Source organism: Flavobacterium sp. I3-2 (assembly GCF_013389595.1).
Taxonomy (GTDB): Bacteria; Bacteroidota; Bacteroidia; order Flavobacteriales; family Flavobacteriaceae; genus Flavobacterium.
Genome location: NZ_CP058306.1, coordinates 1,326,148 through 1,441,490, shown reverse-complemented (window position 1 = coordinate 1,441,490; position 115,343 = coordinate 1,326,148). Strand labels below are relative to the sequence as shown.

The following is a 115,343-nucleotide window of genomic DNA, read 5'->3' as shown; positions in this document are numbered from 1 at the left end:
AATTTCAAATCAGAAACTGCTGTAGCATTTTCCATAAATTTCTCATTGCTAATATTCCAACGAGCCGAAATAGAATAGAAAGTCCCCCAACGATTAGAATCAGCAAAACGGAAAGAAGCATCACGTCTAACTGTTACACCAATACCATATCGAGTATCATAATCATAATCAACATTTCCAAAGTAAGAAAACAAACCTGAAGTTGCTTTACTACCTGAAATTGAAGGAACGTAGAATTCATTATCTTCAGAATAAGGAATCCATCCTGTCCCCGCACCTGGTTGAGAAAAATAAGGATCTAAACCATTTTGAGTTAATGAATTTGATTTATAATGAGCTTTCAAATATTCAATATAAACACCAGCATTAATATTATGTAAACCATAAGATTCAGCCCATTTCAAATAAGAAGTAGAATTAAATGAAAAAGTTTGAGCATATGTTTCACTAGTAAATCCATCAAATTCTTGACCTGTTATATCAGATCCAAAATAAATCGAATTAAATGAATTTGGGTCATCGTAATTAAAAGCATTATTAACTGTATAATCAATACCTATACTTGTACCAGCAGTAAAATTATCTGTTAATTTATAACTAATATTACCTTGAGCAATCATTTTAAATTCATCTTGTTGATATTTAAAATACTGTAATTTATCCATCAACATTAAAGGTGATAATTCTAACCCTCCTCTACCAGAATTAAACATATCAACTAAAGCTTTTCCTGAACCAGGATAATCTCCTGGAGTAATATAAGGTATACCTTGCAAACCTCCCAATACAAAATTAGTATTAACTCCACCAGTTCCTAAACCTGAAGCAACTCTAGACTTAGAATAGTTAGCCGTTACATTTGTTCCATAGTTTATTCTACCATCTTTACTCTTACCATTTAAATTATTTCTAAAATTGAAACGTTTTAAATCTGTATTTTTCAAGATACCTTCTTGATCAGTATATCCCACCGATGTAAACGCGCTCATAGTTTTCGAACCAGAGTTAAAAGACAATGTATGACTTTGGGTAATAGCAGTTCTAAAGAAATAATCTAACCAATCTTGATTTGGTGAATTTTTAATTTCATTTGCTGACCAACTTCTACCTTTAGCTTGATTAGTTTGCTGATAAACACTATTTTCGAAAGCTCTTAATTCAGAACCATTCATTGCGTTGTAATGATTCTTTTGAAGAGTACTCACCCCCGTATTCCCAACATACTTAATAGTTAAATCCTGATCAAAAGCACCTCCTTTGGTCGTAACTACAATCACACCGTTAGCACCTCTGTTTCCATAGATAGAAGTAGCACCTGCGTCTTTCAACACAGTAATATTTTCAATATCATTAGGATTGATACTTCTAAAATTAGCAGACCCCATCGGTACACCATCAATTACAAATAAAGGCTCTACATTTCCGTTGATAGACCCGATTCCTCGCAAAATCACAGTTGTATTACTAGAACCAGGTTGCCCAGAACCAGTACTAATATTTAAACCTGGAACTTGCGCCTGTAAAGTCTGAACAAAAGAAGCATTAGGTCTTCCTTCAATTGTTTTAGAACTTACAGTTGAAGCTGCAATATTTGATTTTGGCTTAGATGTAGTTCTGTAAGCATCAATTACGACACCTGTCAACTCAGTATCTTCATCAGCAACCAATGAAAAATTTAAAACATTAGAAACCCCAACTGTTGCTTTTTGTGTTTTAAATCCTAAAAAATGCACAATTATTTTCTCTCCTTGCGCAGCATTAATAGAGTATTTCCCATTTTCGTCTGTATCAACACCACGTGTTGTACCTTCTACCAAAATGGTAGCCCCTGGAATTGGATCCCCATAGTCTTTTGAAGTTACTACTCCAGTAACAACTTTAGTTTGCGCGAACGAAAACTGGAAAGTCAAAACTGATAACAGTAACAAAATCCAAGTAAACTTTGACTTCATATAAAATTATTTTGAATTAGTTATTCAACAAAACTAACATTTTTTTATAAGATAACAAATTTTTAACACATAAAATATACACATTCAAAAAACTATTATTCAAAAAAAAACTGTCAAAAATTGACAGTCTTTCATTAATCAAGCACATTTACTATTTAATCACAACTTTTCTTGTATCAACATTGCCATTTTTTGTAATTTTAACAACATAAACACCTGCGCTAAATCCAGAGACATTAACACTTGCATCACCATCAAAATTAAACAATGTATCATTTTGAAACACTTTCTTACCTAGCATATCGTAAATTGTAACTTTTGCATTTTCAATAGTATTAAAATCAGCAGAAAAACTCAACACATCAGTAGCAGGATTTGGGTAAATACTTAAATTTTCAAATCTAAACTGCTCTGAAGAGACATTAGGCTCAGCAAACGAAACTATTCCACCCGACACAATCAAAGAAAACTTCTGGTTACCACCTGTCAAACTCCCTTTATGAGTAATCTTAATTCTATACGTTCCTGCTTCTGCTAATTCATCAAAACCTCCAAAATAAACAATTTTTTCAATTGGATCAACATCATTATCTCCTTTAGCCGCGTACAATTGACTAGGAAGCCAAGATTTATTTAATTTATAAGGCAAACCAACAGGTGTAACTAAATTATTATCATTAGGCCCATATATCCTCATATCTAAATCATTAATCAAAACTGGAACGCTTGAATCTGTCGCACTAACCACATTTCCTGGCAAATCAGTCCAAGCCATAGTAGCATATAACTTCTGAGTTCCATCTAAAACTACATCTAAATCATAACTTTGTCCATTTTCAAGTTGCAACTCCTTAAAAACCGCAGTTCCAGCACCTTCAAAAGCGTCCTTCATTATCTTAGCGCCACCTTCTGCATTAATCACACCCCATCCAAAAATTGGACTTGGACCACCTGGAGTTGTATTTAGCACATTTGAATCCCTTAATTCATAAACTCCTGCCTCACTAGCAGTATGAGCCATTAAAGCTTTTAAAGAAGCTGCCCTCATATTTTCTTTTCCTAAAAAAGCATGCAATTCTTTAAAATACTGTTGCCACAAAGCAAAAACACCCGTAACTGAAGGAGCTGCCATCGAAGTTCCATCCATAATTTCATAAGTATTTGTCGATCCAGCACTCGGCATACTTGAAGAATACACATCTACACCTTTAGCAGAAATATCTGGTTTAATTCTAAAATCATCTGTAGGCCCCCATTGGCTAAAACTTGACATTACAGCTGAACTTGTATTTACATATGAGGTAAACCCTTCAATCGCAGCAACAACAACAGCATTTTTAGAAACAGCCGCATGCGTTAATAAGTCATAACCATTTCTACTTGAATTTAAATAAAGACCAGAAAACTTTCTCTCTCGATCATTTCCCGCAGCAATAACCGGTAAATAATTAGGCGCTTCACTAGTCACAACATCAATTTGTCTCGATTCATTAGTATAACGTCCAAAAACACCAGGATTATTAACAAAATTATCATTTCGAGTTCCGTAAGAATGATTAGAAACTAATAAACTAAGAGCTGCCTGAGTTGCCATTTCAGATATATCATTTTGCCAAGTATTAGACCATAAAAAACCTTGAAACGCCAAACCTCTAGCTGAAGATTGACTAGAACCATTTCCAATCATAGTTCCCGAAACATGTGTAGCATGATTTCTACCTTCTTGCAATTCAGTAGCATCTAAACCAGGAATTGTAGTCTGACCATCTTTATTAGTCACTCGAGCAATACCTAAATTAGGATGTGAAGCCTGCGGCTGTCCTCCATCCCAAATACCTAAAGTCATTAACTGCCCTTCAATAGTAATACCTAATGATCCTCCTCCGTATAGATGTTGAGCTCTAGCAGTCTGAACTGAACTTTTTGTTGGAGTATTATTATATGATTTGTAATACAACACTTCTCCCGTTTCTTCATCAACCCCTTTTAAAGAAAACAAACCTCCATCAACATCAATTCCACCGATAGGTAAGTTCATTTCTTTAGCAACCTCTAAGCCTTTAACATAACTTGCCTCAGATTTTTGTTTTAACTCAACAGCTAATTGTTCTAGTTTTTTTAAATCATAATCTTTAACAATTTTTTTTCTCCCTTCTGCAGTTTGAGAATACCCATTAAAAGTCAAAGATCCTGCAAGAACAAGAAAAAATAATTTAGATAATTTACATTTCATTGTATAGATTTTTATTGTTGTTAGAATTATTTTTAATTTACATAAGTTACCAAAGTTATAAAAAAAAAAATTATCTGTTATATTTGTTCAAATTTTTTAACAATGTTGGAATTAAATAAATCGAACTTTAAATTTGAAGCAGGTACCGATGAAGCTGGAAGAGGCTGTTTAGCTGGCCCTGTGACTGCCGCAGCTGTAATAATCAAAGATTCTACTTTTCTTCAAAATGTTAACGATTCAAAACAATTAAACCTTAAAAACAGAACAATCCTTAAAAAACTAATCGAATCAGAAGCAACATTTCATGCTTTTTCACATATTTTTGAAAATGAAATAGATGAGATTAATATTTTAAACGCATCTATAAAAGCAATGCAAGATTCTATTTCGAAACTGGAAATCGAACCTGAATTTATAATAGTTGACGGCAATCGTTTTAAACCATATAAAGAAATTCCTTACGAATGTATAATAAAAGGCGACGCTAAATACCTTAGTATTGCCGCAGCTTCGATTATTGCAAAAACAAAAAGAGACGAATACATGGATTTAATTCATGAAGAATTTCCGATGTATAACTGGAAACAAAACAAAGGTTATCCAACTAAAGAACATAGAAAAGCTATTCTCGAATACGGTCCATGCAAATACCACAGAATGTCATTTCGATTATTACCCAAACAACTAAAATTAGACTTATAAAAAGGTACTATAACATAAACTGTGTAAATAGAAAAAATAATGGGGTTTTAAAACCCCATTATTTTTTTGTTTAAATTTAAATACTACATAGTCTTATGAGAAAAGAAGTTTTATTATCGGATGAATTTTTAAAGCAATTCAAAACAAGCGAAAGACCTAAATGGTTTCCTTGCCCAATTACAAAAACGTGGTTTAAAAGCAATTTAAACGGTGAACTAAATGCACACCTAGGATATGATAAACATGAGAAATCAAGTGTGTCAAATTCTAGAAACGGATATTCTAACTAGAAAGTAAAAATTTCTTTTTGCGAATCTCAAATTCAAGTTCCTAGAGATAGACAAGCTACTTTCAATCCAATGATTGTTCCTAAAAGACAAAACATGGTAGACGGATTAGAGAACGTAATTGTATCTTTATACGCTAAAGGAATGAGTGTTAACGATATTGAAGGACAAATTAGAGAAATGTACAATTTTGATATTTCTACGTCAACTATATCCCGATAACAGAGTCGGTCTCAAATGATATTATAGCTTGGTAAAATCGACCATTAGATCTCGTTTATTTGATCGTTTGGATGGATGATATCGTCTTTAAAGTTCGTGAAGGTTCAAAGGTTACAAATAAGACAATTTATCTTGCTGTAGGATTGATCAGAGATGGTAAAAAAGAGGTTTTAGGTATGTGGTTAGAAAAAAATGAAAGTGCAAGTTTTTGGTTAGGTGTACTAACAGATTTAAAAGCACGCGGTGTGGAAGACATCTTAATTACAGCCACTGACAATTTAAATGGCTTTACTCAAACGATTAAAAATGTATTTCCTCAATCACAAACACAGATCTGTGTGGTTCATCAACTGCGAAGTAATCATGAATTCCGTAATTAAACAATAAAAAAATGAATAAATCATAAATTCAGCACGTTACGTGGTATGGAAAGATAAGAAGGAATTTTCAAAAGATATGAAACAAATTTATGATGCTACAACCAAACAAGCTGCTAAAAGTGCTTTAGAAGATTTTGCAAACAAATGGAGTCATAAATATCCATATGCGATAAAATCTTGGGAAGAAAACTGAGAAGAACTTACGGCATTCTTCGATTTTCCTATAGAAATCAGAAGGTTAATTTACACCATTAATCTAATCAAAAATCTAAATGGTAAGATCAGAAAATACACCAAAAATAAATTATCATTCCCCACGGACGATGCTGTTTAAAATCCGTATATATGGCATTAAGAGAAGCTACCAAAAAATGGTCAATACCAATCCAAAATTAGGGATTAATCCTCAATCAGTTCTTAACTATATTTGAAAAAAGGGTTCAACTTTAATTAAAAGTCAAACCCCATTATTTTAAAACTTACACACTTTTTAGGATAGTGTCTATAAAAAATGAGGTGTAATTAACACCTCATTTTCATTTTAACTAATTCAAAATAATCAATATCCCTCGTTCTGAGTCATTGCACTTGCATTTATTTCTGTCAATGGAATCGGAAAAGCTATCCTAAAATGACCATAAGGATATATTTCTGTCATTCTTGGATTTGAAGGCACAGTCATTCTCAGTCTCATTAAATCATCAAATCTAAATCCTTCAAACATTAATTCTTTTCTTCTTTCTAACAAAACATCATTTAGCGTAGCTGTTGTCAAAGGCGAAACCCCTCTTTCTGCGCGTATCTGATTCAAATAACCAAGTACATTAGCAGGACTAATATGAGCAGAAGCCTCAGCTGCATTTAAAATTATTTCCTCTAAACGCATAACCACAACATTATCGGAATAAGTTGTATACTTACCAACATTTCGCAAATTCGCACCTTCTTGAGCTACAATAGTTAATCTTATATCAGTTGGATCAAATAAACTGGTAACTTGAGATTGTGCAACAATATCTCCATAAGCATTTCCGTTATAAATTTCAAATAAACTTTCATTACCTAAATTATCATTAGAAGGCATTGATAACTCAAAAACAGAATTTACATTGATAATATTCCCTGTAAATTGAGAAGCAAAACTTGCTTCAGGAATAACCAAACCTCCTTCTGCAATAGCGTCATTTGCAGCATCCAAAGCTACTTGATAATCCTCAGGATAAAATGTAGCAAAATATAATGCCACTCGAGATTTTAACCCTAAAGCCATTTGTTTAGTTATCTTAACTTTATTTGTATTAAGCGTTATTAAATCAATAGCTTCATCTAAATCTTGATAAATTAAATTTCTAACCTCGGCAAAAGTTTTTCTAGTAGTATTTACTCCTAAAGCTTCTTCAGAATTCGCAACAGCATATGTTACATAAGGTATAGCCAATGCATTAACACCACCTTGTCCATCTATATGTTGTTGCCCATATAGTTTTAACAAATCAAAATGTCCCATAGAACGAGCTACAAGTGCCTGTCCTTTATAATCATTAATTCTATCCTGATCCCCTACAACTTCATTAGCATTAATAATTAAATTTGCATTTAATATCGTTTTATATATAGCTATCCATGTATCGGCAGAGTAAGCATCTCCTATATTTACGCGCATTTCAGAAACAGTAACAAAACGATTTGAAGAACCTATCGAATAAGCATCATCAGTTCTTGCTTCATTAAAAATGATATAATCTCTACCATAATAAGCTACGTCTCTCATTTTTTTATACATCCCATTCGCTACAAAATCCAAATCAGACTCACTTTTTAATGGTTCAGTATTTAAATCTCTATCTACTGACAATTCAGGCTCTAAACTATCTTTAGAGCACGAAAAAAGAGCCAAAGCTACCATAGAGAATAAACTAATTTTTATTATTATCTTTTTCATACAATTTAAAATTTAACGTTAACTGAAAAAATAATTGATTTTACGGGAGGTGACACAAAGCTTACATATCCGTAAGATCCATCTCCTGCATTTGAACCGACTTCTGGGTCATATTTTAAAGATTTATCTTTTGTCCATGTATATAAATTTGTACCTCTTACAGAAAGAGTCAAACCAGAAATATTAAGTTGTTTTAAATCATTTGAATCAAAATTATATCCAAAAGAAACATCTCTAAGTCTTATATAATCACCATCTTTTAAGAAGCGTGTTGATGGACGATGTGCATCATTACCTCCGAAAGTTAATTTTGGAACATCTGTTACATCACCTGGCTGTTGCCAACGATCGCTAATATAATCTGTTGAATTATAATTCAACAAAGAAGTAGCTGTAGTACCTTGAACATAAAGTCCCCAATCTTCATACACTTTATTTCCTCCTGAAAACACAAAACTTGCACCTGCAAAGAAATTATTAAACTCAACCTGAGTACCAAAACCTCCAGTATAAGTTGGCAAAGCACTTTCACCTATCCAAGCTACTTTTGCATCATTGTAAACATTAGTAGTAGCTCCACCTTTTCCATCTACATACCAAAGTGGGTCTCCTGTTTGAGAATCTACTCCTGCATATTCTCTCATACGCCATTCTCTAAGCATATGTCCTTCTTCAATACCATTAAACGATCCGTAGATAGTCATTTTCTTACCTAATGGATCCAATGGCATCGATATCACTTTATTCTTAACTGTACCTACATTTCCAAAAAGCGTCCATGAAAACTTATCTGTATCGATTACTTTAGCACTAAATTCGAATTCAAGTCCAGTATTTTTCATATCTCCTGTATTCTTAAGAATACTTGTATATCCAGTTGTTTTAGAAATAGGAAAATTCAACAACAAATCTGTCGTTAAAGATTGGTAATATGCAATAGAACCAGTAATTCTATCATTTAAAAACCCGAAATTTAAACCTATATCTGTTTTTGCTACTTTCTCCCAAGTAATTTTATCTCCTAATTGTTTAGGAACAAAGCCAGTTTGTCCATCATATCGATCTGTTTCTAATAAATTTTGATACAAGTTTCTTCCGATACCAGAGTTACCTGAAGTTCCATAAGAACCTCTTAACCGCAAAGTTGAAATTGTTTGATTTTCGATTAAGAAATCTTCATTCATAATATTCCATCCTAAACCAACAGACCAAAAAGTCCCCCAACGATCATCAGGATTAAACTTAGAATTACCCTCTCTTCTAATCGAAGCATCTAACAAATATTTATTTTGAAACGAATAGTTTAACAAACCTAAGAATGATAAATTAGCTTCGTCGTCGAAACGTGCAAAAGCGTTATAATTTGCAGAGGCATTACCCAACATATTAAATCCGACTGGTATATTTTGTCCGTAACCGTATAAATAGTTTATTTTAAGCTTTTCATATTCCATTAAAACTTTCGTGTCGAATTTATGATCATCACCCAAATAAAATCTATAATCAAAACTATTCTGAGTATTATATCTATAAAACGTTTGTGTTGAATTTGATGCTTGACCATCTATACCTTGTCCATCTCCATGAATTGGATTTGCATAATTTCTATAGAAAGCATAAGTAAAATCATTGGAAAATTGAGTAGTGAATTTAAAATTTTCAGTTATTTTATATGAAAGCCTATTATTATTAATAATTCTTATTACATCATTTACATTTATATTATTAGGTAAAGTATATAATGGATTGTGAAGACCCGAAAGATAATCGCTATCTATATTCAATGAACCATCAGAATTATATGCAGGATTCCAAGGACTCATAAAATATCTAATTAAATTAGGATTAGAAAAAAAGGCTCCTTGCTCAAAAATACCTTCCTGCTTAACATTTGAAACATTTGCACTAAAAGCAAAATCAATTCTATCAGACAATTTCCTATCAAAAGTAAACATTCCAGTTACACGTCTAAAATCTGATCCAATAACCGTTCCTTCGGTTTTATTATATCCAAGTGATGCATAAAAATTTGATTTTTCATCTCCACCAGTTGCCGAAAGATTGATAATACTAACTAATGCATTTTTATTTTGCATCATTTTATTCCAATCATTTACAGGCTTTCCTGAATTAATCCAATTTTGAAGAGGCGCCGTTTCAACTGGATAATCAGCTATTAACTGTTGATACACTAAATTAGGATCAAAAGCCCCACCTCCGTTAAAAGTATTATTATAAGCCTCTAAAAGGTAATTGTATTTTTCTTCACCAGACAAACTTCTAGGCCCTTTAACAGCTAAGTTTTGAATACCTACTGAAGAAGAAAACTCATATCTAGTTTGACCAACTTTTCCTCTTTTAGTCGTAATTAAAATTACTCCATTTGCACCTCTAGCTCCGTAAACAGAAGTTGCACCTGCATCTTTTAAAACGGTCATAGATTCTATATCATTACTATTGATAGTTGACAAAGCAGAAAAAGAAGAAGACTCTTTACTATTTCCAGAAAGATTAAAATTATTGACTGGTACTCCATCAATAACAATTAACAGATCATTACTAGATGAAATAGAATTCATACCACGAATACGAATCTGCTGAGACGAACCTGGCGTTCCTGAATCACCTGCAATTTGTAAACCAGCTACTTTACCTTGAAGTGCTTGATCTGCCGAAACCATAGGAGCTTTACTAATTTCTTCTCCTGAAATTTTAACTACATTTCCAGTAACTTCATTTTTATTTTTTTTCTGACCATAACCCAAAATCACAATTTCCTCGAGCATCCCTTCTTCTTCAACTAGATTTACATTTATAATTTTAGAAGTCCCAACTGTTCTTGTCTCGGTTTTCATTCCAATAAAACTAAAAGTAAGAACATCCCCTTTAGTTACTTTTATCGAATAAGCTCCATTTTCATCCGTATTTACACCTTCTTGTGTACTTGAGATAACCACATCAACTCCAAAAACAGGCACTCCTCCAGAAGTTACTTTACCAGAAACAATTTCCTTTTCTTGGGCTAATGAAAACTGAAAACTAAATATTGAACAAATCAACATAAGTTTAAAAATTACATTTTGTTTCATAAACCACTTTTTTATTATTAACAAATTTTAACAAAAAAAATAATAAAAAAAAATTATTTTATTAATTTTTATATATTTAAAAAAATAAAAACCAAAAAAAAACAATAAAAACACATAAATCATATAAAATATAATCAAAAAAACACATCTTTTTTAGATGTGTTTTTTATAAAAAATCATTTTTCTAGTTAATTACACTTTAAACAAATTCATTAAATGCTTTGTGATTTTTTCTTTTACTTCTTGTTCATCGACAAATTTTACACCCAATTCATTATTTAAAGTCGCAACTGCTTTACCACGAATTCCACACGGAATAATATGGTCAAAATAACCTAAATCGGAATTTACATTTAGAGCGAAGCCGTGCATCGTAACCCAACGAGAAGCTCGCACTCCCATGGCGCATATTTTTCTAGCAAATGGTGTTCCTACATCAATCCAAACTCCAGTCTCTCCTTCACTCCTTGTCCCTTTCACACCATATTCTGCAAGCGTTAAAATAATAGCCTCTTCTAAAAAACGCAAATATTTATGAATATCAGTAAAGAAATTTTCCAAATCAAAAATCGGGTAACCTACAACTTGTCCAGGTCCATGATAAGTAATATCACCTCCGCGATTAATTTTATAAAAAGTCGCACCTTTTTCTGCCAATTGCGATTCACTTAATAACATATTCGACATATCTCCACTCTTTCCTAACGTATAAACATGTGGATGTTCGACATAAAGTAAATAATTCGGTGTTTCAATTGTTGTATTGTTTTTTCGGTTTTCAGACTTTATGGACAAAATATCTTGAAATAAAGCTTCTTGAAAATCCCAAGTTTCTTTATAATCTTTTAAACCAAGCTCTTTAACTATAATCTTTTTATTCATTTTATTTAGAAATATCAATTGTATTTGGGATTATTTAAAATAATTAATGCAGCAATTACTCCAGGAATCCATCCTGCTAAAGTCAATAAAAAAACGATAACTATAGAACCACATCCTTTATCTAAAATAGACAAAGGAGGAAAAATAATCGCTAACAAAACGCGCCAAATACTCATTTTAAAAAATTTAACAAAACAAATTTACAATAATTCCTTTGTAAAAGGAGATTTTTAAGCGATTACAATTCCAAAAAATTATATCTTTGCATGTTAAATAATTTTATATTAAAATAATCATGCAACTTTCAGAACAAGAAATCATCAGAAGAGAGAAATTGAGCAAGTTAAAAGAACTTGGCATCAATCCATATCCAGCTAATTTGTTTCCAGTAAATCATACTTCGAAGCAAGTCAAGGAAACTTTTGAAGAAGGTAAGAAGGTTATTGTTGCAGGTCGTTTAATGAGTGTTCGCGACCAAGGAAAAGCTTCTTTTGCAGAATTACAAGATGCTGAAGGTCGAATTCAGTTATATTTAAACAGAGACGTAATTTGTCTTGACGAAGACAAAACATTATACAACCAAGTTTTCAAAAAATTAATCGATTTAGGAGATTTTATTGGAATCGAAGGTGAATTATTCACAACACAAGTTGGTGCAAAATGTATTCGTGTATCAAATATTACGCTATTAAGCAAAACATTAAGACCGCTTCCGCTTCCAAAAGTGGATGAAGAAGGCCATGTTTTTGATGCTTTTACAGACCCAGAATTACGTTACCGTATGCGTTACGTCGATTTAGTTGTAAATCCTCAAGTAAAAGACGTTTTTGTTAAAAGAACAAAGCTTTTCACTGCTATGCGCGACTTTTTTAACCGTGCTGGATATATGGAAGTTGAAACTCCGGTTTTACAATCAATTCCTGGAGGAGCAGCTGCACGACCATTCATCACACATCACAACGCATTAGACATTCCATTATACATGCGTATCGCAAATGAGTTATATCTAAAAAGATTAATTGTTGGTGGATTTGACGGTGTTTACGAATTTGCTAAAAACTTCCGCAACGAAGGAATGGACCGTACACACAATCCAGAATTTACTGTTATGGAAATCTATGTAGCTTACAAAGACTACAACTGGATGATGGAGTTCACAGAGAATCTTTTAGAATACTGTGCGCTACAAGTTAACGGAACTACAGAATCTAATTTTGGAGAACATAATATTAATTTTAAAGCACCATACGCGCGTGTAACGATGACCGATGCGATTAAGCAATTCACTGGTTTTGATATTACGGGTAAATCTGAGCAAGAAATTTTCAAAGCTGCAAAAGCAATGGGAATTGATGTGAACGAAACCATGGGTAAAGGAAAATTAATCGATGAGATTTTTGGTGAGAAATGCGAAGGAAACTTCATTCAACCAACTTTTATTACTGATTATCCAAAGGACATGTCACCTTTAACAAAAGAACATAGAGATAATCCTGAATTGACAGAACGTTTTGAGTTAATGGTTTGTGGAAAAGAAATTGCAAATGCATATTCTGAGCTTAACGACCCAATTGACCAACGCGAACGTTTCGAAGCGCAAATGGCACTTTCAGAACGTGGAGATGACGAAGCCATGTTTATTGACCAAGATTTCTTAAGAGCTCTAGAATATGGAATGCCTCCAACTTCTGGATTAGGAATTGGAATGGACCGATTAATTATGTTCTTAACAAACAATCCATCAATCCAAGAAGTATTATTTTTCCCTCAAATGCGACCAGAAAAACCTGCTCCTACATTTGAGTTATCTGCTGAAGAAAAAATTATCGTTGGCATTCTTGAGAAAAACGAAAACCGTTTTGATTTAGTACAACTTAAATTAGAAGCTGGCTTAAGCGGAAAGAAATGGGATGCTTCAATGAAAAATTTAGCAAAACATGGTTTAACTTCGGTTGAAGTTAACGGAGACAACAAAACAGTTGTTTTAAAATAAATAAAAGCGGACTTCGGTTCGCTTTTTACTTTTAAATATAATCAATATTCCTTGTTATTTTATGTTATAATAACAAAATAAAACAACATATCACACAAAGAAAACAACGTTATCAAAAAAAAATTAAATTTTTAATAAACAATAACACTAATATTCTTTTTTTATTTACAGAAATTGTTTAGTTTTGAAAGTATTAAATTGATTTTAGTCATGAAAAAAATAATATTATCCTTTTTATTTGTTACTTGTTGCGTTACAATGAATGCACAAAACATTATTGACAGAGCTACAATTAAAAGTTCTCCTAATCAAGTAGTAGAATTTTCGGTAGAAGATGTAAAATTATTAAAAGAAAACTTTAATCAAATTTCAGAAAGTCAAGCAAAATTTTTATTTCAGTTATTTGAAATTAAATACTCTGCTTTATCAAGAGATTTAACTGAACAAGAATTAATTGAATTAACCGATTCAATGAAAGCAAGAACCAGAGCTGTTTTAGGAGATGATTTATATCTAGAAATATCACAAAATCAAGAACTTTTTTACAGAATGACTGGTTTAGCCTATTTAGCAAAACAATAAAATTTGTTATTATAGAAGCAGATAGATTTCTTATTAACACGCAATTTAAACTTCAATATCAACAACAATCCTTCAAATATCATTTTATAATCTAAAATAAATTATTGAACGAAATTAAATAGATAATAATGAAAAAAATATTACTATCCCTTGCATTTATTGCTATCAGCATTTCAGCGAACGCACAAACTGCGGTTGACAGACAAACTATAAAAGATAATTCTAACGTTTTGACTCCATTTATTGATGGAGACATTAACTTAATTTCTACGAATTTTAGTACAATTTCAGAAATCCAACTAAAACAGTTACAAAGATTATCATACTACAAATATGTTACTTTATCTTCTGAAATGGCTGGCGAAGAATTAGAAACTTACATTAATGAAGTTAAAACACAAATGGAAGAAATTCTTGGTACTGCCTTATATACACAAGTTTCACAGAACGAAGCTGTATTTAATATTATTTCTGGCGAAGTATATTTAAATACACCTCACGTAGAAGAACAATCTTAGACATAAAACAAAAAAAACGCTTTTACAAGCGTTTTTTTTTGTCATATTTCTTTAGTTACTTTATCTATAACTCGAATAGTTTCATCTAAATCTGCATAAGACAAAGCATCGGTTATAAACCAAGTTTCATATGAAGATGGCGCAATATAAACTCCATTTTCAACTAATTTATGAAAGAAGTCTTTGAAATAAGGTGTATCTCCTTTTCCGGCAGTTTCAAAATCGGTAACTTCTCCTCCACAAAAGAAAATCGAAATCATAGAACCTACTCTATTAATTACGTGTTCGACATTATTTTTAGTTAAAACTTGACGAATACCTTTTTCTAAATAAGCTGTTTTCTCATCTAAACGATTGAATAACTCAGTATCTTTATTAATCTCTTGCAACATAGCTAGACCAGCAGCCATTGCCAATGGATTTCCTGATAATGTTCCTGCTTGATAAACTGGACCAACTGGAGATAAATAATCCATAATTTCATTACGAGCAGCAAAAGCACCAACTGGTAATCCTCCACCAATTACTTTCCCAAAAGTTACGATATCAGCATTAATTCCAAAAAGTTCTTGAGCGCCACCTTTTGCAAGTCTAAAACCTGTCATCACTTCATCAAAAATCAATAATGCACCGTTGGCATCACAAAGAGAACGAAGTCCTTCTAAAAAACCATTAATTGCAGGTACGCAACCCATATTTCCAGCAACTGGCTCAATGATGATACAAGCAATTTCATTTTTATTTAAATCGAATAATTCTTTTACTGAATCTAAATTATTGTAATCTGCCAATAAAGTATCCTGTGCTGTTCCTTTGGTAACTCCAGGACTATTAGGCACACCAAAAGTACTTAATCCACTTCCTGCTGAAATCAAAAACGAATCTGAATGTCCGTGGTAACAACCTCTAAATTTAATAATCTTTTCACGTCCTGTAAATCCTCTTGCTAAACGAACCGCGCTCATACAAGCTTCTGTCCCTGAATTTACAAAACGAATTTTATCAATATTTGGAACCATCGAAACAGCTAATGCTGCGATTTCAGTTTCAATTTCAGTTGGCATACCAAACGAAGTTCCTTTTTTAGCTTTTTCAACAACCGCATTAACTACAGGTTCATAAGCATGACCTAGTAACATCGGCCCCCAAGAATTGATGTAATCAATCAATCTATTTCCATCCTCATCATACAAATAAGCACCTTTAGCTTCTTTAACAAAGATTGGAGTGCCTCCAACAGATTTAAAAGCTCTAACTGGCGAATTCACTCCTCCAGGAATTACTTTTTGTGCTTCTAAAAATAATTGACTACTTCTTTGATACAACATATTATTTAACTTTTAATGTTTGTCCTATTTTGATATTATTATCTGATATATTATTTATTTCTTTCAACTCATCAACTGACATATTAAATCTTCTTGAAATGGAGTATAAAGTGTCACCTTGAGTTATTTTATATTCATTTGAATAATCTATTTTTTGTTTTTTTGGAACTTCATATTTATAATCATTACCCAAAACTAAATTATCATATTTATATAATTCATGACGTTCGATGATATCGATTAATTTCTGAGCATATTTTGGGTCAGTAGCATATCCAGCATTTTTTAATCCGTTAGCCCAAGCCACATAATCTTTTTTATCTAACGAAAAAAGTTGTTGATATCTAGACCTATTAACCAAAAAATTGGAATGGTCAGAAAACGATTCTAATGGAGATTTATATTTTCGAAAACATTCATCAGGCGCATCGTCAGTGAATGCGACCGATTCACCTTCCCAATTACTGGCACATTTAATTCCGAAATGATTATTCGCTTCACGCGACAATGTTCCAGTTCCTGAACCTGATTCTAAAATTCCTTGAGCTAACTTAATACTTGCAGGAATCCCGAACATCTTCATATTTTCCATCGCTACAAATTTATACGTATCAATATATTCTTGAACCATTATATTTGTAACCGAAACTTTTGAAGTTGCTTCAAGCCTTTCTGTTTTTCCTTTTGTTGATTTAGCATTAGATTTTGAAACCGACTTTGATTTCTTATCCTTTTTATCTTTTTTAGAATATTCAGAACGAATCTTTTCGCGAGTTGCATTATCTCTAGCAGAACTACAACCGACACAACAAAGAGCAACCAAAACTAAAAGTAATTTTTGCATATTTATTTTTGTAATATTTTAGCGTTTAAACCCTGTAAACCACCTGTATGAATCGCTAATATTTTTGAACCTGGTTTGAAACAATTATTTTTTATCATATCAAATAAACCAAAAAACATTTTACCCGTATAAATAGGTTCAATTTTAAAATTTTGATTTTGATTAAAATATTCGACAAAATCTACCAATTCAGATGTTGTTTTCGCATAACCTCCAAAATGATAATCGCGAATCAATTTCCAATTTTCTTTAGTTGTAAACTGAGAAATTTCATCTTGTAAAAAATTCTCTTTCAAAGCCGGAAATCCTAAAACCTTTTGATTTTCAGAAGAACTATTTATAATACCAGAAATGGTTCCACCAGTTCCAATAGCGCTACAAAGATAATTGAAATTAACATCATCTTCAACCAAAATTTCTTCGCAACCTTTCACCGCCAAAGCATTTGTTCCACCTTCAGGAATCATATAAAAATCACCAAATTGTAAACGCAATTTCTCAATAAAATTTTCGGACATCTTATCTCGATAATCGGTTCGCGTAACAAAATCAAAACGCATCCCATTTTCGAAAGCCAACTTTAAAGTTTCGTTATCCATGAATTTATTTGCCAATTCATCACCACGAATAATTCCAAGAGTTTCAAAACCAAAAATACGACCGGCAGCAGCAACAGCCGCAATATGATTGGAATATGCACCGCCAAAAGTCAACAACTTAGAAAAACCCAAACGTTGCGCTTCGTATAAATTGTATTTTAATTTTCTGAATTTATTTCCCGAAATTTCAGCATGCAAAACATCTTCACGCTTCACAAACAATTCAATCGAAGTTTTGAACGGTAAAAAAACACGTTCATTAAAACTTGCATTTCCGGGACTTATTTCAAATATTTCAGGAAGCTGAACCATTTTCTTTTTTCTAAATAATGTAAATTTCTTTCGTTTTCGTAAGCTTCTTTTTCAAAACTAATCTCACGGTAAGCTTTCATCCTATCTTTCAGAATTAAAAAACGAATAAAAAACTCAATTCCATACCAAATAAAAAAGAAAATAACTAACATTTCTAATTGTTGTCTCAGATGAATTCTTTCATGAAAAAGCAAAATAGTATTTGCTTTTAATTTCTGATTTCTTAGAAAAACAAAAGGAAAAATGGTAATTCCAACAAAACCACTCGGAACCAAATACTTACTAACAACAATTAACATAAACACAAAGTTAATACAAAAGCTTAAAACCTAAATAAACAAACACGAAATATTACAAATAAACCGATTTTCCGAATACATTTTTATTATTTTTGTAAAAAGTAGCGAAATATGAAAGAAGAACTTGTTTTGGGAGTCGATTATTATGTTGCCGATGCAGGATATCGTATTTTCACCGCTCACTACTTATCAAAACGCGGTTACTGCTGTAAAAGCGGATGCAAACACTGTCCGTACGGATTTGATAAAAAAACAGGATTAATCAATAAATAAGGGCGTGCCCCAAGGGTCGGGCTTTTTGTTTTATCTTTTCTATTTGGCTTTAGCTTCGCTCAGTCAACTAAAAAAGGATATCACTTCAATCCCTCACGCAACAACTATTACAAAACCATTAAATTATGACATTTAAAGAAGCCTTTCAACAAGGAATTCCTGCAGTTTTACCTGCTCCAAAACCTTATGAATCTGATATAAATCACGCACCTAAGCGAAAAGAAATTCTTACAAACGAAGAAAAAAAGTTAGCCCTAAGAAATGCTTTACGTTATTTTGAACCGCAACATCACGAAGTTCTTCTTCAAGAATTCAAAGAAGAATTAGAAAAATACGGACGTATTTACATGTATCGTTTCCGTCCAGATTACAAAATGTACGCACGCGACATTAACGAATACCCAGGAAATTCGTTACAAGGAAAAGCCATCATGATGATGATTCAAAACAATTTGGATTATGCCGTTGCGCAACATCCACATGAATTAATCACTTACGGTGGAAACGGAGCTGTTTTCAGCAACTGGGCGCAATACTTATTAACCATGAAATACTTGTCTGAAATGACAGACGAACAAACCTTGGTTATGTATTCTGGTCATCCGATGGGATTATTTCCATCCCATAAAAACGCTCCAAGAGTTGTAGTTACCAACGGAATGATGATTCCGAATTATTCAAAACCAGACGATTGGGAAAAATTCAATGCGCTTGGTGTAACTCAATACGGACAAATGACCGCTGGTTCTTACATGTACATTGGTCCACAAGGAATTGTTCACGGAACTACCATTACTGTTTTAAACGGATTTAGAAAAATAGGCAAAGAACCTAAAGGAAATTTATTTGTAACTTCTGGTTTAGGCGGAATGAGCGGTGCGCAACCAAAAGCCGGAACTATCGCAGGTTGCATTACGGTTTGTGCAGAAGTTAATCCAAAAATTACCAAGATTCGTCACGAACAAGGCTGGATTCACGAAGTTTTTTCAAACTTAGACGAATTGGTAGCACGTGTTAAAAAAGCACAAGAAAATAAAGAAGTAGTTTCGATTGCTTATTTAGGAAATGTGGTTGATGTTTGGGAGAAATTCGATGCAGAAAACCTTCATATCGATTTAGGTTCAGACCAAACTTCATTACATAATCCTTGGGCGGGCGGTTATTATCCAGTCGGCATTTCATTTGAAGATGCGAATGAAATGATGGCAAATCAACCCGAATTATTTAAAGAAAAAGTTCAAGAAACATTACGTCGTCATGCAGCTGCAATCAATAAACACACAGCAAAAGGAACTTATTTCTTTGATTACGGAAACGCCTTCTTATTAGAAGCTTCAAGAGCTGGTGCAGATGTTATGAATCCGAATCCTGCTTTAGGGCGTGAATTCAAATATCCATCTTATATTCAAGATATCATGGGACCAATGTGTTTCGATTATGGATTTGGACCATTCCGTTGGGTTTGTGCTTCAAATAATCCAGAAGATTTACAAAAAACAGACGAAATTGCTTGTCAAGTTTTAGAAGAAATGATTAAAACATCACCTTCTGAAATTCAACAACAAATGAAAGATAACATTCAATGGATTCGTGGAGCTCAAGAAAACAAATTAGTTGTAGGTTCACAAGCTCGTATTTTATATGCCGATGCAGAAGGTAGAACAAACATTGCCAAAGCGTTTAACGATGCTATTAAAGCTGGGAAAATCGGACCTGTAGTTTTAGGTCGTGACCATCATGATGTTTCGGGAACAGATTCCCCATATCGTGAAACTTCTAACATTTATGACGGCTCTCGCTTTACAGCAGATATGGCAATTCATAATGTAATTGGAGATAGTTTTAGAGGTGCCACTTGGGTTTCTATTCACAACGGCGGCGGCGTTGGATGGGGCGAAGTTATAAACGGTGGTTTTGGTATGCTTCTTGATGGAACTCCTGAGGCAGAACAACGTCTTAAATCAATGCTTTTCTGGGATGTTAACAACGGGATTTCTAGAAGAAGTTGGGCACGAAACGAAGGCGCAATGTTCGCTATTCAACGAGCTATGGAAGCCGAACCTCTTTTAAAAGTTACCCTTCCTAATATCGTTTCAGATGATTTATTAACGTAAAACTTAAAAGTTATGAAGTTATTAAAGTTTTTTCCAATTCTAGGATTACTAGCACTTACAGCTTGTAGTTCAATTCAAGTTAGCACAGATTACGACTCAAGTGTAAATTTTAGTCAATTTAAAACCTATGCTTTTATGAAAAGCGGTATAGACAATTCTCAAATATCAGATTTAGATAAAAAGAGAATTTTAAAAGCTATTGAAGCAGAGTTAAACGCAAAAGGTTACACAAAAAGCGAAAATCCGCAATTATTAGTTAATATATTTACTGAATCACAACAAAATGTAAATGTAAATACGTATTATGGCGGTTGGGGTTATCGTCCTTGGGGTTGGAATCCGTGGATGTATGGACCTGGATACAGTTCGGTTTCAGTTAATACAGAAGGTGTTTTGTATATCGATATTTTAGAAGCAAGTAATAAAGAGTTAATTTGGCAAGGAAAAGGAACCGGATATTTAACTTCGAACAAAAACAAAAAAGAAGAAAAAATAACCGAATTCGCCCAAAAAATACTAAGCGAATTACCACAATAATTTTTTTTTCACGAAATATAACATTCGTAAAAAAGTTTAAATTTGCATTAAATTAAAATAATAAATTCAAAGATTATGAAAAAAGGTATTTTATCATTAGCAGTAGTTGCTGCAATCGTATTTACATCATGTAAAAAAGATGCTGCTCAAGAAACAGCAGACCAAAAAGGAGACTCAATTGAAAATGTAGTTGAAGAAACCACAGCTGTAGTAGAAGAAACAGTAGAGTCTTTAGAAGCAAAAATTAAAGAAGCAACAGAAGAATTATCTAAAGCTGTTACAGTTGAAGAGAAACAAGCTGCAACTAAAAAATTAAACGAAGCTAAAGCTGCTTTACAAACTTTAAAAGGTGAAGTTGTATCAACTTCTGAAGAATTAGCTAAAGAAACTGAAGACGCTGCTAACAAAGCGAAACAAGAGGTTAAAAAAGCTACAAATAACGCAACTCAGAAAGTTGAGAAAAAAGTAGAAGCAAAAGTAGCTCAAACTAAAGAAGAAATAGATTCAGCTTTAGAAAAAGCAAGTACCAATCTTAAAAAAGATACTAAAGAAAAAAATATAAGTGACAAAAATCTAGAACGAATTAAAAATCAATAAATCAAGAAGGTTAATAAAAAACACTTCTAAATACAATGCCCTCAAAAAGTTAGACATTACTTGAGGGCATTTTTATGGAAAGAAAAATAAAATACGATTTAGCATTTAAGATGAGTTGAGTAGAAGATGAATTAGACAATCTTTAATCATTGAATCTTATTTCATCTCGAGAAGAATTTAATGAAAGTATATTGCGTAAATGGATTCATGATTATCAATCAAAAAGAGTTAATGGTTTAGTTCCTAAACATAATAACAATAAGTATTCGCAAAGTTTTAAGCATAAATTTTTTTGGCTATAGTCCACTAGAATTTATGTTTATGAGAAGCTCGACTGAAATTTAATATATTCAGTGGCTCAACTATTTTAAAATTGCGAAAAGATTTTACTAACTTTTGTCTTGACGGATTATTACCTAAAGGACGTGCTAAAAGTATGGATACACCAAAACGAAAACCAACAAAACCTAAACAGCCATTAACTAGAGAAGAAGAACTTTTGTTTGAGAACGAACGCTTGCGTTGTGAGAATGCTCTGCAAAAAAAGTTCAATGCCTTAATTCAAACCAAGGAAGAAACACTAAAAAACTTGAACGTAAGCCATAAACAAATTAAGACCAACATTCGATCTAAATCTACTTTTAGATTGTACGCAAATGGCTAGAAGCAGTTTTTATTATCATTATTTAGCTAGTAAAACCGAAAAATATCAAGAAATAAAACTTCAAATTAAAGCCATTTGTCATAAACTAAAATGCAGATATAGCTATAGAAGAATTACTGATGAGCTAAGAAAATTAGGAATATTAATTAATCACAAAACTGTTCTTAAATTGATGCAGAATTTAGGATTGAAAAGTTTGATTCGAAGAAAAAAATATACATCGTACAATGGAGAATTGCTTCAAATATATTACAAAGGGCATTTAAGGCTGATAAACCCAACCAAAAATGGGTAACAGATATTACCGAATTTAAAGTAAAAGATAAAAAATTATATTTATCACAAGTAATGGATTTGTATAATCAAGAAATAATCAGCTATGAATTAAGCGAGTACCCTGTCTTTAACCAAGTAATTCAAATGCAAAAAGCATTTAAAATAACTAAAGATACTAAAGATTTGATATTTCATTCCGACCAAGGACGGCAATATCAAATGAAGCAATAACAAGTTTTAATAAAATAGAGAGGAATCATACAAAGCATGTCACGCAAAGGAAATTGTTTAGATAATGCCATTATTAAAAATTTCTTTAGCATATTGAAATTTGAAATGTTTTATATACAAAAATTCAATACTATTTAAGACTTGAATAACGAAAGAATAAAATCAAACTTAAACAAAACGAGTCCGATACAATATCGAACTCGTTTTTATAACATTTAATTTTTAGATACAATCTAAAAAATTATAATTATTTTATTATTTTACTCTATTGATATCAAAAGATTTAATAGCTCTTTCAAATCTATCCTCTTTCGAATTTGATTTAGAAGCTGTCTTAGTTTCAACATACAACAAAGAACCTGTACCATTAAATGTACCTGGTGCTGCAGTACCTGAATAACCAAAAGCTGAAGTGAAAGCATAATTCGTTACTTGATGAGCTGCATCTCCGTTTTCAGTTTGTCCAAATTGACCTAAAGCAAAAGTAGAGAACGAAGTATTAGCCGTTTGATTATTAGCAGTTGAAACTAAAGAAGGAGTAGCTCCTTGACTAGCAACATAATATAATTTTTGTCCGTAAGAAAGAACTCCTTGAAACTGATTTGGTAACCCTGCTTGATTTTCATCAATCATTGGAACATCAAAACTTGTTAGCAAGATGTAATATGACCCAGCATCAGTTCTATTCAAAATTTCAAATGAAGACCATTCTGAAACTAAAAGACTTTCGGTTGCACCTCCACCTAATTCTTCAGGTGTCCATGTATAAGTACCTTCAATAGCACCAGTTGTTTCATTTCCATAAACAGTAAAATACCCAAAACTTGACTTATATTCTGTACCACCAATTACAATATTAGCCGTTCCTGGCGTTGTATCATCCGGTGTAGTATCATCAACTGGATCAACAATAACTGGAGAAGAAGAATCGTCACCACCACAAGATACTGTTCCTACTGCTAACAATGCGATAGCAGAAAGAGATAAAAAGATTTTTTTCATAATAGATTTATATTATTTTATTGTTAAATATAAGTGCTAATTTATAAAAAAAATATTAGATACAAAATTTTTATAACTTTTTTAATATGTTAATTCAAACATCGAAGTAAAAAATTGCACTAATTGAAAATTTCAACCCTAAAAATTATTAAATACAAAATGAAATACTAATATTTGTAATAGATTAATACAACTCTATACATTATGGAAACTCATTTTGAAAGCAACCCTCTTTTAGACCGTTTACCAAAGCACTTAAAACAATTCATTAAACCACAAGTTTACGAAGATTACACCCCTATAAACCAAGCTGTTTGGAGATACGTAATGCGTAAAAACGTTAACTATTTATCTAAAGTTGCGCATAATTCTTATGTAGACGGACTTCGTCAAACCGGAATCGATATTGAAAACATACCTAATATGTACGGTATGAATCGTATTTTAAAAGAGATTGGTTGGGCTGCAGTTGCGGTTGATGGATTTATTCCACCAAATGCTTTCATGGAATTTCAAGCTTATAATGTATTGGTTATCGCTTCTGACATCAGACAATTAGAAAATATCGAATATACGCCTGCTCCAGATATCATTCACGAAGGTGCTGGTCATGCTCCTATTATTGCAAATCCAGAATATGCTGAATATTTACGTCGTTTTGGTGAAATTGGATGTAAAGCTATTTCATCTGCTAAAGATTACGAAATCTACGAAGCTATCCGATTGTTATCGATTTTAAAAGAAGCTGAAGATGCCGATGCAGAAGAAATCGTTCGTGTTGAAAAATTAGTTGATGATTTACAAAAAGATACAGGAGAACCATCTGAAATGGCTCAAATCAGAAACCTTCATTGGTGGACGGTTGAGTACGGTTTAATAGGAACACTTGAAGACCCAAAAATTTACGGCGCCGGTTTACTTTCTTCTATTGGAGAAAGCGCTTGGTGCATGACAGACAATGTTAAAAAACTTCCATACACAATCGAATCTGTCAATCAAAGTTTTGACATCACAAAACCACAACCGCAACTTTTTGTTACTCCAGATTTTGCTCATTTAAGTTTGGTACTTGAACAATTTGCAAATACAATGGCTTTACGTACAGGCGGATTAAGCGGAATTAAAAAACTGATTGATTCAAAAGCTTTAGGCACGATTGAATTAAGCACAGGATTACAAATTTCGGGGATTTTCACCAACGTAATTGAAAACGAAGGAAAACCAGTTTACATTCAAACTACGGGACAAACTGCGTTATCTTACAGAGAAAAAGAATTAGTAAATCACGGAGTTGAATATCACGCAGAAGGTTTCGGTAGTCCGATTGGAAAACTTAAAGGAATCAACTTAGCAATTGAAGACATGAGCCCGCGTGATTTACGTGCTTACGATATTTACGAAGGCGAAGAAGTAACGCTAGAATTTGAAGGCAACATCGTTGTAAAAGGTGAAATCATAACAGGTTCTCGTAACTTACAAGGCGAAATCATTTTAATTAGTTTTAAAAATTGTACGGTAACTCACGGAGAAACAGTTTTATTCCGTCCAGAATGGGGAACTTACGATATGGCTGTTGGTAAAAAAGTAGTTTCAGCTTTTTCAGGTCCGGCAGATATGCACAGCTTTAATATGATTTCTCACGTTCCGTCTTCGCAAACCATCAAAGCAAAGAAAACTCCAGAACGTGAAGCTCTTGAAAAAATGTATCAAACGGTTCGTGATTTCAGAGAAAATAAAAATACAAATGCAGATTTAAATCAAATCTTAGAAACTTTAAAATCAAACTATCCAACTGATTGGTTATTATCTGTTGAAATTTTAGAAGTTGCAGAAAAAAATCAACTTTCAGAATTAAAAGACAAAACATTAGCGCATTTAGAGAATTTAAAAACCAAACGTACTGATGTAAAACATTTAATCGAATTTGGAATAGAATTGATTCTTGAATCTGTAAATGCATAAAACAAAAAAATCCTGCTCATATATATAAAGAGCAGGATTTTTTTTATCCTTGAATCGGTATCGCAAAATCAGTTTGACTATTTATTACTTGGTCTTGATATTTCAACGTCCAACCTAAAGATTTAGTAACTACCAAAAATTTCGCCAACTCACTAATCAAACGGTTTTGTGCGTTACTTTGGATATTTGAATTCTCGATTTTCTTAGCAAATTCTGCCTTAATCGTTTCTGAAATTTTATTGTAATCTTCGCCTTTAAAGGTATTAAAAGTCGAATCTTCGATGTTGTAAATTTTAATATCCGGACTAATCTTAATTTCTTCTTTCGGAATTGAAGTAATCTTTAGTACTTTATTCGTTTCATCAATCTGATATTCCAATTTCGATAAATCGTACATTACTTGAACATCAGCATTGATTAAAACCATTGCTTTTTTATCAAACGTAAACAAATTCATCAAATACGACTTTTGGTCTTTGTAGTTGTAAATTTGCGAAAGCTTCGCTTCGTTAACTACCAATTTACTTACATTTTTTAATTGTTGTGTGATGATTTCTGAATCGGGTTGCACATTGCTTTCTTTACTAAATGGCGTACCGATTATATGATAAAAAAATGCTCCAACTAGCATTATCAATATCACACCAACCAATCTGAATATATTTTTTTTTTTATTTGTCATCTTATCTAAAATTCATGTAAGGATATTTTTCTAAAAGGATGTCCAATTTCTGCGCCAATTTATCCATAAATAGATTATGACTTTCAGCATACGGATTAAAAGGTCGATGCGCCAATCCTTTCTGAACCTCATCAACCAATTTCATGGTTGGAAACGATTCATCTGAAATGCAGTTTGAAACAAATTTCTCCCAAATATAATGGATTGCCATTTCATTCGGATGCAATAAATCGGCTGCATAAAAACGGTAATCACGTAATTCATCCATCATAATTTCAAACGCAGGAAAATAATAATGTTGCTTATTTTCTTGTAAGAAACCTTGAAGTGCGGTAATTAAATGTGCTTTACTTTGCTGATTTTCTACAAAACCATCTTTGATATGACGAACCGGCGAAACCGAAAATATGATTTTTAGATTTGGATTGATTTCATTCGCAATTTCAACCATTCGTTTGATGTTTTCTTGAATGTAATTGACCGATAAAATTTCTTTCGTAAACTCTTTTTGTGGAATTTTATGGCAATTCGCGACTAATTGATTAGAAGCTACATTTCTATAAACCCAAGAAGTTCCCAAAGTCAAAATCAAATGCGAAGCCGATTCTAAATCTGAACGGAAAGTTCTAATTTTTGAATTCAAATGAAACAAAACTTCATCTGCTTCCAATTCATTCAAATCAGAATGTGCATCAAAAGAACTCCATATTTCGTTATGTAAAAAAACATCCGTTTCTGTGAATAATTTGTCTTCCAAAGCAAATTGAAATAAATTCTCAATCGCTTGCGTATGAAACAAAATTCCAAACGGATTAACTGCATATTGAAACTGAAATTGCTTGAATTTTTCTGCCATATTCACAGCAAAACAACTTCCGACAGAAACAATTTTAGATTCGTAAGAAATTTTTTCTTCTAATGGTTTTATAGGAATTTCGGTAAGAAACTTCATAATCATATTTTTTGTAAAGATACAAACTAAGAACGGTTACGAATAAAAGTTAACTTATTTTAAAGATTTTTATCGATTAAGAAAACAATAAAATTGATTAACTTGCAGTATCAAAATTCTGTTTTATGAAACATATTGAAAAGTTGGCTGCTATTCGCCAATTAATGACAAAAAATAACATTGACGCTTATATCATTCCATCGTCAGACCCACATATCAGTGAATATTTACCTGAACATTACCGTTGTATTTCTTGGACTTCTGGTTTTACAGGTTCTGCCGGAACGTTAGTAATTACACAAGATTTTGCAGGTTTATGGACAGATTCTCGTTACTTTGTTCAAGCAAATCAACAATTAGCAGGTTCTGGTTTCGAATTAGTAAAATTAAAAGTACAGCACGCAGCAGAATACGTTTCTTGGTTAGCTGAAGAATTCACAGCTGAAAGCACTATTGCTTTCGACGGAAATTTAGCTTCTTTGTTAGTAGCAAATACCGTAAAACAAACTTTAGAACCACTTGGTTTAAAAGTTAACGGACATGTAGATTTATTAGGTTCGATTTGGGAAAACCGCCCAAGTTTACCGACTAATCCTGCCTATTTATTACCAATTGAAATCACAGGAAAATCTACAGCAGATAAATTAGCTGAAGTTCGTGCTGAATTAAAAAAAGCGCACGTAGCTTCACATTTAATTTCGTCTTTAGATGATATTGCTTGGTTATTTAATATCCGTGGAACAGATGTAAATTGCAATCCGGTTGTATTATCTTTTGCTTATGTAACGCAAACAGCAGCGTTTTTATTTATTGCTGATGGTAAATTAAACGAAGAATCAATTACAACATTAAAAACTGCTGGTGTTGAGGTTAAATCATACAACAAAGTTTATCAATTAATTGAAAATTTAGAAGTAAATAGTATTTTATTAGATCCAAAACGCACATGTTTTGCGGTTTATGATTCTATTCCTAATAACATAAAAATTACCGAAGCATTAAATCCTTCGAACTTATTAAAAGCGGTTAAAAACGAAGTGGAATTAGCGCATACTCGTGAAGCTATGATTAACGATGGCGTTGCTTTAACTAAGTTTTTTAAATGGTTAGAAGAAAACGTTGCAACTGGAACTTTATCTGAAATTTCTATTGCTGAAAAACTACAAGGTTTCCGTGAAGAACAACCTGGTTTTAAAGATATTTCTTTTGATACGATTGCCGGTTACAAAGACCACGGAGCGCTTCCTCATTACAAAGCAGAACCAGAATTTGAATATCAATTAGAACCAAAAGGTTTATTATTGGTAGATTCTGGAGGACAATATTTAACAGGAACAACTGATATTACACGTGTGGTTTCGTTAGGTGAAATGACGGCAGAAGAAAAAGAAGATTACACCTTGGTTTTAAAAGGTACGATTGACGGTTCGAGAGCCGTTTTCACAACTGGAACGCGCGGATATCAAATCGATGCCATTACGCGTCAACCTTTATTAGCAACGAAACGTAATTACGGTCACGGAACAGGTCACGGAGTTGGTTTCTTTTTAAATGTACACGAAGGTCCGCATGTATTTAACGGAACTGCAACGGACATTCCAATTTTAGTAGGAATGATTACTTCTATCGAGCCTGGTTTATATCGTGAAGGAAAACACGGAATTCGTATTGAAAACTTAGTGGCTGCCAAAAATTTAGAAAGTAATCAGTTTGGTGATTTCATGGATTTTGAAACTTTAACGGTTTGTTATATCGATACGGATTTAGTTGAAAAATCAATCCTTCATACAGAACATATCGATTGGTTAAACAACTACAACGAATGGGTTTTTGAGAAGCTTGCTCCAAGATTAAATGAAGACGAAAAAATTTGGTTACGTAAAAAAACCAAAGCAATCTAATAAAAAAATCTCGTGATAATCTCACGAGATTTTTTGTTTTGTCCCAATTTTACAATTTTTATTAATTGTTGATTATTATGTTTGTATTGAATTAATCAATAATCAACATCATGAAAAACAATTGGCAAACGCATCCGACAACAAAACAATATTTACTATTTTTATTTTTCATCATTACATCAGTTGTAAACAGTATCGTTTTTATGACCGATTCGTTTACAAAAACTTTGTTTAGCAACGATTTAATTGGTTTTAAATTGTTGTTATTTGTTCCTGTTATTTGGACTTTTATGATGACAAAAAATTACATAAAAACATTCAAACAAGTTTAACTATGGATTTTATATCAGAATACATCTTTTGGATTATTTTTTTTGGAACTATCCTTTCTATTTTGTTATATAAACGAATCTCGAATAACCCAAATGCTGTTACCGCAAAATATATAGGAACTTTAGACTTAGAGAATAAAGAAATCAGTCGTGAAGATATTCTACAAGCGATGAAAGCTTCTAAATTCAAAAATGTTTATTATGATGAAGGAAATGAGGTTTTTAAAGGAAGTGTAAGCTTTTCGATGTCGTCTTATTTTGAAAACATTGAGATTCGTTTGATTGATTCTGAAAACAAACCAAGATTAACTTTTTTATCAATTTGTGGATTTCCATTTCAGATTTACGATTGGGGAAAAAACAAAAGGAATTACAACAGTTTCATTAAGAATTTATACAAAAAAAGCAACCCATAGTGAGTTGCTTTTTGGTTTATGATTTATTTTTGATTATTTTTTAATTGAACAAGAAAAGCTTCTTTTGTAGCTTCTTGAACATCATTATAAAAAACGTCTCTGAATTCAACTTCACCATATTTATCGCTCAAATCACCATATTTATCAAAAAGCTTTAAAATTTGAGGCTCATAAATTGCAGTTAAATCAATAAGCTCTTTGTGTAAAGCTAAGGCCTCATCTAAATCTTTAAATTTAGACTTAGATAAATTCTGTTCTATCCAAGATTCATAATTATCTTGATTTTCAAGATAATCATCAGGTCTCTTTTTTAAAAACTCATCTTGTACATCCATATATCTGAAATAACCATCAGAAATATGAAGCTCTATACTCGCTTCCTTGAATTGAATATATTCCGTGTCTTTTAGAATATCCTCTTGAGAATATCCAATAAAAGACAAAATAAAAAAAACAAATAAAAATATTTTTTTCATAATTACATACACATTTATACAAGAACGATTGAAAATGGTAAATATTGTACTTTAAACAAAAACTTAAAAACATACGTTTTAAACTTTTTGTTTAATATTTTATCCATTCTTAGCTTCACTTCTTATTTTAACAAGAAAAGCTTCGGTAATAGCATCTTGAACCTCTCTATAATATATTTCTCTAAACTCTTCTTCCCCATGTTTTTGGCTTAATTTATAATTCATTTCAAATTGTTTTAGAATTTGAGGTTCATAAATTGCAGTTAAATCAGAAAGCTCTTTGTGTAAAGCCAAGGCTTCATCTAAATTTTTAAATTTAGATTTAGATAGATTCTGTTTTATCCAAGATTCATAATTATCTTGATTTTCAAGATAATCATCAGGTCTTTTTTTTAAAAATTCATCTTGCACGTCCAAATATCTAATAAATCCATCTGACAAATATAGATTAATGTAATCTTCTTTGAATTTTAAAAAATCTGGATCTTTTAGCACATCTTCTTGAGAATATCCGCTAATCGATAAAAGCAAAACAACAAATAAAAATACTTTTTTCATAAAAACAATAATTAATCCCAATAACATAGCAAATTAATTTAAATAATATTGCCTTTATTAAATAAAAAATCCCCGAAAATCAATTCGAGGATTTATATAAATATTAAAAGATAAAATAATTTATTTCACAAATTCAGCAGCTTGCTTAAGAGCAGCTTCGATTCCTGAGACATCTTTACCACCCGCAGTAGCTAAAAACGGTTGGCCACCTCCACCACCATTAATATGCTTCGCAATTTCTTTGACAATATTACCCGCGTGTAAACCATTTTCTGCAACTAAATTTTTAGAAATAGAAACCGTAATTGATGGTTTTTCTGCATCCGAAGTAGCAACAACAACAAAGGCATTTTCCATTTCATTAGTTAAATCAATCGCATTTTGTTTTGCGGAGTTAACATCTAAATCAGTAACAACTGCTAAAAAGTTAACACCATTAATTTCTTTAAAAGCCGCTAACCAGTTCGATTTTAAAGCTTTTGCTTGTTGTGCAACAAATTTTTCTACTTGCTTTTTTAATTTCGCATTTTCATCTTGAAGAGAATGCACAGCTTTTAATGTATCTTGTGGGTTTTTAAGCGTTTCTTTAATCTCCTTTAAGGTATTTTCTTGACCGATATAGAAATCGCGAACCGCATCTCCTGTAATCGCTTCAATACGACGAATTCCTGCTGCAACAGCTCCTTCAGAAATAATTTTGAAAGACCAAATGTCCGCTGTGTTTTGTACGTGAATTCCTCCACATAATTCCATCGAATTTCCAAACTTAATCGCACGAACTAAATCACCGTATTTTTCTCCGAATAAAGCCATCGCACCTTCTTCAACTGCTTGGTTAAACGGAATAGCTCTGCGCTCGATTAATGGTAATTGCTCTGCAATACGAGCGTTTACAAATGCTTCAACTTCTTTTAATTCTTCGTCTGTTACTTTAGCGAAGTGCGAAAAGTCAAAACGTAAATAGTTTGGTGCTACTAGTGATCCTTTTTGCTCTACGTGAGTTCCTAAAATAGTACGTAACGCTTGGTGTAATAAGTGCGTTGCCGAGTGGTTTTTAGAAGAAGCTGAGCGTAAATCAGTATTTACTTTTGCTACAAACGTAGCTTCGATATTTTCTGGTAATTGTTTAGTGAAATGTAATATTAAGTTGTTTTCTTTTTTCGTATCAATTACTTCGATTGTTTCGTTAGCAGAAACTAAAATACCTTTATCACCTACTTGACCTCCACCTTCAGCATAGAATGGTGTATGATCTAAAACAATTTGGTATAAAGTTCCGTCTTTTTTAGATTCAACTTTACGAATACGAGTAATTTTCACTTCGTTTTCAACTTGATCATAACCTTCAAAAGTTTCAACATTTCCTTCAATTAACACATTCCAATCGTCTTTAGAAATTTCAGAAGCTGCACGCGAACGATCTTTTTGTGCTTTCATAGCTGCTTCAAAACCAGCTTCGTCTAATTCATATCCTTTTTCACGTAAAATTAAAGCTGTTAAATCAATTGGGAAACCAAACGTATCATACAATTCAAAAGCTTTAGCTCCATCAACAAATTTACCTTCAGTACCAGCAATTACGGTATCTAATAAATGTAAACCTTGATCTAAAGTACGTAAGAAAGAAGCTTCTTCTTCTTTAATTACATTCTTCACTAAATCTTTTTGAGATACGATTTCTGGGAAAAATTCACCCATTTGCGCTGCTAAAACATCAACTAATTGGTAAATAAAAGGTTCTTTAGTTCCTAAGAAGGTAAATCCGTAACGAATGGCACGACGTAAAATACGACGAATTACATATCCAGCTCCATTGTTAGAAGGCAATTGACCGTCTGCAATTGCAAAAGCAACTGCACGAACGTGATCTACAATTACACGAATAGCAATGTTAGTTTTATTTTGTTCTTCTGAAATATTTTTAATTTCGTTAGAAGTATATTTTAATCCAGTAATTTCTTCCACTTTAGCGATAAGCGGTGTAAACACATCGGTATCGTAGTTTGAAGTTACGTTTTGCATAGCCATACACAAACGCTCAAATCCCATTCCGGTATCCACGTGTTGTGCTGGTAATTTTTCTAAAGATCCGTCTGCTTTACGGTTGAATTCCATAAATACGTTATTCCAGATTTCAACAACTTGCGGATGATCTGCATTAACTAACGAACGACCAGAAACTTCAGCTCTTTCAGCATCTGTACGTAAATCGATATGAATTTCAGAACAAGGTCCGCATGGTCCTTGATCACCCATTTCCCAGAAGTTATCTTTTTTGTTACCTAAAATGATACGATCTTCAGAAACAAATTGCTTCCATAAATCCCACGCTTCTTGATCAAAAGGAACGTTTTCATCAGTATTTCCTTCAAAAACAGAAACATATAAACGGTCTTTATCTAACTTTAAAACTTCGGTTAAAAACTCCCAAGCCCAAGCAATCGCTTCTTTTTTAAAGTAATCACCAAAAGACCAGTTTCCTAACATTTCGAACATCGTATGATGATAGGTATCAAAACCAACATCTTCTAAATCGTTATGTTTTCCAGAAACACGAAGACATTTTTGCGTATCGGCAATTCTGTTACTTTTTGGCGTGGCGTTTCCTAAAAAATATTCTTTAAACTGAGCCATTCCTGAGTTGTTGAACATTAAAGTTGGATCGTCTTTTAAAACGATTGGAGCCGAAGGAACGATTAAATGCCCTTTGCTTTCAAAAAATTGTAGAAATTGTTTTCTAATGTCTTGTGATTTCATTCTATATTTTGATTTCTTATAGTAATTTCAGTTACAGAAGTTTGTTTCTGCTTTAACGTGCAAAATTAAGCTTTTTTTTAGTGTGATTTTATTTTTTTATTTAACTCAATTGTAACTTTTTCAGATTTTAAATACTAATAAGAAAATTGTATATTAGCGAATAGCAATTCTATTAAAATATGCAAGTAGATTTACCTGAGAAAAGATATTACAGCATTGGCGAAATTGCAAAAGCTTTTTCGGTTAATACATCGCTGATTCGGTTTTGGGAAAAGGAATTTGACATTCTAAAACCCAAAAAGAACGCGAAAGGAAATCGTATGTTTACTCCTGAAGATTTGAAAAATTTAAAGCTGATTTTTCATTTAGTAAAAGAGCGTGGTTTTACTTTAGAAGGAGCTAAAGAACATTTAAAAAACGATTCTAAAAAACCAATGGATACGCTTGAAATTATAAGTAAACTCGAAAACATCAAAAACGAATTGCTTAAACTAAAAAACGAACTTTAAAAACTTAATTCAAAACAACAAAAATGAAAAAAATCCTTCCTATTATTATCGTAGTCGTAGTACTTATTGGTGGTTACTTTTTACTATCTATGAACTATCAAAACACGGCTCTTACATTTAAACAAAGTGCAGACAAAACTTGGGCAGATGTTGAAGGTGCTTACCAAAGAAGAAATGATTTAATCGGGAATTTAGTTAACACGGTTAAAGGTGCTGCGGATTTTGAGAAATCAACTTTAGAAGCAGTTGTAAATGCAAGAGCAAAAGCAACTTCAATGAACATTGACCCATCAAATATGACACCTCAACAATTAGAACAATTCCAACAAGCACAAACAGGAGTAAGTTCTGCTCTAGGAAGATTATTAGTAACTGTTGAGAAATATCCTGATTTAAAAACTAATCAAAATTTCTTGAAATTACAAGACGAATTAGCTTCGACTGAAAATCAAATTTTAACTGCAAGAACACGTTTCAACGCAAGTATCGAATCTTACAATGGTTATGTTTTAAAAGTGCCAAACAAGTTTTTCTTATCTGGATATCCAGAAAGACCTTTCTTCAAATCAGAAGCAGGTGCAGAAAAAGCTCCTGAGGTAAAATTCTAAAAAATAATATATGTCAATAACTGAAGACTTTATTTCAAAACACGAAGAACAAGCGATCATTGAAGCGATAAATACAGCAGAAAATAAAACTTTTGGTGAGATTCGTGTTCATATCGAAGAACATTCAGATGCTGAAGTTTTAGATCGTGCAAGAGAAGTTTTTGTTACCTTAGAAATGCATAAAACAAACGCCAGAAATGGTGTTTTGTTTTATATAGGCGTTCGAGACAAAAGCTTTGCCATATTTGGAGACAACGGCATTAACAATGTAGTACCCGATGATTTTTGGGTTTGCACCAAAGATGTTGTTATCGAACATTTTAAACAACAAAAATTTAAAGAAGGTTTAGTTGCAGGTATTTTAAGAGCAGGCGAACAGTTAAAAAAATATTTTCCGATTCAGGAAGATGATAAAAACGAACTTTCTAACGAAATATCAAGAGGATAAATGAAAAACATTTTAAATATAAAAAGCTTTTTCTTAAGCAGTTTGTTCCTTTTGTTTACGATTGGTGTTTTTGCGCAATTTAATATTCCACCAAAACCTTCAAAAGCTTCAGAACAGACAAGCGTTTTTGATTATGCTAACTTGTTAAAACCTGATCAAAAAAGAGCTTTAGAAACGAAACTGATTAATTATGCAGATACAACTTCTACACAAATTGTCGTTGCAATTATACCAAGTTTAGAAGGCGAATACGAAGGTACTTTAGCACCAAAATGGCTACACGAATGGGGAATTGGTCAAAAAGGTAAAGACAATGGTGTTTTTATTCTTTTGGCAGAAAAGGAACGTAAAATTTGGATTGCACCTGGTTACGGTTTAGAACATATTTTAACCGCAGGAATTAATGGTGAAATCATCAGAAATTACATCATTCCAGAATTTAAAAAAGGAGATTATTACGAAGGTTTAAACATAGGAACCACACAATTAATGAAACTTTTTTCGGGAACTTATAAAGGCGAACGAAAAAAGAATGTGGATAGTTCTGACGGAATTCCGGCTATTTTGATCATCATTGGCGTGATTATTTTTGTCGTCATTTTAAGTAAGATTAAAAACAAAAATGGCGGCAACGGAAATAACAGAGGAAGCGGTGGCTTTAACGGCCCAGATTTATTTGATATTATTGTTCTAAGCCGAATGGGTCGTGGCGGAGGCGGTAGCTTTGGCGGAGGATTCGGAGGTGGCTTCGGTGACGGAGGCGGCTTTGGCGGTGGCTTCGGTGGCGGAAGTTCCTCTGGTGGTGGAGCTGGCGGAAGTTGGTAAATCTAAAAAAATCAACTGCTTTGTAAAAATTTACAAGGCAGTTTTTTTATTCTATTTTTTTAATTTTTGCAATTAATGTTATTTAAAAAAACGCCCCGTGCAAAAGGGATGGAAGCTTTGTTTGAGCTCTTTTGCAAATTTATAATTTGTGAAAAGCGAGTGCGGACAGCCCGACCTGAAGCGAAGCGGAAGGATTTGACATAAAAAAACTCCTACCGAAGTAGAAGTTTAATTGTAGTTTTTTAGGGCTTCAAATATCAAGTTGGTTTCGTAGCCTTTGCGAATCAAATAATCGATCCATTTCTTTTTTTTCTTTTCGAAGGAACTATCTGTAATAGTCTCCCACTTTCGGTCAGCTAACGTGTAAAAGTTGCTCAAATAATCTGTTTCGATTTCCTTTAAAGCTGTTTTGATGTTGTACGATGAAACATCTCGAAACTTCAATTCTTGTTCAATTCTACGTTTTCCCCAATATTTGAATTTGTGTTTTCCGCGAGCAAAAGCTTTAGCAAACCGTTCTTCGTTCAAAAAATTATTTTCTAACAAATGATTTATTATATGATTTATTGCGGTTTCGTATATGCCTAAAGTTTTGAGTTTTTCAACAACTTCTTTATGACATCGTTCTTGATACGCACAATAAAATTCGATTTTTTTTGTGGCTTGTTCTACGGTTAAACCTTGTGGATTCATTTATTCTTTTTCTTCGTCGTTTTCAACAGTTAATTTACCTGCTTCAAATTGTTCCATCAATTCGTTCAATTCTTCTTCAGATAATTCAACTTCTTCCTCTTCTTCGATTAAGTAATTTTCGAATTTCTTTAAACTTTTTTTGAATTTCTTTGTAACGTCTTCGTATTCTTTTAATAATTTTTTATACGATTTTATAACATCTTTATGTTTTTTAATCGTTTTATCTTGACGTTTGATTTCTTTTTTAAGTTCTGATTTATTTTTTTTCTTGCTCATAATACCTTTGATTTTAGTTTTCTTAAAGTTATTACTTTTTTTTTATTTTTGTGAATTACGAGCTTATTTCTTCGAAGAAGAAAGTGTTTTGAATTTTATAGGTGTAAATCCATAATGTTTTTTGAATGCTAAAATAAAATGTGAACTACTTTTATATCCAAGTGTTGTTGCAATCTCGTTTATCGGAATATCTTTCTTGATGAGTTTGGCAGATTTAGTCATTCTAATTTTAGTCACATAATTATGTATCGTAGTTTTATGAAGTTGTTTAAATCCAGTTTTTAATTTTAACTCATTTAAAAAAACTATTTTAGACAATTCTTTGATTGATGGGGGATTATTACTATGTTGTTCTAGATAATGTTTTGCTTCATTTAATTTAATTAATTCGTCTGCTTTTAATGCTGATTTTAGTTTTGTTTTTGAAGAATAAATATGAATTAATAAAAAAAGTTCTACTAGTTTTGTTTGAATGTAGTAATAGTTTTTTTCGGCAAAAATATTTTCATCAAAGATTCGGTCCATTATTTCTTTAATTTCAAAATTTGGTGTGATTTGAAATTGACCATATTCAACATAATTGTTTTTTTGAACTTGTTGATAAAACACATCTTCTTTGGTCCATTTTTCATTTTTCAAAAGGTCTAGAAAAAACTGCTTAGAAAAAAATAATAGCGCATATCTTGCAGGTTCATCGCTTCGTAATATTTTAAATGTTGATTTTGTACTTTGTTTAAATGATAAATTTAAAGTACCGTTTTTTAAGTCAATTTTGTTAGCACTCTGAAATTGATATTTTCCTGAAATATTAATTGTCAATTGAATAAAATCTGAATCTACATTTAACTCACTAAAATGAGTTTCAGACAATCTAATTTTTTTAGTTACGCCAAAAAAACCATTGGATATTACTGTTTTAAAAACAGCGCAGAAAACGTCATCTTTATATTCTTTTACCTCTTTTAAGACCAATTTATTATCATCTAAATTATTATTAAACTCAAGGTCTAATAACGTTTGAGAGGTAGATTTTATACTCGATTTTACTACAAACATTAATACTTATTTTGATATTTTTAATACTAAATCTATAATTAATCTAAATTAACATAGCTTAATTTCGCACAAAATTATTTGTAATAAGTCTAAATAAAAAACTTTTTAATGAAAAATTTCTACCTAAGCTTCTTTTTTTATTTGTTAACAATATCTGCAATTGCGCAAAATTCTTATAAAATTGAAGGAATCGTAAAAACAAAAGATAACATCGCGTTGTCACCTGTAGTTGTTTACGCTAAGGAAAGTGGTATAGGAACTCAAACGGACGAAAATGGGAATTTTACTATTTTAATCAACGTAGAATCTGAAACGTTATATTTTAGTTTACTTGGTTTTAAAGATAAAGCAATCAACGTTTCAAGAAATACACAAGGCAATAAACTTGAAATTCAATTAGAACAAAGTGCTGATGAAATGTTGGATGAAATTGTAATTCATTCAAAATCGCCGATGCAACAAGTCAAAGAATCTGCCTATAACGTTATTGCGTTAGACGCTAAAGCTTATCATAATACAACCTTAGATTTGGCTCACGTTTTAAATAAAGCTTCTGGTGTACGATTAAGAGAAACAGGTGGTGTGGGTTCTGACATGCAATTAATGATGGACGGATTTAATGGAAAACATGTAAAAGTTTTTATTGATGGTGTTCCACAAGAAGGTGTTGGTAGTTCGTTTGGTTTAAACAATATTCCGATAAACTTTGCTGAAAGAATTGAAGTTTACAAAGGGGTTGTTCCTGTTGGTTTTGGAACCGATGCTATGGGCGGAATTATTAACATTGTTACAAAGAAAAATAGAGAAAGTTGGTTTTTAGATGCTTCATATTCTTACGGTTCATTTAACACACATAAATCGTACTTAAACTTTGGACAAACCCTTAAAAACGGTTTTAGTTACGAGATTAATGCTTTTCAAAATTATTCTGACAACAGTTATTATATAAATACGCCAGTCAAAATTTTTGACGGTAATACAAGTTCAATAAATAACAAATTAATAGAACGAGTTAAACGTTTTCATGATACTTACCATAACGAAGCTGTTGTTGCAAAAGTTGGTTTTGTAAATAAAAGTTGGGCAGATCGTTTTATGGTCGGATTTACTTATTCTGAAATGTATAAAGAAATTCAAAATGGAGTGAAACAACAAATTGTTTTTGGAGGTAAATACACTGAGGGTCATTCTGTAATGCCATCTTTAGAATATCGAAAAAAGAATATATTACGCGGTTTAGATGTTGTTTTGACTGCAAACTACAACAAAAATATTACGACAAATGTTGATACTTCGAGATATGAATTTAATTGGTATGGAGATAAAAGATTGATGAATTCTCCAGGGGAACAATCTTATCAAATTACTCGAATGGACAACAATAATATCAATAGTACATTCACTGCCAATTATAGATTAAACGAAAAACATTCCTTTACATTCAATCATGTTTTCAATTCGTTTGACAGACGAAATCGTTCTTTATTAGATAAAGTTGTACCGTCTCATAAATACAGCAAAACTACGACTAAAAACATCAGTGGATTATCATATTTGTTTAACCCAAATGAAAAATGGAACGCAACTATTTTTGCAAAATATTATGCGCAAAAAGTTTCAGGACCAATGGCGATCAATACCAATGGCGATCAAGTCGAACGTTTTTCGAGTAAAGATGGTCATCCAGGATATGGAATTGCTGCGACATACTTTATTTTAAAACCAATTCAATTAAAAGCTTCTTATGAAAAAGTATATAGATTACCGACTAATAACGAAATTTTTGGTGATGAAGATTTAGAATCTGGTGACTTAACTTTAAAACCTGAGAGTAGTAGTAATTTCAATTTCAATCTAAGTTATAATCAAAATTTCGGACAACATTCTGTTTATTTTGAAGGTGGTTTAATTTACAGAGATATCAAAGATTATATTCAAAGAAAATTACAAAATTTAAGCGGTGGAAAAACCGGCGCAACTTTTTTTAATCACGGAAAAGTCGAAACTAAAGGTTATAATTTAACCTTAAGATATGGTTTTTCTGATTGGTTAAGTTTAGGTGGTAGTTTTACACAAATGGATATTCGCGATAAAGTTAAAACTGCTGCAAACGGTACAGGACAAGCTAGTGTAACTTACGGTGCAAGAATTCCAAATATTCCATATCAATTCGCTAGTTCAGATGTAAATTTCTATTTACGCGATTTAGGTAAAAATGGAAATATGTTAACTGTTGCTTACGACAATATTTACATGGATGCATTCCCATTGTATTCTGAAGTTTTAGGTGAAGAATCAAAATTTGTTGTTCCAAAACAATTCTCACATAACATCGCTCTGACTTATAGCATTCAAAATGGTAAATATAATTTCACGGTTGAATGTGCCAATTTTAGTGATGAAAAATTATACGACAACTTCAGTTTACAAAAAGCTGGAAGGGCATTTTACGGAAAGATTCGCATAAACTTAGGAAAAAGATAATTCAAAACAATTTATAATAAATAAACCATACATAATGAAAAAGTTTTTACTTAAAGGATTTTTATCTGCATTTGTATTAGGAAGTGTTTTAGCTTCTTGTAGTTCAGATGATTCTTCAACAGTTACAGAAGGTGGTGTTGATAACAATACACCAGAACTTTCTAAATACATAATTTCAGGAGCGGTTGGCGATGCTAATTATGTAATGACAACAGATAGTTTTACAGAAGGTGAAATTTCTCCAGTGAATAACGGATTAACAACTGAAAGCGGAACGTATTGGATTTATTGGAATAACCAATATTTATATCGTTTAGCATACAATCAAGGAAACGCAGGTATTAGTTCATCTTACGCATTAAATGCAAACGGAAAAGTTTTTGAAAGAGATTTTACTTACGAAATCAAACGTTTTACTTCTTACGGTGTATATAAAAATTACATCATTACAACTTCAACAGGTGATTTATCTACTGATTTAGCAGATTCTAACGGGTATCTTCCTAAAGGATTTAATTTCTCTTATTTAAATGTTGAAACAGAGACGATGAGTACAAACTCTAATGTTATCAAATCTGAAAACTATTTAGGAAACGGAGAATATGTTACTTTATCTGGATTAACAGAAAGTAATAACAAAATTTTCTCGGGTGTTGTACCTATGGGATTAAGTCAATTTGGTGTAAAAGCTAATAACGGTTCTTATGTAATTTATCCAGAATTAGTAAAAACTGAAGATGGTGGTTCAAATAGTAGTTCATACAAAAAAGGTGAATTACAATGGACTCAGTATCCTAACGAAGCTTGGGTAGCTATTTATAACGACCAAACTTTAACGAATCCAAAATTAATCAAAACAGATAAAATTAGTTATCCAGCAGGTCGTTTTAAATCTCAATATTACCAAACAACTTGGGCTACGGCAAACGGTGATGTATATGTATTTTCTCCAAGTTTTGCAAAAACAATGTCTGCTGATGTTCAAAAAACGACCTTACCTGCAGGGGTTGTACGTATTAAATCAGGAACTGAAACTTTCGATGCTTCTTACTACGCTAACTTAGAAGCTTTATCAGGCGGAAAATCATTCTTACGTTGTTGGCCAATTGGTGATGATTATTTCTTAATGTTAATGTATGACCGTCCTTTAACTGAAACTGGTTATACAGCTAACAAATTGGCAATTTTTAAAGCTGGAGACAAAACTTTTAACTATGTAACAGGTATTCCTGCAGCTGATTTAATTGCTGGTTTTGGTAATACTCCACATGTAGAAGGTACAAATGCTTACATTGCAATTAGTACAACTGATGGTAATATTCCAGCCGTTTACAAAATTGATGCTAAAACAGCAGTTGCAACTAAAGGCGTTTCTGTAAATACTGAATCTGTAAGCGGAATTGGTAAATTAATTTACAAGAAATAATATTTTTTTCACTTTTTTCAATAAGTCCTTCTGTTTAGAAAGAGCAGAAGGATTTTTTTATCAATCTTATTCAATGTTCATATCATGAAAAATTTAAAAATAAAATGGGTTAAAATTTTAGGAGTATCACTTATTTTAATTTCGAGCTTTTCTACAAACGCTCAAGACAATAATAATGTAAGTCTTAAACGTGGAGATGTAGAAGTTCAAGTAAAAAAGTACCCTAAAAAAGTGTTGGTTTTTGACTTAAGTGTTTTAGAAACCTTTCAAGAATTGGATATTCCTGTAGCGGCAGTTCCAAATTCATTACCTAAACATTTAGATAAATACAATAGCAATCAGTATGTAAAACTTGGCTCACTTACTAAGCCAGATATCAAAGCGATTCAAGAATTTCAACCCGATTTAATTATTACAGCTGGTCGTCAAGGTTCTTATTACGATTCGTTAGCAATGATTGCTCCAACGGTTACTTTTAACGTAAACAATGATGATTTTTGGGTAAGTTTTCAAGAAAACGTAATGGATGTTGCTCGTTTATATGATAAAGAAGATTTAGCAAAACAAAAATTAGATGCTTTAAAAAAGAAAGCAGAACGCATTCAGAAAGAAAGCGCAAAAGATTCTAAAAAAGCAGTGACAACTTTGTATGTTAAAGGAAAGTTTATGCCAAACGGATCAGGTTCTCGTTTCGGGTTTGTAAATGATGCATTGGGTGTTAAAGCTGCTTATGTAGAATCTCCTGAATCAAAAAACGCCAAAAAAGGTGAAAAACCTACAGCTCCTTCAATGTCAGAAATCAATCCAGATTATTTATTTATAATTGATAGAGAAACTGCCATAAATGGTGAAGTAAAAGAATTAAGTGCAATTTTAAATGACGATGTACGTAATACAAATGCATTTAAAAATAATAAAATTTTTATCGTTCCTGGGCAAATTTGGTATCTAGCTGGCTCTGGACTACTTTCAGTTGATATGAAAATGACTGATATCGGTGAAAAATTATACTGTATTAAATTTTAATTAAAATTAATTTATAAAGGATAATATTTTGTAATTTTGGCTTTCTTTTTATTAAGTCTAAATTGTAAGAAGAAAAAAATTAAATCAATAATCATGAAAAGAATATTTATAATCGCACTTTTATTATCGTCTTATTTTTCTAATGCTCAAAATACGATGTTAAATGCAGATTTTTGGAAAAAAAGTCCAGACGTTTCAGTTATTAAAGCAGAAATAGCAAAGGGAAATAGCCCTTCTGAAGCGAATCGTGGAAATCACGACGTTACAAGTATGGCAATAAATAGTGGTGCTCCAATGGAAACTATTATTTATTTGTTAAACCAAGAAGGGAATGCCGTTGATAAAACAACGCATGATGGACGTTTATATATTCACTGGGCAGCAAATAAAGGAAATGTTGAATTGGTTGAATACTTAATTGGTAAAGGTTCAGAAATTAATCGTACAGACGATAAAGGTGCAACTCCATTAGCTTTTGCGGCATCAAATGGTCAAGTAAATAAAGATGTTTACGAAGCTTTTTTTAATAATGGTTTAGACGTAAATTATAAAAATGCTAATGGAGCTACTTTTATGCACATGGCAATTGGTTATGATAAAGATTTAGCTTTAACAGATTATTTAATTTCTAAAGGTTTAAAGTTATCTGATGTCGATGCAAACGGAAATACAGTTTTTGATTACGCAGCGCGTACCGGAAATGTTGATATTTTAAAACAATTACAAAAACGAGGTATTAAACCAACAGATAAAGCTTTGATTTTTGCATCTGAAGGAACGCGTTCAAATGCTAATAATTTAGAATTCTATAAATATTTGGTTGAGGATTTAAAATTAAAACCTAAAACTACCGGTGATAATGGCGAAAATGTTCTTCATAATTTAGTTAAAAAACAAGACCAACAAGAAATTGTCGCTTATTTTTTAGCAAAAGGTGTAGATGTAAATCAAACAAATAAAGAAGGAAATACCGTTTTAATGGAAGCTGCTAAAGGAACAGATGTTGAAATGCTAAAAACGGTTTTAGGTAAAACAAAAAATATCAATCAAAGAAATAACAACGGAATGTCAGCTTTGTCATTCGCAGTAAATAATGGTTCTGCTGATGTTGTTTCGACTTTAATAACAGAAAAAGCAGATATTCAAGTGCGTGATAATGCTGGTAATATCATTACCTATTATTTAATTCAATCATACCGTCCGTTACGTCCAAATCAAAAAGATGAATTTTCGGATAAGATTTCTGTTTTAGAAAAATCAGGTGTTGATTTTAAAGAATTACAAAAAGATGGAAATTCAATCTTACATTTAGCTGTCGCTAAGAACGATTTGAAATTGCTAAATAAATTAGAGAAGTATGATATTAATGTAAATGCGGTTAACGAAGAAATGATGACACCATTACACAAAGCTGCTTTAATCGCAAAAGACGATGTAATTCTAAAATATTTAGTTGATAAAGGAGCAGACGTAACCATCAAAACAGAGTTTGACGAAACAGCTTATGATTTAGCTTCTGAGAATGAAGTGCTTCAGAAAAACGCAATTAATATCGATTTTTTAAAATAATAGAAATATCATAAATCAAATAATAAAATGAAACCATTTATAAAACAATCATTAATCGTAGTTTGTTTATGTTTCTTTGCTTTTCAAGCATCGGCACAAGCGACTAAATATAAAGGTATGTTACAAATGTCCAACTACAACGGTTTAGAAGCTTATGTTGTTGTTTCGTTAATCGATGCAAAAGGAAATGCTGAGAAAACGCTTTATATGATGGGACCAGACGAAAAATGGTACAACGGATTTAAAGATTGGTTTGCTAAACTTTCTAAGAAGAAAGAAAAATTGAATGCTATTACAGGAGCATCGGTTGCAGGTGGTGACCGCGCGACTTTTACTTTTACGATTGATGAAGCTAAAATAAATAAAGGTTATAAAATTCGATTTGAATCGGCTGTAGAAGACCAAAAGAATTACACAAACGATTTAGAAATTCCTTTCACAACCGAAGCTGTTACTAAGAAAACAGACGGAACAGGTTATATTCGTTACGTAAAACTTTCTAAAGTTCAATAAACTTATTTTTTTCTAATGACTAGATCAGTTTGGCGATTAGCCCATTTAGTTTTAGCCATTTTTTCTTTTCTGTTTTTGTTAATCGCTTCTGTCACCGGAACCATTTTAGCAGTCGATGCAGCTTACGAAAAAACTTCGGCTCCAAGCATAGAAAATTTCAATCAAATAACTGTAGCGCAATCCGTAACTGGGTTGCGCAAGGTTTTTCCTGAAATATTAGAATTGAATATCGATGCTACAAATTCCGTAATCGCAGAAGGTTTTAATGACGAAGGTGAAGATTTTAAAGCCATTGTACATCCTGTAACTGGAGAAATTTTAGCTGAACCAAAACCAAAATCCGATTTTATCGAATGGAATATTTCTTTACATCGTTCGTTATTTTTACACGAAACTGGAAGATTCATTGTTGGATTTGTTTCCTTTTTATTATTATTAATCACCATTTCTGGAACCGTTTTAATCATAAAAAGACAATTAGGAATTCGTAATTTCTTTTCAAAAGTAATCAGCGATTTCTCTGCACAATATTTTCACGTAGTTACCGGAAGATTACTTTTAATTCCTATTTTAATTATTTCAGTAACGGGAAGTTATTTATTTATGTTGCGATTTGATGTGATTTCTAAACCTGAATTGGTTGAAATTGCACACGAATCAAAAGTAACTGAAGAATTCACTTTAGAAGAAATTCCTCTTTTTAAAGAAACGCTTTTAAGCGAAGTAACTAAAATTGAATTTCCGTTTAGCGATGACCCAGAAGAATTTTTCCGAATTAAATTAAAAGATAGAGAAATTCAAGTCAATCAAGTTACGGGTGAAATTGTTTCGGAAATTATTTATCCGAAAGAAACCGTTTTGGAAACCTTGAGTTTAGATTTACATACCGGAAGAACCAATGCCATTTGGGCCATTATTTTAGGAATCGCTTCCCTAAATATTTTGGCTTTTATTTACACTGGTTTTGTGATTACCTTCAAACGTAAATCGGTAAAAATTAAAAATAAATTTAAACCAACCGATACTGAAATTGTTATTTTAGTTGGTTCAGAAGGCGGAACTACTACGTATTTTGCAAACCGAATTCATCAACAATTTTTGAATTCAGGTAAGAAATCGTTTTTCGCAACTTTAAATGAATACCAGCAATTCCCAAAAGCTTCGGAATTGATTGTTTTAACATCTACGTACGGATTGGGTGAAGCGCCTTCGAACGCGAGCCAATTTAAAAAGTTGGTAGAAAAACATCCACAATCTCAAAATATTCATTTTTCTGTTTTAGGATTTGGTTCAACCAAATATGCCGATTTCTGCGCGTTTGCTTTTGAAGCTGATGCGTTGTTAGTACAACAAAATAACTTCCAACGAAAATTACAAATTCATACAGTAGATAAAAAATCGGTTGCAGAATTCGTGAATTGGGTAAATGCGTATAACGAAATTTCAACGATTAAAATCGAAAACGTTTCGGCAAATTACCAAATGAAACTTCCTAAATTGAGTAAGTTTACCGTTCTTGAAAATAAAAAGAACACGAATGATTCGGTTTTTCAAATTTCGTTACAAACCAAAAAGAAATTCCAATCGGGTGATTTGCTAGCTATTTATCCGGCGAACGATGCACAAGAACGTTTGTATTCCATTGCCAAAGTAGATGGAAATTTACAATTGGTGGTTAAGTTACACGAGTTTGGTTTGGGTTCGCAATTTTTGCATGGTTTACAAAACAACGAACAACTAAAAGCGCGCATCATTACAAACGAACATTTTCATGTGCCTACAGAAGCGAAATCGGTTATTATGATTGGAAACGGAACCGGAATTGCTCCGTTTTTAGGAATGATTGACGAAAATATTTCTCGTAAAGAAATGCATTTGTTTGTTGGTTTCCGTCATAGAAATGAAACCGTTTTAGCTTATGAAAGTTTCGCAAAAATGCATCAAGAAAATAAACAATTAATTGATTTTACATTTGCTTTTTCTCGTGAAGAAAATCCAAAATACGTAATGCAAATTATTGAAGAACAAGCACAGTTAATTGCAGATAAATTAGCAGCCGGAGCCGTTGTTATGATTTGTGGTTCGTTGGCAATGCAAAAAGATGTAGAAGTTGTTTTAGATAAAATTGTTGCAACGCATCATAATAAATCACTAACTTTCTACAAAGAACAAAATCAAATTAAAACCGATTGTTATTAGTTATGAATAAAAAAAGTTTCCTTTTCGGATGTTTGTTTTTATTAGTTCAAAGTGCATTTGCTCAAGTAATGATAAAACGAGATACGGTTTTAATGGGCAGTTCATTTGATGTTTCTGTTGTGGCAGAAACCGAAGTGTTGGCCGAAAGTTACATTCAACAAGTTTTTGATGAAGTCATTCGAATTGATTTATTGATTTCAGATTGGAAACCCAATTCTCAAATTTCTGAAATCAATAGAAATGCGGGTATTAAACCCGTGAAAGTAGATAAAGAAGTTTTTGAGCTAACCAAACGCGCGTTACATTTTTCTAAAATCACAAACGGCGCATTTGATATTACAGTTGCTTCGATGGATAAAATTTGGAGTTTTGATGGTTTGATGGATGAACTTCCTACAAAAGAAGCGATTCAAAAAAGCATTGAAAATGTAGGTTATAAAAATGTGATTTTAAACGAAACTGATTCCACGATTTTCTTATCAAAAAAAGGAATGAAAATTGGTTTCGGTGCAACCGGAAAAGGATATGCCGCAGATAAAGGTCGTGAACTGATGTTGAAATTAGGAATAAAAGGTGGTATTGTAAATGCTTCTGGCGATTTAGCTTCTTGGGGACGTCAAGTTGACAGAAAAAGTTGGCTGATTGGTTTACGCAATCCGTTTAAACAAGGTGAAATTCTAAGGAAATTCCCTGTTCGAAATGCGGCGATGTGTACCTCTGGCGATTATCAGAAGTTTGCTTTAATTGACAGCGTTCGATACTCGCATATTATCAATCCCAAAACGGGAATTCCCGCATCAGGTTTAACCAGTGTTACGGTTTTAGGTCCTGAAGCAGAAACCGCAAACGGATTTAGCACATCGATTATGGTTTTAGGAGCTGAAGCTGGTTTACAGTTGTTAGAAAGTCACCCAAATTATGCTTGTTTGATAATTACAGAAGAAGGCGATATTATTACTTCCAAAAATTATAAGAAAGTTTTGAAGCAATTAAATACAGATAATTAATACAAACGCACAGCCTCATAAGTTGTGCGTTTTTTTGTAACTTTAAAAAAACAACAAAAAAATTAAAATATGAAAGTAAGTATTATAGGAGCTGGTAATGTAGGGGCAACTTGTGCGCAGTTTATTGCGATGAAGGGCATTGTTTCAGAAATTGTTTTATTGGATATCGCCGAAGGTTTGGCTGCCGGTAAAGCCATGGATTTGGCGCAATCAATGCCCGCTTTAGGTTTTGATACCATAATCCATCCAGAAGTTTCGGATTATTCTAAAGTTGCCAATAGTGAAGTGGTTGTGGTAACTTCAGGTCAACCTAGAAAACCTGGAATGAGTCGTGAAGAATTGGTTGCGGTTAATGTTTCTATTGTAGAATCGGTTGTGAAAAACGCTATGAAACATGCTCCAAATGCAGTTTTTGTAATTGTGACCAATCCGTTAGACACAATGACTTTAGTTGCTTTAAAAGCTTCGGGTTTGCCTAAAAATAAAATCATTGGAATGGGTGCGATGTTAGATTCGAATCGTTTTCGTTATTTCTTAAGTCAGAAATTGCAAAAACCAATTAACGAAATTGAAGCCATGGTTATTGGTGGTCATGGAGACACTACAATGATTCCTGTAAAAGAACTAGCAACTTATAAAGGAATTCCGATTTCAGAGCTTTTAACTGACGAAGTTTTTGATGAAGTGATAAAAGAAACGATGGTTGGCGGAGCTACATTAACCAAGCATTTAGGAACTTCGGCTTGGTACGGACCTGGTGCTGCTGTTGCCGAATTGGTTGATGCTATTGTAAATGATAAAAAGAAATTATTACCAAATTCAGTTTATTTAGAAGGCGAATTTGGAATTGAAGGTATTTGTATTGGTGTTCCGTGTATTATAGGAAAAAACGGAGTAGAAAAAATCATTCAAATCAAATTAACCGATGCTGATTTAGTTAAACTAAATGCAAGTGCAAAAGCGATAAATGAAGTAAACGGATTAATATAAAACGTTATTAAATTCAATTAAAAAAGATGAAGCTGAAACGTAAAAATTACGAAACAGCTTCATTTTTTTGTGTAATCAGATTACATATTAATTATAAAAGAATTTCCTTCTTTTTTCTTTTTACCTGCAAACTTATCAAGTTTATAGCTCAAAGAGAACATGAAATAACGTTTTAAAATCAATTGGTCTGAATCTTGAATCGAAGTTGGACTTATATATCGGTTTGTACTCAAATTCTGATTTAACAAATCGTAAGCTTTAACTTTTGCTGTTAATTGATCCTTTAAGAATTTATATCCAACACTTGCGTTTAACAACGTAAAATCCTTTTTAAATCCGTCGGCTAACATCGAATTATAATTGTAACCAACGTCCGCTCCTATTATAAATTGCTTTGGTAAATATGATGTAATCTGAAGATTTAATTTATGTGTAAAATTGTTTGTTTTATCAACAGAGAAATCTTTATAATCTACAAAATTATAATTATACGAATAAGAAGGCGAAATAATAAACACCTTATTATAATCCCAAGTTAATTTCACTTTTGGTGTCACACCTTGAGAATTGGCGCTGTATAATAAACCGTTTGTTTTTCCTTTAAATTTATCTAAATTGAAGTTCAATCCGATTTCATAACTTAACGTATTAACTCCTAATTTATAAGATTTATTAAATGAACCTCCTAAATAAAAATAACCCGTTCCTGAAGCATTTTCATAAGTTCTAAAACTTTTGAAACCTTCATCATAAGAAACCACATCGATTATTCCACGCGATTCTAATGATCCTCCGGCATAAATATAATATCCTGATCTCGTCAAATAATCATAATTAGAAAAGTTTAAATTTACTCCATGAGATAACTTTGGTTTTAAATTTCCGTTACCTTGAGAAACACTTAAAGTTGAAGATAAATCTTGATATTCTAATAGTTGATTCATATAAGGCAGCGAACCTGTGTAACGATAAGATAAATACAAACGTGTTGATTTACCCATTTTAAAACTATTTGAAATTCGAATATTAGGCAAAACATCGGTTTTCTTATTTAAGAAAATGTTGTTGTTGTAAAAAGATTTCATATCATAATTCATCCAACGGCTTCCTAAATCTAATTGAAAATAACCTTTTTCGTATTGATACTCATAACCAACTCCAGCTTTGACTTCATTCGTTTGAAAACGATTTCTGTAAGATTGTAAATCATTAAAATCTGAATATTGATTTGTGGTTGAATCAAAATCAAAAGTTTCTTGACTATCAACTTCCGTCGTATTTATATAACCCGCTTCAACAGCTAAAGTTTGTTTTTTTGTTATCGGAATACGATATTCAAGTTCTACCTGATAATAATCTCTGTGCGAATTACCAAACGCATTTTGATTTCGTATATCATCGGGATTCGATCCTTCGTAAAAAAGTGTACTTATTTGATTGTTTGCAAATGATTTATTTTTTGAATTATTATTTTCAAAATTTAAACTAAACGATGTTTTGTTTTTAAAACGTTTGTTATAGATCAACTGATTTTCAAAACGATCCATATCGGTTTCAGTAAACTGACTTCCTTGTGATTTATTAATCAAATCATTCAAAATTGAAACTGTTTCTGAGCTTGACACATTATGTCTTCTATTATTATTTTTTTCATAAATTGGAACAAATGCTAATGACGAAGTCGAATCGATTTGAATTTCAAAATCAAATGTAAATTTGTGATTGTTTTTATGAGAAGTTCCTTCATTTTCATTAAAAGAAATCACCCTATTTTCGGGTAAAAGATTTTCTATTCGAGATGTTGATTTTGATTTATTTTCTTGATTATCTAAAACATAACTTGCTGCAACATCAACTTTCTTTTTAAAAGAATCGTTGTAATTTAATCCAACTAAATTAGAAGTTGTAATTCCAGAGTTTCCAGAATATTCATCAATAAATGAAGAGTTAAATGACCATGAATTTCGGCCACCTCGCATATTATCAAAAACTTCGTTTTGAGAAAAACCTGTGGAATTGATATTATTTGAAGAAGCCAAAACGCTAAACTTGGTTTCTCCTTGAAAATAATTAGCTAACAACGACGATTCATATCGATCATCTGTTCCGTAACCACCATTAATTCTACCAAAGAAACCTTTGTTTTTATCTTCGTCGATAGTTAAGTTAATCGAAACTGATTCGCCATCACTTTTCTTACCTGCCAGTTTTTCTTCTTTGGTTTTAAAATCAGAAACTTGTACTTTATTGATAATTTCGGCTGGTAGATTTTCGATGGCAATTTTACCATCAGCTCCAAAAAATGGTTTTCCATTAACAAGAATATTTGGAACTTCTTTTCCGTTATATTTTATTTTTCCATCAGCATCAACGGTAACTCCAGGTAATTGTTCTAACAAACTTTTTACGTTTGCATCTGGACGAACTTTAAACGAAGCTGCATTAAATTCGATGGTGTCTTGTTTAACACGAATCGGCGCAACATCTGCTTTAATAACCATTTCGTCTAACATATTAGAATCTTCTGTAAGTATGATTTCTTCTAAATTAATGTGATCAACAATCGATGTAAATTGTTTGGAATAATCTGTGTATCCAAGCATACTTGCGACAATAAAACTTGGAACTTCTATTTTATTAGTTTGCAAATCAAATTCTCCTTTAGAGTCGGTAATTGTATAATTAATCAAAGTAGAATCCTTTGCAGTTGAAAGATAAACAGTAACCGCTTCGATAGGTTTTTTATTTTCATCTGAAATTTTTCCTTTTATAGAAAAATTTTTTTGTGCAAATGAAAAAGCCGTTCCAATGAAGAACAGCATAATTAAATAAAATATTTTATTCATAATATAAATTTGGCAATCACAAATAAAACATAAAATATTAACAAAAACAAAAAGTATCTGAAAACTCCAGATACTTTTTAATAAATTACATCATTCGCATATCACGAGGAGGACGATTTCCGGGTGGGCGATCTCCACGTGGACCTCTTTCTCCTGGACCACGTTCGTTTGATTGTTTACCTGTTCCGAATTTATCGAACTTAAAAGTTAACGAAAACATAGCGTAACGTTTTAGAACGGTATTTTCTTGATCGGATATTGCCGTTGGACTTACCGTTCTTCTGGTTCCTATATTTTGATTTAAGATATCGTAAACTTTAACTTTAGCTGTTAAAGCACCATTTAAGAAATCATATCCCAAACTCGTGTTCCATAAAAAGAAATCTTTTTTGAAACCAGCAGCAATATTAGTATTGTACGTATATCCAAAATCATTACCCCAAGTTACATTTTTAGGCCAATAAGTTGTTGTTTGTAAATTGATATTATGCACAACATATGACGTTTTCTCTAAAGCAATATTCGAATAAGTATTATTAGTATATCCTAAACTATATGACGGCGCAATGGTTAAAAATTCGCCATAATCCCAAGATCCATAGATTCGAGGTGTAAAAGTAAGTGAATTATTTTCGTACAATTGGTTATCGGTAAAACCTTTAGAAAGTCCGTAATTTACACGCATTCCAATTCCATATCTTAAAGTATGTGCGTCAATTTTTTTAGACTTATTAAAATTCCCAAACAATCCAAGTGAGTAAGCTCCTGAAATATTATCGTAAGTTGTTGTACGTTTTCTATTTTCATCAAAAACAGTTGTAGAAACAATTTGAGAATCATAGAAATTACCAGAAACTCCAATCGTCCAACCGCTTCGCATTTGAAAGTTAAAATCTCTAAAACTTAAATTAATCGAATGGCTTTTAGCTTGATCTAAATCGGCATTTCCGATGTAGGTATTTAACGGATCATTAAAACGTTCGTAAGGTAAAATTTGTGTAGCACTTGGATCAGTTACTGAATAATTATAATTTACATTAAACGTTTTTGAGTCTGTAAATTTATAACGAAATCGGGTTGAGATATTTGGCGATACAAATTTACGATTTACAACATATTCTTGATTTAGATATGAAGCGCTTGCTTTAAAATCATCAATCTGAACTCCGTATTTAAAATCAAAAAATAATTTTTTAGTATTGTAATTTACTCCAACAAAAGGCGTAGACGAAACACTTTTGTTATTTGTACTACTCGAATACAAATCACTTATTTGAGAAAACTCATTGGTTAACGGATCAAAATCATAAGTTGTAAGTACATCCGTATCTTGATTATAATTAAAGGTATAACCTAAATTTAATTCGGTATTTTTAGCAACAGGTTGCGTATAAGTTGCAGTTATTGTATAATTATCGTTTGTACTTCTAGTATCATTTTTTTGATTTCTTAAATCATCCGTTTCTGTACCTTGATAGAAAATAGTTTCTGAATTTGTTCGTCCAAAACCAGTAGTTTTTGAATTTGCATTATCAAAACTCATGCTTAAATTTTTACCGTTCGTATCTAAAACTTTATTGAATTGAACTGAATTACTAAAATTAAACGTGTCGGTTTCTGAATGTCCTACAGCATTATTTGTATTAAACAAATCACCATTTGCATCCATTGATTCAGATTTACTTTGCGAATCAATTACATTCTTAGAACTTGAAATTTTTGGTTCGATAAAGATTTTAGTTGTTGGATTTATTTTGTATTCAACATTAAAATTTGCATTGTGATTTAAATTATCTGTCGTTCTGTTTGATTCAGATTCTGTAATAAAATCGCCATCAGGAAGTAAGTTTACCACACGCGAACGGTTGGCATTTTCATTTCGATTATCATTCAAATAGTAACTTGCATTAACTTCAAGATCTTTAAAAAACTGATCCGAATAATTAACACCTAACATGTTCGTTCTTGTGATTCCTGATCCAGTACCAGAACCCAATCCACCACTAGAACGTCCACCGAAACTATTGAATTGACTACGTCCGCCGCCCATATTATCAAAAACGCCGTCCATTGAAAATCCTGAAGAGTTTATATTGTTTGAAGAAGCAAGTACCGAAATTTTTCTATTTCCTTTAAAATAATTAACCAATCCACTCGTTTCATAACGTTCATCAGTTCCATAACCCGCCATAACTTTTCCGAATAACCCTTGGTTGTTTTTTTCGTCAATAGTAAGGTTGATACTCGCATTTTCACTTTTGGCACGTTTACCAGAAAATTCTTCTGTTTTGGTTTTAGCATCTGTAACTTGAATTTTCTTAATAATATCTGCCGGAAGATTTTGTAACACCACACTTCCATCTTTATCAAAAAATGGTTTTCCATTAACTAAAATCTGACTCACAGATTGACCGTTTACCGTGATTTTTTTGTCAGCATCAATTTCAACACCAGGTAATTCTTTCAATAGCGCCTCAACATTCGCATCTGGTCGCACCTTAAAAGACGAAGCATTGAATTCTAAGGTGTCTTGTTTTACTCGAATTGGAACGTCGGTTACAATCACCAATTCTGCTAACATATCTGACAATTCTTTCATTGTAATTTCACCAAGATCTTTTGACTCGGTAATTTTTTCGAATTCAATATTTTTATCTTCATTTCCCAAATAAGTTAATGATAAAAACGAAGGTTGATCCATTGGTTTAATCTTCATCGAAAAATTTCCAATAACATCAGTTATTGCATATTGAATAACCGTTGAATCTTTTTTCTGAAGCAATAAAACTGAAACCGCCTCTATGGGTTGTTTCGATTCTGTAATTACTTTTCCTTTTAGCTCTATATTTTGAGCATTTGAAACAAAAGCAACTAAAAACGTAAATAGGAATATAAACTTTTTCATATATCAAAAGTACAAAAAGCGACTTACAAGTTGGCACTCATAAGTCGCAATTATTAAAGGGTTTACCGCTTTTTACAATTATTTCACGATAATTTTATGTGAATACATTTTTTGATTTGACAATTGTATCTGTAAAATATAAATTCCTCTTGAGTAATTAGAAACATCAATTACTTTAGAAGTTGTTTTTGTGATTTTTTTTCCATCAATTGAGAAAATAGTAGCGTTTAAAAAATCAAATTGTTCTGTTTCTATATAAACCAAATCGCTTGCTGGATTAGGAAATATTTTGATGTACTTTTCATAATCTAAATCGTCAATTCCTAAAGCTTTCGTTTCAAATTCATAAGCACCCATATCTACAGTTGTATAAATAAATCTTGGATTTCCATCTAAATCTAAAGTCAATTCAGAAATATTTGGTGTTGCATTTGGTCCAAATATTGTATTTGTTCCTGCATTGATAGCAAGACTTCCTTCGTCAAGTCTAAAATTTTTATTAACAACATCTATAAACATTGGATTCACATCTAAATTACCGCCTAAATTGGTACTTAACGGTGCGATATTAAAATTATTGTAAACACCTGAATTCCAATTTGAACTTCCGCCAGAACCCGGTAAAATAGAGTTTTTAAACGAAACTGGTTGATAGGTAAAAATTTGTGTACCGTAAACATAAGGTCCAGTATTGTTATAAATAATTGAGTTTCTTACTTCATTTACACCTTCTCCTTCGTTAAAAAACAAAGCGCCTGCAAACTGACCTGTCGCTTGATTTTCTGTAAACGTTGAATTGTTTATGTATAAATTAATATTTGTATCTTTTCTCAACGCACCACCAGAATATGCTTTATTACCATAAAATAACGAATTATTAATTACCAAAGTATCGGTTTGCATTCCTCGAGCATGAATAGCTCTTGTTAGATTATTTTTAAAGATACATCTATCAAAATTGACTGTTAACGGATGCGTCCACGAAGGTTCATTATTAAAAACATCACCATAAATACCAACAACTCCACCATCATATAAGGTAGCTCCATTAGATTCAAAAATGGTATTGATAAAATTAGCAGAACTATTATCGATATAAGCGACGTATGATGAACCTAAAGCTGCATTTTGAGTAAACATACAATCAATTACATTGGCCGCACAATTGTTTCTTAACATAAAAGTATTTCCTGATGTTGGATTATTCCCTTCAAAATGACAGTTTATAAAATTTGCTTTAGCGTCTGAATGAAGATAAACAGTTGAAGCAGAAAAATCTGTTGTTGAATTATTTAGTATTTTACAAGCTGTAAATGTTGGATTTGATTTTCTGCGAATTTCGATTGTTGCATAACCTAAATGATTCTCTTCAAAAGTCATGTTTGAATACATAACTTCAGAATTACTATCGAAAATTCCGTAAGTTAATTCAGAATCTGAAGTAACCACAAAACCATCAATTGTAGTTTGTGGGCTTAAAATACGAGTTTCGTGATGAAAATTCCCTAAAATAATTCCAGTTGAAGCTGTTAAAATACTTTGATAATTTTCATAATCTCTATCCTCAAAAGTTGGATTTCCGGTTGCAGGAAAACCTCCAAAAACTTTAACTCCTTCACGTAATTTAAAATAAACGCCATTGTTATCATAAGTTCCAGCTGCAACCCAAACTTGTTTTCCTGCAACTTGTCTATCCATCATTAATTGCAAATTTCCAGACGCGTTTTCCCAAGAAGTTCCGTTACCAGTTCCGTTTTCTTTTACATATAAAACATCTGGAATTGAAGTTTGAAATTCATTCAATCCAATGTCAATTACATCAACAATTCTATTAGCCTTGAAAAAATCTAAATCTGTTAGCAATGGATTTTCTAAAACAATTTGACTATCACCTTCGTTAATTCCTGGACTACTTTGTTGCAAAGAATAATCACTATTAAACATTGGATTAACATCTAAATTTCCGCCAAGGTCATTTCCAAAATAATAAAATATTGGTGTTTCGTAATAATAATCACTTCCTGTACTATTTTGCAAAATCGAATTTTTAGCATAAGTTACATTGTAATTACTTCCTCTATAATTATCGTTAGCGTCGGACGTTGTAAAACTTAACTCAGCCGTATTTCCATAAACAATACTGTTATATAAATGTACAATCGATGCTGCAGCCCAAATTCCACCAACATAACCTTGTGCATGATTGTCTGCAACAACACAATTAATCAATTTAACTTCTCCTCCGTTAATTCTCATTCCGGCTGAATCACCATCGCTACCTGGATTCAAGATTGATGTATTATTAGCAATTAAAACTTGATATAAAGTACTGTTTGTATAATACAAATTAACACCTGCGCCAAGTCCCATCGTACTTGTGTTATTAACAATCTTCAAATTTCGATAAGTTGCGCTACTTTGAGTTGCATACAAACCTGCACCTGATGTCGAATTACCTTCGGTTATCGTAAAACCATCAATAAATGTAGATGACGAAATTGGATTTGAATTACCTAAAACTTCTAAAACTCTGGATTGATTTCCTTTTAAAATAGTTTCGTAAAGATTGGGATTTCGATCTTCAAAAGTTGGATTTAACTCTCTAGGAAAACCTCCAAAAAGAGAAACATTTTTATTTAAAAGAAAAGACAGACCAACACCTCGCTGATAAATACCTTGTTTTACCCAAATCTGATCTCCATCAGATGCAGTATTAATAATAAGTTGCAAATCGTTTGAAGCGGTCGCCCAAGACAAACCGTCTCCAGATCCAATTGCATCAACATAATAAATAGTCTGCGCTTGAAGTTTCGAAAACAAAACTAATAAAAATAAAAAAAGTAAAGTTTTTTTCATAAAAAAAAGAATTTATTAAATATAATAAATTCTTTTTAACAAAAAACCTTTCCGAATTCAGAAAGGTTTTTAAAATTATTTTTGTCTAAAATAAATATCGATTGGCACCCCTTCGAAATCATAAATTTCTCGAAGCTTATTTTCAATAAATCTTTTATACGGATCTTTTACATATTGTGGTAAATTAGCAAAGAACACAAACTGCGGAATTGCTGTTGGTAACTGCATACAATATTTAATTTTAACGTATTTACCTTTAATTGCTGGTGGTGGATTACGTTCAATAATCGGTAACATCACTTCGTTGAACTTAGAAGTTGGAATACGATTTTTTCTGCTTTCGTAAACGTGTACCGCAGTTTCTAAAGCTTTTAATAAACGTTGTTTTGTTAAAGCCGAAACAAAAAGAATTGGTACATCTGTAAATGGTGCAATTTCTTCACGTATTCTACGTTCATACTCCACCGTTGTCATGGAATCTTTTTCAACTAAATCCCATTTGTTAACTAAGATTACAATTCCTTTACGGTTTTTCTCAGCCAACCAGAAAATACTTTGATCTTGACCTTCGAATCCACGAGTTGCATCGATTACTAAAATACAAACATCAGCATGCTCAATGGCACGAACTGAACGCATTACCGAATAGAATTCTAAATCTTCTTTAACCTTTGCTTTACGACGAATTCCTGCCGTATCAACTAAATTAAATTCAAATCCAAAACGGTTGTATTTTGTGTCAATTGCATCACGAGTAGTTCCCGCAATATCAGTAACCACAAAACGATCTTCACCAATTAAGGCATTGATAAAACTAGATTTTCCAGCGTTTGGACGACCAACAACTGCAAAACGAGGTAACTCTTCAGGATTTTCCTCAACTTCAGGTAATTCAGGTAAAACTTCAACAATTTTGTCCAACAACTCCCCTGTTCCACTTCCAGACATTCCAGAAATAGTAAAATATTCACCCAATCCTAAGTTATAAAATTCAAACGCATCCGTTTCACGCTTTGCATTATCTACTTTATTAACCGCTAAGATTACAGGCTTTGTAACTTTTCTTAACAACTTAGCAACTTCGTCATCCATTGGAGTAATTCCCTCTTCAACGTCAACAACGAATACAATAGCATCTGCTTCGTCAATTGCTAATTCAACCTGACGACGGATTTCTCCTTCAAAAATATCATCAGAACCTTTTACGTAACCTCCGGTATCAATTACCGAAAATTCTTTTCCATTCCATTCACTTTTACCGTAATTACGGTCACGTGTTACTCCAGAAACCGAGTCAACAATCGCCTCACGACGTTGTACTAATCGGTTAAAGAAAGTAGATTTACCTACATTAGGTCTTCCAACTATGGCTACAATATTACTCATACGTATTCACTTATATATAAAAGTGTATTTTTTATTTTTGATTATATCCGAATCGTTTTAATTGATACGAATTATTTCTCCAGTCTTTATTAACCTTAACAAACATTTCGATATGAACTTGTTTATCAAAGAATTTTTCTAATTCTTCCCGAGCTTGCATGCCAATTTTTTTAATTGCCGCACCTTTATGCCCAATGATGATTCCTTTTTGGCTATCGCGTTCAACCATGATAACCGCTTTAATTCTGATGATTTTTTCGTCTTCTTTAAATTCTTCTGTTTCGATTTCAACAGCGTATGGAATCTCTTTATCGTAATTCAAAAGAATTTTTTCACGAATGATTTCATTAACAAAGAAACGTTCTGGTTTATCTGTTAATGAATCCTTAGGATAATACGCAGGTGATTCTGGTAAAATCTCAACAATTCTATCAAAAACTTCCTTCACATTAAATCCTTGTAAAGCAGAAATAGGATAAATCTCAGCATTCGGAACTTGCTCTTTCCAAAGTGCTACTTGTTCTTCTAACTGCTCTTGATTCGATTTATCGATTTTATTCAATAGAAGAAGAACCGGAACCTTAGCATTTCGAATTTTATTAAAGAACGCTTCGTCTTTCAACTCACGCTCTCCTATTTCTACCATATAAATTAACACATCAGCATCTTCAAAAGCAGATTTCACAAAATCCATCATTGAAGTTTGAAGTTCATAAGCTGGTTTAATGATTCCAGGAGTGTCCGAGAAAAGAATTTGAAAATCTTCTCCGTTTACAATTCCTAAAATACGATGTCTGGTTGTTTGTGCTTTAGAAGTAATAATAGAAAGACGCTCTCCGATGAACGCATTCATCAAAGTTGATTTTCCTACGTTTGGATTACCAATAATATTAACAAATCCTGCTTTATGTGTCATTTTACCTAATTTAAACTTTGCAAAGGTAGTTATAATCTGTGAAATACACGAAATAAAAATTTTATTACATTAAACTTGCCAGTTCTGAAATGTTGTATTACATTTGCACTCGAAACATCGCGGGATAGAGCAGTAGGTAGCTCGTCGGGCTCATAACCCGAAGGTCACTGGTTCGAGTCCAGTTCCCGCTACTAAGTTGGTAACTCCTACCCTTTCAAAAAATTAATGAATTTATATTTGAAAGTAACCAAAATTCATAAAAACGCACAGCGCGGGATAGAGCAGTAGGTAGCTCGTCGGGCTCATAACCCGAAGGTCACTGGTTCGAGTCCAGTTCCCGCTACTAAGTTGGTAACTCCTACCCTTTCAAAAAATTAATGAATTTATATTTGAAAGTAACCAAAATTCATAAAAACGCACAGCGCGGGATAGAGCAGTAGGTAGCTCGTCGGGCTCATAACCCGAAGGTCACTGGTTCGAGTCCAGTTCCCGCTACTAAGTTGGTAACTCCTACCCTTTCAAAAAATTAATGAATTTATATTTGAAAGTAACCAAAATTCATAAATCGCACAGCGCGGGATAGAGCAGTAGGTAGCTCGTCGGGCTCATAACCCGAAGGTCACTGGTTCGAGTCCAGTTCCCGCTACTAAGAAAAGCTATTTGTATATTTTTACAAATGGCTTTTTTAATTTATAAAAATAAAGAAATTATCGATTCTTCAAATTTCAGATTAAAGATTCATAACCTACCAAGGTTTAAAATTGGATTTTACTGATTTTGACAAATCAAACTTCACAGAAAAAAGTCTATCTGAACCGATTCTACGTAGATTGTAAGTATATGTAGTTCCGTCCATGGTAATCCACCAAACATTTTGACATGCATAATCTATCATTTGACATGTTTCGTTATCTGCTGGAAAGACTTGAATTGTTTCACTCCCTTGGTTGGTTGAAGTTCCACCATAAAAAGTAACATCATCTGCCGAACCATCTTGATGACGGTGATCATGTTTTAAAGTTAAAACGTTATTTGAATAGGACAAAATCCAAGTTCTTGATTTATCATCTCCAACATAAAACGGAATTTTAACTTCGCGTTCATCATAACTCAAAACCTCCATTAACAAACGTTTACCAGTAAATCCATCACCTTCTTTGGCGCCTTCAATAATTTCACCTTCGAAATATTGTCCAACCAAAGGTTTGAATTGTTCTAAAAATATTTTTGACTGTGTTTGCGTTTGCGCAAATGAATTACTGAAGACCAAAAAGAACATCAACACTAATAAATATCGAAATGTAACCATTTTATAAAAAATTAAATTTAATAATCCTGAATACGTAAATTACAATAAAAATATTCAAAACTTCATAAAATATAGTATACAAAAAAAATAGACCATCTCAAATTCGAGATAGTCTATTTTAGAATCAATTAACTTATAATATTTAAAATTTATTTATACAATTTCAAATCTTTTCCTGACGCAAAATAGATATTGTCGGTAACTCCATCAATTTCATAAATAGGTTTGTTAGAATCTAAACTAATCTTCACCACTTCAACTCCATCTTTTTTTCTAACTTTTACCAACTCTGGTCCTTTTGTACCTTTAGCTAAAACTACGGCATAATTATTACTTTGCTTTAGTCCATTGAAACGCTTATCAACACTTGCTAATAAATTTTTGTCAATCATATCAGAAATATCCGAATTTTGATTTCCTTTTTGTATTTTTTTATTTTTTGCATCTTGAGAAAATAAGTCTTGAGATATTTCGTTTCCATTACTATCTACATAAGTAATTTGTGTATTTGCAATTGCTTTTTGAACACTTCCTTTTATTCCAAAGAAAGACGAACCAATTATTCCTCCAGTTTTCATCAATCTCCTCGCAGCTTCTCCTGGTTCTGAGTATGATTTTTGATAAATTACATTGCCATCATTATCTAAACCAATTACATCATTTTGCCCAACGATACAAACTCCCCAATCAAAGGATTCTAACGTTTGAATTGTTTTGTCGTTTTCAACATCAATTTTCCCTTTAGGTTTTGGACTATCTTCATTATTTGAATTAAAAGTATAAATACGCTTATTGTTATAAACTAAGAATTTTCCATCTTTAAAATCATAAGTTAATGGGCGTTTTTTATCGAATTCAACATTCTTTTTCCATATTTTCTTACCTGTCGAATACTCAACCATATTTCCATATGTATCAGTCAAATAAAAAACACGATCATTCCCCACTTTTCCCAAATAATAAACTTGATCTTCTGAATCATCAGCAATTTCAACAAATTTTTTCCACTTATTTTTACCTTCCTTATCAATTAAATTCATTTCGTTATCAGCAATATATAAATAATCACCGTCAATTGGAATTACGCGTTTAATGTCAGAACCTTTTGGATCTTTTTTCCAAAGCTTTTGACCCGTTGCATAATCATAAAAATTAAATCCCTTTTGATGAGCAATTAAAACCTTATCTCCATGGTCTTCTAAATAAGAAATATAAGCAGTTGTTATATCATCCTTCCAAACTTTTTCACCTGTAAAAGCATCCAACATATTCAATTTTTGTTTCGATGACAGCAAGCCTCCAGAATTCAAAATGGTAATCATTTTATCACCATTTCCGCTAATAAAAAAATTATTTACTGGATAATCAGTTTTCCATTTTACATTTCCATTATCTTGATCCAAAGCAAAAAGTAGATTTTTAACTCCAGCGTAAATTACATTTTTTCCAACAACAATTTTATTTTCAGAAACTGAAATATCATTTTTAATCAAACTTTTAAAGTAATTACCTAAAGATTTTCCAAGTCCATCAACATCTCCAACTTCACTTTCCCAATTGATTTTCTTGCCAACCAAATCATAATTAACAAACATAACTTTATTATCTTTTTGCCCCAAAATCAATAGTTGGTTATTTGACTGAATAAACGACGATGAATAAATTACATATCCTAAATCAGCAGAATTAAAAAGAATTTCACCGTTTGTACTATTTATCAATACATTATTATTATCGAATTTAACCTGAGCAAATGGAGAATTAGATATAAAACTAATTTCAGAATCAGATTTAAAAGCGTTTGAAAAATCATTATTTGATAACGAAGAATAAATCTTTGACATTTTTGCAATTGAATTCTGACTATTGATTTTATCAATTGAGATAGTCCAATCTACAACATTTGATTGTGGATTTACACTTGACAAAACGTCTTTGGTTTTAACAAAAACATTTCCAGTTAATGGTTCTACTTTCACTTCTTGAATTTCATTTGAAAACGAAACTACATCTTGTGAAAAAGCATTTATCGAAAAGACACTTGACAAAGCTGCCATTCCAATTACATAAGCGTATTTTTTCATTTTATAAAGTATTTGGTAATTTAAATTAAAAATACGCATTTAAATAAAACAAAACAAGCCTAAAATTAACAATATTAAAATATTTTAACACAAAAGAATAAAACAAATAAAATAATAGTAATCATAAAAAAAACGACTAAAAAAAGTCGTTTTAGTAGAATTAAATTAATTCATAAATCGTATCTGGCGTATAATTAGTTTCGGAACCATAAATTATCCAATCCGTCAAAAAATCCAACGAATAGGTTTTGACATCATTTTGTTTTAAAGCTTCAATCCAATACGGCTGATTCAATAAAAGTCCTGTAATATTATCCAATTCGTCAATATGAGAAACTTCAAACCATAGATGTTCTCGACTATCACCACTGTCAACTTGAATCCCTAATTTCACTAAGAAAGACCAAGCATCTTTTTCATCTTGATTGGCGTTGAAATTTTCTAGAAACACTTTTTTAAACGAATGAAATCTATCATAAGCAAGCGCTGCCATTCGTTCTGTTTCAGCATCACTTATAAAATACATTGGGTTATCAGCTAATGTTTTTGCATAAATTTCTGGAGAGACTATTTCATCTTCTTGAACTGCAAACAACACACCTGACGGCCCATAATTCTCTTCTTCTGGATTTCGTTCATTCAAACCACCTAAAATATTTGGAGGAAATTGCATGACAGATTTCTCCCAACGTTGCCAACAAAAACTCAAACCTAAACCATCATAACCAACATCAAAAATTTCATCTTCTTGCTTTTTTGTATCAGAAGTTAGAAATGAAGTTGCTACAATATTTAACACATCATAAAATTGTTGCGCGCCACTTTTGATATTTAGAAACTCCAATTCAACAGCATTACAACGATGCAAACCATGTGTGTGCAACCAATAGCTTCTGTTATCTTCTTCGCCTTCATAAACCGAATGAATCACATATAAATACGACGGCGCTGGAGGAATGTGAGATTTAGATGTAATTTCCACCCATTTTCCAGAAAGAATTCGCATGGGCATATAATCAAAAACCACCGAAGGTTTTTCGACAATTGCCTGCATAACTTTTAATTGCAAATGATAACTATCTAAATAATCGTCAGAGAAATACTGACTGGTTTCTAAGAAATATTTCTGTTTTAAATACGCTTCTCTTTCTTCGTCAGAAATTCTATTTCCCAATTGAAACTCATCTAAATCGCGATCGTAATTCACAAAAACCATCAAATCCAAATGAAAATCAACTTCTTGATATTCGACTTCTATTTGATATTTCTGAAGAATAAACTCTCGGTCTTCTTCATCGATTTCGGCAGTTTCAAACTTAACCAACTTAAAATCTTTGCGATTTTCCAACGCCGTTTTCATTGCATTTTCTTCAAACACAAAATTTTCATCCGAAGGAAAGATAGCCATCTCTGAAGCTAATCTTATACCTTCTGTTTCAATTAATTCGTACAAATCTTTTTCTTCTTCCATTTTAATTTTTTCTTAAATATACAAAAAAAAGCAGCTAAAAAATAGCTGCTTAAATTTATGATTTTGAGTCAATTTCTTCTTGAACTTGCTCCCAATCCAACATCAATTGTTCTAAATCCTTTTTCTTTTTTTCGTATTGAGAAAAGAAATTTTTATCGTTAATTAATTTTTCATAATTAGCAGCCAAATCGGCATCTTCTTTTTTAACTTTCTTTTCTAAATCAGCAATCTGACTTTCGATTTTACTTAATTTATTCTGAAGTGTTTTAAGTTTCTTTTGATCTTCGTAACTCAATGTTTTAGCAACATTTTTAACGTCTTCTTTTTTAGAAACTTTTACTTCATCTACTTTCTCGAATTCACGCATATTTTCAACATTGCGTTGCTCTAAGAAATAGTTGATATCACCTAAATATTCTTTGATTTTTTCGTCTTTGAATTCATACACTTTTTCAGACATTCCTTGCAAGAAATCACGATCGTGAGACACTAACAACAAAGTTCCTTCAAAGTTCTTTAAAGCAGCTTTTAAAACGTTTTTAGATTTAATATCCAAGTGATTTGTCGGCTCATCCATCAAAAGCACATTAATCGGTTTTAAAAGCAGTACGCAAAGCGCCAAACGATTTCGTTCACCTCCCGAAAGTACTTTAACTTTTTTCTCTACATCATCGCCACGGAAAAGAAAAGCACCTAACATATCGCGAACTTTAGAACGGTTTGAATCTGTTGCCGCATCAATCATCGTATCTAAAAGTGTTTTCTCACCATCTAAATATTCAGCTTGATTTTGCGCGAAATATCCCAACTGAACATTATGTCCCAACTTGATATCGCCAGTATATTCAAACTCTTTCATCACAGCTTTAATGAACGTTGATTTCCCTTGTCCGTTTTGACCAACAAAAGCAATTTTAGAACCGCGTTCAACCAATAAATCAATATCAGTTAAAATACGTTTTTCTCCATAAGCTTTTGAGAACTTTTCTGTTTCAAGAACTACACGTCCTGGTGTAATCGAAACTGGAAAACTAATATTCATAACCGAATTATCATCTTCATCCACTTCGATACGTTCTACGCGGTCTAATTTTTTAATCAACGATTGCGCCATCGAAGCTTTAGAAGCTTTTGCACGGAATTTAGAAATCAATTTTTCGGTTTCTTCTATTTTCTTCGCTTGATTTTTCTGAGCTGCTAATTGAATTTCACGAAGCTCTTCGCGTTGAATTAAATATTCGGAATATGGTTTATTGAAATCGTAAATCTTACCTAACGAAATTTCGATGGTTCGATTGGTCACATTATCTAAAAACATTTTATCGTGCGAAACAATTACCACAGCTCCTGGAAACGTTTTTAAATACGACTCCAACCAAATAATACTTTCGATATCCAAGTGGTTCGTTGGCTCATCCAAAAGCAGTAAATCGTTATTCTGAAGTAATAATTTTGCTAATTCGATACGCATTCTCCATCCACCAGAAAAAGTTTCGGTAAGTTTATCAAAATCGGCACGTTTGAATCCTAAACCTAAAAGTACACGCTCGGTATTTCCAACGTAATTGTAACCACCGATTATATCGAAATGATGCGTTAAATCACTTAATTTTTCAATGATTTCAGAATACGCGTCACTTTCATAATCAGTACGCGTCACCAATTGCTCGTTAACTTCAGCTATTTCACGTTCTGTTTTTTTGATTTCAACGAATGCCTGATAAGCTTCTTCAAGAACGGTGCGTCCTAAATCGAAATCAACATCCTGACGAAGAAAACCAATTTGCAATGATTTCTCGGTTGCGATACTTCCAGAATCTGGCTCCACATCGCGAGAAAGAATTTTTAACATCGTTGATTTTCCAGCTCCATTTTTTCCAACCAAACCAACGCGGTCTCCGGCTCCTAAACGAAAAGTAACATTTTCAAACAAATATTCTCCCGAAAAAGAAACCGATAAATTATGTATGTTTAACATTTTATATATGAATTGAACAACTATTTTAGTTGCATTTTTTTGTAATAACGATTGATATCTACGTTTTGATCTAAAGGAATTTCGAATTCAATTTTCAAAAATAACAAATCAGATAAATAAGGTCCAAGCAAAACACCACGCGTTCCCAATCCATTTAACAAATGAAGTTGTTTGTGCTTGTAATGTGTTCCGATTAATGGACGACGATCTTTTACCGTTGGACGAATTCCAGCCAAATGTTCAACCACTTCAAAATCGCAATCGATTAAATCACTTAAACCTTCTAACAATTCGTTTTTTGCTTCTTGAGTTTGAACGTCAGATTTGTCTTGCCAATTATATGTTGCGCCAACTTTATACAAATCGTCTTTGAACGGAATGATAAAAATTCCAGATTTTACAATTTTATCTAAATTTAAATCAGGAATTCGAACAATTAAAAGTTCTCCTTTTGTACCATCTAACGGTAAGTTATTGAAATACGGATTATTTAGCATCGAAAAACCTTCGGCAAAAATAATATTCTTATATGAATTTCCATTATAAATCACAGAATCATTTTCGAATTCAATCGCATCATAATGAAAAGTTTCAAATGACAAAAGATTCAAATTAAACAGAAAATTTTGATATGAAGTAACAAAATGATTTACATCTAAAAAACCCGTTTGATAAACCTCTCCAAATCCAAAGTCCGAAGAGATGTGATTGATTTTCACTTTTGAAATTTTATCTTTCAGAAAATGACTTAACGAAGGTTGATCACATGAATGAAACCAATTATTTTGTTCTTCGACAGATGCAAACTTTCTAAATATTGGAATTTCGTAAAGAAATTTAGTTTTTAAATCCGATTCAATATTTTTATAAAAAGGCATCGCAAGTGCTAATTGCTCATCGGATTTCCAGATAGAAGTAAATCGTTTTAACACCACCGGATTAAACATTCCGCCAGCAACTTTAGAAGATGTTCTGGTTTTGTCATCAATCATAGCAAATGATTTGTTGTGTTTTAAACAAAAATCCGCAAAACACAAACCTGCAATTCCACCACCAACAATTAAATAATCTGTCATATTATTCATATAAAAAAACTCTTACCTTACGATAAGAGTTTTATATTAAGATTTTACAAAATTAGTAATTCCATAAATCATCTTCAAAGTTTCTGATAGATTCTTTGATACGTTCAGCTTCTAACAACTGCTCCATAGCATTTTCTCTAACGTAATCTTCGATAGCGGCATCACCGTATTGATTATCAGTTTTATAAATTACACTATTGAATTTTCTTGCATTAAATAAATAATCGAAACTTACTTTTTGAGCAGGATTTCTTTCGTTATATGCATAGTTTTCGTACAATACTTGACGAGCACCAGGGAAGAAAACCCAGAATAATGGAATTTCACTTTCGTAATCTGTACCAACCGTATTGATATCTACAACAATTGGAGCTAATCCAAGCAAACGATATTTCATCTCACCTGCATTTCTATCGAAATACCAAGTTCCCATGATGCGATATTCTTTTACATCGCTAGGTTTCAACTGAGTTCTAACAATATATTCATCAGGCACTTTATTTCCATACATTAAGTATTCTTTACCTGTATCAGTAGTATCAGTTCTATAGAATTTACTATCTAAATCTTTTATATCTAATTTAGATCTGAAATTTTCGTCAGAATAAACTTCTGTAATTTCTTTATTCATGATAGCCTCTTTCAAAATATCAAACAAAGGCTTTCTATCTACAGTAGCACGTTCAGGGTAGTAATAAACAAAATTAGAACGCTCATTTAAAGGAATTCTTTCCCAAACTTTCTTTTCAAAAAGAATGTCGTTGTCATTCACTTTTTGGTAAGCAATAGGCCCTTCAGATTTAGCAATAATCTCTTCCATTGGTTTTAAACCAATTTCACTTGCAGATTGTGCATTCAATAAACCTGACTGAGCAAACATAGTTACACTTGAAAAAAGTGATACTGCAATTAATGATATTTTATTAAATGTCATAATATTAAATTTTAAATATTATTGTATTGTATAAGTTGCGTCAGAAGCTGTTTTCATTGGAATATCTGCACCCGTTAACTTAGTTTTTATTCCAGTAAAACGAACTACATCACCAGGCTTTAAACGTTCAGCCATTCTTCTAGCTTCATCGTTCCATCTACCACCTGATAATTTAGTAGAACCTATTCTTGGGAATACTGCGATACATTCTGTAACAGAAATATTCACTTCGAAATCGAAATCTTCCATTTTAGCACCAATAGTAGAAATCAACATGTTTTCAACTGGGCCTTTAGCTGCGTATTCACCGCGAATTGTACCTCTTGCTGCAGGAATTGTTTTCACACGGAAAACTTGTTTATCAGAAACTACTTTACCGTCTGGTAATGTTCCACTAGCAGTAATTGTTACTTCACGACCAGCAGTTGGTTTTAAAATATACTTTCCTTCTCCAACTTTTCTTAAACCACCAATAGAAGATGTAACGTTTACTTTATCATTAGAAACCCCAGCAAATGAAACTGAAATTGGGTTATCTAATCCAATATAAACAACATTCATTTTTTCAGCTGCAATTGTTGCTGAATTTGGACGAGGAACAACAACATAGTTCGAGTTTTGAACATCAACTACTACTGGCTTTCCATCTTCCATGAAAGTAAACTTACCATTGAATTTGTGTTCTCCAACAGAACCAGCAGTCATGTTTAAAACAACTTGACCATCAACGATGTTTTTAGTATTGACAGCACTTCCGTTTACAACAACTGATGTTGGAACTGTTGATTTATCGAAACGACCTAAAACAACTTTACCTTTAATTGGTTCTCCTGCAAAATATACCGATTTATCTGTAATAACAAATGCTTGGTAATTTTTCATAGAAGCTGCTTGTTTTAATGTATTTCCTAAGAACATATTAAAAGCCTCAGCTTCGATTTCTCTAACATCGTTTTGTAAAGCAGATAATTTAGCTAAAGATGCAATAGAAGGAAAACCTTTATAGTGATAATCTAAAAATGGTTTTGTAATACCTTGAGAATCTTTGATATCTTCTGTACTAAATTTAGCATCAATATTTTCAACTAAAAATTTATACGAAACATCATTACCTAATACTTTCTTTACATCTTCGCGATATTGTGCAAATTTTTTGATGATTTCATTTCCTTTATCAGAATATCCTTCACCGGCAAACCAACCATAATCAATTGCTTCACCTTTATCCATTTGCTCATAAGGCATTTTTCCTGTTTTTTCGTCTAAAACAACTTTTTCAGTCAAAGAAGTTTTAAGTGTACCTATATAATTGTAAAAATCATTTGAAATTTTACTGATTTGTTGCGCCTTTTCATAATCGCCTAAATAACGAGCTGGATCATCTTCAGCACGATTAGCCATTGCATTAAGTAAATTCTCATTTACTAATTGAGCCGTTTGATTTGATGCTTCAAACTTTTCATTCATCAATCCAAAAGCCGTCAAAACTTCTTTCGACATATTAAGAGCCATCATCGCGATGAACACCAAATACATCAGGTTAATCATCTTCTGTCTTGGGGTTTGTTTTCCTCCTGCCATTTCTAATTAGATTTTTTTAAAGATTAATACTAATTAGATGCTTTACCCATTGCAGATAACATTCCACCATAAACTGCATTTAAAGTTGACAAGTTCGAAGTCAACGACTGCATTTGTTCTTTTAACTTTAAGTTATTTTCTGCAACCTCACGGTTAATATCAGCATTTTTAGTTGCGCTGTCTAATTGAACTTTATACATAGCATTTAAAGATTCTAACTGCGTAGCAGCTAAAGTCATTTCTTCAGCATATCTATTAGAAGAAGCCACAGCATCAACAGTTGGAGCAATACCTTTAGCAGCAGCTTCAAAGTTTTTGATACTATTACTTAAACTAGCCATCAATTGACCATCAATTTTAGCGTCTCTTAAAATTTTATCTAATTTTTCAGATAACATACCACTTTCTTCTCCTGAAGAAGCAACACTTCCTGAATAAACTGGAGCAGTCGTTTGAAAAGAAGAAGCAGGAACAGCTTTTTGATTAGAAACTGGTGCAGTTTGTTGAACTGAAATTGGTGTTGTTCCAGCAACAGAAGAAGTTTGAACTACTCCACCTACTTGCATTTTACGAGGCTCACCACCTTTTAATTCAGGATAAACACGAGACCAATCCAAATCTTCATCTACTGGTTCGAAAGCTGAAATAGCAAAGATTAACGCTTCTACCAATAAACCAACTGTTAACATGTTATTACCATTCAAAGGTCCTAACTCAATATGAGTAATTTTAAATAAAGCTCCAACGATTACAACCGCCGCACCCATACCATAGCAGAAGTTCATTAATTTTTTAGGTATTGCCATAATTCTAATTTATTTAATATTTTTTTATATAGTTTATAGAGATTTAATTTATTAACGTTTATTTCTTCCGCTTGCAGCTGAAGAAGCTTCACCACTATTTGGCCCAGGTGCAGATACTACGTTTCTGAATCCAATGTAGCTACGAGATGAATCAGCGTTTTCTTTATCACGAGTTGAAACTCTTAAGAAATAAGAAACATCTCTCCAAGAACCACCACGAACCACTTTGAATGGATTTGCAATAGTTGCTTTATCTTTAGGTTTTAAAGCCGAATTTAATAAATAAGCAGATTCATCGTAAGGTGTGTTCGTCCACTCTGCAACGTTACCAGCCATATTATATAAATTATAACCATTAGGTTTATATGATCTTGCTTCAGCTGTAAACAACGCTCCATCTTCAGCATAATCACCACGGTCTGGTTTAAAGTTTGCTAAGAAACAAGCTTTCTCATCTGTTGTATATGGACCACCCCAAGGATACATTCCTTTTTCGATTCCACCACGAGCTGCATATTCCCATTCTGTTTCAGATGGCAAACGATATTCGTTTAAGGTAACGTTTGCTTTACGAGATTTTAAATGTGAGTTTTTATATAAAGTTCTCCATGCAGCAAAAGCTTTTGCTTGATACCAGTTAACACCAACTACAGGATATTCTCCGTAAGCTTCGTGCCAAAAATATTCGTCATGCATTGGCTCATTATAAGAATAATTAAATTCTTTTACCCAACGAGTTGTATCAGGATACACGTTTACAATCTCTGTTTTTAAATATTTAGATCTTCTATCTCTAGCACTTGTATTGTTATCTCTAATAGCAGATTCTTTATCCATCCAAGAATACTTGAATTTTAATTTTGAAACATCAAAAGATGGAACACCAAAAAATGAATCAGCAGATGGAATTGTTAATGAATCCATAACCTCAGTATAATATTCATCAGGATATCTTTGAGGATTATCGATTAATCTTGCATTCTTATTTAATCTTCGCCCTGCATATTCATCTTGATCCATAGCCATGCTATAGTAGTTATCATACATATAACGATCGTAAGCAGATTGATTCTGATTTAAAGAAGGATCTTGAACCTCTTGAAAAGCATATAATCCAATTCCTCCAGCACTTGCGTCCATTCCCATTTCGTCAGCCATGATAGCTAATCGTGTACGGACAATAGAATCTCTAACAAAATCAACAAATTTTCGGTACTGATTATTTGTAATTTCAGTTTCGTCCATGTAGAAAGAACCAACAGTTACTGTTCTAACAGGAGCATCTTGAGCGCCTAATAAATCTTCATGAGTACTTCCCATTGTAAAAGTCCCACCTGGAATGTAAGCCATCCCTTGTGGCTTTTCAGTAATCCATCTTTTACCTTGAGCACCGTTTAGTAGCTCACCTCTGTCTCCAGAACCACAACTGAATAACAATGAAACAACTGCTGAAAGTGTAATGAACTTCTTCATATATTTCTTGGGGTTTATAATTTTAATTATTTCGAAAGCGTAAACCTATTTATTTATTTTCAATTATACAACGAAAACAAAAAAAAAATTAATTTTTATTTAACAATTAATGTTTTATATTAAGTTACATCAATTGTTTTTTAACTGCGCGCCACCATCTTTCAGGAATAACTTGACTTAAAGCCATCTCATAATCGGAGTAGGAACATGGAAACAAAACCTTACGTTCAGAAGACAAATCATCTCCAAACACCTCTGTTTCAATCCACCAACGATCTGAACGATCACTTTTGTAGAAAATTAATTCTTGTTCTTCTAGCGGAACTATATATTTAAAATAAGATATTTTGCTAATATAGGGATATTCATTCATTCTGAAATTAAATCCCTCACAAAAATACCATAAAATCTGAGCAATCAACAAACTTTCTTTAAAATCGTTGTTAATATTAAAAATCCCAAACGAACTCACACGGTCACTTATACCAGAATATCGTGCTAAAGCGCAAATTTCACGTCCATCAAAGCCATTTGGATTGTACTTTGTAAAACTTCCTAAATCAGAAGATTTAATAGCATTCAAATCCAAACTCACAACATCAGCATCTCTTAATATCGGCTCAGTGATTTGTATGTTATTTACAACTTCGCCTAAACGATAAGCTTCAAAATACATTTTATCAATCAAATCTATTTCTTCTTGCGAATTATAATACGTTTGGTATCCAATATTACAAAAATTATATAAATTATTTGGCTCTTCCATAATAATTCTTGAAATAAAAGATTCCGATGGATTTACCATATCCGAAACGACATCAATTTTACTATCGATTGACACAAAATTAACCATCTGTTCAAGAGCGTCATAACCACGATAAATCGCATAAGTTAAATCTTGAGAACCTCCTAAAACCAAAGGAATTATTTTATTTCTCAACAAATCTGCAATTACATTTTTTAGTAAAAAATAAGTATCTTCTACAGAATTTCCAGCTTCAATTTGTCCTAAATCGACTAATTTAGAATTCCAATTTCCAGGAAACAAACTATAAAATTGTTGCCTAATAAATGTAAAATCCAACTCTATTTTTGATGGATTATTCCCTCGTGTTTCATTTACAGTTAGTAATGCAAACGAAAAACCTTCTAATTCTGGAAAAGAATCTTCTGTATGAAAAACCGTATTCTTACCAATTGAATGATTTGGTAATGTATTTACAAATTCAATTATATCATTTGAAACAGGTTTTAAAAAATCATAAATCATTTCCTATTTCTTTTTGGTTGTTGTTTTTTTAGCTGTTGTTGTTTTTTTCGCTGGAGCTTTTTTTGCTGTCGTTGTCTTTTTAGCAGCTGTTTTTTTAGCAGGAGCTTTTTCCTCGATAAGTTTCTTAACCTCATCCAAAGTCATTGCTGCTGCATCTACATCTTTAGACAATTCGATTTTTATTTTTCCTTGTAAAATAACCGAACGTCCCCAACGTGCTTTTTCAACTCGAATTCCTTCCTCTTCCCAATTGTGAATAACCTTATCAATTTCTTTTTGAAGTTTTTCTTCAATTAATGTATTGATATCACTCTGAGAAAGATTATCAAAATCGTATTTTTTATTTACGTTAATAAACATTCCATTCCATTTGATGAATGGTCCGAAACGACCTACTCCTTTTTGAACAGGTAAAGTATCGTAAGTTGCAATTGGCGCATCTGCTTTTTGTTTTTCTTTAATTAAAACAACCGCACGTTCCATATTTACATCTAACGGCTCTTCTCCTCTTGGAAGTGAAATAAACACAGAACCATGACGCACATAAGGACCAAAACGTCCATTATTCACCTCAACTTCTTCACCTTCAAATTCACCTAACATTTTAGGTAATAAAAACAACGTCAATGCTTCGTCTAAAGTAATCGTTCCAATATTTTGATCGGGACGTAAACTTGCAAATTGTTTTTCTTCGTCTTCAGCATTACCAATTTGAGCCATTGGTCCAAATTTCCCTAAACGAACTAAAATAGGTTTACCTGATTTTGGATCCGTTCCTAATATACGTTCTCCTGATTCACGATCAGCATTTTGTTCTACATCTTTTACAATCGGATGAAAATGACTATAAAAATCATTCATCATCTTAGTCCAATCTTCGTTACCTGCAGCAATTTCATCAAAATCTTCTTCGACCTTTGCTGTAAAATTGTAATCCAAAATAGATTCAAAATTCTTAACTAAGAAATCAGTAACAATAATCCCGATATCTGTTGGAATCAACTTTCCTTTATCAGCACCTACTTTTTCAATCTGAACCGAAGCTTGTACTTCATTCCCTACCAATCTCAGAACTTCATATTTACGTTCGGTTCCTTCAGCAGTTCCTTTTTCGATATAATTTCGTGCAACAATCGTAGAAATTGTCGGTGCATAAGTTGAAGGACGACCAATCCCTAACTCTTCTAATTTTTTAACCAAGGCAGCTTCTGTATAACGAGCAGGCGGACGAGAAAAACGTTCTGTTGCAATAATTCCGTTATTTTGCAAAGGTTCGTTTACTTTTAAAGCAGGTAACATTCCCTCTTGTTCTTCTTCGTCATCATCATGACCTTCAAGATATACTTTTAAGAAACCTTCAAAAAGTAGCACTTCTCCAGTTGCATGAAAATGCTCTTTATGTTTATCAGCAACGATATTTACATTGGTACGTTCTAAAGCTGCATCACTCATTTGAGAAGCCAAAGTACGTTTCCAAATCAAATCATACAATCGTGCTTGATCACGATCAATATTTACCGAATGACGCGACATATCCGTAGGACGAATCGCCTCATGCGCTTCTTGAGCTCCTTTAGCTTTTGTAGCATAAACTCGAGGTTTGCTAAATTCAGCGCCGTATGATTTTATAATCTCTGCTTCAGCCGCAGCCATCGCATCTTGAGAAAGATTCACACTATCTGTTCTCATATAAGTAATCAATCCACTTTCGTATAAACGTTGTGCCAACATCATCGTCTGACCAACCGAATAATATAATTTACGAGAAGCTTCTTGTTGTAATGTTGAAGTTGTAAAAGGTGCAGCAGGAGATTTTTTTGTCGGTTTTGTTTCTAAATCCGAAACTTTAAATTGCGCACCGATATTTTGTTGTAAGAAGTTTTGCGCCTCTTCTTTTGTTTTAAAATTTTTAGGAAGTTTCGCTTTAAAAGACTTTCCTTTTTCTGTAAAAAAATCAGCAGTTACACTAAATGAACCTTGTGGCTTAAATGCATCAATTTCTTTTTCACGCTCAACAATCAAACGAACTGAAACAGATTGCACACGACCAGCAGATAATCCGCTACGAACTTTTTTCCATAAAACTGGAGACAATTCATAACCAACTAAACGATCCAATACACGACGTGCTTGTTGCGCATTAACCAAATTATAATCAATTTGACGAGGATTATCAATCGCTTTTAGAATTGCAGTTTTAGTGATTTCATGAAAAACAATACGTTTTGTATTTTCCTCTTTCAATTTTAATTCTTCCGCCAAGTGCCACGCAATCGCCTCACCCTCGCGGTCTTCATCGGATGCTAACCAAACCGTTTCTGCTTTTTTAGAAAGATCTTTTAATTTTTTTACAACCGCTTTTTTATCAGGCGAAACTTCATATTTTGGTTTGAAATTATTTTCGATATCAATACCCATTTCCTTAGCAGGAATATCGGCTATATGACCGAAACTAGATTCAACTTGATAATCTGGTCCTAAAAATTTCTCTATTGTTTTTGCCTTAGCAGGCGACTCCACTATCACTAAATTCTTTGCCATTCTTCATTTTTTTGTGAGACAAAAATATAGGATTTTTTTAATATAAAAGATTTTTCAATTTTAAAATTGCGATTTTTCTCATACCTTAATATATATACCGAGTTAAATCATTTAAAAAAATCAAGAATACTGCTCTAAATTTTCAAGTAATTTCGCCTTTATTTCAATAACCAAATCCTTAGGTTCTAAAACTTTAACTTCTTTTCCCATAGCCAAAATTTCCATTATAAAATCATACGTCGGAATTAATTCTAACGAAATGATAAAATTTTGATTTTCTTGACGAATTAATTTTTGAGATTGATGTAAAGGAAGCGTTTCTAAATATCGATATTGACTTTCGGAACATAATATTTGAATTTTTTCTATTTCTAAATCTGATTTCAAAATTCCAAAAACATGTTGATATTCTTTCTCAACATCAAAATTTATTTTGGTAAAAAAAGCGTCTTTCAAAACATCTAATTTAGAAATTCGATCCAAACTAAAGGACTTCACAATTTCATCTTTTAAATCTTTTGCTAACAAATACCATCGATTTTTAGATTCTTTAATTGCAATCGGACAAACCTTTCGAATTGAACTTTTTCCACTTTGATTTAAAAAATTTAAATAGGTAATTTCAACCACATTTAAGTTTTTTATCGCCTTAAAAATTTCCGAGAAATATTCTGTCCCATTTGCTTTTCTTTTTTCAAGAAAAACAATTCCTTCAGTTTCGTTAGAGCTTTTAATTAAACTGGTAATTTCAATCGCTTCTAGTAGGCGAATTTTCCCATCCTCGCTGTAAATTTCTTTAATGTAATATTCGTTCGTTGAACGATTACAAGCAATCTCAATTCCAAACAACGAATCAATTTCTTTGATATCGCGTTGAAATGTTCGTTTCGAAATCACAAAATCTTCGTCTGCATCACTCCTATTCTCTAGTTTTTGCAAAACTTCATCAAAAGTCAATCGAGCACCATTTCGAAACATATCAACAATCAAAGCCAATCGGCTAAAAAAAATATTTTTAGACATTATAAATTCTTTAGATAATTAAATAATTCATTTTTAAAAACAGAAATTGGTACACCGTGCGCCATTTCTTGATTTATTAAAATCGTAATTTGAGAATCGGTTTTATAATTTTCTAAAAAGCTGAATGTTTTTTCGTTCGGAACCACATCATCTTTCGCTCCTAACAAAATCGTAATTTTAGTTTTATGAAAATTTCCGTTCGGAATTTCCTGAAAAACCGAACGTTCTTTCAAAGCCGGATTAAACAAAAACGCAGGTTTATTCATCATTTGTGAAAGATAAAATCCAGCAAAACCACCCATACTACTTCCGATGATTACATCGAATTTTTCATTTTTATATTTTTCGTAAACTAACGAAATGCAATTTTCATCAGCGAAATAATCTAAATCTGGCGCAATCACTTCACCAAAATCTTCAAGAATCAATCTTTTTTCGGCACTTAATTTACTTTCTAATCCGTGTAAATATAAAATTCTCATATTCGTATTTTTGAATGTATTTTGATATAAATTTTCGATTGCCTGAATCCCAAACATATTGATTTTTCGAGTTCCAATTCCCGCAAAATTATTTGAAGATATTCGAGGTTCTTGTTCATAAACTAAAAATTCTTTTCTAGTAAAATTCCAGTAATACCAACGAGTTTCATTCTGGTCAAAAACATAAACCGGTTTATTTGAATCAATAGCCATCTGAACCGCCCAACCTGTTCCGCCTTTTACAAACTGTAAATCATTGGTTCGTTTTATAGTTCCGACGGCAAATATCTCATTGGCATGTTTAACTTGAAACCAATTGCGAGCAAGTAAATTTATCATACGATGGTAACGAAATCGCTGTAAAGTAACATTAGCTCTTTCAACCATTTGGCAACCTTCGTGAAATTCAGCCTGATTTAATTCTTTTTTATTTTCGGCATAATGATGTTTCGTTTTGTAAGAATACGCTATCGTTTTCACATTAAAATCTTTCCCAAAAATCTCAAAATAATAATCAGCTCCAGCAGCACCTCCAGAATGACAAACAAACTCTTTCATCTACAAATAATTTGGTTAAAATTACAAAATTAAAAACAGTAAAAGACAAAAAATGTCGCTTAAAAAATATTTCACACAAACCACAATGACATCTTGTCATTAAGAAAAAATATATTGTATCTTTGCGAATTGATTAGTACACTTTTAGGCGATTTATGGAAAAGGTAATTGAAGAAAATAAACAAGGAACAAGCTTAGTTCTAGAACAAAAAGCAGATAATAAAAAGAAGCTTTTTATTGAAAGTTATGGTTGTCAGATGAACTTTTCTGATAGCGAAATCGTGGCTTCAATTTTAGCAGACCAAGGATACAATACCACACAAAATTTAGAAGAAGCTGATTTAGTTTTAGTAAACACTTGTTCTATCAGAGATAAAGCCGAACAAACCGTTCGCAAACGTTTAGAAAAATACAACGCAGTTAAGAAAATCAATCCAGGAATGAAAGTGGGCGTTTTAGGTTGTATGGCCGAACGTTTAAAAAGTAAATTTTTGGAAGAAGAAAAAATTGTAGACATGGTTGTTGGACCAGATGCTTACAAGGATATTCCGAATTTATTAGCTGAAGTTGAAGAAGGTAGAGATGCTATTAACGTGATTCTTTCTAAAGAAGAAACTTACGGAGACATTGCACCTGTTCGTTTAAATTCGAACGGAGTTACAGCATTTGTTTCAATCACTCGTGGTTGTGATAATATGTGTACATTCTGTGTTGTTCCGTTTACACGTGGACGCGAACGTAGTCGTGAACCAAAAAGTATCATTGAAGAAATTCAAGATTTATCTGCTAAAGGATTTAAAGAAGTTACTTTACTAGGTCAAAACGTTGATAGTTATTTATGGTACGGTGGCGGCTTAAAGAAAGATTACGAAAAAGCTACTGAAATGCAAAAAGCTACAGCAGTTGATTTTGCTCAATTATTAGATACTTGTGCTTCTCAATTCCCAAAAATGCGTTTCCGTTTTTCAACTTCGAATCCTCAAGATATGCACGATGAAGTTTTACATGTTATGGCAAAACATCACAACGTATGTAATTACATCCATTTACCGGTTCAATCGGGTTCAACTCGTATCTTAAAAGAAATGAACCGTCAGCATACACGCGAAGAATATATGGAATTGGTTGACCGTATTTACAAAATCGTTCCAGGCATTTCATTATCTCAAGATATGATTACAGGTTTCCCAACCGAAACTGAAGAAGACCATCAAGATACTTTATCATTAATGAAATATGTAAGATATGATTTCGGTTATATGTTTGCGTATTCTGAAAGACCAGGAACTTTAGCCGCTCGTAAATTAGAAGACGATGTTCCAGAAGAGATCAAAAAACGTAGATTGCAAGAAATTGTAGATTTACAACAAAGTATAGCATTAGAAAGAACCAAGCGTTTTGTTGGACAAACCGTTGAAGTTTTAATTGAAAAAAGTTCAAAAAAATCGGACGAACATTGGTCTGGAAGAAATTCTCAGAACACAACAGTAGTTTTCCCTAGAGGTGCATATAAAGTTGGAGATTTTGTAAACGTAAAAATTACCGATTGTACTTCAGCAACTTTAATTGGTGAAGCTATCGGATATAGCGAAATGCAATAATTAAAATTTAAAAACAATGGAAAACATTCAATCCATAAAACAACGATTTGGAATTATTGGAAACGACCCGAAATTAAATCGAGCACTTGAAAAAGCTATTCAAGTTGCGCCGACTGACATTTCTGTTTTGGTAACCGGAGAAAGTGGTGTGGGAAAAGAAAGTATTCCAAAAATCATACATGCACTTTCGCACAGAAAACACGGAAAATATATTGCCGTGAACTGTGGTGCAATTCCGGAAGGAACGATAGATTCTGAACTTTTTGGTCACGAAAAAGGGGCTTTTACAGGAGCCGTTGGTTCGCGAGAAGGATATTTTGAAGTTGCTAACGGCGGAACTATTTTTTTAGATGAAGTTGGCGAATTACCTTTAACAACACAAGTTCGTTTATTACGTGTTTTAGAAAATGGTGAATTTATGAAAGTAGGTTCATCAAAAGTTGAAAAAACCGATGTTCGAATTGTAGCAGCAACCAACGTAAAAATGTTTGAAGCGATTGACAAAGGTAAATTCCGTGAAGATTTATATTATCGTTTAAGCACGGTTGAAATTTCACTTCCGCCACTTCGCGAACGCGGTGAAGATATTCATTTATTGTTTAGAAAATTTTCGTCTGATTTTGCTCACAAATACAAAATGCCACCGATTAAATTAACAGACCAAGCAGCAGCTTATTTGAAACAATATCGTTGGGATGGAAATATTCGTCAATTGCGAAATATCGCTGAACAAATTTCGGTAATTGAAACCAATCGCGACATCAATTTAGAAACGATTCAATCATATCTTCCGAACAGAAACAAACAACTTCCTTCAATTGTTGAAAGTAAAAAAGCAGAAAGCGATTTTAGTAACGAACGTGAAATTCTTTACAAAGTGCTTTTTGATATGAAAAGTGACTTAAACGATTTAAAAAAGCTTACTTTAGAGCTGATGAAAAACGGTACTTCATCAAACGTTCAAGAAAATAATAAATCGTTAATTCAAAAAATTTACGGTCAACCAGAAGAAACATCTGAAGTTGAAAAAAATCATGTTCGTTCGTTCGAAAAGCATCAAGCCGAATCTTACGTTGAAGAAATGGAAAATGAAGACGATGAATTTGAACCTTATTTAATTGCTGAAACTATCGATATTGATGATGAAAACCTACGTTTAGACGAGAAAGAAATTCAATTAATTAAGAAAGCTTTAGAAAGAAACAACGGAAAACGTAAAGCTGCGGCTGACGAATTAGGAATTAGCGAAAGAACGCTTTATCGAAAAATTAAACAATATGATTTATAAAAACATCATAGTAAAAACAAAACTTGTAAGTTTATTATTTGTTTTCGCCTTTCTTTTAAACGGATGCGGAGCTTATAATTTTACAGGAACTGGAAAAATTGACGCAAGTACATTTCAAGTAAACAATTTTCTAAACAATGCAGAATTAGTTGAACCTGGTATCGACCGTATTTTTACAGTTGCTTTACAGGAATTAATCATGGGCCAAACCAGTTTGAATTTAACAAACACTGGTGGAGATTTACTTTACGAAGGAGAAATCACAGAATATCGTATCTCGCCAATGACGGCTACAGCAGAACAAACTGCTGCACAGAACAGACTTTATATTTCTGTACAAGTTCGATTTACAAACAAAAACAAACCTGATGATGATTTTGAAAAAGCATTTTCATTCTTCTATGACTATCCAGCAAACGACCAATTAACTGGACCAACTTTATCAGCCGCTTTAGATGTAATTTTCGAACGTATAACACAAGATATTTTCAACGCTTCATTAGCTAAATGGTAAGAAATTGAATCAATCAACATTTACATACAAGTTAAATCATCCTGAAAATATTTCAGAAATAGATGCTCATTCACTTTCAATGATTATTGAGCAATTTCCGTATTTTCAATCGGCTCGAGCTTTATATTTAAAAAGCTTACACGCGCAACGTAGTTATCTATACAACAACGAATTAAAAAAAACCGCTGCATACACAACAGATCGAGATGTTTTATTTGACTTGATTATTTCTGATGATTTTATTACTTACAAACCTATTAATTTAGAAGAAGTTGATGTTTTTGATGAAACTTTCATTGAAATTAAAAAGCCTGAACCTACCTTAGAAGAAAATATCGAGAAATCAATTCTATCAACAATTGCTTACATCGAAGATACTGAAAAAGAAGATGTCATCATTACGCAAATAGAAACTAAAATAGGTGCGAAAACAGAAAATTTCAATTCTGAAAATCATAGTAAAAAAGAAATAAATCAAATTATTGAAGAAAAACTTGAAATTGGAAAACCATTACCATTTCAAGAAAATGAAAAACATTCTTTTTCTGAATGGTTAAAACTTACAAAAGCTCAACCAATTGAAAGAGAAATAGAGGTTACTGAAAACAAAAATTTAAATGAATCTGTTGATGAATCGAAATTAAAAAAACTTGAATTAATAGACCGATTTATCGAAACAAATCCAAAAATAACACCTTCAAAAACGGCTTCACAAACCATAATAAATATTGAAAAAAGTGAAGAAGATGCATCTTTATTGATGACTGAAACTTTGGCAAAAATTTATCTAGAACAAAAAAAATATCAAAAAGCTATACAAGCTTATCAAATATTAATTTTGAAATATCCAGAAAAAAGTGTTTTATTTGCACAACGTATAGAAGATATTAAAGCTTTACAACAATATAATAATTAAACCATGAATTCATTTACAATCTTTTTAGTGTTAATCACTATCGTATCTTTGTTATTAATCGTCGTAATTATGATTCAAAATCCAAAAGGAGGAGGATTAGATTCATCTTTAGGAGGTTCAACTAACATTGGTGGTGTTCAAAACACTAATAAATTTTTAGACAAAAGTACTTGGACATTAGCAATTGCTTTAATGGCATTAGTGTTATTATCAAGTTTAAGTTTCACAAGTGGAAATATTGGAGATTCTAAAATCCTTGATGAAAATGCTGTAATTCCAGCTGCGCCTGTTGTAGTTCCAGCCGCTGCAGAAACACAAAATTCTACAACACCAAGCGAAACAGAAAATGTGACAATTGAGTCTGAAACTCAACCTGCTAAATAGTCTATATTCAAATACATAAAAAGTGTCAACATGTCAGAGTTGACACTTTTTTTATGCAAAAAAGTCAAATAAATCAGATGGCATAATTTATGAAATTACTCTTTCATCAAAATTAATCATATAACAAAATATAAAATCATTTCATTATGGCATTAAACATCAAACCACTTGCAGACCGCGTGATTATTGAACCGGCTGCTGCTGAGACACAAACAGCTTCTGGAATTATTATTCCTGATACTGCTAAAGAAAAACCTCAAAAAGGAACTGTGGTAGCTGTAGGAAACGGTAAAAAAGACGAACCTTTAACTGTTAAAGTTGGTGATACTGTTTTGTACGGTAAATACGCAGGTACCGAATTGAAATTAGAAGGTACAAACTATTTAATTATGCGCGAAGAAGATATTCTTGCAATTATTTAATCATCAATAATATAAAAAATTAAAGCAAAATAAAAATGGCAAAAGATATAAAATTTGATATTGAAGCTCGCGATGGTTTAAAACGTGGAGTTGATGCATTAGCAAATGCAGTAAAAGTAACTTTAGGTCCAAAAGGACGTAATGTAATTATTTCAAAATCATTCGGTGCACCTCACGTAACTAAAGATGGTGTTTCTGTAGCTAAAGAAATTGAGTTAGCAGATACATTAGAAAACATGGGAGCGCAAATGGTTAAGGAAGTTGCTTCTAAAACAAACGATTTAGCTGGTGACGGAACAACAACAGCTACAGTTTTAGCTCAAGCTATTGTTAAAGAAGGTTTAAAAAACGTTGCTGCAGGAGCGAATCCAATGGATTTAAAACGTGGAATAGACAAAGCTGTTGAAGTAATCGTTGGTGATTTAAAAAACCAAGCACAAGAAGTTGGCTCAAATACAGATAAAATCAAACAAGTTGCTTCTATTTCTGCCAATAACGACGAAGTTATTGGTGATTTAATCGCTGCTGCTTTCGAAAAAGTAGGAAAAGAAGGTGTTATCACAGTTGAAGAAGCTAAAGGAACTGATACTTACGTTGATGTTGTTGAAGGAATGCAATTTGATAGAGGATATTTATCTCCATATTTCGTTACTAATCCAGAGAAAATGGAAACGGAATTTGACAATCCTTACATCTTATTATACGACAAAAAAATATCTTCATTAAAAGAGCTATTACCAGTTTTAGAACCAGTAGCTCAATCTGGAAAACCATTATTAATCATCGCTGAAGATGTAGATGGTGAAGCTTTATCTACTTTAGTTGTAAATAAATTACGCGGTGCATTAAAAATTGCAGCTGTAAAAGCACCTGGTTTCGGAGACAGAAGAAAAGCTATGTTAGAAGACATCGCTATTTTAACTGGAGGAACTGTTATTGCTGAAGAAAGCGGATACAACTTAGAAAACGCTACTTTAGATATGTTAGGAACTGCTGAAAAAGTTTCTATCGATAAAGACAATACAACAATCGTAAATGGAGCAGGTTCTGCAGACATGATTAAAAATCGTGTAAACCAAATCAAAGCTCAAATGGAAACAACAACTTCTGATTACGACCGTGAAAAATTACAAGAGCGTTTAGCTAAATTAGCTGGTGGTGTTGCTGTTCTTTACGTTGGTGCAGCATCTGAAGTTGAAATGAAAGAGAAAAAAGACCGTGTTGATGATGCTTTACATGCAACTCGCGCTGCTGTTGAAGAAGGAATCGTTGCTGGTGGTGGTGTTGCTTTATTAAGAGCAAAAGCTGCATTAGCAAATATCGAAGCATTAAATGCAGACGAAAAAACAGGTATTCAAATCGTTTCTCGTGCTATCGAATCTCCTTTACGTACGATTGTAGAAAATGCTGGTTTAGAAGGTTCTGTAATCGTTGCAAAAGTTTCTGAAGGAACAGGCAATTTCGGTTACAACGCAAAAACAGATGAATATGTTGATATGTTAGCTGCTGGAATTATAGACCCTAAAAAAGTAACTCGTGTTGCATTAGAAAATGCAGCTTCAGTTTCAGGTATGATTCTTACTACAGAATGTGCATTAATTGACATCAAAGAAGAAGGTGGTTCTGCAATGCCAATGGGCGGTGGAATGCCAGGAATGATGTAATATTTTCTAAATATTTTACCAAAACGGTTATTGATAATTTCAATAACCGTTTTTTTATGATTTATTTATAATATACTAAAAAACAACCTATTGAAATAATTCGTAACTTATAGACTCAATTTAAAAAACAAAAATATGAGTACAAATAAAATTTATGACAGACCAACTTTCAAAGCCCAGTACGATAATTACATCAACGGAAAATGGACTGCTCCTACTTCTGGTAAATATTTCGATGTAATCACTCCGCTAGACGGAACTGTCATGGCGCAAGCTGCGCATTCAAATGCTAAAGATTTAGAAATCGCTGTCGATGCAGCATCAGAAGCTTTTAAAACTTGGGGAAAAACCTCAGCAACTCAAAGAAGTATAATCTTAAATAAAATTGCTGACCGTATCGAAGCCAATCTAGAATATCTTGCAGTTGTTGAAACAGTTGATAACGGAAAACCAGTTCGCGAAACTTTAAATGCAGATTTACCTTTAGTTGTTGACCATTTTAGATATTTTGCAAGTGTGATTCGTGCAGAAGAAGGTTCTTTATCAGAATTAGATTCAAATACCGTATCATTAATTGTCAATGAACCTTTAGGAGTTGTAGCTCAAATTATCCCTTGGAACTTTCCGTTGTTAATGGCTACTTGGAAGCTAGCTCCTGCTTTAGCTGCTGGAAACTGTGTGGTTTTAAAACCAGCTGAATCAACTCCAATTTCGATTTTAGTTTTAATGGAAATCATCGGAGATTTATTACCTGCTGGAGTTATCAATGTAGTTAATGGTTTTGGTTCTGAACTTGGCCAAGCTTTGGTAACGAATCCTAAAGTTTCAAAAGCTGCATTTACTGGTTCTACTGCAACGGGTCGTTTAGTTATGCAATATGCAACAGAGAATATTATTCCGGTAACTTTAGAATTAGGCGGAAAATCTCCAAACGTTTTCTTTGAATCTGTTATGGACCACGACGATGATTATTTAGATAAAGCTATTGAAGGTGCTGTATTGTTCGCTTTAAATCAAGGAGAAATCTGCACATGTCCATCAAGATTGTTAATTCAAGAATCAATTTATGATAAATTCATCACTCGAGTTATCGAAAGAGTTAACGCTATTAAAGCCGGAAATCCATTAGATACTTCAACAATGATTGGAGCGCAAGCTTCGAAAATTCAACATGATAAAATCCTTAATTATATTAAATTAGGAATCGAAGAAGGTGCAGAAGTTTTAACAGGTGGAGGCGCAAATCATTTAGAAGGAAATTTAGCAAACGGATATTACGTAAAACCAACTTTATTAAAAGGGAATAATAAAATGCGTGTGTTCCAAGAAGAAATTTTTGGACCTGTTTTAGCAGTAACAACTTTTAAAGACGAAGCAGATGCCATTGCGATTGCTAACGACACAATTTACGGTTTAGGTGCTGGAGTTTGGACAAGAGACGCACACCAATTATATCAGATTCCGAGAGCAATACAAGCAGGAAGAGTTTGGGTGAATCAATACCATAGTTACCCAGCTGGCGCTCCGTTTGGCGGATATAAACTTTCTGGAATTGGACGTGAAAATCACAAAATGATGTTAGACCATTACCGCCAATCTAAAAACATGTTGATTTCTTACGACAAGAAAAAACTAGGTTTCTTTTAATCGGATTAAATGACAAGTTTAAAAAGATTATCGGCAACTCCAAAAGCAATTGAATTGGTAAAAGAACTTGAAGCAGAATTTGGTCCTTTAATGTTTTATCAAGCCGGAGGATGTTGCGAAGGAACACAACCTATGTGTTTTAAAAAAGGAGGTTATTTTCCGAGAATGAAAGATGTTTGCATCGGACAAATTTTAGATTATGATTTTTGGATTGATTGCGATTTATTTGAATATTGGAAAAACGCTCATTTTGAACTCGATGTCATTGATGGCTTTGGAACTGGAGGTTTTTCGTTAGAAATACCAAAAGGAAAAACCTTTAAAGTAAACTATACGTTATTTACACCTGACGAATTAGAAATAATAAATCAGGAAGAATTAAAACAATTTAGAACATAAAAAAAGCTTGGCGGTTGCCAAGCTTTTTGTTTTTATTCAGTTTTACGTTCGTAAACACAGCAATTATGTAAAGTTTCATAATCTTCGTCAGTTGCACGAACTTCCCCAGTATCGTGACCAACTTTTGCAACTGCTTCACATATTAAAGTTGTTGATGTTTTATTCTCATCAATAATAACATGTAACGTTTGATCTTCAGCATGCCATTCTGCAGATTTTACACCTTTAATCGCGTAAGCCGCTTTTTCAATACGCTTTTTACACATGTCACAATTTCCTAAAACTTCGATGTCGTGTTTTGCGTTCTTTTTCTTTTTTTCTTGTGCATTTGAATTAAATGCGAATCCTACTAAAGCTAGGAAAACAAATACTAAATTTTTCATAATCATTTTTTTTATTTTATTTTAAATCTTAAACCTGCATAATACATTTGCCCGAAAATTGGTGCATAAATCATGGTACTATCAAAATTTGAACCAAACGGATCGTCTGCTCCTAAAATCACACGAGCTTGTTTATAATTAGTCATATTTTCTCCACCAACATAAACTTCGAAACGGTCATTAAATACTTTTGTAACTTGTGCATTTATGGTAGAAAACGGATTGGTATTTTGTCCCAATTGATTTTGCGCTAAATTATCTCCTGTGTAAGGTAATCGCTGTTTTCCTAACCAATTCCAAGTCGCATCAAACTTCCAACTTCCACCTTTATCGGTTTCGTGAGTTTGATATTCAAGGTTAACAAACATTCTGTTTTTCGCTTGAAGCGGACGTTCTAAATTTCCTGCTTGATAAGTTGTTTTGATATCGTAATATTTATAAGCAGCACGTAAATTAAAGTGCTTTGCCAAATTATATGCTAAATCAACTTGAAAAGAATTTGCATATGATTTACCATCTAAATTATAGAAATCAACTGTACGAGCCGATTGATCTAAATCAACTACGATTTGATTTTGGAAATCGGTTCTGTAAAAATCAAATCCTAACTCCGCTTTTTTTCCGAATAAATGAAACCCTTGAGAGAAACTGATTCCGTAATTCCAAGCAATTTCAGGATTTAAATTATACGCTTTTCCGTCGCTATATTGAATATTGAATTGACGTGAACTTGCAAATAAATATTGATTTTCTGCAAAAATATTAGCTACACGTTTCCCACGTCCAACAGAAGCTCTAAAAACAGCATCTTCCCAAGGATTATATCTTAAATGTAATCTTGGAGTTACAAATACACCCAAACGATTTGAATTATCAACACGACCACCTAAAACCAAAGCAAAATTATTTGCATTATCGTACGTATATTCAAAGAAAGCTCCAACCGAATTATCGATTCTATCATAATTTTGAGCCGTATAATTGAATACGTTTTCACTATAATTATCATACATAAAATTCAATCCGGTTGAGAATTTATGCAACGTATTACTGATAATTGAACTGAAAATTAAATTCGAATAAAAACTACGTTGTGTAATATTATAATCATTTAATCCGAAATAAGATTGCTGATTGTGGTAGCTAAAAGAGTTTTGCCATCCGATACTTTGAAACGGCATGTCTGGAAAAACATAACCCAATTTTGCATTGGCATCGAATTTCTCTGTATTGATTTCAGACCCCCAAAGATTCGTTGTTCCTTTATCTTTTTTCTTATCAAAATCAACTTCTCCAGTTTGCTTTTCATCTTTCATATAACGAGCAGACAAAAAAGCAACTAAACCAGTTTCTTGGTCGATATATTGCCAACGATTCATCACATTGATTTGACTTCCTAAAGGATTATCTAAAAATCCATCGTGATTCATGTCGTTTTTAGCCACACGCGCATTTCCGTGAACAAATAAAGTTGAACTCCATTTGTCGTTTAATTTATGATTTAAATGCGTATTGATTTCAAAACGTGAATCGGTTGAACCATAAAGATTTAAATAAAAAGGAATATCAGTTGCAGGTTTGATTAGCTCGGTATTGATTTGTCCAGAAATACTTTCAAAACCATTTACCACGCTTCCCGCTCCTTTTGTAACCTGAATACTTTCGACCCAAGTTCCAGGAATAAAAGACAAACCGTAAGCCTGAGAAGCGCCACGAACTGTTGGGATATTTTCTTCGGCAATTAAAATATACGGACTTGTTAATCCTAACATTTTAATCTGTTTACTACCAGAAATGGCATCTGAAAAATTGACATCAATAGCTGGGTTTGTTTCGAAAGATTCAGCTAAATTACAACAAGCTGCTTTTAAAAGTTCACCACTATTCATGGTCATGGTGTTCGTATTTGAAGTTAACGAACGCGTTGTGCTTTTACGAGTTGTTTTAATTACAAGCTCATCTAAAGCTTTTTCGGCTTTAAGAGTTAAAACCAAATTTTCTTTATTCGGAAAAGATGAAATTTCTAAAACTTCAAAACCAACATAAGAAATTTGTAGAATTCCATTTGGAACAAATTCTAATGTAAAGTTTCCTTTGTCATCTGCTTCAACACCAATTTCAGTGTCTTTCCAAGTGATTATTGCGTATTCTAAAGGCTTCTTGTTTATGTCAACAACTTTGCCTGAAATAGTTTCCTGCGCTTGTATATTTTGAAACAAGACACAGAAAAACAAAAGTATATAAGTTTTCATTTTACTACATAAATATTTTAGATTAATAAATAAATTAAAAATCTAATGTTTATGCGTAGTAAATAAGCTTTCGGAATAATTTATATAAAGGGGGTGCATTCGATTCACAGTAAAACTGAACGAATGTATTTTTTGGAATTTGTAATTCAAAAGTTTCTGGAATTACAATTTGTTGCACTTCTGGAACTAAAAATGTATTAACCTGAAATTGAACAGTATTAGACGTAATTTGTTTATCGTCTGTTTTTTGTTTAATTACTTCGTCTTTACAACAAGGTTCATCTTGAGTAGATTTTTTTTGTCCGCAACAAATATCAGAATCACTTTTTTCTAACGAATGAAGTTTAGCTTCTGAAAGAAAATCAAATGATGCATTAGCAATAACATCTTTACAATAATGTATATTAACAGCTAACCCAATGTTCGAAAACATTAAGAAAAAGGCCATAAGCATACATATGTATTTGTGTTTAAGCATAATTCAAAGATAATAGATTATCTGTTAAAAAAAAATTAAATTCCCAAAAATGAATAATTTACATTTATTTTTACAAAAACAATTCAAATGAAACTTAACAACTTAAAGAACAATTGTTCAGATATATTAGAAAACAAAGAATTAAATTTAAATGATAAACTTTTAGAAATTTGCAATTTATTAAAAAGAGAAATAGCATATTATGATTGGGTTGGATTTTATTTCAAGAACGGTGATAAAGATGAACTAATCTTAGGACCTTATGCAGGCGCACCAACCGACCATACAATTATTCCTTTCGGAAAAGGAATTTGCGGGCAAGTTGCCGTTTCTAACAAAAATTTTGTTGTAGACGATGTTTCAGCTCAAGACAATTACATCTCTTGTAATTTTAATGTGAAATCAGAAATTGTAATTCCACTTTTTGTAAACGGAAAAAACATCGGACAAATCGATATTGATTCCAATACATTAAATGCATTCGGTAAAGAAGACGAGATTTTTCTTGAATGGCTAAATCATGAAATTAGCAAACAGTATAATAATTAGCATTTTAGATACTTTTTATGAATCAGATTATCAAAAAACTATTTTCGAGACAAATAGTTGTTAATCTAAAAAATATATGTAAGTTTGCAGAGAATTAGAAAAGCTAATTCGTACATAATAATCATTTAAATAATATTAGCATGTATTTAACTAAAGAAGTTAAAGAGCAAATCTTCGCTAAACACGGAGGTGCAGCAGCAAACACAGGTTCTGCAGAAGGACAAATCGCTTTATTCACATTCAGAATTTCGCATTTAACAGAGCATTTAAAAAAGAACCGTCACGATTACAACACAGAACGTTCATTAGTTCTTTTAGTAGGTAAAAGAAGAAGACTTCTTGACTACTTAAAGAAAACTGAAATCAACAGATATCGTGAAATTATCAAAGAATTGAATATTAGAAAATAATCAATCGATTAAGAGGTGCCCGCGCGCCTCTTTATTTTTTTTACACAAAAGCTAACAGAAGTTTGGTTTTTCATTGGGTTTCAAACAACTACACACAACAACACAACAACACACACCGCTTATTAATTTAAGCAAAAAACAAACCCATTGTTTAAATAAACTAAAGAAATTATGATTCCTAAAGTAACCAAAGAAATCATCGATTTAGGAGATGGAAGAACCATCGAAATCGAAACAGGTAAATTAGCCAAACAAGCTGACGGTTCAGTAGTCGTTCGCTCAGGAGATTGTATGCTTTTAGCTACTGCAGTTTCTGCTAGAACAGCAAACCCAGGTGTAGACTTTCTACCTTTAACGGTAGATTACAGAGAAAAATTCTCTGCTGCAGGTCGTTTCCCAGGAGGATTCTTTAAAAGAGAAGCTCGTCCAAGCGACAGTGAAATTTTAACGATGCGTTTAGTGGATCGTGTTTTACGTCCATTATTCCCAGACGACTACCACGCAGAAACTCAAATCATGATTCAGTTGATGTCTTATGACGAAAATGTGATGCCAGATGCATTAGCTGGTTTAGCAGCGTCTGCTGCATTAGCTGTTTCTGACATTCCTTTCTACAACTACATTTCTGAGGTTCGCGTAGGAAGAGTAAATGGTCAATTAATCATCAATCCTACAAAGAAACAATTAGAAGAATCTGATATCGATATGATGATTGGAGCATCTAAAGATTCTGTTGCGATGGTTGAAGGTGAAATGAAGGAAATTTCTGAGAGTGAAATGGTTGAAGCAATTAAATTTGCACACGAAGCAATCATCAAACAAATTGAAGCTCAAGAAAAGATGCGCGCGGCATTAGGTTTAACTACTTACAGAGAGTACGAACCTGAAAAAAACAACGAAGAAATTCTTGAAAAAGTAAACGCTTTTGCGTACGACAAGTTATATGCAATTGCTGCTGAGGCAAGTGCTAAACATGAAAGAAGCGAAAAATTTGCTTTAGTAAAAGAAGAATTAAAAGCTACTTTCACTGAAGAAGAATTAGAAGAAAATGGTGATTTAGTATCTAAATATTTTTCTAAAACTCAGAAAGAAGCTGTTCGCAACTTAATCTTAGACCAAGGAATTCGTTTAGATGGTCGTAAAACTACAGAAATTCGTCCAATTTGGTGCGAAGTAGATTATTTACCATCAACTCACGGTTCTTCAATCTTTACACGTGGAGAAACTCAAGCATTAGCAACTGTAACTTTAGGAACTTCTAGAGAAGCAAACGTTATTGACTTACCAAGTGACCAAGGTGAAGAACGTTTCTATTTACATTACAATTTCCCTCCATATTCAACAGGAGAAGCAAAACCATTAAGAGGAGTTTCTCGTAGAGAAGTTGGACACGGAAATTTAGCACAACGTGCATTAAAAAATATGATTCCTGCAGATTGTCCTTATACAATTCGTTTGGTTTCTGATGTATTAGAATCAAACGGTTCTTCATCAATGGCAACTGTTTGTGCTGGTACATTAGCATTATTAGATGCTGGAATTCAAATGGTAAAACCAGTTTCTGGTATTGCAATGGGATTAATTTCTGATGCAAAAACAGGACGTTGGGCAGTTTTATCTGACATCTTAGGAGATGAAGACCATTTAGGTGACATGGACTTTAAAGTTACTGGAACTGAAAAAGGTATCACTGCATGTCAGATGGATATTAAAATTGAAGGTTTAGCTTACGACATTATGGAGCAAGCTTTAAAACAAGCTCATGATGGTCGTTTACACATTTTAGGTTTATTAGTTGACACAATTGCACAGCCAAACGCAAACGTTAAAGCTCATGCTCCTAAAATCATTAAATTCTCAATTCCTAAAGACTTTATTGGAGCTGTTATCGGACCAGGTGGTAAAAACATTCAAAACTTACAAGCTGAAACTGAAACTACAATTGTAATTACAGAAGAAGGCGAATTTGGACTAATTGAAGTTTTAGGTACAAACCAAGCTGGAATGGACAAAGCAATTGCTGCTATAAAAAATCAAACTTTCCAACCGGTTGAAGGCGAAACGTACACAGTTAAAGTAACTAAAATTTTAGATTTTGGTGCTGTAGTTGAATTCGTTCCTGGAAAAGATTCTTTATTACACGTATCTGAATTAGATTGGAAACGAATCGAAAATGTTTCTGATGTATTAAAAGAAGGTGATGTTATTGATGTAAAATATATGGGATTAGACCCTAAAAACAAGAAACCAAAAGTTTCGCGTAAAGCATTAATGCCACGTCCTCCAAAAGAAGATAAAAAACCGGAAGCTAAAACTGAAGCTCCGAAAACTGAAGATAAAAAATAATCTTATTTGAATTAGGTTTATTAAAAAAGCGATTGATACAATTATCAATCGCTTTTTTTCATAAAAAAACTCAATGTAAAAAACATCGAGTTTTAAATATTATTTAGATTGTTGTTTTTGTAACAAATCTCTAATTTGCATTAATAATTCTTCTTGAGTTGGTCCGGCAGGTGCTGCTGGTGCTGGTGCCGCAGCAGGCTTTTTTAATTTATTAATTCCTTTAATCATTAAAAACAAAGCAAATGCAACAATCAAAAAGGAAATAGCAGCAGAAATAAAATTTCCATATTTAATCGCTGTTCCAGGAATAACCAATTCTGCCAAGTTATTCAAATTAGCAGCATTTAAAGCTGGCGTTAAAAGTGCTGGTGTAATAATATCTTCAACCAATGAAGTAACAATTTTACCAAAAGCACCTCCAATTACAACTCCGACTGCTAAATCAATAACATTTCCTTTTACAGCAAACTCTTTAAATTCAGTAAAAAACCCCATATTTAGTATATTTTAATTATTTTAAACAAAATTATATAATTTTAACCAAGATGAAGAGCCAAATATGTTAAAATTATTCTTTATAAAAAACACGTTTTACTCGTTGTGAAATACCTGTCATTACTTCATACGGAATTGTATTCCAAGCTTTAGCAATTTCGGTAACTCTTAAATCTGCGCCAAAAATCGTAACCTCACTACCTATTTCACAATCAATCTCTGTAATATCAACCATCATCATATCCATACAAATAGACCCAACTATTGGAGCTTTTTTATCATGAATTATAACATAACCAATTTCATTTCCCCAAGCTCTTCGAATTCCATCAGCATAACCAATCGGAATAGTAGCAATCTTAGATTTACGTTTTGCTACAAAACGTCTTCCGTAACCTACACTTTCACCAATTTCTACATTATTAATTTGTAAAATAAGTGTTTTTAAAGTGGCTACATTTTGTAGTTGTTCATCTTCATAAAGATCATTTCCAACGCCATAAAGTCCGATTCCTACACGAACCATTTCGTATTGATGGTCAGCGAAATTATAAATTCCAGAAGTATTTAAAATATGACGAATTGGATTAATTTGTAATTTTTGAATTAAATCTGAACTCCAACTTTTAAATTTAGTTAATTGTTCTCGAGTAAATTCAATTTCTTCTGGCATGTCGCTTGTCGCTAAATGCGAAAAAATACTTTTTACTTCCAATAAGTTTGTACCGTGAAGAATCGAAATTAAATCATCAAAATCAGTTGAAGCAAAACCCAAACGATTCATTCCTGTATTCAACTTTAAATGAATTGGATATTGATATAAATTATGAGTTTGCGCAATTTTTAAAAATGCATTTAGCTCAACCAATCCGTATATTTCGGGTTCTAATTGGTACGCAATCATGGTTGAAAAGGCAGAATTTTCTGGATTCATAACAATAATCGGCATGGTTATTCCGGCGTTGCGTAATTCAACTCCTTCATCCGCAAAAGCAACTCCTAAATAATCAACCTTATGATGTTGTAGCAATTTAGCAATTTCATAACTTCCATTTCCATATCCAAAAGCTTTAACCATAACCATCACTTTGGTCTCGGGTTTGATTTTAGATTTATAAAAATTAAGATTATGAGAAACTGCATCTAAATTAATTTCCAGAACCGTTTCGTGTTTTTTATCTTCTAAAAGCGAAACTATTTTTTCAAAACCAAAACTCCTTGCCCCTTTTATTAAAATGGTTTCGTTAGCAAAATTTTCATCTTTGAAATGGAATAAAAAATCTTGAGTCGAATCAAAACGAATCACGTTATCTAAAAGATTTAAATGATTTTTGATTTTATTTCCAATCGCATAAACACGTTGAATTTTATTATTTAAAAGTAATTTTTCAACCTTTGCGTATAACAAATCTTCATCGAAACCACTTTGAAAAATATCAGATAGAATCACGGTTTTACTTTCGTGTGTTTTGTGATTTTCTAAAACATCTAAAGCGATTTTTAACGATTGATAATCGGACGAATAACTATCATCAATCAAGGTACAATTATGAATTCCGTTTTTAATTTGTAAACGCATTTCAACACGATACAGATTAGCTACGCGTTTTTGAATATCAGCAATCGGAATTTTTAAATACAATAAAGTTGTAATACAAGTTGCGATATTTTGCAATGACGATTTATCAATAAAAGGAATTTGAATTTCGAAATTACCGAAATCCGAAATCACAGCTAAAACATTGACATTGATTAAATTGAAATTGATATTTCCTTGATTTTTGAAAGACCAAGTTAATAGATTTACATCAGATGAAATTAAATTTAAAATTTCAGAATTATGTTCGCAAATTAAAATTTCGACCTTTTTAAAAAGCTTTAATTTTTCGATGATTTTTTGTTCGCAATTTTCAAAACCTTCATCATGAGCTGAACCTATCGAAGTTAAAATTCCAACATTAGGTTGAATGACTTTTTCAAGCGCTTCCATTTCATTTGGAAGTGAAATACCAGCTTCGAAAATTCCTAGATTATGATTTTCGTTTATTGCGATTACCGAAAGCGGAACGCCAACTTGCGAATTATAACTTTTTGGACTTTTAATAATATTAAAATCAGAACTCAATAAAAAATTCAACCATTCTTTAACTATCGTTTTTCCGTTACTTCCGGTAATTCCAATCACTGGAAATTGAAATTTTGAGCGATAAAAAGCAACAAAATCTTGGAATGCTTTCAAAGAATCTTTGACAACAAAAAATACAGCTTTATCATCTAAACCTTGTGGTATTTCTTGAACAACAAAATATTGAATGCCTTTCGAAATCAAATCTTGAATAAAAAAATGAGCATCAAAATTTTGACCTTTTAATGCAAAAAACAACGTATTATTTGTATTTCTTAACGATCTGCTATCGATAGAAACATCAGCAATATCAATAACATCAATCGATTTATTTGAAAAAAAATCAGCTTGCATGACATGCTGTAAATCTTGTATTGAAAAGTCCATAATAATCTAATTTCAGACTCAAAGGTAGAAAGAAAAAAATGGAATTAAAGAATCAAAAAACAAAAAGATTCTCTTTAATAAAAATCGGTAAATAGAAATTAAAAGTTTAATTTGCAACATATTTAAGAAAAACGAATGGAATGGAAATTTTCGAAATATTAGGAGTTATTTTAGCACTGCTAATCGGGGTTTCGTTAGGATTAATCGGTAGCGGTGGGTCAATCCTAACCGTTCCTATTTTAGTTTATGTTGTTGGTATTGACCCGATTTTAGCTACGGCATATTCGTTATTCATCGTCGGCGCAACTTCTTTAGTTGGAAGTGCGCGAAATATTATTGATGGAAATGTACATTTTAAAATCGCATTGGCTTTTGGAATTCCATCATTAATTGCTGTTTTTCTAACTCGCGCAGAATTAGTTCCGCTTTTACCTGATTACATCGTACTTTCGAATAAAACCGAAATTCCAAAATCAAAATTAATTATGGTTTTGTTTTCGATTGTGATGTTTGCAGCATCTTCTCGAATGATTCGAAAACCCAGACATAAAAACATCGCCAAACAAGAAATATTAACTTCGTTTATTCCTTTGGCTTCACAAGGTTTATTAATCGGAACCATTTCTGGATTAGTTGGTGCTGGCGGTGGATTTTTAATTATACCAACTTTGGTTTTCTTTGCCAATCTTCCGATGAAAAAAGCAATCGGAACATCATTAACCATTATCGCATGTCAATCTTTAATTGGTTTTACAGGTGATTTGGTTCATCAAGAAATAGATTGGAAAATATTACTTAGCTTTACATCGGTTTCTATCGTTGGAATTTTTATCGGAATGAAACTTTCGAAACGAATAATGGATGGAAACTTAAGAAAAATTTTTGGATGGTTTATTTTAAGCATTTCTATCTACATCATCATTAAAGAAACTTTTTAAAAGCTGACACATATCAGTAAGTATAATATATAAAATAAGTATTTTTAGACTATAATAAATGCACTAAAATGAAAATAGAACAAATTTACACGGGATGTTTAGCACAGGGTGCTTACTATATTGAAAGTGAAGGTGAAGTTGCAATTATTGATCCTTTGAGAGAAGTTCAGCAATATATAGACAGAGCTACAAAAGATAATGCTAAAATAAAATATATTTTTGAGACGCATTTTCATGCGGATTTCGTTAGTGGTCACTTAACATTATCTCAAAAAACGGGAGCCGAAATCGTTTATGGTCCGACTGCAAAACCGGCCTTTAAAGCGCATATAGCAACAGATGGAGAAGTTTTTAAAATTGGTAAATTAAGTATTATTGCCTTACATACTCCTGGTCATACCATGGAAAGTACAACTTATTTACTAAAAGACGAAAACGGTAAAGATTATGCTATTTTTAGTGGTGACACTTTATTTTTAGGAGATGTTGGAAGACCAGATTTAGCTCAGAAAGCAGCAAATATGACGCAAGAAGAATTAGCTGCTACTTTATACCACAGTTTACGAACTAAAATTATGCCTTTGGCAGACGATGTAATTGTTTATCCTGCACACGGAGCTGGTTCGGCTTGTGGAAAAAACTTAAGCAAAGAAACCGTTGGAACATTAGGTGAACAAAAGAAAACCAATTATGCTTTACGAGCAGACATGACCGTTGAGGAATTTGTTCAAGAAGTTACAGATGGTTTATTACCTCCACCAGCTTACTTCCCTGAAAATGTTCGATTAAATAAAGAAGGTTACGAAAGCATCGAAACTATTATTGAGAAAAACAAAGCTTTCACTCCGGTTGAATTTAAAGAAGCTGCTGACGAAGCTTTAATTTTGGATGTTAGAGATGCCGATTCATTTGGAAAAGGACATATTCCAGGTTCGATATTTATTGGAGTTGACGGCGGATTTGCTCCTTGGGTTGGCGCTTTAATTACAGATATCAACCAACCAATTGTATTAGTTACTCCAGAAGGTAGAGAACAAGAAACCATCACACGCTTGTCTCGCGTTGGATATGATAATACATTAGGTTATTTAGCTAATGGAATTGAAGCTTGGAAAGCCGCAGGTTTTGAGACCGATGCTATCGAGCGTATTTCTGCTGAAACTTTAGCTGATAAAATCAATGCAGGAGAAAAAAATGTTTTCGATGTAAGAAAACCTGGAGAATATAACAGTTCACATATCGAAAATGTACCAAACTCACCACTTGATTTCTTAAACGACCACATCAATGATTTTCCTGCAACCGAAACTACTTATTTGCATTGTGCCGGTGGTTACCGTTCGATGATTGCTGCATCAATCTTAAAGGCGAGAGGTTTCCATAATATGATAGATGTAATTGGAGGTTTTGGAGCAATCAAAAACACCAATTTACCTTTAGTTGAAAGCGTTTGTCCTTCGACATTAAAATAAAAAAAATTGTAAAACGTCTTAAAATATTTTAAGGCGTTTTTTTTGTTTCTTAATATAGATTAAGTACCAACCATAATATAGTTACTAAATTTGCTAAAGAAATAAACATAAAATCAAATCATAATGAAAAAAGTACTTTTATTATTCGTTGCAATTATTGGATTATCTGTAAATGCAACTGCGCAAACAACTTGGAAAGTTGACCCAATGCACTCGTTTTTAAATTTCTCTGTTAAACATTTAGGAATTTCTTTTGTTGATGGAAGAATGGACAAATACGACGGAACTTTAGTTTTAACAAAAGAAGACATCACAACAGGAAAATTCAATTTTACAGTTGATGTAAATTCAATTGATACAGATGTTGAAGCACGTGATAATCACTTAAAATCTGCTGATTTCTTTGAAGCATCAAAATACGGAACAATGACTTTTGCTTCAACTTCAATCAAAAAAGAAGGTAAAAACTACAAAATGACAGGTAACTTAACAATCAAAGGTGTTACAAAACCTGTAACTTTTGATTTAGTTTACGGTGGAAAAGCTGCTAATGATGGTTACGGAAACGAAAAATTAGGTTTCCAAGCTAAAACAACTATTGACAGAACTGCTTTTAACATCAACTACGACCCAACAGGAATGGGAATTGCTAAAGATGTTGAATTAGTAATCAATTTAGAATTCGGAAAATAACAAACAACAACAAATATTTTCATCTTAACAAGCTTCGTTTTATTGCAAAACGGAGCTTGTTTATTTTGTTAAAGTAAATACAAAACTGAAAATCAAATCGATAAAATTGATTTCCTTTAGCAAAAAAAGAACATGAAAAAACTATTATTCTTATTATTTATCTCGTTTGTTGCAAAGGCACAATCTGTTCAAGGAACTTTAATAAACTCTGAAACGAAAGAACCTATCGCTTATGCAACAGTTAAAATCAACGATTTAAAAAAAAGTATTTTATCCAAAACAAACGGAACCTTTTCGTTAGATGAAGAACTTAAAGAAAATTCGTTAATCGAAATCGAAGCTTGGGGTTTTGAAAAAAAACAAATCACTTTATCGGATTTAAAAAAGAATAAAATTCTAGAACTTACTGAATCGGTTGAGATGCTACCCGAATTAATCATCCCACCTGCAAACGCGAAAATATCTTACAAAAATTACGGTAGAACAAACGAAGGTTCTGGCATGATGGTAGCAGAAGCACAAACATATCGTAAAGAAGATTATGACAAAGGTACAGAATTTGGAATAATCGTTTCAAATAAAGGATTAAGTGAACTACAAAGTTTTCATATTCATTTAAAAGAAAATCAAGCTAAAAAATTAATTCTAAGACTTCAATTTTACGATGTAAAAAATGGAAAACCAAACAATAGAATAAATCACGAAGAAATTTTACTTTCAATAACTAATAAAGATGCTGGTTGGTTAGTTTTAGATTTAACAGAAAAAAACATTTTTATAGATTCGGATATTTCTAAGTTTGCCTTTACCTTAAAATTAGTTGATGCCGAATTTGATTCGGATTACGCTTCATTATTATTCAATATTTCAGCCAGCCTAAGTAATCAGATTATTGGAAGAGATTCCGAATTCGAAGAATGGACAAAAATACCAATGAGCATTCCGATGTACGTGAAAGCAAAAGTATACAAATAGGCATTTAAAAGGATTTAATAAAAATATTTTCAAAACTTTTGTAACCTTTTCAAAATAGTTACGTATAACTTATGAACAAAAAATTTTAGGAGCAATTCAATATGAGACAACTTAAAATTACCAAACAGGTAACTAATCGTGAGACAGCGTCTTTAGATAAATATTTACAAGAAATCGGTAAAGTAGATTTAATTACTGCTGATGAAGAGGTAGAATTAGCACAAAAAATTAAAGCCGGAGACCAACGTGCTTTAGAAAAACTTACAAAAGCTAACTTACGTTTCGTTGTTTCGGTTGCAAAACAATATCAAAACCAAGGGTTAACCTTACCCGATTTAATTAACGAAGGTAACTTAGGTTTAATTAAAGCTGCACAACGTTTTGATGAAACTCGTGGTTTCAAATTCATTTCGTATGCTGTTTGGTGGATTCGTCAATCTATTTTATCTGCTTTAGCAGAACAATCTCGTATTGTACGTTTACCATTAAACAAAATTGGTTCTATCAACAAGATTAACAAAATGTACGCTTTATTAGAGCAATCTAACGAGCGTCCGCCTTCTGCAGAAGAAATCGCAAAAGAGTTAGACATGACAGTTAACGACGTTAAAGAATCAATGAAAAATTCTGGTCGTCACTTATCGATGGATGCACCTTTAGTTGAAGGTGAAGATTCTAACTTATACGACGTTTTACGTTCTGGCGAATCTCCAAATCCTGACCGTGAATTGATTCACGAATCGTTACGTACAGAGATTGAAAGAGCTTTAGAAACGTTAACTCCACGTGAAGCTGATGTAGTCCGTTTATACTTCGGTTTAGGTGACCAACATCCGATGACGTTAGAAGAAATCGGTGAAACATTTGATTTAACTCGTGAGCGTGTTCGTCAGATTAAAGAAAAAGCAATTCGTAGATTAAAACATACTTCTAGAAGTAAAATCTTAAAAACATATTTAGGTTAATCCTAATCAAGAATCAAAACTCGTTAGTTCGCTAGCGAGTTTTTTTTTATCTTAGTCAAAAAAATTGAAATCTATTTTTTATTATTATTCAAATTTAAAAGGAAAAGCCAATCGAAAAGAATTTGGAATTTTCTTAATTATCGAAATCATAACAACTTTAGTCGCATTAGTACTTTTATCAAGAATCAACATTAACGAATTAGATTCTTTGATGAATTTAATTTACATCAATCTTATTATCGGAGTTTCTTATGTTCCCTTTTTAGCAGTTTGCTCAAGAAGATTAAACTATTTAAACTACCCAAGTTACTTAATCTTTTTAATTGCGATTCCTTTAATAAAACAAATATTCATCATCTTACTTTTATTACTTAATCCAAGAAAAAAATAATTCATCATTGTTGTAACGTTTTTTAAAAACGAATACTTACTTGTAAAATCAACACAAAAAGTCTTGAAAAATCTAGAACAAGAATTTTTACAATTACTCGAAAATCACAAAGGAATTTTACACAAAATTTCCAGAATGTATATGGACAATCCAGATGACCGAAATGATTTGGTTCAGGAAATGACTTATCAATTATGGAAATCGTATCAACGTTTTGAAGGCAACAGTCAGTTTTCGACTTGGATGTATCGCGTTTGTTTGAACACTGCTTTAACATTCTTCAAGAAAGAAGATAAAAAAGTAAAAACAAATGTAATTAGAGAAGATTTTGACCGAATAGATGTTGATGATTCAAACGAAAAAGAAAATCAATTAAATCACTTTTACAAGGCTGTTCAAAGTCTAAACGGAGTCGAAAAAGCCATCATATTTCTTTACCTGGAAGGAAAATCACACAAAGAAATTGGTGATGATTTAGGAATTTCTGAAGGAAACGCACGAGTAAAATTAAACCGAACCAAAGACAAGTTACAACAAATCATTAAAGCAAACGGATATGAATTTTGATGAATTACAAAAACAATGGAACAATCAATCTACGGATGATATTCAGATAAAAAAAGAAAGTTTATATAAAACAAAATCGATTATTTCTAAAGTAAACAAAAACATAAAAAACGAATTTTTTTTGTGGGTAATATGTATGCTTTTTTTAGTAATTGTTCCGTATATTGATTTATATAAAGTTAACGGAATTTCAGCTTTCTTTTATTACTTTATTTTATTTCAATTACTAATTTGCTCCATAAGTTATTACAGAAAATTTTACGCTTTTAGAAAATCAATAAAAGAAAATGATTCATTCAAATCGAAAGAAAATATTTTGAAAATGTATTACGAGTTAAAATTTGCTGTTGCATCGTATCGTGCAGCTTGTTATTTTTTAATTCCGCAAGCACTTGGTTTATATTTCATATTATTTTCAGATGGAAAATCCGAAATTTATCTTAATAAAATCATTAAATTAAACAATACCTTTTTAGAAGAACCGCTTTTTATTTTAAAAATAGTTCTTATTGGAATTACATTGTTGATTTTCGTTGTTGCTTTATCTGAATGGATGATTAATTTTTATTACGGAAAAAGTCTTAAGCAATTAAAAAAAGTAATTGAAGATTTTGATTCATAAAAAAATGCCTACTTTCAACAAGTAGGCATTTTCATTTTTTTATTGTAATATTATTCTCTTCTTCCCATGTACATCATCACGTAGTACAACAAAGTACCAATTGATGATAACGCAGCAACTAAATATGTTCTTGCTGCCCAAGTTAATGAATCTTTAGCTCCCGCAAGTTCTTCTCTGGTAACCATATTTTTAGTTTCTAACCATTTTAAAGCACGATGACTTGCATCGTATTCTACAGGTAATGTAACAACTGAGAAAATGGTTGTTAAGGCAAATAACACAATTCCGATTAATAATAATTGCGGAAATGTATTTATCAGTAAAACACCTGCTAACAAAACCCACTGTACTAAATTAGAAGCAATACTTACAACCGGAACTAATTTAGAACGCATGTTTAACCAATGATACGCTGTTGCATGTTGCACAGCATGACCAACTTCGTGGGTTGCAACTGCTGCTGCTGCTGCGTTACGTTCGTTATAAACAGCTTCACTAAGATTAACTGTTTTATCAGCTGGATTATAATGGTCTGTTAAACGTCCTGGAGTAGATATAACTTTTACGTCATAAATTCCGTGGTCGTGTAACATCTTTGTAGCAATTTCAGCACCACTCAATCCATTTCGTAAGTGTACTTTTGAATATTTTTCAAACTTATTTTTTAATTGGTAGCCAACAAACCAACTTGCTAGCATAATAATACCCATTAAAAGTAATCCCATATCTTTTATAATATTTTAGTTGTTTAATTACCTACATCAAAATATTTGCCAAAATATATATTCTGACAAGCTGACAATAAAAAAGGAGCTAAAAAAAGCTCCTTTTAAATTATTTAGATTACAATTTCTTTTTAACCTCCACTTGTTGGAAACTTTCAATAATATCGTATTCTTTAATATCGTTATATCCTTTAATCTGAATACCACAATCATAACCTTTGGCAACTTCTTTAACATCGTCTTTGAAACGTTTTAAAGCAACTAATTCACCAGTATAAATTACAACTCCTTCTCTAATTAAACGAATTTTATTATTTCTGAAGATTTTACCATCTGTAACCATACATCCGGCAATTGTACCAACTTTAGAAATTTTGAATAACTCACGAATTTCAGCAGAACCTGTAATTTCTTCTTTTAATTCAGGAGATAACATTCCTTCCATTGCATCTTTAACATCATCAATCGCATCATAGATAATTGAGTATGTTTTGATATCGATTTCTTCTTTATCTGCAATTTGTTTTGCATTACCCATCGGACGTACGTTAAATCCGATAATAATCGCATCAGAAGCAGAAGCTAACAATACATCAGATTCTGTAATTGCTCCAACTCCTTTATGGATAATATTGATTTGGATTTCGTCAGTAGATAATTTTGAGAACGAATCAGAAAGTGCTTCAACAGAACCGTCCACATCTCCTTTTAAGATGATGTTTAACTCTTTGAAATCACCTAATGCAATACGACGTCCAATTTCAGCAAGTGTAATATGACGTTGCGCTCTAACAGATTGCTCACGAATTAATTGCGTACGTTTAACAGCAATTTGTTTTGCTTCTCTTTCGTCTTCAAATACATTAAATTTATCACCCGCTGTAGGTGCACCATCTAAACCTAAGATAGATACTGGACGTGATGGACCTGCTTCTTTAACAGCTTTTCCACGTTCGTCATGCATTGCTTTCACTTTCCCGTGATTTTTACCTGCCAATACATAATCTCCAACTCTTAAAGTTCCGTTCTGAACTAAGATTGTAGAAACATATCCACGACCTTTATCTAAGAATGCTTCAACAACAGTTCCTGATGCTACTTTATTAGGATTTGCTTTTAATTCTAATAATTCAGCTTCTAATAAAACTTTCTCTAACAATTCTGGAACTCCTTGTCCGAATTTAGCTGAAATATCTTGCGATTGATAAGAACCACCCCAATCTTCAACTAAGAAATTCATACCTGCTAATTTCTCTTTAATTTTCTCAGGATTAGCTGTTGGTTTATCAACTTTATTAATTGCAAAGATAATTGGAACACCTGCAGCTTGCGCGTGAGAAATCGCTTCTTTTGTTTGAGGCATGATGTCATCATCGGCAGCAACTACGATAATTGCAATATCCGTAACTTGAGCTCCACGAGCACGCATCGCAGTAAACGCTTCGTGACCTGGTGTATCTAAGAACGCAATTTTTTGACCGTTTTCTAGAGTTACTCCATATGCACCGATATGTTGGGTAATTCCTCCTGATTCACCAGCGATAACGTTTGCTTTACGTATGTAATCCAATAAAGATGTTTTACCGTGATCTACGTGACCCATTACAGTTACAATCGGAGCACGAGTTACTAAATCTTCTGGTGCATCAACTTCTTCAGCAATAGCTTCTTCGATGTCAGCAGTAGTAAACTCAACTTCATAACCAAATTCATCAGCTACAATAGTCAATGTTTCAGCATCTAAACGTTGATTCATCGTTACCATAATTCCTAATGACATACAAGTTCCAATCACTTTTGTAATCGGCACATCCATCATCGTTGCAACTTCACCAACTGTTACGAATTCTGTAACTTTTAAGATTTTATTTTCATCATCTGCACGTGCTTCTTCTTCTTTTTTACGGTGAAGTTCACGTTTATCTTTACGATATTTTGCAGCTTTAGATTTATTTTGTTTTCCTTGTAAACGCTCTAAAGTTTCTTTGATTTGGTTTTTAACCTCTTCATCAGTAGGCTCAACTTTTACAGCTGGAGCTGGCTTCCCTTTAAAGTTTCCGTTTCCTGGACGGTTATTACCACCTGGACGGTTATTGTTATTTCCGCCTGGACGGTTGTTATTATTACCTCCCGGACGATTACTGTTATTACCTCCTTGACGATTCGTATTATTGTTAGAACCATTTGCACCTGCTTTATTATCAGTTGCAGGAGTTCCATCTGTTTTTACAATACGTTTACGTTTATTTTTATTAGCATTTGCCCCACCTGCTGCGTTAGCACCTGGTTTATTTGCTGCTTTCGGGTCTTCTTTCTTCTTTTTAGGTTTATTAAATTGAGATAAATCAATTGTTTGACCTGTAAAAGTAGTACCAGAAAGTTTTTGGTATTGTGTTTTTATTGTTTCGTTTTCTGAATCCGAATCAGAAACATTATTTGTATTTTCAGCCACTGGCTCATCTTTTTTAGCTTCAACTTTAGATTCAGCCACAGGTTTTTTCACCTCTTCTTTAATCTTGTTTTCGGCTTTTGGTTTTATATTATCAGCTTTTTCTTTAGCTTCAGACGTTACCTTAACTTGATTTTCTGATTTAGTTTCGACAGTTTTCTTAACTTTAGCTTCTGCTTTAACCTCAATTTTTTCATCTTTAGGCACACTAACTTCAACTTTTTCTTGAATTGGAGCTTTGTCAGATTCTACAACAGTTTTCTTAGGAGTTAAATCGATTTTACCAACTGTTTTGATTGAAGCCACTTGAGCTGCTTTAGCTTTAATGATTTCATTCTCACGTTGAAGTTGTTCTTCTTTTTTACGTTTCTCTTCTTGTAACTCTTTCTCTCTTTCTAAACGTAATTCTTCTTTCTCTTTACGTTTTTCTTCACTAACTCCGATTGAAGCTTCTTTTTTACCCTTATCAGCAGAGAATTGTTTGTTTAAAACCGCATATTCCTCTTCAGATATTTTAGCATTAGGTGATGACTCAATGGCAAAACCATTGGTTTTCAAATGATCCACAGCTCTATCTAGAGAAATATTCAATTCTCCTAAAACTTTGTTTAATCTTATTACTCTTTTTTCAGACATATTATCTTTTAGTATATTTTAGTGTGTCGTTGTGTTGGTGCTTTTGTTTACATAACTAGTCTTCGAATTCTTCTTTTAAAATTCTCATTACATCTTCTACCGTTTCTTCTTCTAAATCGGTTCTTCTTACAAGTTCTTCAACTGTATGACGTAAGATACTTTTAGCAGTATCTAAACCAATTTTAGCGAATTCTTCGATTACCCATCCATCTATTTCATCGCTGAATTCTGACAATTCTACATCATCTTCTTCAACAGTTTGAATATTGTCGCGCATAACGTCGATTTCGTATCCGGTAAGTAAACTAGCTAGTTTAATATTTTGCCCACCACGTCCGATGGCTTTAGATACTTCTTCAACATCTAAATACACGTTTGCCGTCTTTTTATCTTCGTTTATTTTAACGCTATTAACTTTAGCTGGACTTAATGCTCTTGTAATTAACAATTGCATATTGCTTGTATAATTAATAACATCTATATTTTCGTTTCCTAACTCACGAACAATTCCGTGAATACGAGAACCTTTCATTCCTACACATGCTCCTACAGGATCAATTCTTTCATCGTAAGTATCTACTGCTACTTTAGCTTTTTCACCAGGAATACGAACTACTTTTTTAATTGATATTAAACCATCTGCAATCTCAGGAATCTCTTGTTCAAACAATTTCTGTAGGAAATTTTCTGAAGTACGACTCATGATAATTTGAGGCTTATTACCTTTTAATTCAACAGATTCAATTAATCCTCGTACAGATTCACCTTTCTTGAAATAATCAGAGGCAATTTGCTTTTCTTTAGGAAGAACAATTTCATTACCTTCTTCATCAATCAAAATTACGGCTTTTGGACGAATATGATGTACTTCTGCAGAATAAACTTCGTTTATTAAATCTTTAAATTGTTTGTAAAGATTTGTACTATCGTGTTCGTGTATTTTTGTAATTAAGTTTTGACGTAATGCTAAGATAGCTCTTCTTCCTAATTGAATCAATTTCACTTCTTCAGAAACTTCTTCTCCTACTTCAAAATCTGGTTCGATTTTTTGTGCTTCTGCTAATGAAATCTCAGAATTCGAATCTTCAACCTCACCATCAGCAACAACAATACGTTTTCTCCAGATTTCCATATCTCCTTTATCTGGATTTATAATGATATCGAAGTTGTCATCAGAACCAAATTTTTTCTTTAATGCATTTCTAAAAACATCTTCTAAAATTGCCATTAAGGTAACTCTATCAATATGTTTATAATCTTTAAATTCTGAAAACGAATCAATTAATGCAATGTTTTCCATGAAATATCTTAATTTAAAATGAAATAACTACTTGTGCTTTTTTTATACTTTCATATGGAATTTTCACAGATTTCTGAACTGTTTCTTTTCCTTTTCCGATTTTCTTAGGTTCTCTAACCTTCCATTCTAACGAAATTTCTTCTTCATTAGCCGCAACCAACTGTGCTTCTATAACTTCATTTTCAAGTGTAACCTCTAATGTTCTACCAACATTTTTTCGGTATTGTCTTGGTAATTTCAATGGAGAAGTAGCTCCCGCCGAGGCAACTTCTAAAGAAAAATCTTGTTCTTCTCTATCTAAATTATTCTCAATTGAACGACTAACATCAATACAATCTTGTAAAACAACCCCATTATCTCCATCAATAATCACAGTTATTTTATAATCATTCGAAATCGAAAAGTCAATCAAAAACAAGTCAGGATGATTACTCAGACCTTCTTCTAATACTTTTTTTACCTGCTCTTTAAACACCATATTTTGTATAAAAAGAGGGGACTTTTGTCCCCTCATTATTTAGTTTTACATTAAATAACTTTGCAAATATACATAATATTTTTGAAAAACACATTTTTTTGCAGTTTCTAAAATTATATAACTATCTTTATGAAAATAAATTAAACAAAAAACGCTTTTTACATTCTATTTAAAATGAAGAAAATATTAGTCCCTACAGATTTTTCTGACAGCGCAATTAACGCTACTAGAGCAGCTGCAGATATTGCAAGAAAAACAAATGCCGAATTAATTTTACTACACATCATCGAGCTTCCACAAGAAGGCACAGATGCCATTCAACAAGGTTTTGAAATACCTGAAATCATGTTTTTTAAACAACATGCCGAACAAAAACTTACTGAAGCATCAACCTCACCTGATTTACACGGATTAACTGTTTATGCTGTTTTAAAACTTGGAAGAACACTTAATAATGTAACAGAAGTAGCAGAAGTAAATGACGTTGATTTAATTGTTATGGGTTCACACGGAGCTAGTGGTTATAAAGAATTTTTCATTGGATCAAATGCAGAAAAAATTGTTCGCAATTCACAAACTCCTGTTTTAGTGGTTAAAAACGATGCAAGTGAATTGAAATACGAAAAAGTAATTTTTGCTACTGATTTTTTAGTTGAAAATGAAGAAGCTTTAGCTAAAGCTATTTTGGTTTTAAAAGGATTCGAAATCAAACCACATTTTTTAATGGTTAACACAGTAAACAACTTTAAACCTACACATGTTGCTGAAGAAATTGCTTTAAATTTTTTCAAAGAAAACAACATCACTGATTACGACTTTACCATCTACAATGATTTAGACATTGAAAAAGGAATTATAAATTTTGCAGAAAAAATTGACGCCGATTTAATTGCAATGGGAACCCACGGAAGAAAAGGCTTCTCTAAGTTTATAAATGGTAGCATTAGCGAAGACATTGTAAACCATGCTAGTAAATCCGTTTTAACATTTAAGATATAAAACAAAAAACCTCTTCGTTTGAAGAGGTTTTTTGTTGACCTACTAGGACTCGAACCTAGAACGACTGAACCAAAATCAGCTGTGTTACCATTACACCATAGGTCATTAAACCGGTTAAAAAATCTATTTATCAACAAATTTCTTTGTTGACCTACTAGGACTCGAACCTAGAACGACTGAACCAAAATCAGCTGTGTTACCATTACACCATAGGTCATTAAACCGGTTAAAAAATCTATTTATCAACAAATTTCTTTGTTGACCTACTAGGACTCGAACCTAGAACGACTGAACCAAAATCAGCTGTGTTACCATTACACCATAGGTCATTAACCTTAGCAAAAATCAACCATTTGATTCATTATTGCGGTTGCAAAGGTAGTACAATTTTTAAACAACACAAGAGTTTTGAAAAAAAAATTAAAAAAAAACTAATTTTATAGAACACTTCAAAAAAAACGTTTTCTTTGTATTTACAAATCAATTAATTTACAAACATTGTATTATGTTGAAAATCAATTTTAAAAAATGGAACATCATCTTAGGATGGGCAGCCTTTTTAATTTCATTAATAACTTACACAGTAACAGTTGAACCAACTTTAAGTTTTTGGGACGCTGGAGAATACATTGCTACATCTACTAAATTAGAAGTTGGTCACCCTCCCGGAGCTCCACTTTATCAAATGTTAGGCGCATTCTTTTCAATGTTCGCAGCAAGCAACGAACACATTGCACTAATGGTCAATATGGTTGCAGCATTTTCAAGTGCTTTTACAATCCTTTTCATGTATTGGTGTGTTACCAATCTATTAAAAAAAGCAGTTTCTTCTTACACTGAATTTAACAACCAAAATGCAATTGCAGTTCTTGGAAGTGCTTTCATTGGTTCTTTGGCATTTACTTTCTCGGACACTTTTTGGTTTAGTGCAGTAGAAGCAGAAGTTTATGCAACTGCCACGTTATTGATTGCAATACTGCTTTGGTTGGGGTTACGTTGGATTGATGATATTGACAACCCTAGAGGAAACAAATGGTTCGTTTTAATTGGTTTGGTAATTGGACTTTCTTTTGGAGTACACTTTATGGCTTTATTAGCGATACCTTCGATTGGCTATCTATATTATTTTAAAAAATATGAAAAAGTTACAATTAAAAACTTCATAATTGCAAACATCGTTATCGTTTCTATTTTATTGATTGTTTTCTTATTTTTACTTCCATATACGTTAGCTTTTTTTGGTAAAACAGAAATATTTACGGTTAATTCTCTTGGACTACCTTTTAATTCTGGAACCATTTTAGCCTTTTTAATTATTATTGCAGTATTTGTTTTTGGATTAAGATATACGCAACAAAACGGTAAAGCAAAATTAAACACTGTCATTTTAACAATATTATTTATATTCATTGGATTTTCTAGTTGGATTATGTTGCCTATTCGTGCAAATACACAAATTCCAATTAACGAAAACAAACCTTCTGATGCAGCCGAAGTTTTAGCATATTACAATCGTGAGCAATACGGTTCACGTTCTTTGTTTTATGACACGTATTTTACTACAAAATTCAAAAGTGAATTAGACGCTAAAACTCCGTACGTTGACGGAAAGCCGAACTACGAAAGAGATACAGAATCAGGTAAATACATCATCACAGATAAAAAAATCGCATCTGAACCAAATTACTCATCTACATTAAAAGGGTTTTTACCTAGAATGTGGAGTACCGATGGGTCACACCCAGCAAATTATATGCGCTTTTCAAAACCTCTTGATTTCACAATCAAGCCTGAATTTGCTAACGACCCTGAAATTCGTGACATGGAAGGTCAAATCCGAAGAGGATTAGCAACTGGGCAAATTTCTATCAATCAATACGAAATGTTTTTGGGACATCCAGACTATAATAAATATTTTGATATTAAAAATCCAACTTTTGGTGACAACATGAAATTCATGTTTGAATATCAATTTGGGTATATGTATTGGAGATATTTAATGTGGAATTTCTCTGGAAGACAAAATGACATTCAAGGAAATTATGATAGAGATAACGGGAATTGGGTAACTGGAATTCCATTCTTAGACGAAATAAGAATTGGATCTCAAGAGAATTTAACTTCAGATATTTTAAACAACAAAGGAAGAAATCATTATTATATGATTCCTTTCTTAATCGGGTTAATCGGTTTTATTTTTCATTTCAAAAAAGATCCAAAATCGTTTTATGTACTTTTAGCACTTTTCTTATTTACAAGTTTCGCGCTTAAAATATTCTTAAACGAACGACCTTTTGAACCTCGTGAACGTGACTATGCAGTAGTTGCATCATTCATGGTTTTTGCCATGTGGATTGGATTTGGAGTTTTTGCCATATATGATGGACTAAAAAAATTCATTTCACCTAAATTAAGTCTTCCTTTAGTTTTAACGGCTTGTTTCTTAGGTGCGCCTGTACTAATGGCTAAAGAAAACTGGGATGACCACGACCGTTCAGACAAATATACTGCTCTAGCAATCGCAAAGGGTTATTTAGACTCAGTTGGTCCAAACGGAATTTTGTTTACCATCGGAGATAACGACACTTTCCCACTTTGGTATTTACAAGAAGTTGAAGGTTACAGAACAGACGTTCGTGTTGTTTGTACAGCTTTATTACAAGCTGATTGGTACATTGATCAAATGAAAGTTGCTGCATATGATTCAAAACCTCTTAAAATAAGATTTAATCACAAACAATATGCCGGTAATAAATTATATTACGCTGTTATTGCACCAGTAATTGATGATCGAGTTGACATAAACAGTATGATGGAATATATTGCTTCAGACAAACCAGAAACTCGTGCTGAAATGTCAAATGGCGAATCGATTGTTCGTATTCCGACAAACAAACTTCGCGTTCCTATTAACAAAGAAGCTATCATTAAAAACAATATTGTTTCTCAAAAATATTACGATCAAATTTTACCTTATATTGATTTAGATATTAACGAACAAGCTCTTTACAGACAACGTCTAATCATGCTTGACATTATTGCGAACAATAATTGGGAACGTCCGATTTATTTTACTAGTGGCTCTTTAAATGATGAAGATTTCTTATGGATGAAAAATCATTTACAACTAACAGGTTTAACCTACCAATTGGTTCCATACCAAGCTACAACAGGTAAGAACCAACATCCGTTATACATCGGAGATATTGATACAGAAAAAATGTACAATACAGTTTTAGGTTGGGAATGGGGCAACAACGGAAGTTCTTCAATTTATCACGATCCAGAAACTAGAAAAAATGCATTCCTATATAGAATCAATTTGACACGATTAGCTGAAGCCTTAATTGAAGAAGGAAAGATGCAAAAAGCCAAAAATATTGTAGAAATAGCAATGAAAAATTTCCCAGTAGAATATTTCGGAAATTACACAACCGTTGAACCTTTTGTAGAATTATATTACGCATTAGGAGAAAAACAAAAAGGTTCTGAATTGACAGAGCAATTGGCTAAAAAATACGACGAACAACTATTGTATTTCAAGTCAATGAAACCTTCAGAACAAAACGATTATGGTTATGAAATACTAGAATCTTTAGATGCTTACGACCGTTTGATTTCTTATGCAGAAAGACCAAATGCGGCTTTAGCCAACAAACACAAAGCTAAATTAAATACGTACATCACTTATTTCAACCGTTTTATTCAGGCAGCAAACCAACAAAGTGACGCTCCTGAAGAAATGGAAGAGACAGACACTACAACAGTAGAAACAATAAAACAATAACTAAAAGCGATAGGTTTAAGCCTATCGCTTTTCTTTCAAGAAGTTTGTAACTTTACATAAAAATTTAAACTATGTTAGAAAACAAAGATTCACAAAGAACTCCAATAGATCAAATCGGAGAATTTGCCTTAATAGATCATTTAACTAAACATTTCGATATCAAACAAAAATCAACAATCAAAAGCATTGGAGATGATGCGGCAGTGTTAGATTTTAAAAATAAAAAAGTTGTTGTTTCAACAGACTTATTAATAGAAGGTGTACATTTTGATTTAGGTTACGCGCCATTAAAACATCTTGGTTACAAAGCTGTTGTTGTAAACATTTCTGACATTTACGCGATGAATGCAACCGCTACACAAATCACAGTTTCAATTGCCGTTTCTAATCGATTTCCGTTAGAAGCTTTAGAAGAATTATATGAAGGAATTCGCCTGGCATCTAATTTCTATAATGTAGATGTAATTGGAGGTGATACTACTTCTTCAACTTCGGGATTGATTATTAGCATTACTGCAATCGGAGAAGCAAATCAAGAAGATATCGTTTACAGAGATGGTGCAAAAGACACAGATTTATTAGTTGTGACTGGCGATTTAGGTGCGGCTTACATGGGATTACAAGTTCTTGAAAGAGAGAAACAAGTTTTCTTAGTAAATCCGAATAACCAACCAGATTTAGATGATTACACATATCTTATCGAACGTCAATTAAAACCTGAAGCTCGAAAAGACATCAAAGAATTATTAGAAAAATTAGAAGTTAAACCAACTTCAATGATTGATATTTCGGACGGATTATCATCTGAAATTTTTCATTTGACAAAAAGCTCAAAAGTTGGATGCAATGTTTATGAAGAAAAACTTCCGTTAGATCCACAATTAATTAATGTTTGTGAAGAATTTAATTTAGATAGTACAACCATTGCTATTAACGGAGGCGAAGATTACGAACTGTTGTTCACAATAAAAATGAGCGATTTCGAAAAAATAAAAGCAAATCCACATCTTTCGATTATTGGACACATCGTTCCAGAAAATGAAGGCGTTCATATCATCA

General features: G+C 32.3%; 100 protein-coding genes, 7 tRNA genes and 1 pseudogene (2 of these 108 only partly in view). 59 read left to right on the top strand and 49 right to left on the bottom strand.

The genetic code is table 11. The annotated features are described in order from the left end of the window. Window positions 1–1,952, bottom strand: partial view of a SusC/RagA family TonB-linked outer membrane protein gene (locus HW119_RS06765; RefSeq protein ID WP_177762409.1) — the 5' portion only. It extends 1,108 nt beyond the left edge of the window; 1,952 of the gene's 3,060 nt are visible here — the first part of the coding sequence; its start codon is at window positions 1,950–1,952; its stop codon lies off the left edge, out of view. A gap of 151 nt (window positions 1,953–2,103) precedes the next feature. Then, on the bottom strand, window positions 2,104–4,185 hold the full coding sequence (locus HW119_RS06760) for a S8 family serine peptidase (RefSeq protein ID WP_177762408.1): 2,082 nt from the start codon (window positions 4,183–4,185) through the stop codon (window positions 2,104–2,106). A gap of 102 nt (window positions 4,186–4,287) precedes the next feature. Here HW119_RS06760 and HW119_RS06755 point away from each other — a divergent pair, with 102 nt between their 5' ends. The 5 genes and pseudogenes from HW119_RS06755 to HW119_RS16915 all read left to right on the top strand — a co-directional run bounded on the left by HW119_RS06755 (window position 4,288) and on the right by HW119_RS16915 (window position 6,110). Continuing rightward, window positions 4,288–4,887 carry a ribonuclease HII gene (locus HW119_RS06755; protein WP_177762407.1) on the top strand — a complete coding sequence of 200 codons (600 nt, stop codon included), beginning with the start codon at window positions 4,288–4,290 and terminating at the stop codon, window positions 4,885–4,887. A 95-nt stretch (window positions 4,888–4,982) separates the two neighbouring features. After that, window positions 4,983–5,177: a hypothetical protein gene (locus HW119_RS16930; protein ID WP_410503977.1), complete on the top strand. Its 195-nt coding sequence runs from the start codon at window positions 4,983–4,985 to the stop codon at window positions 5,175–5,177. A 69-nt stretch (window positions 5,178–5,246) separates the two neighbouring features. After that, complete coding sequence (locus tag HW119_RS16925) at window positions 5,247–5,396, top strand: transposase (protein ID WP_410503976.1); 150 nt, start codon at window positions 5,247–5,249, stop codon at window positions 5,394–5,396. A 71-nt stretch (window positions 5,397–5,467) separates the two neighbouring features. Then, the gene (locus HW119_RS16920; RefSeq protein WP_410503975.1) at window positions 5,468–5,776 is read left to right on the top strand and encodes a transposase; all 309 of its coding nucleotides are present in this window, start codon (window positions 5,468–5,470) and stop codon (window positions 5,774–5,776) included. Window positions 5,777–5,852: 76 nt separating this feature from the next. After that, window positions 5,853–6,110, top strand: a pseudogene (locus tag HW119_RS16915) (transposase). A 225-nt stretch (window positions 6,111–6,335) separates the two neighbouring features. On the opposite strand, the gene HW119_RS06745 reads toward HW119_RS16915, so the two are convergent. The 4 genes from HW119_RS06745 to HW119_RS06730 all read right to left on the bottom strand — a co-directional run bounded on the left by HW119_RS06745 (window position 6,336) and on the right by HW119_RS06730 (window position 11,865). After that, on the bottom strand, window positions 6,336–7,718 hold the full coding sequence (locus tag HW119_RS06745) for a RagB/SusD family nutrient uptake outer membrane protein (protein WP_177762406.1): 1,383 nt from the start codon (window positions 7,716–7,718) through the stop codon (window positions 6,336–6,338). 5 nt (window positions 7,719–7,723) lie between these two features. Next, window positions 7,724–10,807: a SusC/RagA family TonB-linked outer membrane protein gene (locus HW119_RS06740; protein WP_177762402.1), complete on the bottom strand. Its 3,084-nt coding sequence runs from the start codon at window positions 10,805–10,807 to the stop codon at window positions 7,724–7,726. Window positions 10,808–10,999: 192 nt separating this feature from the next. After that, window positions 11,000–11,689 (bottom strand): lipoyl(octanoyl) transferase LipB, encoded by a 690-nt coding sequence (gene lipB, locus HW119_RS06735; RefSeq protein WP_177762398.1) that lies wholly within the window; start codon window positions 11,687–11,689, stop codon window positions 11,000–11,002. A 14-nt stretch (window positions 11,690–11,703) separates the two neighbouring features. After that, window positions 11,704–11,865, bottom strand: coding sequence for a YqaE/Pmp3 family membrane protein (locus tag HW119_RS06730; protein ID WP_177762395.1), 162 nt, complete (start codon window positions 11,863–11,865; stop codon window positions 11,704–11,706). Window positions 11,866–11,984: 119 nt separating this feature from the next. Here HW119_RS06730 and lysS point away from each other — a divergent pair, with 119 nt between their 5' ends. The 3 genes from lysS (at window position 11,985) to HW119_RS06715 (ending at window position 14,782) form a co-directional block, all read left to right on the top strand. Further along, complete coding sequence (lysS, locus tag HW119_RS06725) at window positions 11,985–13,682, top strand: lysine--tRNA ligase (RefSeq protein ID WP_177762392.1); 1,698 nt, start codon at window positions 11,985–11,987, stop codon at window positions 13,680–13,682. 210 nt (window positions 13,683–13,892) lie between these two features. Then, on the top strand, window positions 13,893–14,264 hold the full coding sequence (locus HW119_RS06720; protein ID WP_177762389.1) for a hypothetical protein: 372 nt from the start codon (window positions 13,893–13,895) through the stop codon (window positions 14,262–14,264). 128 nt (window positions 14,265–14,392) lie between these two features. Continuing rightward, window positions 14,393–14,782: a hypothetical protein gene (locus tag HW119_RS06715; RefSeq protein ID WP_177762386.1), complete on the top strand. Its 390-nt coding sequence runs from the start codon at window positions 14,393–14,395 to the stop codon at window positions 14,780–14,782. A 41-nt stretch (window positions 14,783–14,823) separates the two neighbouring features. Here HW119_RS06715 and hemL read toward each other — a convergent pair whose 3' ends face one another. From hemL to HW119_RS06695, 4 genes are read right to left on the bottom strand one after another with little or no spacing between them, the layout of a single operon-like run. Next, window positions 14,824–16,110, bottom strand: coding sequence for a glutamate-1-semialdehyde 2,1-aminomutase (hemL, locus tag HW119_RS06710; RefSeq protein ID WP_177762383.1), 1,287 nt, complete (start codon window positions 16,108–16,110; stop codon window positions 14,824–14,826). 1 nt (window position 16,111) lies between these two features. Continuing rightward, window positions 16,112–16,954, bottom strand: a complete 843-nt coding sequence (locus tag HW119_RS06705) for a glucosaminidase domain-containing protein (RefSeq protein ID WP_177762381.1) — start codon at window positions 16,952–16,954, stop codon at window positions 16,112–16,114. Window positions 16,955–16,956: 2 nt separating this feature from the next. Further along, the gene (locus tag HW119_RS06700) at window positions 16,957–17,865 is read right to left on the bottom strand and encodes a 1-aminocyclopropane-1-carboxylate deaminase/D-cysteine desulfhydrase (RefSeq protein WP_177762378.1); all 909 of its coding nucleotides are present in this window, start codon (window positions 17,863–17,865) and stop codon (window positions 16,957–16,959) included. Then, on the bottom strand, window positions 17,835–18,164 hold the full coding sequence (locus HW119_RS06695) for a hypothetical protein (protein WP_177762375.1): 330 nt from the start codon (window positions 18,162–18,164) through the stop codon (window positions 17,835–17,837). Before HW119_RS06695 ends, HW119_RS06700 begins: the two co-directional genes overlap by 31 nt. Before the next feature lie 111 nt (window positions 18,165–18,275). On the opposite strand from HW119_RS06695, the gene HW119_RS06690 reads away from it, so the two are divergent. The 8 genes from HW119_RS06690 (at window position 18,276) to HW119_RS16905 (ending at window position 23,075) form a co-directional block, all read left to right on the top strand. Beyond that, window positions 18,276–18,437 (top strand): DUF5522 domain-containing protein, encoded by a 162-nt coding sequence (locus HW119_RS06690; RefSeq protein WP_177762372.1) that lies wholly within the window; start codon window positions 18,276–18,278, stop codon window positions 18,435–18,437. A gap of 125 nt (window positions 18,438–18,562) precedes the next feature. After that, complete coding sequence (locus HW119_RS06685) at window positions 18,563–20,551, top strand: urocanate hydratase (protein ID WP_177762370.1); 1,989 nt, start codon at window positions 18,563–18,565, stop codon at window positions 20,549–20,551. 12 nt (window positions 20,552–20,563) lie between these two features. After that, window positions 20,564–21,088 (top strand): DUF4136 domain-containing protein, encoded by a 525-nt coding sequence (locus HW119_RS06680; RefSeq protein WP_177762368.1) that lies wholly within the window; start codon window positions 20,564–20,566, stop codon window positions 21,086–21,088. A gap of 75 nt (window positions 21,089–21,163) precedes the next feature. Beyond that, entirely contained in the window at window positions 21,164–21,685 is a 522-nt protein-coding gene (locus HW119_RS06675) for a hypothetical protein (protein ID WP_177762366.1), read from the top strand. Between the two features lie 373 nt (window positions 21,686–22,058). Then, complete coding sequence (locus HW119_RS06670; RefSeq protein ID WP_177762364.1) at window positions 22,059–22,349, top strand: hypothetical protein; 291 nt, start codon at window positions 22,059–22,061, stop codon at window positions 22,347–22,349. Continuing rightward, complete coding sequence (locus tag HW119_RS16730; RefSeq protein WP_255498048.1) at window positions 22,342–22,644, top strand: IS3 family transposase; 303 nt, start codon at window positions 22,342–22,344, stop codon at window positions 22,642–22,644. Before HW119_RS06670 ends, HW119_RS16730 begins: the two co-directional genes overlap by 8 nt. After that, a complete protein-coding gene (locus tag HW119_RS16910; RefSeq protein WP_410503990.1) occupies window positions 22,536–22,856 on the top strand; it encodes a DDE-type integrase/transposase/recombinase in 321 nt (106 codons plus the stop codon). Before HW119_RS16730 ends, HW119_RS16910 begins: the two co-directional genes overlap by 109 nt. Window positions 22,857–22,997: 141 nt before the next feature. Next, window positions 22,998–23,075, top strand: coding sequence for an IS3 family transposase (locus tag HW119_RS16905; RefSeq protein ID WP_410503989.1), 78 nt, complete (start codon window positions 22,998–23,000; stop codon window positions 23,073–23,075). A 36-nt stretch (window positions 23,076–23,111) separates the two neighbouring features. On the opposite strand, the gene HW119_RS06660 is transcribed toward HW119_RS16905, so the two are convergent. Continuing rightward, window positions 23,112–23,858 (bottom strand): hypothetical protein, encoded by a 747-nt coding sequence (locus HW119_RS06660; protein ID WP_177762362.1) that lies wholly within the window; start codon window positions 23,856–23,858, stop codon window positions 23,112–23,114. A gap of 204 nt (window positions 23,859–24,062) precedes the next feature. Here HW119_RS06660 and HW119_RS06655 point away from each other — a divergent pair, with 204 nt between their 5' ends. Continuing rightward, window positions 24,063–25,820: an aromatic amino acid hydroxylase gene (locus tag HW119_RS06655; RefSeq protein WP_177762360.1), complete on the top strand. Its 1,758-nt coding sequence runs from the start codon at window positions 24,063–24,065 to the stop codon at window positions 25,818–25,820. Between the two features lie 43 nt (window positions 25,821–25,863). Here HW119_RS06655 and HW119_RS06650 read toward each other — a convergent pair whose 3' ends face one another. Further along, the gene (locus HW119_RS06650; RefSeq protein ID WP_177762358.1) at window positions 25,864–26,502 is read right to left on the bottom strand and encodes a DUF4230 domain-containing protein; all 639 of its coding nucleotides are present in this window, start codon (window positions 26,500–26,502) and stop codon (window positions 25,864–25,866) included. A gap of 1 nt (window position 26,503) precedes the next feature. Further along, window positions 26,504–27,454 carry a GSCFA domain-containing protein gene (locus HW119_RS06645; protein ID WP_177762356.1) on the bottom strand — a complete coding sequence of 317 codons (951 nt, stop codon included), beginning with the start codon at window positions 27,452–27,454 and terminating at the stop codon, window positions 26,504–26,506. A 125-nt stretch (window positions 27,455–27,579) separates the two neighbouring features. Here HW119_RS06645 and HW119_RS06640 point away from each other — a divergent pair, with 125 nt between their 5' ends. From HW119_RS06640 to HW119_RS06630, 3 genes are all read left to right on the top strand, one after another. Further along, on the top strand, window positions 27,580–29,355 hold the full coding sequence (locus tag HW119_RS06640) for an aminopeptidase P family protein (RefSeq protein ID WP_177762354.1): 1,776 nt from the start codon (window positions 27,580–27,582) through the stop codon (window positions 29,353–29,355). A 110-nt stretch (window positions 29,356–29,465) separates the two neighbouring features. Beyond that, entirely contained in the window at window positions 29,466–29,687 is a 222-nt protein-coding gene (locus tag HW119_RS06635; protein WP_177762352.1) for a hypothetical protein, read from the top strand. Window positions 29,688–29,689: 2 nt separating this feature from the next. After that, a complete protein-coding gene (locus tag HW119_RS06630) occupies window positions 29,690–30,103 on the top strand; it encodes a hypothetical protein (protein ID WP_177762350.1) in 414 nt (137 codons plus the stop codon). Between the two features lie 23 nt (window positions 30,104–30,126). Here HW119_RS06630 and HW119_RS06625 read toward each other — a convergent pair whose 3' ends face one another. From HW119_RS06625 to alaS, 3 genes are all read right to left on the bottom strand, one after another. Beyond that, window positions 30,127–30,579 (bottom strand): hypothetical protein, encoded by a 453-nt coding sequence (locus HW119_RS06625; RefSeq protein WP_177762348.1) that lies wholly within the window; start codon window positions 30,577–30,579, stop codon window positions 30,127–30,129. 99 nt (window positions 30,580–30,678) lie between these two features. Continuing rightward, window positions 30,679–31,137: a hypothetical protein gene (locus HW119_RS06620; protein WP_177762346.1), complete on the bottom strand. Its 459-nt coding sequence runs from the start codon at window positions 31,135–31,137 to the stop codon at window positions 30,679–30,681. A gap of 120 nt (window positions 31,138–31,257) precedes the next feature. After that, window positions 31,258–33,894 carry an alanine--tRNA ligase gene (alaS, locus tag HW119_RS06615; RefSeq protein ID WP_177762344.1) on the bottom strand — a complete coding sequence of 879 codons (2,637 nt, stop codon included), beginning with the start codon at window positions 33,892–33,894 and terminating at the stop codon, window positions 31,258–31,260. Window positions 33,895–34,073: 179 nt separating this feature from the next. On the opposite strand from alaS, the gene HW119_RS06610 reads away from it, so the two are divergent. From HW119_RS06610 to HW119_RS06595, 4 genes are read left to right on the top strand one after another with little or no spacing between them, the layout of a single operon-like run. After that, on the top strand, window positions 34,074–34,403 hold the full coding sequence (locus HW119_RS06610; RefSeq protein WP_177762342.1) for a MerR family transcriptional regulator: 330 nt from the start codon (window positions 34,074–34,076) through the stop codon (window positions 34,401–34,403). 23 nt (window positions 34,404–34,426) lie between these two features. Further along, the gene (locus tag HW119_RS06605) at window positions 34,427–35,011 is read left to right on the top strand and encodes a LemA family protein (protein WP_177762340.1); all 585 of its coding nucleotides are present in this window, start codon (window positions 34,427–34,429) and stop codon (window positions 35,009–35,011) included. A 10-nt stretch (window positions 35,012–35,021) separates the two neighbouring features. Beyond that, the gene (locus tag HW119_RS06600) at window positions 35,022–35,459 is read left to right on the top strand and encodes a TPM domain-containing protein (RefSeq protein WP_177762338.1); all 438 of its coding nucleotides are present in this window, start codon (window positions 35,022–35,024) and stop codon (window positions 35,457–35,459) included. Continuing rightward, window positions 35,460–36,284, top strand: coding sequence for a TPM domain-containing protein (locus HW119_RS06595; RefSeq protein WP_177762336.1), 825 nt, complete (start codon window positions 35,460–35,462; stop codon window positions 36,282–36,284). 228 nt (window positions 36,285–36,512) lie between these two features. On the opposite strand, the gene HW119_RS06590 is transcribed toward HW119_RS06595, so the two are convergent. From HW119_RS06590 to HW119_RS06580, 3 genes are all read right to left on the bottom strand, one after another. Continuing rightward, complete coding sequence (locus tag HW119_RS06590) at window positions 36,513–36,977, bottom strand: regulatory protein RecX (RefSeq protein ID WP_177762334.1); 465 nt, start codon at window positions 36,975–36,977, stop codon at window positions 36,513–36,515. After that, a complete protein-coding gene (locus HW119_RS06585; protein ID WP_177762332.1) occupies window positions 36,978–37,253 on the bottom strand; it encodes a hypothetical protein in 276 nt (91 codons plus the stop codon). A 63-nt stretch (window positions 37,254–37,316) separates the two neighbouring features. Next, window positions 37,317–38,309 carry a helix-turn-helix transcriptional regulator gene (locus tag HW119_RS06580; RefSeq protein ID WP_177762330.1) on the bottom strand — a complete coding sequence of 331 codons (993 nt, stop codon included), beginning with the start codon at window positions 38,307–38,309 and terminating at the stop codon, window positions 37,317–37,319. Window positions 38,310–38,417: 108 nt separating this feature from the next. Between HW119_RS06580 and HW119_RS06575 the strand changes: the two genes are divergently transcribed. From HW119_RS06575 to HW119_RS06540, 8 genes are all read left to right on the top strand, one after another. After that, the gene (locus HW119_RS06575) at window positions 38,418–40,793 is read left to right on the top strand and encodes a TonB-dependent receptor domain-containing protein (protein WP_177762328.1); all 2,376 of its coding nucleotides are present in this window, start codon (window positions 38,418–38,420) and stop codon (window positions 40,791–40,793) included. A 34-nt stretch (window positions 40,794–40,827) separates the two neighbouring features. Beyond that, entirely contained in the window at window positions 40,828–42,219 is a 1,392-nt protein-coding gene (locus HW119_RS06570) for a DUF4374 domain-containing protein (protein ID WP_177762326.1), read from the top strand. Window positions 42,220–42,303: 84 nt separating this feature from the next. Then, window positions 42,304–43,245, top strand: coding sequence for a siderophore ABC transporter substrate-binding protein (locus HW119_RS06565; protein ID WP_177762324.1), 942 nt, complete (start codon window positions 42,304–42,306; stop codon window positions 43,243–43,245). 93 nt (window positions 43,246–43,338) lie between these two features. Continuing rightward, window positions 43,339–44,814, top strand: coding sequence for an ankyrin repeat domain-containing protein (locus HW119_RS06560; protein ID WP_177762322.1), 1,476 nt, complete (start codon window positions 43,339–43,341; stop codon window positions 44,812–44,814). 27 nt (window positions 44,815–44,841) lie between these two features. Next, complete coding sequence (locus tag HW119_RS06555; protein WP_177762320.1) at window positions 44,842–45,327, top strand: DUF2271 domain-containing protein; 486 nt, start codon at window positions 44,842–44,844, stop codon at window positions 45,325–45,327. A 15-nt stretch (window positions 45,328–45,342) separates the two neighbouring features. Continuing rightward, window positions 45,343–47,526, top strand: coding sequence for a PepSY domain-containing protein (locus tag HW119_RS06550; protein WP_177762318.1), 2,184 nt, complete (start codon window positions 45,343–45,345; stop codon window positions 47,524–47,526). 2 nt (window positions 47,527–47,528) lie between these two features. Continuing rightward, a complete protein-coding gene (locus tag HW119_RS06545; RefSeq protein ID WP_255498046.1) occupies window positions 47,529–48,533 on the top strand; it encodes an FAD:protein FMN transferase in 1,005 nt (334 codons plus the stop codon). 69 nt (window positions 48,534–48,602) lie between these two features. Then, window positions 48,603–49,523, top strand: a complete 921-nt coding sequence (locus tag HW119_RS06540) for a malate dehydrogenase (RefSeq protein ID WP_177762316.1) — start codon at window positions 48,603–48,605, stop codon at window positions 49,521–49,523. An 80-nt stretch (window positions 49,524–49,603) separates the two neighbouring features. Here the strand turns inward: HW119_RS06540 and HW119_RS06535 are convergent, their stop codons facing one another. From HW119_RS06535 to era, 5 genes are all read right to left on the bottom strand, one after another. Then, a complete protein-coding gene (locus HW119_RS06535; protein ID WP_177762314.1) occupies window positions 49,604–52,369 on the bottom strand; it encodes an outer membrane beta-barrel protein in 2,766 nt (921 codons plus the stop codon). An 85-nt stretch (window positions 52,370–52,454) separates the two neighbouring features. Continuing rightward, on the bottom strand, window positions 52,455–55,274 hold the full coding sequence (locus HW119_RS06530; RefSeq protein WP_177762312.1) for an outer membrane beta-barrel protein: 2,820 nt from the start codon (window positions 55,272–55,274) through the stop codon (window positions 52,455–52,457). 78 nt (window positions 55,275–55,352) lie between these two features. Then, window positions 55,353–58,130, bottom strand: coding sequence for a T9SS type A sorting domain-containing protein (locus tag HW119_RS06525; protein ID WP_177762310.1), 2,778 nt, complete (start codon window positions 58,128–58,130; stop codon window positions 55,353–55,355). 75 nt (window positions 58,131–58,205) lie between these two features. Next, window positions 58,206–59,516: a ribosome biogenesis GTPase Der gene (gene der, locus HW119_RS06520; protein WP_177762308.1), complete on the bottom strand. Its 1,311-nt coding sequence runs from the start codon at window positions 59,514–59,516 to the stop codon at window positions 58,206–58,208. Window positions 59,517–59,547: 31 nt separating this feature from the next. Continuing rightward, window positions 59,548–60,432, bottom strand: coding sequence for a GTPase Era (gene era, locus HW119_RS06515; protein ID WP_177762306.1), 885 nt, complete (start codon window positions 60,430–60,432; stop codon window positions 59,548–59,550). A gap of 118 nt (window positions 60,433–60,550) precedes the next feature. On the opposite strand from era, the gene HW119_RS06510 reads away from it, so the two are divergent. The 4 genes from HW119_RS06510 (at window position 60,551) to HW119_RS06495 (ending at window position 61,078) form a co-directional block, all read left to right on the top strand. Then, window positions 60,551–60,623, top strand: a tRNA-Met gene (locus tag HW119_RS06510). 79 nt (window positions 60,624–60,702) lie between these two features. Beyond that, window positions 60,703–60,775: transfer RNA gene (locus tag HW119_RS06505), tRNA-Met, on the top strand. A 79-nt stretch (window positions 60,776–60,854) separates the two neighbouring features. Further along, a tRNA-Met gene (locus tag HW119_RS06500) sits at window positions 60,855–60,927 on the top strand. A gap of 78 nt (window positions 60,928–61,005) precedes the next feature. Continuing rightward, window positions 61,006–61,078: transfer RNA gene (locus tag HW119_RS06495), tRNA-Met, on the top strand. Window positions 61,079–61,177: 99 nt separating this feature from the next. On the opposite strand, the gene HW119_RS06490 is transcribed toward HW119_RS06495, so the two are convergent. The 13 genes from HW119_RS06490 to HW119_RS06430 all read right to left on the bottom strand — a co-directional run bounded on the left by HW119_RS06490 (window position 61,178) and on the right by HW119_RS06430 (window position 79,027). Continuing rightward, entirely contained in the window at window positions 61,178–61,741 is a 564-nt protein-coding gene (locus tag HW119_RS06490; protein ID WP_177762304.1) for a hypothetical protein, read from the bottom strand. A 149-nt stretch (window positions 61,742–61,890) separates the two neighbouring features. Then, entirely contained in the window at window positions 61,891–63,825 is a 1,935-nt protein-coding gene (locus tag HW119_RS06485) for a PQQ-binding-like beta-propeller repeat protein (RefSeq protein ID WP_177762302.1), read from the bottom strand. Between the two features lie 160 nt (window positions 63,826–63,985). Further along, a complete protein-coding gene (locus HW119_RS06480; RefSeq protein WP_177762300.1) occupies window positions 63,986–65,296 on the bottom strand; it encodes a DUF4026 domain-containing protein in 1,311 nt (436 codons plus the stop codon). 55 nt (window positions 65,297–65,351) lie between these two features. After that, on the bottom strand, window positions 65,352–67,274 hold the full coding sequence (locus HW119_RS06475; RefSeq protein ID WP_177762298.1) for an ABC-F family ATP-binding cassette domain-containing protein: 1,923 nt from the start codon (window positions 67,272–67,274) through the stop codon (window positions 65,352–65,354). A 20-nt stretch (window positions 67,275–67,294) separates the two neighbouring features. After that, complete coding sequence (locus tag HW119_RS06470; protein WP_177762295.1) at window positions 67,295–68,350, bottom strand: NAD(P)/FAD-dependent oxidoreductase; 1,056 nt, start codon at window positions 68,348–68,350, stop codon at window positions 67,295–67,297. A 61-nt stretch (window positions 68,351–68,411) separates the two neighbouring features. Then, window positions 68,412–69,293, bottom strand: coding sequence for a gliding motility protein GldN (gene gldN / locus HW119_RS06465; RefSeq protein WP_177762293.1), 882 nt, complete (start codon window positions 69,291–69,293; stop codon window positions 68,412–68,414). Between the two features lie 18 nt (window positions 69,294–69,311). Further along, window positions 69,312–70,874, bottom strand: a complete 1,563-nt coding sequence (gldM, locus tag HW119_RS06460) for a gliding motility protein GldM (protein WP_177762291.1) — start codon at window positions 70,872–70,874, stop codon at window positions 69,312–69,314. Between the two features lie 29 nt (window positions 70,875–70,903). Beyond that, window positions 70,904–71,680 carry a gliding motility protein GldL gene (gene gldL, locus HW119_RS06455; RefSeq protein ID WP_177762288.1) on the bottom strand — a complete coding sequence of 259 codons (777 nt, stop codon included), beginning with the start codon at window positions 71,678–71,680 and terminating at the stop codon, window positions 70,904–70,906. A gap of 51 nt (window positions 71,681–71,731) precedes the next feature. Further along, entirely contained in the window at window positions 71,732–73,153 is a 1,422-nt protein-coding gene (gene gldK / locus HW119_RS06450) for a gliding motility lipoprotein GldK (RefSeq protein WP_177762286.1), read from the bottom strand. Between the two features lie 124 nt (window positions 73,154–73,277). Continuing rightward, window positions 73,278–74,423, bottom strand: a complete 1,146-nt coding sequence (locus HW119_RS06445) for a formimidoylglutamase (protein ID WP_177762284.1) — start codon at window positions 74,421–74,423, stop codon at window positions 73,278–73,280. 3 nt (window positions 74,424–74,426) lie between these two features. Further along, window positions 74,427–76,964, bottom strand: a complete 2,538-nt coding sequence (gene topA, locus HW119_RS06440; RefSeq protein ID WP_177762282.1) for a type I DNA topoisomerase — start codon at window positions 76,962–76,964, stop codon at window positions 74,427–74,429. A gap of 120 nt (window positions 76,965–77,084) precedes the next feature. Further along, a complete protein-coding gene (locus HW119_RS06435) occupies window positions 77,085–77,987 on the bottom strand; it encodes a helix-turn-helix transcriptional regulator (protein WP_177762280.1) in 903 nt (300 codons plus the stop codon). Continuing rightward, the gene (locus HW119_RS06430) at window positions 77,987–79,027 is read right to left on the bottom strand and encodes a YqiA/YcfP family alpha/beta fold hydrolase (RefSeq protein ID WP_177762278.1); all 1,041 of its coding nucleotides are present in this window, start codon (window positions 79,025–79,027) and stop codon (window positions 77,987–77,989) included. The genes HW119_RS06435 and HW119_RS06430 overlap by 1 nt, the downstream gene beginning before the upstream one ends. Window positions 79,028–79,182: 155 nt before the next feature. On the opposite strand from HW119_RS06430, the gene miaB reads away from it, so the two are divergent. From miaB to HW119_RS06385, 9 genes are all read left to right on the top strand, one after another. Further along, window positions 79,183–80,628, top strand: a complete 1,446-nt coding sequence (miaB, locus tag HW119_RS06425) for a tRNA (N6-isopentenyl adenosine(37)-C2)-methylthiotransferase MiaB (RefSeq protein WP_177762276.1) — start codon at window positions 79,183–79,185, stop codon at window positions 80,626–80,628. A gap of 16 nt (window positions 80,629–80,644) precedes the next feature. After that, the gene (locus tag HW119_RS06420) at window positions 80,645–81,916 is read left to right on the top strand and encodes a sigma-54 interaction domain-containing protein (RefSeq protein WP_177762274.1); all 1,272 of its coding nucleotides are present in this window, start codon (window positions 80,645–80,647) and stop codon (window positions 81,914–81,916) included. Further along, window positions 81,906–82,430 (top strand): LptE family protein, encoded by a 525-nt coding sequence (locus HW119_RS06415; RefSeq protein ID WP_177762272.1) that lies wholly within the window; start codon window positions 81,906–81,908, stop codon window positions 82,428–82,430. The genes HW119_RS06420 and HW119_RS06415 overlap by 11 nt, the downstream gene beginning before the upstream one ends. 4 nt (window positions 82,431–82,434) lie before the next feature. Further along, window positions 82,435–83,346, top strand: coding sequence for a tetratricopeptide repeat protein (locus HW119_RS06410; RefSeq protein ID WP_177762270.1), 912 nt, complete (start codon window positions 82,435–82,437; stop codon window positions 83,344–83,346). A gap of 3 nt (window positions 83,347–83,349) precedes the next feature. Next, window positions 83,350–83,730 (top strand): preprotein translocase subunit SecG, encoded by a 381-nt coding sequence (secG, locus tag HW119_RS06405; RefSeq protein WP_177762268.1) that lies wholly within the window; start codon window positions 83,350–83,352, stop codon window positions 83,728–83,730. Window positions 83,731–83,876: 146 nt separating this feature from the next. Continuing rightward, on the top strand, window positions 83,877–84,152 hold the full coding sequence (gene groES, locus HW119_RS06400) for a co-chaperone GroES (protein WP_125016614.1): 276 nt from the start codon (window positions 83,877–83,879) through the stop codon (window positions 84,150–84,152). Window positions 84,153–84,187: 35 nt separating this feature from the next. Next, window positions 84,188–85,816: a chaperonin GroEL gene (gene groL, locus HW119_RS06395; protein WP_177762266.1), complete on the top strand. Its 1,629-nt coding sequence runs from the start codon at window positions 84,188–84,190 to the stop codon at window positions 85,814–85,816. 135 nt (window positions 85,817–85,951) lie between these two features. Next, entirely contained in the window at window positions 85,952–87,463 is a 1,512-nt protein-coding gene (locus HW119_RS06390) for an aldehyde dehydrogenase family protein (protein WP_177762264.1), read from the top strand. A gap of 9 nt (window positions 87,464–87,472) precedes the next feature. Continuing rightward, complete coding sequence (locus tag HW119_RS06385) at window positions 87,473–87,862, top strand: DUF779 domain-containing protein (protein WP_177762262.1); 390 nt, start codon at window positions 87,473–87,475, stop codon at window positions 87,860–87,862. Between the two features lie 32 nt (window positions 87,863–87,894). Here HW119_RS06385 and HW119_RS06380 read toward each other — a convergent pair whose 3' ends face one another. The 3 genes from HW119_RS06380 to HW119_RS06370 are packed head-to-tail and all read right to left on the bottom strand — an operon-like array spanning window position 87,895 to window position 90,975. Beyond that, the gene (locus HW119_RS06380; protein ID WP_177762260.1) at window positions 87,895–88,245 is read right to left on the bottom strand and encodes a heavy-metal-associated domain-containing protein; all 351 of its coding nucleotides are present in this window, start codon (window positions 88,243–88,245) and stop codon (window positions 87,895–87,897) included. 11 nt (window positions 88,246–88,256) lie between these two features. Then, window positions 88,257–90,497, bottom strand: coding sequence for a TonB-dependent receptor domain-containing protein (locus HW119_RS06375; protein ID WP_177762258.1), 2,241 nt, complete (start codon window positions 90,495–90,497; stop codon window positions 88,257–88,259). A 49-nt stretch (window positions 90,498–90,546) separates the two neighbouring features. After that, window positions 90,547–90,975, bottom strand: a complete 429-nt coding sequence (locus HW119_RS06370) for an HYC_CC_PP family protein (RefSeq protein WP_410503974.1) — start codon at window positions 90,973–90,975, stop codon at window positions 90,547–90,549. 87 nt (window positions 90,976–91,062) lie between these two features. Here HW119_RS06370 and HW119_RS06365 point away from each other — a divergent pair, with 87 nt between their 5' ends. The 3 genes from HW119_RS06365 to HW119_RS06355 all read left to right on the top strand — a co-directional run bounded on the left by HW119_RS06365 (window position 91,063) and on the right by HW119_RS06355 (window position 94,280). Further along, window positions 91,063–91,524 (top strand): GAF domain-containing protein, encoded by a 462-nt coding sequence (locus tag HW119_RS06365; RefSeq protein WP_177762254.1) that lies wholly within the window; start codon window positions 91,063–91,065, stop codon window positions 91,522–91,524. A gap of 140 nt (window positions 91,525–91,664) precedes the next feature. Beyond that, complete coding sequence (gene rpsO, locus HW119_RS06360; protein ID WP_125016630.1) at window positions 91,665–91,934, top strand: 30S ribosomal protein S15; 270 nt, start codon at window positions 91,665–91,667, stop codon at window positions 91,932–91,934. A 171-nt stretch (window positions 91,935–92,105) separates the two neighbouring features. Beyond that, on the top strand, window positions 92,106–94,280 hold the full coding sequence (locus HW119_RS06355) for a polyribonucleotide nucleotidyltransferase (protein ID WP_177762244.1): 2,175 nt from the start codon (window positions 92,106–92,108) through the stop codon (window positions 94,278–94,280). 99 nt (window positions 94,281–94,379) lie between these two features. Here the strand turns inward: HW119_RS06355 and mscL are convergent, their stop codons facing one another. Together mscL and HW119_RS06345 are read right to left on the bottom strand one after the other, a co-directional pair. Further along, window positions 94,380–94,775 carry a large-conductance mechanosensitive channel protein MscL gene (gene mscL, locus HW119_RS06350; RefSeq protein ID WP_177762242.1) on the bottom strand — a complete coding sequence of 132 codons (396 nt, stop codon included), beginning with the start codon at window positions 94,773–94,775 and terminating at the stop codon, window positions 94,380–94,382. A gap of 73 nt (window positions 94,776–94,848) precedes the next feature. Continuing rightward, on the bottom strand, window positions 94,849–97,287 hold the full coding sequence (locus tag HW119_RS06345; protein WP_177762240.1) for a bifunctional UDP-N-acetylmuramoyl-tripeptide:D-alanyl-D-alanine ligase/alanine racemase: 2,439 nt from the start codon (window positions 97,285–97,287) through the stop codon (window positions 94,849–94,851). Between the two features lie 140 nt (window positions 97,288–97,427). On the opposite strand from HW119_RS06345, the gene HW119_RS06340 reads away from it, so the two are divergent. The 8 genes from HW119_RS06340 (at window position 97,428) to HW119_RS06305 (ending at window position 103,910) form a co-directional block, all read left to right on the top strand. After that, complete coding sequence (locus tag HW119_RS06340) at window positions 97,428–98,225, top strand: sulfite exporter TauE/SafE family protein (RefSeq protein ID WP_177762238.1); 798 nt, start codon at window positions 97,428–97,430, stop codon at window positions 98,223–98,225. A gap of 68 nt (window positions 98,226–98,293) precedes the next feature. Beyond that, window positions 98,294–99,697, top strand: a complete 1,404-nt coding sequence (locus HW119_RS06335; protein WP_177762236.1) for an MBL fold metallo-hydrolase — start codon at window positions 98,294–98,296, stop codon at window positions 99,695–99,697. A 123-nt stretch (window positions 99,698–99,820) separates the two neighbouring features. Beyond that, the gene (locus HW119_RS06330) at window positions 99,821–100,390 is read left to right on the top strand and encodes a YceI family protein (RefSeq protein ID WP_177762234.1); all 570 of its coding nucleotides are present in this window, start codon (window positions 99,821–99,823) and stop codon (window positions 100,388–100,390) included. Window positions 100,391–100,522: 132 nt separating this feature from the next. Further along, a complete protein-coding gene (locus tag HW119_RS06325) occupies window positions 100,523–101,365 on the top strand; it encodes a carboxypeptidase-like regulatory domain-containing protein (protein ID WP_177762232.1) in 843 nt (280 codons plus the stop codon). 101 nt (window positions 101,366–101,466) lie between these two features. Continuing rightward, window positions 101,467–102,330 (top strand): RNA polymerase sigma factor RpoD/SigA, encoded by an 864-nt coding sequence (locus HW119_RS06320; RefSeq protein WP_125016647.1) that lies wholly within the window; start codon window positions 101,467–101,469, stop codon window positions 102,328–102,330. A gap of 64 nt (window positions 102,331–102,394) precedes the next feature. Further along, window positions 102,395–102,721 carry a DUF805 domain-containing protein gene (locus tag HW119_RS06315; protein ID WP_177762230.1) on the top strand — a complete coding sequence of 109 codons (327 nt, stop codon included), beginning with the start codon at window positions 102,395–102,397 and terminating at the stop codon, window positions 102,719–102,721. A 135-nt stretch (window positions 102,722–102,856) separates the two neighbouring features. Then, window positions 102,857–103,288: an RNA polymerase sigma factor gene (locus tag HW119_RS06310; protein WP_410503988.1), complete on the top strand. Its 432-nt coding sequence runs from the start codon at window positions 102,857–102,859 to the stop codon at window positions 103,286–103,288. After that, window positions 103,278–103,910 carry a hypothetical protein gene (locus HW119_RS06305; protein WP_177762226.1) on the top strand — a complete coding sequence of 211 codons (633 nt, stop codon included), beginning with the start codon at window positions 103,278–103,280 and terminating at the stop codon, window positions 103,908–103,910. Before HW119_RS06310 ends, HW119_RS06305 begins: the two co-directional genes overlap by 11 nt. A 50-nt stretch (window positions 103,911–103,960) precedes the next feature. Here HW119_RS06305 and HW119_RS06300 read toward each other — a convergent pair whose 3' ends face one another. The 4 genes from HW119_RS06300 to rimP form a co-directional block, all read right to left on the bottom strand. Next, window positions 103,961–104,635, bottom strand: coding sequence for a zinc metallopeptidase (locus HW119_RS06300; RefSeq protein ID WP_177762224.1), 675 nt, complete (start codon window positions 104,633–104,635; stop codon window positions 103,961–103,963). Between the two features lie 118 nt (window positions 104,636–104,753). Next, window positions 104,754–107,720 (bottom strand): translation initiation factor IF-2, encoded by a 2,967-nt coding sequence (gene infB, locus HW119_RS06295; RefSeq protein ID WP_177762222.1) that lies wholly within the window; start codon window positions 107,718–107,720, stop codon window positions 104,754–104,756. A gap of 55 nt (window positions 107,721–107,775) precedes the next feature. Beyond that, window positions 107,776–109,020 carry a transcription termination factor NusA gene (gene nusA, locus HW119_RS06290; RefSeq protein WP_177762220.1) on the bottom strand — a complete coding sequence of 415 codons (1,245 nt, stop codon included), beginning with the start codon at window positions 109,018–109,020 and terminating at the stop codon, window positions 107,776–107,778. A gap of 13 nt (window positions 109,021–109,033) precedes the next feature. Next, complete coding sequence (gene rimP / locus HW119_RS06285) at window positions 109,034–109,498, bottom strand: ribosome assembly cofactor RimP (RefSeq protein WP_177762218.1); 465 nt, start codon at window positions 109,496–109,498, stop codon at window positions 109,034–109,036. Between the two features lie 174 nt (window positions 109,499–109,672). Here rimP and HW119_RS06280 point away from each other — a divergent pair, with 174 nt between their 5' ends. Then, the gene (locus HW119_RS06280; RefSeq protein ID WP_177762216.1) at window positions 109,673–110,497 is read left to right on the top strand and encodes a universal stress protein; all 825 of its coding nucleotides are present in this window, start codon (window positions 109,673–109,675) and stop codon (window positions 110,495–110,497) included. A 34-nt stretch (window positions 110,498–110,531) separates the two neighbouring features. Here HW119_RS06280 and HW119_RS06275 read toward each other — a convergent pair. The 3 genes from HW119_RS06275 to HW119_RS06265 form a co-directional block, all read right to left on the bottom strand. Beyond that, window positions 110,532–110,602, bottom strand: a tRNA-Gln gene (locus HW119_RS06275). 41 nt (window positions 110,603–110,643) lie between these two features. Then, window positions 110,644–110,714 (bottom strand) — tRNA-Gln (locus tag HW119_RS06270). Window positions 110,715–110,755: 41 nt separating this feature from the next. Next, window positions 110,756–110,826: transfer RNA gene (locus tag HW119_RS06265), tRNA-Gln, on the bottom strand. Between the two features lie 176 nt (window positions 110,827–111,002). On the opposite strand from HW119_RS06265, the gene HW119_RS06260 reads away from it, so the two are divergent. After that, window positions 111,003–114,284, top strand: a complete 3,282-nt coding sequence (locus HW119_RS06260; RefSeq protein WP_177762214.1) for a DUF2723 domain-containing protein — start codon at window positions 111,003–111,005, stop codon at window positions 114,282–114,284. A gap of 71 nt (window positions 114,285–114,355) precedes the next feature. Then, on the top strand, window positions 114,356–115,343 hold the 5' portion of the coding sequence (thiL, locus tag HW119_RS06255) for a thiamine-phosphate kinase (protein WP_177762212.1). It continues 71 nt past the right edge of the window; only the first 988 of its 1,059 coding nucleotides appear in the window; its start codon is at window positions 114,356–114,358; the stop codon falls past the right edge of the window.

What these genes read in the sequence shown, in the direction of transcription:
- HW119_RS06600 (WP_177762338.1), top strand. Translation starts at nt 35,022, where the DNA reads ATGTCAATAACTGAAGACTTTATTTCAAAACACGAAGAACAAGCGATC.
- HW119_RS06485 (WP_177762302.1), bottom strand. Translation starts at nt 63,825, where the DNA reads ATGAAAAAATACGCTTATGTAATTGGAATGGCAGCTTTGTCAAGTGTC.
- HW119_RS06690 (WP_177762372.1), top strand. Translation starts at nt 18,276, where the DNA reads ATGAAAGAAGAACTTGTTTTGGGAGTCGATTATTATGTTGCCGATGCA.
- HW119_RS06595 (WP_177762336.1), top strand. Translation starts at nt 35,460, where the DNA reads ATGAAAAACATTTTAAATATAAAAAGCTTTTTCTTAAGCAGTTTGTTC.
- der (WP_177762308.1), bottom strand. Translation starts at nt 59,516, where the DNA reads ATGAGTAATATTGTAGCCATAGTTGGAAGACCTAATGTAGGTAAATCT.
- HW119_RS06530 (WP_177762312.1), bottom strand. Translation starts at nt 55,274, where the DNA reads ATGAAAAAGTTTATATTCCTATTTACGTTTTTAGTTGCTTTTGTTTCA.
- HW119_RS06260 (WP_177762214.1), top strand. Translation starts at nt 111,003, where the DNA reads ATGTTGAAAATCAATTTTAAAAAATGGAACATCATCTTAGGATGGGCA.
- HW119_RS06355 (WP_177762244.1), top strand. Translation starts at nt 92,106, where the DNA reads ATGATTCCTAAAGTAACCAAAGAAATCATCGATTTAGGAGATGGAAGA.
- HW119_RS06565 (WP_177762324.1), top strand. Translation starts at nt 42,304, where the DNA reads ATGAAAAATTTAAAAATAAAATGGGTTAAAATTTTAGGAGTATCACTT.
- HW119_RS06640 (WP_177762354.1), top strand. Translation starts at nt 27,580, where the DNA reads ATGAAACATATTGAAAAGTTGGCTGCTATTCGCCAATTAATGACAAAA.
- HW119_RS06480 (WP_177762300.1), bottom strand. Translation starts at nt 65,296, where the DNA reads ATGGAAGAAGAAAAAGATTTGTACGAATTAATTGAAACAGAAGGTATA.
- hemL (WP_177762383.1), bottom strand. Translation starts at nt 16,110, where the DNA reads ATGTTGTATCAAAGAAGTAGTCAATTATTTTTAGAAGCACAAAAAGTA.
- HW119_RS06630 (WP_177762350.1), top strand. Translation starts at nt 29,690, where the DNA reads ATGGATTTTATATCAGAATACATCTTTTGGATTATTTTTTTTGGAACT.
- HW119_RS06580 (WP_177762330.1), bottom strand. Translation starts at nt 38,309, where the DNA reads ATGTTTGTAGTAAAATCGAGTATAAAATCTACCTCTCAAACGTTATTA.
- lysS (WP_177762392.1), top strand. Translation starts at nt 11,985, where the DNA reads ATGCAACTTTCAGAACAAGAAATCATCAGAAGAGAGAAATTGAGCAAG.
- HW119_RS06420 (WP_177762274.1), top strand. Translation starts at nt 80,645, where the DNA reads ATGGAAAACATTCAATCCATAAAACAACGATTTGGAATTATTGGAAAC.
- HW119_RS06570 (WP_177762326.1), top strand. Translation starts at nt 40,828, where the DNA reads ATGAAAAAGTTTTTACTTAAAGGATTTTTATCTGCATTTGTATTAGGA.
- HW119_RS16920 (WP_410503975.1), top strand. Translation starts at nt 5,468, where the DNA reads ATGGATGATATCGTCTTTAAAGTTCGTGAAGGTTCAAAGGTTACAAAT.
- HW119_RS06330 (WP_177762234.1), top strand. Translation starts at nt 99,821, where the DNA reads ATGAAAAAAGTACTTTTATTATTCGTTGCAATTATTGGATTATCTGTA.
- HW119_RS06660 (WP_177762362.1), bottom strand. Translation starts at nt 23,858, where the DNA reads ATGAAAAAAATCTTTTTATCTCTTTCTGCTATCGCATTGTTAGCAGTA.
- rpsO (WP_125016630.1), top strand. Translation starts at nt 91,665, where the DNA reads ATGTATTTAACTAAAGAAGTTAAAGAGCAAATCTTCGCTAAACACGGA.
- HW119_RS06695 (WP_177762375.1), bottom strand. Translation starts at nt 18,164, where the DNA reads ATGTTAATTGTTGTTAGTAAGTATTTGGTTCCGAGTGGTTTTGTTGGA.
- rimP (WP_177762218.1), bottom strand. Translation starts at nt 109,498, where the DNA reads ATGGTGTTTAAAGAGCAGGTAAAAAAAGTATTAGAAGAAGGTCTGAGT.
- secG (WP_177762268.1), top strand. Translation starts at nt 83,350, where the DNA reads ATGAATTCATTTACAATCTTTTTAGTGTTAATCACTATCGTATCTTTG.
- gldK (WP_177762286.1), bottom strand. Translation starts at nt 73,153, where the DNA reads ATGAAGAAGTTCATTACACTTTCAGCAGTTGTTTCATTGTTATTCAGT.
- gldL (WP_177762288.1), bottom strand. Translation starts at nt 71,680, where the DNA reads ATGGCAATACCTAAAAAATTAATGAACTTCTGCTATGGTATGGGTGCG.
- HW119_RS06435 (WP_177762280.1), bottom strand. Translation starts at nt 77,987, where the DNA reads ATGTCTAAAAATATTTTTTTTAGCCGATTGGCTTTGATTGTTGATATG.
- HW119_RS06705 (WP_177762381.1), bottom strand. Translation starts at nt 16,954, where the DNA reads ATGCAAAAATTACTTTTAGTTTTGGTTGCTCTTTGTTGTGTCGGTTGT.
- groES (WP_125016614.1), top strand. Translation starts at nt 83,877, where the DNA reads ATGGCATTAAACATCAAACCACTTGCAGACCGCGTGATTATTGAACCG.
- HW119_RS06675 (WP_177762366.1), top strand. Translation starts at nt 21,164, where the DNA reads ATGAAAAAAGGTATTTTATCATTAGCAGTAGTTGCTGCAATCGTATTT.
- HW119_RS06720 (WP_177762389.1), top strand. Translation starts at nt 13,893, where the DNA reads ATGAAAAAAATAATATTATCCTTTTTATTTGTTACTTGTTGCGTTACA.
- HW119_RS06540 (WP_177762316.1), top strand. Translation starts at nt 48,603, where the DNA reads ATGAAAGTAAGTATTATAGGAGCTGGTAATGTAGGGGCAACTTGTGCG.
- HW119_RS06555 (WP_177762320.1), top strand. Translation starts at nt 44,842, where the DNA reads ATGAAACCATTTATAAAACAATCATTAATCGTAGTTTGTTTATGTTTC.
- HW119_RS06680 (WP_177762368.1), top strand. Translation starts at nt 20,564, where the DNA reads ATGAAGTTATTAAAGTTTTTTCCAATTCTAGGATTACTAGCACTTACA.
- era (WP_177762306.1), bottom strand. Translation starts at nt 60,432, where the DNA reads ATGACACATAAAGCAGGATTTGTTAATATTATTGGTAATCCAAACGTA.
- HW119_RS06610 (WP_177762342.1), top strand. Translation starts at nt 34,074, where the DNA reads ATGCAAGTAGATTTACCTGAGAAAAGATATTACAGCATTGGCGAAATT.
- alaS (WP_177762344.1), bottom strand. Translation starts at nt 33,894, where the DNA reads ATGAAATCACAAGACATTAGAAAACAATTTCTACAATTTTTTGAAAGC.
- HW119_RS06305 (WP_177762226.1), top strand. Translation starts at nt 103,278, where the DNA reads ATGAATTTTGATGAATTACAAAAACAATGGAACAATCAATCTACGGAT.
- HW119_RS06365 (WP_177762254.1), top strand. Translation starts at nt 91,063, where the DNA reads ATGAAACTTAACAACTTAAAGAACAATTGTTCAGATATATTAGAAAAC.
- mscL (WP_177762242.1), bottom strand. Translation starts at nt 94,775, where the DNA reads ATGGGGTTTTTTACTGAATTTAAAGAGTTTGCTGTAAAAGGAAATGTT.
- HW119_RS06320 (WP_125016647.1), top strand. Translation starts at nt 101,467, where the DNA reads ATGAGACAACTTAAAATTACCAAACAGGTAACTAATCGTGAGACAGCG.
- HW119_RS06560 (WP_177762322.1), top strand. Translation starts at nt 43,339, where the DNA reads ATGAAAAGAATATTTATAATCGCACTTTTATTATCGTCTTATTTTTCT.
- HW119_RS06390 (WP_177762264.1), top strand. Translation starts at nt 85,952, where the DNA reads ATGAGTACAAATAAAATTTATGACAGACCAACTTTCAAAGCCCAGTAC.
- HW119_RS06575 (WP_177762328.1), top strand. Translation starts at nt 38,418, where the DNA reads ATGAAAAATTTCTACCTAAGCTTCTTTTTTTATTTGTTAACAATATCT.
- HW119_RS06715 (WP_177762386.1), top strand. Translation starts at nt 14,393, where the DNA reads ATGAAAAAAATATTACTATCCCTTGCATTTATTGCTATCAGCATTTCA.
- HW119_RS06590 (WP_177762334.1), bottom strand. Translation starts at nt 36,977, where the DNA reads ATGAATCCACAAGGTTTAACCGTAGAACAAGCCACAAAAAAAATCGAA.
- HW119_RS06755 (WP_177762407.1), top strand. Translation starts at nt 4,288, where the DNA reads ATGTTGGAATTAAATAAATCGAACTTTAAATTTGAAGCAGGTACCGAT.
- HW119_RS06375 (WP_177762258.1), bottom strand. Translation starts at nt 90,497, where the DNA reads ATGAAAACTTATATACTTTTGTTTTTCTGTGTCTTGTTTCAAAATATA.
- HW119_RS06730 (WP_177762395.1), bottom strand. Translation starts at nt 11,865, where the DNA reads ATGAGTATTTGGCGCGTTTTGTTAGCGATTATTTTTCCTCCTTTGTCT.
- HW119_RS16925 (WP_410503976.1), top strand. Translation starts at nt 5,247, where the DNA reads ATGATTGTTCCTAAAAGACAAAACATGGTAGACGGATTAGAGAACGTA.
- HW119_RS06760 (WP_177762408.1), bottom strand. Translation starts at nt 4,185, where the DNA reads ATGAAATGTAAATTATCTAAATTATTTTTTCTTGTTCTTGCAGGATCT.
- HW119_RS06345 (WP_177762240.1), bottom strand. Translation starts at nt 97,287, where the DNA reads ATGGACTTTTCAATACAAGATTTACAGCATGTCATGCAAGCTGATTTT.
- HW119_RS06385 (WP_177762262.1), top strand. Translation starts at nt 87,473, where the DNA reads ATGACAAGTTTAAAAAGATTATCGGCAACTCCAAAAGCAATTGAATTG.
- HW119_RS06340 (WP_177762238.1), top strand. Translation starts at nt 97,428, where the DNA reads ATGGAAATTTTCGAAATATTAGGAGTTATTTTAGCACTGCTAATCGGG.
- HW119_RS16730 (WP_255498048.1), top strand. Translation starts at nt 22,342, where the DNA reads ATGGCTAGAAGCAGTTTTTATTATCATTATTTAGCTAGTAAAACCGAA.
- HW119_RS06370 (WP_410503974.1), bottom strand. Translation starts at nt 90,975, where the DNA reads ATGCTTAAACACAAATACATATGTATGCTTATGGCCTTTTTCTTAATG.
- HW119_RS06475 (WP_177762298.1), bottom strand. Translation starts at nt 67,274, where the DNA reads ATGTTAAACATACATAATTTATCGGTTTCTTTTTCGGGAGAATATTTG.
- HW119_RS06745 (WP_177762406.1), bottom strand. Translation starts at nt 7,718, where the DNA reads ATGAAAAAGATAATAATAAAAATTAGTTTATTCTCTATGGTAGCTTTG.
- HW119_RS06620 (WP_177762346.1), bottom strand. Translation starts at nt 31,137, where the DNA reads ATGAAAAAAGTATTTTTATTTGTTGTTTTGCTTTTATCGATTAGCGGA.
- HW119_RS06310 (WP_410503988.1), top strand. Translation starts at nt 102,857, where the DNA reads ATGTATATGGACAATCCAGATGACCGAAATGATTTGGTTCAGGAAATG.
- nusA (WP_177762220.1), bottom strand. Translation starts at nt 109,020, where the DNA reads ATGGAAAACATTGCATTAATTGATTCGTTTTCAGAATTTAAAGATTAT.
- HW119_RS06740 (WP_177762402.1), bottom strand. Translation starts at nt 10,807, where the DNA reads ATGAAACAAAATGTAATTTTTAAACTTATGTTGATTTGTTCAATATTT.
- HW119_RS06645 (WP_177762356.1), bottom strand. Translation starts at nt 27,454, where the DNA reads ATGAAGTTTCTTACCGAAATTCCTATAAAACCATTAGAAGAAAAAATT.
- miaB (WP_177762276.1), top strand. Translation starts at nt 79,183, where the DNA reads ATGGAAAAGGTAATTGAAGAAAATAAACAAGGAACAAGCTTAGTTCTA.
- lipB (WP_177762398.1), bottom strand. Translation starts at nt 11,689, where the DNA reads ATGAATAAAAAGATTATAGTTAAAGAGCTTGGTTTAAAAGATTATAAA.
- HW119_RS06490 (WP_177762304.1), bottom strand. Translation starts at nt 61,741, where the DNA reads ATGGTTACATTTCGATATTTATTAGTGTTGATGTTCTTTTTGGTCTTC.
- HW119_RS06335 (WP_177762236.1), top strand. Translation starts at nt 98,294, where the DNA reads ATGAAAATAGAACAAATTTACACGGGATGTTTAGCACAGGGTGCTTAC.
- HW119_RS06625 (WP_177762348.1), bottom strand. Translation starts at nt 30,579, where the DNA reads ATGAAAAAAATATTTTTATTTGTTTTTTTTATTTTGTCTTTTATTGGA.
- HW119_RS06525 (WP_177762310.1), bottom strand. Translation starts at nt 58,130, where the DNA reads ATGAAAAAAACTTTACTTTTTTTATTTTTATTAGTTTTGTTTTCGAAA.
- HW119_RS06650 (WP_177762358.1), bottom strand. Translation starts at nt 26,502, where the DNA reads ATGACAAATAAAAAAAAAAATATATTCAGATTGGTTGGTGTGATATTG.
- HW119_RS06655 (WP_177762360.1), top strand. Translation starts at nt 24,063, where the DNA reads ATGGAAACTCATTTTGAAAGCAACCCTCTTTTAGACCGTTTACCAAAG.
- HW119_RS06550 (WP_177762318.1), top strand. Translation starts at nt 45,343, where the DNA reads ATGACTAGATCAGTTTGGCGATTAGCCCATTTAGTTTTAGCCATTTTT.
- HW119_RS06545 (WP_255498046.1), top strand. Translation starts at nt 47,529, where the DNA reads ATGAATAAAAAAAGTTTCCTTTTCGGATGTTTGTTTTTATTAGTTCAA.
- gldN (WP_177762293.1), bottom strand. Translation starts at nt 69,293, where the DNA reads ATGACATTTAATAAAATATCATTAATTGCAGTATCACTTTTTTCAAGT.
- HW119_RS06325 (WP_177762232.1), top strand. Translation starts at nt 100,523, where the DNA reads ATGAAAAAACTATTATTCTTATTATTTATCTCGTTTGTTGCAAAGGCA.
- HW119_RS06685 (WP_177762370.1), top strand. Translation starts at nt 18,563, where the DNA reads ATGACATTTAAAGAAGCCTTTCAACAAGGAATTCCTGCAGTTTTACCT.
- HW119_RS06585 (WP_177762332.1), bottom strand. Translation starts at nt 37,253, where the DNA reads ATGAGCAAGAAAAAAAATAAATCAGAACTTAAAAAAGAAATCAAACGT.
- topA (WP_177762282.1), bottom strand. Translation starts at nt 76,964, where the DNA reads ATGGCAAAGAATTTAGTGATAGTGGAGTCGCCTGCTAAGGCAAAAACA.
- HW119_RS06470 (WP_177762295.1), bottom strand. Translation starts at nt 68,350, where the DNA reads ATGACAGATTATTTAATTGTTGGTGGTGGAATTGCAGGTTTGTGTTTT.
- HW119_RS16930 (WP_410503977.1), top strand. Translation starts at nt 4,983, where the DNA reads ATGAGAAAAGAAGTTTTATTATCGGATGAATTTTTAAAGCAATTCAAA.
- HW119_RS06535 (WP_177762314.1), bottom strand. Translation starts at nt 52,369, where the DNA reads ATGAATAAAATATTTTATTTAATTATGCTGTTCTTCATTGGAACGGCT.
- HW119_RS06635 (WP_177762352.1), top strand. Translation starts at nt 29,466, where the DNA reads ATGAAAAACAATTGGCAAACGCATCCGACAACAAAACAATATTTACTA.
- HW119_RS06445 (WP_177762284.1), bottom strand. Translation starts at nt 74,423, where the DNA reads ATGATTTATGATTTTTTAAAACCTGTTTCAAATGATATAATTGAATTT.
- infB (WP_177762222.1), bottom strand. Translation starts at nt 107,720, where the DNA reads ATGTCTGAAAAAAGAGTAATAAGATTAAACAAAGTTTTAGGAGAATTG.
- groL (WP_177762266.1), top strand. Translation starts at nt 84,188, where the DNA reads ATGGCAAAAGATATAAAATTTGATATTGAAGCTCGCGATGGTTTAAAA.
- HW119_RS06380 (WP_177762260.1), bottom strand. Translation starts at nt 88,245, where the DNA reads ATGAAAAATTTAGTATTTGTTTTCCTAGCTTTAGTAGGATTCGCATTT.
- HW119_RS06605 (WP_177762340.1), top strand. Translation starts at nt 34,427, where the DNA reads ATGAAAAAAATCCTTCCTATTATTATCGTAGTCGTAGTACTTATTGGT.
- HW119_RS06280 (WP_177762216.1), top strand. Translation starts at nt 109,673, where the DNA reads ATGAAGAAAATATTAGTCCCTACAGATTTTTCTGACAGCGCAATTAAC.
- HW119_RS06430 (WP_177762278.1), bottom strand. Translation starts at nt 79,027, where the DNA reads ATGAAAGAGTTTGTTTGTCATTCTGGAGGTGCTGCTGGAGCTGATTAT.
- HW119_RS06415 (WP_177762272.1), top strand. Translation starts at nt 81,906, where the DNA reads ATGATTTATAAAAACATCATAGTAAAAACAAAACTTGTAAGTTTATTA.
- gldM (WP_177762291.1), bottom strand. Translation starts at nt 70,874, where the DNA reads ATGGCAGGAGGAAAACAAACCCCAAGACAGAAGATGATTAACCTGATG.
- HW119_RS06700 (WP_177762378.1), bottom strand. Translation starts at nt 17,865, where the DNA reads ATGGTTCAGCTTCCTGAAATATTTGAAATAAGTCCCGGAAATGCAAGT.
- HW119_RS06300 (WP_177762224.1), bottom strand. Translation starts at nt 104,635, where the DNA reads ATGGGATTACTTTTAATGGGTATTATTATGCTAGCAAGTTGGTTTGTT.